Source organism: Vibrio sp. 378, assembly GCF_033339435.1.
The window spans coordinates 173,014-288,356 of the sequence record NZ_JAWOUO010000007.1 but is presented as its reverse complement, the minus strand read 5'-3'; the positions used below and the strand labels follow the sequence as shown (position 1 = coordinate 288,356).

Sequence of the window (115,343 nt, the reverse complement as noted above, 5' to 3'; positions counted from 1 at the left end):
GCTCGCAGAAGAGACGGCAAATAGCCACCTTATTCAGGAAATGAGCGCACTGGCGAAAGAACTCGGCGTGGTTATTCCTGTTAGCTACTTTGAAAAAGCGGGCAACACGTTTTTTAACTCGCTAGTGATGATAGATGCCGATGGCACGGTACTAGATAACTACCGCAAGTCACACATTCCTGACGGTCCGGGCTACAGTGAAAAGTACTACTTTAGCCCTGGCGATACCGGTTTCAAAGTGTGGCAAACCAAGTTCGGTAAGTTCGGTGCTGGCATTTGCTGGGACCAATGGTTTCCAGAACTCGCGCGCAGCTTGGCTCTGCACGGCGCGGAAGCGATTTTTTACCCAACTGCAATCGGTTCTGAGCCTCAAGATCCAACACTGGACTCGCGTGATCACTGGCAACGTACAATGCAAGGTCACTCGGCAGCAAACCTCGTTCCAGTGATTGTGTCAAACCGAGTGGGTATTGAAGTCGATGATGGTATCGAGACCACGTTCTACGGCTCTTCTTTTATCACTGACCACACTGGTGCAAAAATTGCCGAAGCACCACGTGAAGGTGAAACCATTATTTACGCAGAAATCGATCTCGCTGCGACAGCGAAAGCGCGTCACGCATGGGGCTTGTTCCGCGACCGTCGTCCAGACCTTTACACCAGTGTTGGCAAACTAGCTGTTTAAAGAGGCGTTAAAATGAAGTTATCGACAACACCAGCGCAAGATGGCTTCTATTTTCCGGCTGAGTTTCAGCCGGTTAGTGAAGTTTGGCTAGCGTGGCCAGAAAGGAAAGACAACTGGCGTGATGACGCATTACCCGCGCAAGAAACCTTTGCCAGAATCGCGAACTTAATCGCGGAAGTGACCAAGGTGTGCGTGGCGGTATGCTCGCACAACTTTGACCGAGCGCGTCAAATGCTCCACTCAGACGTACGTTTGGTGGAAATCCCATTTAACGATGCGTGGATGCGCGATATTGGACCGACCGTGCTCGTGAATCAGGTGGGTGAGCGCCGTGGGATTAGTTGGCAATTTAACGCGTGGGGCGGCGAATACAACGGGCTTTACGATAACTGGCAGCAGGACGATCTTGTCGCTGGCTCGGTGTGCGACATCATCGGTATAGATTATTACCGCGCACCGTTTGTACTTGAAGGAGGGGCGATTCACACCGATGGTGAAGGCACCCTTTACACCACAGAAGAGTGCTTACTTAGTCCGGGGCGAAATCCGCAATTGAACAAAGCGCAAATCGAAGAGCAGTTAAAGGCGTATCTCGGTATCGAAAAAGTCATTTGGTTGCCAAATGGTTTATTCAATGACGAAACAGACGGCCATGTTGACAACCTGATGCACGTTATCGCACCGGGTAAGGTGGTACTGAGTTGGACCGATGACCCAAGTGATCCGCAATACGCGTTGTCTCGTCAAGCGGAACAAGTACTGAAATCTCAGCACGATGCGAAAGGGCGCGAGATTGAAATTGTCCGTTTGCCATTACCGGGTCCGTTGCATTACAGCGAGCGCGAAGCCAATGGCATTGACGCCAGTTCAGGAATGAGCCGACAAGCTGGCGAACGCCTAAGTGCCTCTTATGCGAACTTTCTTATCGTCAACGGCCATGTGTTCTTACCGATGTTGGATGAAGACACCGACGCCATTGCGATCGATATTTTGCAAAACGCGATGCCGGAATACCAAATCATCGCGATACCGTCGAGAGAGGTTCTACTCGGCGGAGGGAACATTCACTGCATTACGCAGCAGATCCCCGCTTAAACACAAGCTCGCCGCTGGCTCAGCGGCGATGATGAGTTGTCAAAAGGAATGACCATGCAACAGATACAAAACCAAAGCCTTGTTTCGTTTATGGTAGCGAACCCACAACAGGGCATTGCAGTGACTAATCCAGCGACCGGAGAGCTTCTCGGGTACGCACCAGTCTCAACCGAGAATGACATTTTAAATAGCATTGAACGTGCCAGTGTCGCGCAGAAAGAATGGGCGGCACTGCCAGCAAAAACGCGCGCTGGTATGCTCAATCGTTGGTTCCAACTCCTGTTAGAAAACAAAGCCGACCTTGGCCGTTTGATGACGTTAGAACAAGGTAAGCCGCTAGCGGAAGCTCAAGGTGAAGTGCTTTACGGCGCGAGTTTTATCGAATGGTTTGCTGAAGAAGCGAAACGTACCTACGGTGAGACGATTCCTGCGCCGAGTGCAGACAAGCGTTTGGTGACCATCAAACAGCCAATTGGTGTTGCCTGTGCGATTACACCTTGGAACTTCCCAATTGCGATGATCACGCGCAAAGCAGGCCCAGCTTTAGCAGCAGGCTGTAGTTTTGTCGTAAAACCATCTGAATCCACGCCGTTGTCTGCATTTGCGGTGGCAGAACTTGCTTACCAAGCTGGTATCCCTCGCGATGTGCTGCAAGTGGTTCTGGGTGAAAATTCACGTCAGGTAGGCGCTATCTTCACTTCGCATCCGTTGATTCGTAAGTTGTCTTTCACTGGCTCTACCCACGTTGGTAGTGTGTTGATGCAGCAAAGCGCGGCGGACATTAAACGTACCTCAATGGAGCTCGGTGGCAACGCGCCGTTTATCGTATTCGATGATGCCGACATTGATGCAGCCGTGGCGGGTGCGATGGCGTCGAAGTTCCGTAACGCAGGCCAAACGTGTGTTTGTGCGAACCGTTTCTATGTACACAGCAAAGTGTATGACGAATTCGTTGCTAAGTTTGACGCTGCGGTTCAGCAGCTCAAAGTTGGTAACGGATTGGAAGAGGGGGTCAACATTGGTCCAGTGATCAGCGAGTCAGCGAAGCAAGGCATTCAGACGCTTATTGATGGTGCTATCGAGCAAGGCGCGAAGCCGGTTTCAGAGCTTAAAAAGCTCGATGGTCTATTTATGCAGCCAGTGGTTCTCAAAGACGTTACTCACGACATGAAGATTGTTTCCGAGGAAATCTTTGGCCCTGTCGCGCCAGTGATTCGTTTTGACAGCGACGAACAGCTAGTCGAAATGGCGAACGACACCATCTACGGTCTCGCGTCGTACTTCTACAGCCAAAACATTCACCGTGTTTGGAAAATCGCAGAAGCGCTCGAATACGGCATGGTTGGCATTAACGAAGGCATGATTTCTACTGAAGTCGCTCCTTTCGGTGGTGTTAAGCAGTCCGGCATCGGACGCGAAGGCGCAAAACAAGGTATCGATGAATACATGGACGTGAAATATCTCTGCTTTGGCGGCAACTAATTAAGGACAAAACAATGACAAACCAACAACTACATGAAAGAAGAAGCCAAGTAATTGCTCAAGGCATGGGCGCACTGTACCCACTTTACGTCGAGAAAGCAGAAAACGCTTACGTATGGGATATCGAAGGCAACAAATACATCGACTTTGCAGCGGGCATCGCGGTGACCAATACCGGGCATTCTCACAAACGTATCAGTGAAGCGGTAAAAGCTCAGTTGGATAACTTCTCGCATACGTGTGCGATGGTCACGCCGTACGCGTCATTCGTTGAGCTCGCTGAAAAGCTGACAGAACTTGCACCAGGTGAGACTAAGAAGAAAGCGATCTTTCTAACCACTGGCGCCGAGGCGGTCGAAAATGCCGTAAAAGTGGCACGCGCTCATACAGGCCGTAGCGGCGTGATAGCGTTTAAAGGCGGCTTTCATGGTCGCACAAACATGACTATGGGGTTAACTGGTAAAGTTGCGCCGTACAAAGCGGGCTTTGGTCCTTTCCCGAACGAAATCTACCACGCGCCGTACCCAAATGCGTTTCACGGCATCAGCGTTGAGCAAAGTTTACAAGCGATCGACGATCTATTTGCTTGTGATATTGAACCATCACGTGTTGCGGCGATCATCTTCGAGCCAGTACAAGGTGAGGGCGGCTTCTACAAAGCACCTGAAGCGTTTGCACAAGGCTTGCGTCAACTGTGTGACAAGCACGGTATCATGCTGATTGCGGATGAGATCCAAACGGGTTTTGCCCGTACCGGTAAAATGTTTGCGACGGAGTACCTAGGCATTGAACCCGATCTAATGACAATGGCGAAAGGCATTGCTGGTGGTTTCCCAATCTCAGCTGTTGTTGGTAAAGCGGATGTAATGGACTCCGCACTGCCTGGTGGTTTAGGTGGTACTTATGCAGGCTCGCCACTCGGTTGTGTTGCTGGTCTTGAAGTGCTGAAAATCATCGAAGAAGAAGATTTGTGTGCTAAAGCGATGGGCATCGGTGAAGTGGTCAATGCACGTATGACCAAACTGCAACAATCTGTGCCTGCTATTGGTGAAATCCGTACTACGGGTGCGATGATGGCGATTGAATTTACTGACCCAGAATCAGGTAAGCCGCTACAAGAGATGACCAAATCGGTGATTTCTAAAGCGCAAGAAAATGGTCTTATCCTGCTTTCTTGTGGGGTAAAAGCGAACGTGATTCGTCTGTTACCTCCACTGACCATCGAATCTGACGTGCTAAATGAAGGCCTAGATAAGTTGGAAAAAGTGATTCTTGAAGTGGCGTAATTCACGCACTTTTAAATAGCAATAACAAATAAAGGAAGCGGTTGGCATCAATCGTTTCCTTTTTGTTTTTTAGCGTATCTGCTGCCTATCTAAAAAGTATTGCTCAAGATCCAAGTTGTCACTTTTATTACGGATGACTTAACAGTTGGGCTCGTTCTTACTTTTCACTTAGTCGCTACTTTGTTCTCCTCGAATGTGGTTTGGTGCTCACATTCTAAATCCCGACATCTGAAAGCCACTTGAGTCTATAATTTTATTGAGCGTCATTCCTCACTTTTTGGACTATAAAAATGAGATAGTATTCATATCCCACTTAGGTTGCTTGACAGATTAGCAGGACGAACTTTGATAACAAAGAATACAAAGTATGCCATTTTACTCGGCTTAGTTCCCATCGCCATATTTGTAGTGGCCTTTCATTCGATAACCAACTTTTACGTCAACTCGGTAAAAGCGTCGAAAATAGATGCTTACGTAGATTATTTAAATCAAAGGTCTGCCTATTTGGACGGAGCAATAGTGAAGCAGATTGCTCAGTTAGATTTTACTTGTAGTGATAGTGATGTAAGAACTTTACGCGACCCACGTTTTTATAACCGTTACATTCGTTTTATTGCGATGACCACAGAAGGCGGAAAAACGTGTTCCACGGTTGGTAGTGAAGTGTCTCGCCCATCTAGTAGTGAACGATTTCAGATGGATGAAAACTTTTTCGCATCACTTATTTTGCCGCAACAGAATGACCAAATAGAGTGGATGGTCATTTATGATAATGAACACGTTGAAGTCTTCTGGGTACTTGATAACAGTTGGGTTAACGAGGTAATAAAAACGCCTTGCAAAGACTGCCTATTTGTAGAGTTTAAGTATGATGAACCAATATTTGGTGATTTAACGATAAGCCGTGGCAAAGCGAATATTGCAGGAGAAGAAAACGCACTCTCAAAAGAGTTTTTCTTTTCAGGAGAGTCTCAAGCCAACATGCTCATCAAGATATACAGCGGTGAAAAACTTAAAAATTATGCTCAGGAAAGAGTACTTTTGTGGGGCGGTCTTGTAAGTGTGCTTGCAGGTCTTGTGACTGCCTTTGCATACATATCTGGTAAAAGCTTGAGAAAATCCATTACAGGTCTAATTGAAAATGGGATTAGTAATGCAGAATTTATTCCTTACTACCAGGCGATTGTCGATAGTCGCGATGGTAAGACAGTAGGATATGAAGCTCTGATTCGATGGTCGCGACGTGATGGAATGGTGCCACCAAATATGTTTATTGGTGCTGCAGAAGAAAGTGGCCTGATTATTCCGATGACGAATCAGCTTATTCGTAAAATCATACAAGACTTAAGTGACTTACCCGAGCATACGTGGGTCAGTATCAATATTGTTTCCTCCCATTTAGAGTCAGGTGTATTAACGAAGTTGCTGTCGGAGTTAAATTGGCCAATCTCGAATAGAATTCATTTTGAATTGACCGAGAGAATACCAGTAAAAGACACTGAGGCCGCGAAAAAAGAGATTTTGTATTTAACGAATAAAGGCTACAAGTTCAAAATTGACGATTTTGGTACCGGATATGGTGGCTTTTCTTACCTACAAGATTTGGGCATCCGGTGTGTAAAAGTGGATAAGATGTTCATTGATCCAATAGGATCTGACGACCAAAAGTTGAAAGTGCTGGACTCAATTGTGTCTGCAGCGAACAAAGCGGAATGTGAGATGATTGCAGAAGGTGTAGAGAGCCAGGCTCAAGTCGAATACCTGGCTCAGCATGCGATTTACCTTATTCAAGGTTATGTTTACGCTAAACCAGAGCCCCTGACTAACCTTGCAAGCGCTTAACAGCCATAACGTCAAAACGTACCGTTTTAAAGGTGTCAGTTGCCTAGGTTAGCGCTGATTTCTGCTGATGGGGTCACACTTGAGGATTCCTAACACTCTCATTACTTCTAGAGTGTTAGGAATTAACGTTACTTAGGAGGAGAGTGCGGCTCTTTTCGCTTTGATCGACGTAATGAGCTGAGGTAGTAATGACATTACGATCATTCCTAGCATTAAGCTGTATTGCAGAGGAGTGAACGTTTCCCCCAATAGCAGTAGGCCCGAAACAATGCCTGCGACTGGGTTTGCAATACCACCAAAGGTAAAATCTACGACCGACATCCGCTGCAATAACCATACATACATGCCATACCCTAATGCGGTGTTCAGAATAATTACCCACAGTAACCCTAGAATATTCGTCATGGATACGTCCTGAACGACCGTAACATATGGCTCTGGATTGTTTATCGCCAGCACACTTGTTGCGATAGACATAATCACGCCACCCAAAATGAGCTGCCATGTTAGCACTGTCCACCAGTGCATTTTTGTACCTAGTGACTTTGTTACGCTACTTCCTATCACGATGCACATAATGGCGGAGATCATCGCAAGTAAGCCCACGGGTTCGAGAGAAATAGAGCTAGGATCAAATAAGAACCAAGCTAAAGCAATCAAAGTTGCGCCGCTTATTGCTTGAATGCCACTAGGCTGACGTTTGTAGACCGCCCAACCAAACAGCATTGCAAAAACGGGGACCGAAACCATACCAACACCAGAGATGGCAGAAGGAAGCGTCAACGCCATGACAAAAATGAGACCAAAGAAGCAAGCGATGTTGATGGTTCCTAAAACAAGCAGCACCTTCCACTCACTTCTTTTTGGAAACGAGGGCTTTATTGCCAGCAACAAAAGACCCGCAGGCAGTGCCCTTAGAGCGCCAAGTAAAACGGGAGGCCAGTCCGGTAGAGTAAACTGAGTAACAGCGTAAGTCGTCCCCCAAAAAAAGGCAGGAATCATCGCAAGTAAAATGTTCATGTTAAATATCTTTATGTAGAGATAATTAAATGTAACGATATCGGCAAGGTGGCTTTTTGTAAAGTATCTTTATGTTAAAATAAAAAATATATGATGTTTGGAGAGAAATAATGGATGCAATTGATAGAGTGGTAGAGCAGTGGGCTAGGGAGAAGCCAGACCTCGACACTGAACCGATGGCAATAATGGGTCGACTAATGCGAATTGCAAAACACATGGAATCTAGGGTCGCCGAGCTACATAAGAAGTACGACCTGAAAATGGGTGAATTTGATGTGTTAGCGACACTGCGTCGAGCTGGTTCACCATATTGTCTTACTCCCTCAGCGTTAATAGAGTCGATGATGCTCACTTCGGGTGCGATGACTAATCGCTTAGATAAACTTGAGAAGAAAGGGTTTATTACCAGAACCCATAGTAAAGAAGACCGACGTAGCGTCACCGTTGAACTAACAGAGCAAGGCTTAACCTTAATTGACAAGCTAATTTTGGAGCATGTAGACGTTCAGCAATCGTTATTGCATGGTTTAGAAGGCAATGAAAAAGAGCAGGTTAACCAGGCGTTAAAATTGCTATTGCCACAATTTGAGTGAGAACGCAGAAGGAGGTAGGGGATATGAAAAGCAAAGAACTAGAACAATACTTAAGTACCTTCATGTGTGCAGAAAGCGATTTCCCATTTGGGCCTGAAGCGCTTGTTTACAAAATCAAAGGCAAGATGTTTGCCATCATTGCAGAGAGAAACGGTCGGGAGTATGTCAGCGTAAAAGTAAAACCAGAAGATGGAGAAGTCTTAACGTCGCAGTTTACGGACATTATCCCGGGTTATCACTTAAATAAGCGTCATTGGATAACGGTTTATTTTAACGGTGATGTCGAGGATGGGTTGATTCAAGACTTGTGTGAACGCTCTTATGCTCTTGTCGTTGCCAAGCTGCCGAAAGCACAACGAACGTTGCTTGGTGAGTAATCGGCAACGCACTGGCCTCTGTTGTTTTGTCGCTCGTTGCTCGTAGCCTTTACGGAAAAATTCGCACCTTTTTCATCCTCGGGCTATATAAGAATAAGAAGGTGGAAAAGGGGAATGATATGCGAGCATTATCTGAATGGCTAAAAGAATACGGGGAGAGTCACCAAAACCCTATCAACCAAAAGATTCACACAATCGCAGTTCCAGGTATTTACCTTTCTGTGGTTGGACTTATTTGGTCGATTCCCCAGATTTCATTATTAGGCTTCGAACTTAATTGGGTTTGGGTAGCGGTGCTCCCCACTTGGGTTTTCTATTTTCGTTTGTCTCTGAGTGTATTCATGATGATGATCGGCTACACATTAGCGTGCATTGGCCTTATTTGGTCGCTAGAGGTATTGATGTTGCCCGTTCTGCATATTTCTATGCTCTTGTTTGGCGTATTGTGGATATTGCAATTTATCGGTCACAAGATTGAAGGTAAAAAACCGTCGTTTTTTGAGGATTTACAGTTTCTACTCATCGGCCCGATTTGGGTGTTCAGAAAACACTAGCGATAAGCAAAATCAGGCATCATCCGAATTACACAAGACATATAACGTTCAGAGATTATGTAGCTCTTACTACAGAATACCTCTCCTTCTTATTGCCACGACAAGCATTCACTTTAGATACGCACTATGATTAAAGAGGTGCCAACGCACTTTACGCTATCGAGATGCTTAAACTTACGGCAAGTTTACTTTAGGGGGATGAATGTACGATCGACAATATAAGTATGCCTATTGGAGAGAAGAGCGTAAAAAAGGCAAATGGCACTATATATTAAAGTCCTTCTTTATGATTTGTTGTGCATTACTGCTCGGTAAAGTCATCGGTTTGTTCATTTTTGGAGAGCTGCATTCTTTAAGCGACATTTGGGAACAACTCCCTGCGGATGTTTTTATTATGATGCTCGTGGGCTTTCCAATTAGTGTCCTTGGTTGGTACCACGAAGAGTCAAAGTTTTTCCGGGCACTGCGACGCAAAGAAAAGCGGTTAAAAGGCAATCAAAACAAACCGAAATAGAGTAACCTTTGTCTGTGTTTGGATTGCCACTTACCTATCTGAACGATTCTATCCCTTCCAGTCGTTTAGCGTTTAGTTACGTGTTGCAAAAAGCCTTCTTAATACAACAGCCCCCAATGTTGTGGAAATTGGTACTGTAAGAAACATTAAAAAACGAAGTTGAGCATTAGCGTATAAAGGCTCGCACTGTCATCCTTTGGGGCTGATGAAAACGCGCCAGAGCTATTATTGTAGGCGTTGAACCTTTGCCATTCTGCATTCAGGGAAACGTTGTAATCTAGGTCGTATCTCAACCCGAGTAAGAAACTGTCTCCACTTTTTTTATCCCGACTATTAAACTGCTGACCGTAAACAATATAAGGAGTCAGCTTGTTTACATTATAACTTGTTGTCGCGTACCAAGATGAGGAAAGATTGCTGGTCTGTCCTTCTGCCATAATCACAATGTTATCGAGCTCGTATCTTAACCCTAGAGAGAACAGATCGATCGTGTTGTTTTTTTCTGTTTCAACTAGACGGTCAATGATTGTGGTTCCGCCACCGGGAGTGGACTGCTCAATGTTAGAGAGCGTCGTTGTTTGATCATAATCGCCGTGGAGGTAGGAAAAATTCCAACGATAGCTCTCTCCGCTTAGCGTTAAGTTCATCCCTGCAGTATTGTTTGACTCAATTTCCAATTCAGTACGTTCATTGATGGTTACGTCACTATTGTCTTTAAACCCGACAAACGGCATGGCGGTAAGTACGACTTGCTCATTGAGGTCATGAATCCAGCGTGCAGATAGGCCGTTATAAGCCGTGATACCTAGAATGCTGTCATATACCTCATTCGGTGGGCGGGCTTGGGTAAAAGCGTGGCCGACATAGTTGTACTCAGACATCAAAAACAGTGGCAGTCTTAAGCGTCCTCCTCGTATTTCTATGTTTTGATAGGTATAAGCCAAATACGCCCACTCGAGCTGAGGCGAGCTCCAATGGTCTTGCGGGCGCTTTACGACTTGTGCGGATGCCCGAAATGCCTTGTGAAAATAATCGAGCTGCATGCCGAAAGTGGTATCGCAATCGAAACAAGATTCATCGCCAATAAAGCGGTTAACTAGTAACGTAGTTGGGTTATCGGATTTTGCCCACGAAGTAGAGCCAAAACCACTTAAAGAAAGTTGTTCTGTTAGTTCAATCGTGGCTGAGCTCGGAAAGGTCGCGATACTCAGCGATAACATGGTTAAATATTTTTTCATATCAATTCTCCGAGCTAACCACACATAAAACATGAGCATTACTAGGGACGCTCGATGTTGGGGCATAACCAATTCTATTCGGCTTCTCTTGCATCCATGTTATGAGGTCATCAATGCTGGAGCGTGCAATCACTTTTGGCGGTCTAGCTTTACCTGAAAAAGACAAGCTTGCCCAATGCGCGTTCATTTGCGCTAAATTTTTGTTGAGAAGATAACGATAGAACTCAGCTCTTTCTGTTGATGTCGCAGGCCAGTCAGAGAGTTCAATTCGCTGGCCTTGTAAAAGTTGCGTCTTCCCTCTGTACAACTTTCGCGCTTTATTGACAGTGAGCGGAGAGAATTCGTCATTAAATGAGAAAACGGCGTAGCTCTCTGCAGCGAGAGCTTGGCAATTTAATGAAAGAAGGGCAATCAGAATAAACAGATAGCGTTTTATGTAACGCAAAGGAAAAGCAACGCGAGAATGATTTCTACTCATAGAATCCACCTACATTGCTTGTTCAATTTGATACAACAGTTTTTCTTTGCGCACAGGCTTTGGTACGTAGGCATCCATTCCTGAATCAAAGCAGCGTTGAATGTCATCATCTACGACGCTTGCTGTTAATGCGATAATGGGCGTCTTAGCTAATCCTTTACTCGCTTCATAAGCTCTAATTTGCCTAGAAGCTTCAAACCCATCCATTATGGGCATCATGCAATCCATCAAAATAACATCAAACTTTCCATCTTTTTGGAACATTTCGACTGCAATTTGTCCGTTTTCTGCGACTTCGAATTGATAGCCTGCTTTAGATAGCAATAGAGAAGCCACTTTCTGGTTCACTCTATTATCTTCGACAAGCAAGATGCGTTCGGAGCGAATAGGCGTTACCGTTGCTTCTGGTTGCTCAGAACTTGCAGGTAGTTCATGAGTTTTATCGGGGGTGGTGTTCTCTTGGTGTGGTTCAGCAGGCGTCGTGTTGGAAACACGTAACCCAATTGCTTTATCTAACTTCTCTTTAAGCAACCCTGCTTTAAACGGTTTGGGCACATAGTCATCCATTCCAACGTCAAAGCATTTTTGTATATCGTCATCGACCACACTTGCCGTTAGAGCAATAATCGGAATTCTGAAAGCGCGTTTTTCTTTTACTTCTATTTGACGAATTATTTGGGTGGCTTCAAATCCATCCATTACGGGCATCATACAGTCCATTAAAATTAGGCTGTATTGATTCTGTTGAAATTTCTCAACCGCTTCTTGTCCGTTTACTGCGACATCAAAGTCGAAGCCAGCTTTTGTGACGTGTAGCCCCGCGATTTTTTGATTGACCGTATTGTCATCAACGACCAAAATTTTCGGCAAAGATTTAACATGTTGCGCTGAAGTGCTCTCTTGTTGTGCGTGCGAGAAATTTGCCGCACAACTTTCAAGTGCTTTAATTAAGCGCTGCCCTAGTAGTGGCTGAGTGACCAAGGCGCTGATACTGTTTCTAAAGTCGAATTGTGGGCTATGAAGGTGCTTGATGAGGCAGACACGAATGTTTCGTTTACAAAGGCTTTCTATCTCATCGATATGCATCGCCGCTGCATTTGGTGATGCTTCTACATGAATAACGATAACGCGCTCGTTATCAATCCACGTTGGCAACGCACTTAAGGTATCTACTGACTGCGTTATATTGATGTTGAAAAAACTTAACTCGTTACGCAGTTTTTGTTCTAGTTGAGTACTGCTGCATACAATCCATATGTCGTTGTGATTCAGAGCGTGATAAGCGTTAAACTCTTGCGTCACAACAGGAGCAGTTAGTTCAAAGAAGAAGCGACTGCCTTTACCTTTCTCGGATTCAAGTTGAATTTCTCCACCCATTAGCTCAACTAATTGCGTGCTAATGGCAAGCCCAAGTCCAGTTCCCCCAAATTGTCGGGTAGTAGAGTTATCCTCTTGGGCAAATGGAGCAAATATTTTCTTTTGCTGCTGGGCATCAATACCAATCCCAGAATCTTTAACGGAAAACTCGATGACCGCTTCACCATTTTTTATTTCGCGGGTGATGACCGATAGCTCTACACTGCCTTGTTCGGTAAATTTTACCGCGTTAGACATGAAGTTCATGACAACTTGGCGTATACGATGGTCATCCAACATTACGTGGTAAGGCGTGTTACGGCTAATGTTGACTTGCACATCGATGCCTTTTTCCTTTGCTTTCGGTGAAATGATAGAAGCAATGTCATAGATAGACTCTCGAACACAAGTTGAATGTGGGCTAATGAGCAACATCCCAGATTCAATTTTTGAGAAGTCTAGAACGTCATTAATTAAACTCAAAAGCAGTTGGGAGGAGGTTTCAATCGTGTCGACGTAATCGCGTTGTGTGGCAGTCAGGGAAGTATCGGATAAGACTTCAGAGATGCCAATAACGCCATTTAGCGGCGTGCGGATCTCGTGGGACATGTTGGCCAAAAAGCTACTTTTGGCTTTACTCGCCTTAATTGCATCATCTTTTGCTTGTTCTGCATCTTCTTTAGCTTGTGTGAGCTTTAGTCTGGACAACATCCGCTCATCACTAAGCTTTTTTACCTCTCGAGCAAACTTACTCAGCTCGTCTTTACCCTTTATTAGTTGAGCAAGAGGTGAATTTTCAGTGTTACTTTGTTCATTGCTTTCGTTACTGAGAAATTTGAGGACTAGATTCAAGTTTCCAGTAACTTTTCGCACCAATCTTAGCGTTAAACTTACGACCAACAGCGTTAAAAGGCTCATCATTGCGATAAAGGTAAAGCGGTGCTGTGTCGTCGTGTTGATTGTCTTTGATATATCATCACTCAGCTGTTGTTCCATTTTGTCGTCAACACTTTGTAATAACGATAAGCGTTTGTTGAGTGCAGATAACCCCGCATCAATCTCATCCGGGGTTAATGATTTGAGTTGAGCTGGTTGCAATAAATAAGCACGAAACTCTTGGCTTTTGATAAAGACTTCACCCGTAAACGTCTCAATGAGCAGATCTACTTGTTGTTGATTGGCATTTAGCGTCACAAAACGCTCTAGAAATAGTTGTTGGTTCTGGATTAAAGATTGGATAGAAGCCTGTGTTGTGAGGTCGTACTCGTTATTTTCCTCTGAAGATCGAATCAAATATTCGCTTAATCTATGCTCTTCAGTGGACCAAAACATCAACCATTCAAGTTGCATCAAAGAAGAAAGGTGAGTGTTTGTTTCATAACTCACATTTCTAAAATAGACTTTGTCTAAGCTCATGAGGATTTCTTTGAACGTATCAGCGCGCCACTCTGCCGCATCTAACTTTTCTTCTTGATTTTGCGAAGAGAGCATCGAGAGGGTTGCTTCCTCAAAGCTTGTCAACTGGTTTAGTATCTCAGCGTTTTCACCGAATACTGGTGCAGCGGTGTCGCGTAACAATTGAGATATCTGCTGAGTTTTTAGTTGCTTATCTATTACATCAGGGTTATTCGGTAGGTGATAAAGCGAAGATACGCGGTCGATGTAGACAGAGAATAACTGTGCTTTTTGTAGTTCCTGAGCCTGGATAGAAAGGCTTTGTACATGTTTACCCGCGAGGACAAGCAACAATAAAATTGGCAGCAAAACCAACCCAAATAGCTTTTGTTTTACCGACAGGTTGTTCCAAGAAAAGATTCCTACCACGCGCATTTCCATATCCAAGAAGTTGATATGAAAAGTGTAGTTTATTTATCTCAGATGTTAGATTTTAAGAGAAAATTCATATTAATGAGGTGGGGGAAGTGTGACCGATATTGCATTACGAGTACTAACGCGCTAAGCGGCAATAGTTAACAAAACGGCGTTCTAAGCAAAGTGATTGACGCTTTGAGCGCCACTCCCTCGTTGGTATTCAAATGCAATCAATTCCTCAGCAGGTACAGGCCTACCTAAGAAAAAGCCTTGTACGACGTCACAGTGGAGAGACTCCATTCGTGTGAGTTGAGTTTGAGTTTCTACGCCTTCGGCTACTACTTTCATTCTTAGGTTGTGAGCCATGGATACAATCGCGCGAACTAATGAATCGTCTTGATCGCTTTTTCGGATTTGAGCGATAAATGAACGATCAATCTTGAGCCCGTCAAAAGCCATATGTTGTAGGTAGGCAAGGGCTGAATACCCCGTACCAAAGTCATCTAGCCAAACTTCCACTCCGATACTTTGTAGTTTTTTAAGCACATATTGAGCTTTCTCTGTATCATCAATAAAAAGTGACTCTGTCACTTCAACATGAATGGTTTGAGGGGCGACATCATGTAGTCGTAAATACTTAGAAAATAATTGACTTAAATCTTGGCGATAGATTTGTCTTGGGGACAAGTTTAATGCGATGTGAAAATCAGTACCGAAATGTTCTGCCCACATTGCCCGCTGAGCAACTGCCGTCTCAATGATATGTTCTCCAAGCTCCAATATTAAATCACTTTGCTCTGCGATCGGGATAAACGATTCTGGACTGATATAGCCTTTCTCGGGATGATTCCACCTAACCAATGCTTCGACCCCAATTAGGCGATAGGTTTTTAGATCAAATTGTGGTTGATACCACAGCTCGAATTGAGACAAGTCACGTACTGAACGACGCAGTTCTCGTTCTATGTATAAACGTTGTTTAATCGTTTCATCAAACGTGGAATCGTATATCGTCATAATGTCTTTACCGCGTCTTTTAGATTCCTGCGCCGCAAGAGAGGAAAGCTGTAAAAGAGACTCAGCGTTTGAACCAAATTCTGGATACACAGCAACTCCGAGGCTTGCCGTAATTTGAATATCGTTCTCTTCCAAACTCAAGGGAGAGAGTAGTTGGCGATGAATAGCGTGCGCTTTTTCTCTAGCTTCATGATTGTCCGAGCACGGAAAGGCCAGTACAAATTCGTCCGCACCTACTCGACTTACGATGGTAGAAAGGCGGTAAAGCGGCTTAAAATAACTCGGCAAACGGCCTTGAAGCTCTGAAGCAAGATGGCCTAGCAATTTATCCCCAATGTTATGTCCGTAGTTATCGTTAATGTGCTTAAAGTCATCCAAGTCAATAAACACAACCGCAAGTGAGGGGGATTTGTGGTCAGTTATTTGCGTTTGAATATCAATGAGTAACTTTTCTCGGTTTGGCAGGGAAGTCAGAATATCGTGGTACGCCATGAACTCAACTCGGCTGGTGTATCGGTTCACTTTGTTTGACATTTTGTTGTACGCCGAAATAAGTTCTCCCACTTCATCTTTGCTTTGTATGTCGGTGACTGGCAGCGCTTGGGTATTTGACTCTGAAAATTGATCTTTTAGTTGCTTGAGTGGCTTAGTTAACGACCGCCCCAAAGCATAAGCGATGATGCTACCGAATAGAACGGATATCCCACTGATCGTTAGCAGCAAGTTAAACATCTTCTGTTTATCGTTTGAGGTAATCGCTTGGACTTGTTCAATGTTCTGTTCTTTCTCTTCCAGTAGATGTATCAAGTTAAGCTCAAGATACACCGCCCCAAGAGTAATATTTGATTGCTGAATCGGCGCTGCGATCTCCAACTGATGCTTGGAAAAGGAAACGAGAGTTCTGGATTCTTCTATTGCTTTCAAAATAAAAGGAGAGCGGTGATGAGGTTGGGCAAACATCCTTAGCTGAGTAGTGCCGTCGTGAAAGATTAGCCCTTCATTGTCAACAACATGTATTTTCGAGACATCTGGCTGGCTCAATGTTGCCTTAATTTGCTCATACGCTTGACTGATATTGTCTGTATAGAGTGGATCAAAAAGCTGTTTTGATAATAGCTCTGCATAAACCAACCCTTTTTGCTTAACGTAAGATTCTGTTTTTTCTTGAGAGTTGTTCGTGATTTGTTGAGTTAAGCTATTTGAATATGCATCGTAACCGTGCATGTATAACGCAAGATTTATCACCACAACAAACAAGACAACGAACATTGTCGAGCAAATGTATTTGGTTTCGAGTGAGAGCTTTTGAAACATCAATCCACCTTCGGTAACAAGTGAACTGACTTGCGCACTGTACTTAAGGAGGCTCGCATTTCTGGAGTAAGCGCGCTGAATTTTTTGGTGTTCTGAAACTTTTTAAGTGCGAGAGAGCCTTCGTGAGTTGTATCCATATCAAGCAGTATGGACGTGATTTTACGCTGTTGCTCTAGGCTCATGCTTGGAGAAGCGAGAATCAAATCCCTGGGTATTTCAACAGAACGAGAAAAAATCGCTAGTTTGTCTTTCATGTTCTCTGGCAAATCTTTGGGATTGTTCCAGTTGAAGTTACTGAATGCTCCTGCTGCAACTCTCTGTTTATATACCCATACAGATAGGTTGATTTCATTTGACTGAGCGAGTTGCTCATCAAGGAATAAATAACCAATACTGTCTTTGGCCGGTTTGTCATCAGGAGAGGGAAGGTATTGCAGTTTTTCTCCGTGATTCAGCAATGTAATCGCAGGTAGGTAATAGCTGCTGGTAGACGTGCGCTTTTCGAAAACAAGCGTTTTCCCGCGCAGGTCAGAAAATGACTCAATGCCACTCTCTTTATTAGTAAAGAACACCGTATGATATTTTTGCAGGCCTTTTTTCCATCGTATAGCGAGGACTTGGCTATTAGACTCCTTTTCTAAGGTCATCGCATTAAAGGGGGTCGCCGTTGCAATTTGAACGGTGCCATTTTCAAGCGCAACCGCGAGCTGACGATAATTTTTAAATACCTTTACCGCCCCTTTTGCGTAACCATATTCAGCCATATTTTCAGTTACATACTGAGTAAGGGGCGTCGCTTTTTTGATTTTGCTTTGGGCTTTATTGGACACAATGCCAAATGTGAATGTTTTCTCAATATTTTCTTGTGCACTGACGACAAAAGGTGAACTCAGCAAAGTGAGTAATAACAGAGTGCAGGCAGGTTTCATCCGGCTTCAACTTCCTTCTGGTGCATGTCAGTAATATTTAGTATTTATCAATGTGCCGAAATCAATCTTAAAAACAGTATGATGTACAAATTTCGTTGTGTGCGCACTTTTTATAATGTGACTTGGTCACTTATTCCGTTCAAATAGTACCGAATTTGACGTTTATGTACAGGATGAATGTATCACCGTGAGTCTGAATTCACTGGATTCTTGGTCAAGCGCTGTATTGGCTGTGAGCTAATGCGCCTTATGTATCGCTATTTTGTACTAAGAAAATTTTTCCAATTGTTTTTGATACTTTTTCTCGAGAGCTTCATTGCCTGCTGCACGTTCAAGTTGAATCATGAGTTGCAAAGAAGGCTTCTTTACGCCATACATTTGATTGAATCTCATTAATCGAATTCTAGCTTCAGTATAATCACCGCTATCAATTTCTATTTTAGCGAGTTGCAAAATCGATTTTGGTCTATGGGGATCATGATCGATAGCTCTAGTAAAGTAGTATCTCGCTTTGTCTTTATCTTGTGATTTTAGAGCACAAAAAGCTGCATTCTCATAGCTCGCTGGAATAAGGTAGTAATAAGGCTGCTCAATGGCTCGATTAAACATCTGATCGGCTTTTTCGAAGTCACCTCGCTTGCAAAGAAAAGTACCGTAGTTATTGAGCACATTTCCGTTTTTAGTGTGTTGGCGTAGAGAGCGTTTATACATCTGTTCGGCTTTAATATCTTCACCAACCGTTTCGTAGTAGTGAGCCATAGATAATTGCGCGCGATAGTATTGAGGTGCGTGGTTTAAGGCTTGTTGTAAGTTATCATGCGCGCGAATCATGTTACCGCCGTCTAAATAACCTAAGCCAAGTGCGATACGTGATTCTGCCATTGCCACAGGATCGGCTTTAACGACAGGGCTTCCATCTTCTTTCACCGTCACGCAACCCACGAGTGCAAACTGAGACAATAATAATAGTGCACCGAGCTTTGCTGTTTTCATTCTTTATCCCTACATCCCTGAATCTTTCTGCATGATATGAATTACTTAGCAAAAGCCTATTGAGGAAAAAACACTATGCGATCAGGTTTGCAAACTGTTATGAAAAAGCCGCCATATGGCGGCTTGGTTCACATATTGCATTTCGGTAATGATGAGTGCTTTGTTTGCTTATTTTGAAGCTAATCGTCTTTAGTGAAAGCATCTTCACTGAAGTGATCGAGGTCGTACGGTGTTTGCTGATAAACACAGTAGTTCAGCCAGTTTAAAAAGAGGAGGTGTCCATGGCTTCTCCAGCTTGCAATTGGTGGGTTATCTGGGTTGTTGTTTGGGTAATAGTTGACAGGAATAGCGGGCTCCATACCTTCGCTTAAATCTCGGATATATTCATTATGTAAGGTGTGAGAATCATACTCAGGGTGTCCTGTGACAAAGACATTGCGTTTGTCTTTTGTGGTGGCTAAGTACACACCTGCGACATCCGATGTCGCTAAAATGTCTAAGTCAGTATGCTCTTCTAGAAAGTGAGGCGAAAAATCTGCGTAACGCGAGTGAGGAGCCAAAAACGTGTCATCAAATCCGCGTAAGATAGGGTGAAATTGATGATGGATTTGATGATGATACACGCCTGAAAGTTTTTCTTTACGCGTTTTTTTAGGTAGATCGTAGAGTAGCTTTAACCCTGCTTGCGCAGCCCAGCAAACATAAAGAGTGGATGTCACATGATCTTTTGCCCACTCCATGATGGTTTTGAGATGATCCCAATAAATGACATCTTCAAATTGCACCAAACCTAATGGAGCCCCAGTAATGATCATGCCATCGAAGTTTTTATCTCGCACCATTTCAAATTGGCGATAAAACGTGTCTAAATGTTCAGTTGGCGTATTTTTACTCGGGCGGTTATCAATGCGCAGTAATTCGACGTTAACCTGTAGTGGGCTGTTTGAGAGTAGACGCAGAAACTGAGTTTCAGTCTCTATTTTTTTTGGCATCAGATTAAGGATCAGTACTCTTAAAGGACGTATTTCCTGACTCGCTGCACGCGTTTCACTCATCACGAAGATGTTTTCTGTCCTTAATACATCGGTAGCTGGTAATTGATCTGGAATTCTAATTGGCACGACTTTCTCTCCCTAAGTATAGTCAATCTAGACGTCTATACTTCTAAAGCTAACTTAATTAAGTTTAGATGTCGATACGAAATCCGACTTTTCAATCTACTCTTTACATTATGGTAAACCGTACTCGGGGTTGTCACACAATTGTGACTAAAGCAGAGTTTCTGATGAGATAGGTTTGAAACGCAGTGTGTACTATTTGCTGGTAATTATGCGATCACGTTAATATGTGAAGGTGACTTCGTAGTAAGGAAGTCTCAAATTAATGAGCCATACTAAAAACAATCAGCTCACCATTTTGCATTAATGTGCATATTTGGAAACATCGTCAGTGGAGGACATTATGTTCGGTATTTTCAAGAGAAAGACAAAGATTCAGAGCATCGCTCAAGAAGTTCCTTGCGTGCTACTGCATTCGTTTGGTGATAAAGACATTTATACGCCGGAAGAGATTGATCAAGCTCTTCAAAAGCTGGGTTATGATAAGAGCAAGGATATCAGTCATTATCAGTATGCGTATGGAATGTTTGCCGATGAAGCCTCTTACGAGCTCCTAGAACTAACGGATGAGCTAGGTAATTATGGTCATTTCCAACGTGAAGTAGGTAAGATGCTACTCAATACACCTGAGCCGATTGATATGCATATCTACTTTGAAATTTCTCGTCAGCACCAAAACGTCAGCCTTTCACCTGGTCATCAAAAAGTAAGCGAAAGTGATGGTGTGTAAACATCGTTAGTGGTATTCCATCGTGAGATGAGTTGGGTATAATGCGCGGCCTAATTATCCGGACATGTTGTCGGTTACATTTCTGTTGAGCGTTAATGCCTTATGTTCAAAATGCTTGTCTCTATGCCACCAATGTTGGCGCTGTCGATCGCGATTGTATGTGAAGTGATTGCCACTTCTTATATTCCCAAAACAGAGCAATTTACGAAAGTAATGCCGAGCACAGTCGTTTTGATTGGTTACGGCATCGCTTTCTTCTTGCTTTCCGTCACAGTGCAAACAATGCCTGTTGGGGTTGTTTATGCCATATGGAGTGGTGCTGGGATCGTTTTGGTTGCGACGGTTGGTTACTTTGTTTACGGACAGCGTCTAGACTTACCAGCCCTAGTTGGTATTGGGTTTATCATCGCTGGTGTGTTGATCGTAAATTTATTATCCAAAACAGTAGGGCACGAATAACGCCACTCTACTTGTTAAGTGAATAAGAAGCCGCAGCGAGAAATTGCTGCGGCTTTTTAGTGCAAATTCAATCGCTAATGGCGAGTATTGATATGACGTCTTATTGTTGTATTCATAACGGTCGCATTATGTGATTGAAAAATAGACATTATTTAGCGCATTGAAAATACAAAGTTATGTTTCTTCAAACTTTAGGAAAGGGCAGTAGATAAATCACTCCGATAGATGTTAACGTGGCGACTCATCTTTACTGCTTTTTCATTCCCTACATATTTCTGCAAAGTTCTTATTGTGTAGTGTGTCGAAGAACCATAGAATCCGCGCGCTTTAATTTATGTTATTAGCGTTATCAATGATAAAAGTGCAGTCCATTATCATTGTTTTTATCACTTATAGATGGGCACATCTGACAATACTTACATGAACAAATACAAAAAGCCTGCTTTCAAGGCCGAATTTCTTTTGCCTCGTTACTGGGGAACGTTAATTATCATTAGCGTGATGTACTTACTTAGCCTCCTTCCTTTTAAAGTTCAACTAGCTTTGGGACGCAACATTGGTCGTTTAGCTATGCGATTCATGAGAAAACGTCAAGTTACGATCAGACGCAATCTTGAGCTTTGCTTCCCTCATATGGAAAAATGCCAACGCGAAGCAATTCTAAAAGACAACATCGACAATACTGGCATCGCACTTTTTGAGACCGCAATGGCATGGTTTTGGTCAGATAAACGGGTAAACAAACACGTCACGATAAAAGGCATGGAGCATCTAGAGGCTTTAGAGAAGTCAGGCAAAGGTGCATTAATGTTGGCCGTACACTCAATGAATCTAGAGTTAGGTGCTCGAGCTTTTGGCATTAAAAAGTCTGGAACCGGTGTTTATCGCCCAAACAATAATCCGTGCTTTGATTATTTTCAGTATAAGGGACGCTCTCGCTCTAATCGTACACTGATTGATCGTAAAAACGTCAAAGCCATGCTTGAAGCACTTAAAACGGGTGAGCGGGTTTGGTATGCACCGGACCACGATTATGGTAACCGACGCTCGACATTTGCACCGTTATTTGCCGTTAAAAATGCTTGTACTACGACAGGCACAAGTTTGTTGGTTGATTCTACAGATTGCGCCATTGTGCCTTTTACGATGGTAAGAGGAAAAGACGGACACTATACCCTAACCATTAGTGCGCCCGTCGAAGGTTTCCCGAAAGAGGATCATCAACGTGCCGCCGCATTCGTGAATCAAATAGTTGAAACATCAATCATGGCAAGTCCGAGCCAGTATATGTGGCTTCATCGTCGGTTTAAAACTAGACCAGAGGGTGAGGACTGTTTGTACAAGCCTAGGCTCATCCCTAGCTTGGCATAACACATAGAGAGCCTACAAAAAGCCCAAGGAACATACGAACCTTGGGCTTTTACTTTCTATTCTTTTCGCTTTATAAGTAGCGATCTTTTAGGTGAGCTTGAAAGTGTTTAGCATTCAGTGTTTCACCCGTGGCTTGTTTTACCAATTCATCAGTGGTGAATAAGCTACCTTTACTCCAGATGTTTTCCGAGAGCCAATTGAATATCGGAGCTAAGTCGCCAGAACGAATAACCGCATCTACATCGACGGTTTGTTTCATTGCTGCCATAAATTGTGCAGCGTACATCGCACCGAGCGTGTAGGACGGGAAATAGCCAAAACTTCCGTCTGTCCAATGGATATCTTGCATACAGCCATTTTTGAAGTTTCCTTCGGTTGATAGCCCCAAGTACGCTTTCATCTTTTCGTTCCAGAGTTCTGGTACATCTGTATGTTTGATGACGCCGTTCATGAGATCTCGCTCAATTTCATATCGAAGAATAACGTGAGCAGGATATGTTAGTTCGTCAGCATCTACGCGAATAAAGCCTTTTTCTACGCGAGTGTAAATTTTGGCTAAATTGTCTTTTTCGAATTCACTACCAGAAAAATGGTTAGAAGCCAGTCGAGCGAGGTGATCGATAAACGCGCTGCTTCGTCCTATTTGCATTTCAAAGAAGAGTGATTGTGATTCATGAATACCCATAGAGCGAGCTTCTCCCGCGGGTGTTCCTGATAAATCTTTTGGTAGCCCTTGCTCGTATCGAGCATGGCCAGTTTCGTGGACAATCCCCATCAATGATTGGACAAACTCGTTTTCATTATAACGTGTCGTAATACGCACATCTGTCGGTACACCGCCACAAAATGGGTGGGTACTCTCATCAAGTCGACCGTGTTCAAAATCGAATTGAAGTAGCTTCATGACTTCCAAACCGAGCGCTTTTTGCTTTTCCGCAGGGTAGTGCGCAGTTGGCAATAAGATGTTGTCTGATTGTTGTTTTTCAAGCGCTTCATCGATCAAAGTAGGAAGCCAGGTTTTCACGTCAGCAAAAAGAATGTCTAACGACGCAGACGTTGTGCCAGGCTCATAAACATCGAGCATGGCATCATAAGGAGTCGTGCCATTTGCTTCGGCTCTAATTTGCGCTTCTTCCTGCGATAGCTTTACTACTTCAGCCCAGTTCTTTTCAAAACCAGCCCAGTCATTTTCTCCACGTTGTGTACGCCATGCATGTTCACATTTGGAGCCAGCAAGAGATTGAGCTTGAACTAATGATTCTGGTAGTAAGTTAGCTTGCTGCCACCCACGCTTCATTTCTCTTAGGATAGATTTTTCTTTTGTAGACAGCGTGTCTTCTTCTGCCTGAGCGAAAAGCTCTCCCAAGTGCGGTTGAGTCATTAAAGAATGGATATGTACATCAAGCTCTGCCGTGGCATTCGAGCGTGCTTCAGCGCCACCAGGTGGCATGACCGCTGCTTGATCCCAATCTATGATGGCAGATAGATGCTCAAAATTTGCCACTTTTTTGGAATGTTCAACGAGTTTTGTAAATGCGTTCATGTGACTACTCTTATTCTTTTGTTCTTTCCCTAAACACCCGATAACGGGTCCTTCATATGGTGTTGCACTAAGCAACCTGCGTTAATTTACTAATAATTAACAATTAACTCCAACCCATTGTCCATAAACTCACCCAGTTGTATAGCTCTCTTAAAAAAGAAGCTTGCGAATCTTGTGGATTGGCGGTATTGATGAAGGATTGACAATTAATTATCACGATAATATGGATATTTTGAATTTCGAGGCATTTATTATTGCCATTACGATTTTAACGTTAACGCCAGGTTTAGATACTGCACTTGTTATCCGTAACACTAGCCGCTCGGGCCTAAAAGATGGATGTACAACCAGTCTAGGGATTTGCTTTGGCTTATTCGTACATGCTTTTTTTTCTTCGGTTGGTATCTCGGCGATTCTTGCGCAATCAGCAGAGTTGTTCCAAATCGTAAAAATGATTGGCGCAGCTTATCTTATCTGGCTTGGTTTGAGCAGTTTAAAAGCGCTAATGTCGTCGAAAGATGGATTGACCGTGACCGAGCAGATTCACGAAGTGTTTAATGGTAAGCGCTCTTTTAGAGAGGGCTTTCTTTCTAACGTCTTGAACCCGAAAACGGCGGTCTTCTATTTGGCTTTCTTGCCACAGTTTGTGAATCCAGAAGGTTCACCCTTGCTTCAATCAATGATGATGGCATCTGTACACTTTGCTATTGCGATGGTTTGGCAGTGTGGTTTAGCTGGCGCGCTTAACTCGGCTAAAAATCTACTAAAGAATGCAAGCTTTATGAAGTGGATGGAAGGCGCGACGGGCGCAGTATTAGTCGCACTTGGTGTGAAGTTATTAATTGAAAAACCCGTTTAATGCGTAATATTTATCGATTGTTGATACTACTCGCTTTATTTATTGTGGGGGTAGGTGCCGCTGTTGTTTGGCATACGTGGCCACAAGTACAGTTTGCGCAACGCGGCATGATCTGGTCTTGGCACTGGGGCTACTTCGAGCCTTTTGCTAATGGAATACAACAAACGCGAACTCAAGATACTAAACAGTTATTGCTCAGGCGTGTGTATTTGCATGACGCTATTGTCGTTTTTGTTTCGACAACTATGGACAATAAATTTGAGGTTGACGTTGTAAAAGAGCAAACCTGTGAACCTAAAACGACGACTTGGGCATCGGTCTCTGTCAATCATCAACGTGTCAGGCATGTACCTATGGTGTGCGATGCGTTTGGGCAAGGCTACTTTTATCGCTACATCGGGAAACATCTGGAATCGATTGAGGTTGGTGTCGGCGACTCGTTTGTAACAGAAGCATTTTTAGACTGGCCGCTATCAGAGTTGAAAGCGGATCAATTCAAGCAAAAAAATGCGAAGTTTTTTGAAGAACGTGGAGAAAACGTTGAGCATCAATGGTTGAGAGATTAACCATTTAACCGAAGATAAATAAAGCCCGCTAAATAATAGCGGGCTTTGTGTTTTTACCATTTCTAATGTGTTTTGCTCTCTGTGACTGACAGTTTATGACCGCAAACCTGCCGTTTCATTAAGCTTTCACTGCTTCAACTTCACCTGATTGCGATGTTGAGCTAAAGAACAGTTTGGTTTCTGCCAGCACGACGTGACGCAGTGCGATCAAACCAATTAGGTTAGGAATTGCCATCAGACCGTTTACGATATCAGCCAGTAGCCAAATCATATCGAGGTGAAGGAATGCACCAGATGCCACCAAGCCAACGAAAATCAGTTTGTATGGAAGCACAGCTTTAGTTCCGAACAGGAACACAACGCAACGCTCACCGTAGTAGTTCCAACCAAGAATGGTGGTAAAAGCGAAGAACATCAAACCGATTGAGACGAGCATAGGGCCAAATGTATCTGCATTTAAACCCACCGCAAAAGCATGAGTCGTCATCGCGGCACCAGCAAGGTCACTTTGCCATGCACCGGTCAGGATTAGAGCAAGGCCTGTCATGGTACAAATAATGATGGTATCGAAAAAGGTACCCGTCATTGAAATTAGGCCTTGTTTAACACAAGAGTCTGTCTTCGCTGCTGCTGCTGCCATAGGCGCGCTACCCAAACCTGATTCATTTGAGAACACACCGCGAGCGATACCTGATTGGATTGCCAGCATGATGCTTGCACCTAAAAAACCACCAGTCGCTGCTGTTGATGTAAAGGCTGAAACCAGCACTAATTCAACGGCATTGAACAATTGGTCTGCATTCATGATGATCACGCTTAAACACGCCAACACATAAAATACAGCCATGGTAGGAACCACTTTTCCTGCAACGTTAGCAATGGATTTGATGCCACCCAAAGTTACGAAAGCAACCAAAAGAGTTAGTACAAAGGCAGATAGCTCACGGTTAACACCAAGAGATATCTCACTTGCATCCAGAATCGCGTTTACTTGTGGAAACGTACCGATACCAAAACAAGCAACACCTAAAGCAAACACTGCAAACATGATCGCGAGAGCTTTTGAGCCAACACCGTATTGCAAGTAATACATTGGGCCACCAATCATTTGGCCTTTATCATCGACTCTTCGGTACTTAACCGCCAACAAACATTCGGCGTATTTAGTCGCCATTCCGAAAAGGGCAGCGAGCCACATCCAGAATAGAGCGCCTGGTCCACCGAGTTTGATTGCTGTGGCAACACCAACAATGTTACCAGTACCAATTGTTGCTGAAAGTGCAGTACAAAGAGCTGCAAAGCTAGAAACGTCACCTTGAGTATTAGATGACTTATCTTTACTGAATACCATCGCTAGCGCTGTTGGGAGGTGTTTAAACTGGATCAAGCCAAGGCTAAAAGTGAAGTAAACACCTGTACCCACTAGCAAAATAAGCAGCGGTGGACCCCAGACAAAATTATCGATGGTTTGTAGTAAAGATTGTAGGTTGTTCATGATTTCCCCTTAATAAAACAACTAATAAGGAGAAGAGGGAAAGGACGAGATCAACGATCTCTAAAAGAACTAAGCTATTGGTTGTAGGCGGGAAGGCCAAGCAAAATAGTTAGGTTGTAACTTTCCACTCCTCTGTCCTTTTGCCTGAGAGTTTCACCTTGCGTGAGTGCAAGACTTGCTCCTTCGGCGACCGATTTAACGGTTCTCTCCAGAGGTTCCTCCAACTACAGTCCCCGCTACCTAGGTAGCACCTGAAATAGTTAATTCTTCGGCGAGTTATGCTAATCAAATGTTAAAATTTGATTAATAACCACTCTCCTGCAGTCTTCATCGGAACAATTACTCAATTAAATGAGTAAAGGTTAGTTAATGATGCTGGTCATCATTAACGTGTGAACTCTATCATGTTTTTGGTCCATTTCAACACCCTATGTCAATTTATTTTCAATGAAATAACCTCATCAATTTTCATGAAGGTATGTTTGCCAATCTTTTTGTGCGAGTCACGGCATAAATAAAATTTATTGGGTTAGGGAATGGAACCCAAAAACACTTCAGAACGATAAATGTGTTTCGATTGTTACGACATAAGTTATTCAATTAAGGACACAAAATTGATTAAAATCGGAGCACTTATTTTAAAATCTACGCTAAGTTGACCTTATGGTACGTATAAATGGGTTACAATGAATCTTTGTGAAACAGTCTACGGACCTAGGCAGTTTTTCATGAGTGGACAAGGAGGCGGTATGACCAGATTATTAGCCATTGCGGTGTTGATTGCAGTAGCATTTGTGCTGTTTCGTTATCGAACCAATGAAAAAGTCCAAAAAGCGACCGTTATAACATTAATTGGCGCATTTCTGATTTATACAGCATCAATTATGTTTGCGGAATTGATCCGCTAGCAAAGTAAAAGAGTCCTTGGAGTAGTATACGGTGAGTTCTCAGAACAAAATGGAAGAGCAAGACGACGTAGTTGTCATTGAAGAGCGTGACAAACGTACGCATATCTATATCGCAATCGCTGCGGTGTTAGGCTTGGCATTTGGTGGCCTTGTTGGATCGGTTGTCACTGCGAACAAGTGGGAATCGACTTACCACGTATTAGAAGAAAAGTATCAAGCACTAACGCAAGATAAAACCCAGTTGGCATCTCAAGTAAAAGTGCGTGAAGAGGCGCTTGACCAAGAAATACAAAACCAAGTTAGTGAGTTACTTGCCGCGAAAGACGAAGCGCACCAGAAAGCACTTAAGAAGTTGCAAAAGCAATTGACTGAGGTCGAGAAGGTCAACTTGTCACTAGAGTCTCAATTGAAGCAGCAGGCAGATAAGATCAACACGACGAAGTCAGAAAATGAGAAGCTGAGTCGTCAAGCGGATATGCAAGCGACTATGTTTGAGCGGTCCCGCGAAGTATTCCAGAAAGAGCTAAAAATTTCGCAAGAATTAGAGTCTCTCGAGAAAGAACGGTCGAAATTATTACCTAAGATTGAGGAACTCAAGAAAGAGTGTGACGTATTTTTAGAAGGCAAATCTTGGGACGTGAAGTCGGACGCGTGTGATAAACATGATGAAGCTAATTCACGACTAAGTCAGGTCGATCAAATGATTGAAGTCTATAAAATGGACCTCAAACAAATCAAAGCAATAACGGAAGATATCGGCCTTTAAGTCTTTTGTATCCGGTTTTGAAAAGCAAAAGGAGCTCTTTAAGAGCTCCTTTTTCGTTGTTAGCTATGACTTTTAGCCTGTCGCGTATATTAGATTCGTGAGGCGTCATAGCCTGAGGCGAGCAGGAGCTCTCGTTCGTGTTTAATCAGCTGAGCTCGATCTTCAATTAGTTCATTGAGTGCTTGAGATGGCTTACCTGCTAATGCTTTGAACGAAGCAAAAGATTCCGCGGTGTCGATTTTATCAATCATCTGACTGATGACATTACGAGCCTCACACGGGTTACTCGTCGTTGTAAAGTATTCTACTTGCTTTGCTGCCGATTTCATCTCAGTTAATAGCTCAAGCGGGCTACTTTCTTTGGCTACTGCCATGTAGTTATCCAGCACGCGCTTTGCATAAAGCAGTTCTTTGAGGGGGATATCTCTTCCGCTCTCGATTAGGGATTCGCTAAGGATCATACTTGAGCTCATGGGCATTCCTTCTTATTACTACGCCGCTTTTGATGTTTCCTTGAGTCTAATTTATTGAAGTCACATTGGGAATGGGTAAAAAGCATTTTTAACGCATTTTTATTCATTTATGAAAACACGAATGCGATGCTTATCTGGATCGATAGCCATAAAATTTAACCCATACACTGATGTCGCTGGTGGTTGAACAAACTCAACACCTAGGTCTTTCCAGCGCTTGTAAATGCGCTCTAGCATATGACTATTGGGCACCGATAAAGACAACTCGGTGCCACCACCTCTAATTCCGCTGTAGGGTGAAAGATTATCTCTTTGCTTGAGTGTCAACGTTAAGCCTTCGGTCAGTGGAATAGCGGCGAAGGTTGGAGACAACTGCGTGACTTTGCGTTCGAACAGTTTCGAATAAAAAACTTGGCTTATGTGGATGTCCTCAACGTAGAGAACGAATGAATTGATAGTCAGCATGGTTTGTTCCTTAATCAATTAGAAATAGTAGGGGCAATCTAACGGAAAGGAACGACAGGAGTTGTCAGTAGAACATTCTCGAAGGTAAGTGACAGATTAAGAAAAAGGAGCCGTTTAGCTCCTTTTTATCAGCGGAATCATTGGTATTAATGAGTGTGTTTGGAAGAATACCAGTTGTTTTGATACGCTTTAGATGCAAATAATGCGTTTGCTTTTGCACGCTCGATAATAGACTCGTCCACCTCTAGCGGCTTCATGGTTTGGTCTTTAAAGTCGTACGCCAGGGTCGATATCTTTTCACCAGGGGAAAGCACAACGAGATTGTCGCGCGTTAAATAACCAAAGTTTTTGTCGTATTGCATCATTGCGCGTTCATCTTCGCGAGCCAGTGGCTTCGTTAAATCACGACCAATCATCGGTGTTTTAGCATCTACCCCAATCAGAGATAACAGTGTAGGCGGCATGTCTATGTTGTTTGCTATGCGGTCATCTTTACGTGGTTGAATGCCTTTACCAAGGATCAATGCTGGAATGTGAAAGTGCTTAACTGGAACAAGGTTAGCGCCAGAAACACGTGCATCATGATCTGCAATTACAATGAAAATGGTATCATCCCAATAAGATGACTTTTTCGCCTTTTCAAAGAAAGTACCCAAAGCGTAATCGGAATATTTAACGGCGTTGTTACGCGTCATATATTCTGAATCGTATGGCTCAATTTTGCCTTTTGGATACTCATAAGGGCTATGATTACTTGACGTAAAAACTAAGCTAAAAAAAGGTTTGTCGCTTTTTGAAAGGCGTTCAAACTCTTCGTTTGCTTTGTTATATAGATCTTCATCACTAACACCCCAAGAGCCAACAAAGCTTGGGGTGTTATAATCGTCTTCTTCTACTATTTGATCAAAACCGTTACCAAAGAAGAAAGTTTTCATGTTGTCAAAGTTGGCTTCACCGCCGTAAATAAATTGCGTGTGATAGCCTTGAGCTTTCAGTAAGTCCGCGATGGTAAAGAAACCCGTTTGGCTTTTACTCAGCTTCACTACCGCGCGAGACGGAGATGGAGGAAAGCCCGTGGTTACGGCTTCAATTCCACGAACAGAACGAGTACCAGTGGCGTACATTTGTGTGAACTGCCAACCTTCCTTCATGAGTTCATCAAGGTTTGGTGTTAGAGGTAAACCACCCAAAGCACCGACAAATTGGGCGCCTAAGCTTTCTTGTAGCAAAATCACTAAGTTTTTATGTTTACCCTGGTAAGTCGCGGGGTTACTGTTCATGGTTGGGAGTAATGAAGGGGTGAAGTCGGACTTTGTTGATGAAGTGCGAACTAATTCCAACATCTTTTGAGTGTCCATTTTTCCGTAGAACTGCTCAGCACTCTTTTCTGACTTCATGCTATTAACCGCAAACAACAATGAGTAAGATGAGTTCAGTGCTAAGTCGTTAAGCAGTGGATCGTTAGAAAAGGCGACCATAGCAGGATTTAGCGGGCGGTGCCCTAAAGATGAGCGAGCACCTGCAACCCCAAAAAGAACAACGAAAAGTGCCAATAGTGGTCGCCATTTCCAGTTGACCTGCTGCGCCTTATCGGTCAGTTTCTTACTCCACTTCCAACCTAAAGTGATGGTTAAAACTGTACCTAACGCACCAATAAACAGTTCTAATTTGTAGCCAGTCCAGAGCATACTCAAGACTTCTTTTGGGTAGATTAAGTATTCCACAAACAGGCGGTTTGGACGTAGGTCGTATTCCTGAATGAATGGCGCTGTTGCTAGCTCCATGTATACAAGCACCCAAAGCCCTAAAACCATCCATATGCGTAATATTCGCTTCCAACACTCTCCCATCTTACCGGTTAATGGCATGAAGGTTGATAACAGTGCTGGAAGAATAAATAACCAGCAAAGCGTTGCAATATCTACGCGCAAACCTTGACCTAGGATGTAAATTAAGTCGTTTAGAGAGTCAATACGGTCAATCTGCCAAAAAGCTAGCAAAACTCTTGAGATAGACAGAAATAGAAGCGAAAACAAAGAAAAGGCAGCAATTGGCTGCAAAGGCCCCCACACAGAGCTCTTTGATAAGTTTTTCATATTTATTCGAATAGTTTAATTGTTATGTTGTGTTGTTTTTAGCAAAGCAAGCGTGAAATAAACGTGAATTATAATGTGGGTTTATGGTCGAGTAGTGTAAGTGTTGGTATGTCTATGTAAGGGGGAGGGGCGTTTGTGTAAAAAAAGAGCCAGTTGATAACACCAACTGGCTCTAGAGATTGATAAAGGCATGATTACATTGCGGCTTTCTTCGCTTCTTCGACCCATGCGTCGAACTTTTTCTGGTTCGCTTTGATCCAGCCATTTACATGAGACTCGATGTCCGCTGAGCTGTTCTTACCTTGGCTCATCATCATATTCTGAGCACTAACATCATTGATATTTAGTTTGATGATTTCAAACAGCTTTGCAGCAGCAGGGTTGTTTTCTGTAAACTCTTTATTGGCAACGATGCGCATAGAGTTCATCTCGAAGCCGTAGTTCTTACCGTTCTCTAGTGTCGTATCAATGTCCTTACGCTCACCAGGAAGTGAAGAGAATGGCACTTCTAACCACACAACATCTTTCCCTGGAACTAAAACGCCACTTACCCAGTACGGTGTCCAAGTGTAGTAAAGAATCGGATCGCCTTTTTTGTAACGTGAGATCGTATCAGCGATAATCGCTGCGTAGTTACCTTGGTTGTGTGTTACTGTGTCACGGAGTTTGAAAGCATCCAACTGATGTTCAACAACCATTTCACAACCCCAACCTGGGTTACAACCAGTTAAGTCCGCTTTGCCATCGCCGTTTGCATCGAATAGCTTCGCCAATTTTGGATCTTTTAACTGACCAATGTTCGTGATGTTATATTTTTCCGCGGTTTTCTTATCGATCAAATAACCTTGCGCAGCACCACTTACGTATTGGCCTTTACGGAAGAACTTATCATCACCGCCAGACATCGTGTACTTATCGGCGTGAAGAGGGAACCAACCAACCGCTAAGAAAGTAGCATCACCTTTAGCAATAGAGGTGTAGCCTACGTTGTAGTCCACTTCTTTGGTCGGTTTAACATCGTAACCAAGCTCTTCAAGTGCGCGGTTTACGATCAACGTTTGAAATGTTTCTTCTGCAACGGTTGATTGAACAGGCTGAACAGTGACACCTTCACCCGGTAATTCACTTGCCACACCATAAGTTGAAAATGCGATAGTACTTAGAGCTCCAACAGAGAGCGCTTTCTTCCATGAATTATTCATTGATGTTTCTCCTAAGTTTTAGATCGTCTTGGTTCGTCTTTGTTTTCAGTTTTAATAGGTATGAAACAGGACCTGTGTGATACCAGCGAAGTTTAGTGTTGCCCGCATTAACCCCTAACACCTGGGTGATACGGTCTAACAAAATCGCAAGAATAACGATGCCTAAGCCACCAACGGCAGCAAGACCCATATCAAGTCGGCCAATACCACGAAGTACCATTTGGCCTAAGCCGCCAACAGCAATCATTGAAGCAATCACTACCATAGAAAGTGACAGCATTAAGGTTTGGTTTACACCTGCCATGATGGTTGGTAACGCCAATGGTAACTGGATGCGATAAAGCATCTGTTTTTTGTTTGCCCCGAAAGAGTGGCCAGCTTCGATAAGCTCTTCAGGTACTTGCTGAATACCCAAAATAGTCAGGCGCACAACGGGAGGCAGGGCGAAAATGATCGTTACTACTACGCCAGGAACGTTACCAATACCAAACAACATAACAATTGGTACAAGGTAAACGAACGCGGGAGTCGTTTGCATTGCATCTAATATTGGCCTAACAAATTTGGCAGCGGTTTGGCTCCTTGCCAACCATATCCCCATTGGTAGCCCTATAAGCAAACAGAAGAAAACGGCGGTTAACACCAGTGCTAGCGTTGTCATCGCTTGTGACCACGCACCAATTAGGCCAATGAAAACAAGGGATACAAGAGTAGAAAAACCAAGTTTTACATTGGAAAACTGCCACGCTAGCAAAAATAAAATGAGTACCATTATAGGCGCAGGTGTAGACACCAAAGCAGTTTCAAACGACGTTAGAATAAAGTCGATTGGAACTCGTATTGCTTGGAAAACAGGTCGACCATGTTCCACCAGCCAGTTCAAACCGGACTCTACCCAGCTATCGAGGGGTAAAACCGCATCTTGGAATGGGTTCATAATATCGAATGGCGCTTGCTCTACAGTTTCTGAGTTGAGCCAATCATTACTTGGTGCGGCCTCTGTACCTTGCGACCAAGGATCATCTTGCGCAGGAGCAGTATTTGACCAGGGATCATTGTTAGTTTGCTCTGAAGACATCGTGTTAATCCTTATCTAGTGTTTGTAGAAGACGTGATTTAGTCACGACACCAAAGTAAGTTCCTTTCTCATCTACGACAGGCACGGCATAAGGAACACCAGCAACCAGACCCAAAATGTCATTAATTGACTGATCAGGCTGAAGAGTAACTTCATCCGGTAATTGAGCACTGGCTAACGAACGGTTTTCTTTATGAGCCAAACGTAGTGAATCAAGAGATACGATGCCGGAATATCGGCTAGATTTATCGACGACAATGCCGTAATCACGGTCGTGATCCATCAGAATCTGCATCGCAGAGCCTGGACCGTCATTTTCCGATTTCTTAAAAACAGCCGCTGGCTTCTTGCGCGCGATATCTTTTGCTGTCAAGACACTTGCGATGTTTACGCCGCGGAAAAACGCTTCGACATAATCATTTGCTGGACTGTGTAATATTTCATCAGGTGTACCAACCTGAACAACCTCACCGTTTTGCATGATGGCGATGCGGTCGCCAATGCGCATTGCTTCATCCAAATCATGAGAAATGAAGACAATTGTGCGTTTGTCATCGTTCTGTAGACGAATAAGCTCATCTTGCATCTCAGAACGGATCAATGGGTCTAAAGCGGAAAACGCCTCGTCCATTAATAGGATGTCAGGATCACAAGCTAACGCTCTCGCTAAACCAACGCGCTGTTTCATACCACCGGATAATTCGTCAGGGAAAGATTCTGCATAAGGGTCTAAACCCACTCTTTCTAAGGCGGAAAGGGCACTTTTCTGACGCTCATTAACGTCGATGCCGGCAAGTTCTAAACCAAAGGCGGCATTTTCAATCACCGTCATGTGTGGCATGAGTGCGAAACTTTGAAACACCATTGAGATATTGTTACGACGAACTTCTCGAAGTTCATTTTCGGAGATGTGGGCGATATCTCTTCCTTTGAGATAAACACTACCTTTAGTCGGCTCAATGAGCCGGTTAAGAAGTCGAACAAGGGTGGATTTCCCGGAGCCAGAAAGGCCCATGATTACGAAAATTTCCCCTTCATTTATGGTGAGAGATACATCGTTTACGCCGACTGTTAAACCTGTCTGTTCAAAAATACCGTCTTTATCGACGCCTTTGTCGATAAGCGAGAAGGCTCTCTCTGGGTCTTCTCCAAACACTTTATACAGTCCCTTAACTTCCAGTATGGGATCCATGTTATCTGTCCTTTTTCGTGTGTTTATAACTGTTTAACGATTTGTACTCTAATTAATTTTAGTTCAACTTTCAACGAAAGGGGGTTGGTTAACTAGTTCTGCCGTGCATAGAGAATTCGTTGAGCAAGGTATGTTCAATTCTTATTTTTATATTTAAAACAATTGCTTGAGATGTGTTTTTATTCGCCATGATGTTGCCCTGACGTAGGGTTGAATTTATTTTGAATTTTTTTGTACATTTCAACTCAACTCGCTTGCATAGATATAAGCTGTGATAGCTTAGAACTCTACATATAAAAGGTTAGAGCTCTAATTTTTGGTTAAGGCTTGGTCCTGTGAAATCGGTTAGGTACTGTTATCCTTAGATTTATTTATTGCTTGATTTCACTCAGGGTGATATTTATCGCTGTAGTTTAGGCAACGTATGGAATAAAAAATGGAAGCCGAACAGTTAGAAGTGCTCAATTTCATTAGCCAGTACCCACCTTTTGATGACCTACCTGAAGAGCAGCTTAGAAAAATTGCTCTCAATGCCGAGGTTGCATACTTTCGGCAAGGAACAAAAATCCTTAACTTCGGAGATACGATCCGCGACTTGTATATGGTGAGAAGTGGGGCGGTAGAGATTTATCGACGTAAAGGTGAACTCTATAACAGGATTGATGCTGGTGGACTGTTTGGTCAGATGGGGTTGTTGATGAACAACCGCGTACGGATGCCAGCCAAAGCGATAGAAGACACTCTCGTTTACTGTATTCCGGAAAACATCTTCAATGAACTTTGTGATGAGTTTGAAAACTTTGCGGACTACATGGAACTGGAAGATAGCGCTCGTTTGCGAAGCGCAATATCTAGCCGCTCCGAAAGCAATGACTTTACCACCGCTAAGGCACGTAAAATCTTAGCAAGAGATCCAGTAACTCTGGAGGCAACGGCTTCAATTCAGGAAGCTGCGATACTAATGGCAGAGGAAAATGTCACCTCTCTGCTCATTATTCGCCCGACAGAGGAGCTCACAGAAGAAGATGACGAACAGCTGCTTGGAATATTGACTGATCGCGATCTTTGCATTCGCGTACTAGCTCAGGGTATTGATACCAATATTCCAGTGAGTGAGGTCATGAGTTATGACGTGGTTTCATTGGATTATAACGCCTATGTGTTTGAGGCCATGTTAACCATGTTGCGTTACAACGTGCATCATTTACCAATTTTAAAAGATAAAAAGCCGATAGGAATTATTGGTATGACGGACATCGTTCGTTACGAATCTCAGAACAGCCTATTGCTAGTGAGCTCTATTTTTCAGCAAACCAGTGTCGAGGATCTCAAGCAGGTTTCTGAACAAGTAAAAGACTGTTTCGTAAGAATGGTCAATGAAGATGCCAACGCGCACATGATTGGTCGAGCCATGTCGGTTATAGGCAGTAGTTTCAAACAACGCCTCGCTGAATTAGCTGAGCAAGAGTTCGGCCCAGCGCCCATTCCTTATTGTTTAGTCGCAATGGGTTCAATGGCGAGGGATGAGCAGCTAATTGTAACGGATCAAGATAACGCGCTTATTCTCGATAACAGTTATGACGTTGAGATTCACGGAGAGTACTTTGAAAAGTTTGCTAAATTTGTTTGTGATGGTTTAGCGGCATGCGGCTATGCTTATTGTACTGGAGACATTATGGCTACCAACCCAGAATGGCGAAAAACTCGTGCAGAATGGGAAGAATGCTTTGGAAACTGGATAGACAATCCAACCCCTGAGAGATTGTTAAATAGTAATATCTTTTTTGATCTCCTCGGTGTGCATGGGCGAGTGAAATGGGCGGAGCAATTAAGCAGCTTTATTGTGAGACGAGCGAAAAGAAACAACCGCTTTCTTGCTTGTATGGCGTATAACGCAATACGTAGGACGCCTCCACTGGGCTTTTTCAAAGACTTTGTGATGGAGAAAGATGGTCGTCATCGCAACTCGATTAACTTGAAGCGAAGGGGGACGGCTCCGTTGGCCGATTTAATACGGGTGCATTCTTTGGCAATCGGTTCGCGATCGCAAAACTCTTTCGACCGTTTAGATGACATTAATGATGCTGGCATTTTACCGAAAGGTCGAGGTTTGGATTTAAGGGATGCGATGGAGCTAATCTACATGGTTCGAATTCGTCACCAAGCCCTTGATATAGAAAATGGAGAAGAGCCAGACAACAATATTGAGCCGGAGAACATGTCTGAATTTGAACGTCGAAACTTAAAAGCAGCATTTCAAATTCTAAGTAACGCACAGAACTTCATTAAGTTTCGATACCAGAGAAGTAGCAAATGATGTGGTTCTCAAAAAAAGTAGAAAAAGAACAGCCGTTGTTGGATACATCCCAGACGCCAGAGTGGTCAATGTTCTTCAAACAACTCGCTAAAGAAGCGAAAGACGAGAGGCTCAAACGCTACTATTCGACACCGATGGTTAATGGGGAAACACCAATTGAACAAGTGCCATTTGTCTCGGTAGACTTTGAGACAACAGGATTGAACTCGGAAGAGGATGTCATTCTCACGATCGGACTTGTGCCGTTTACTATTGATCGTGTTCAATGTAATGGCTCTGCTCATTGGGTCGTTAACCCAAACAGAGAGTTAAACCACGAGTCTGTCATTATTCACGGTATCACTGACTCTGAGGTTAAAAACGCGCCGCAGCTGTCTCAGATCTTGGGTGAAATATTGGATGCGTTGTCAGGCAAAGTGGTACTTGTTCACTACAAGAACATTGAAAGGCAGTTCTTTAATAACGCCTTGCTAAATAGCATCGGAGAGGGGATACAGTTTCCTGTTGTTGATACGTTAGATATTGAGTATGCGATACAACGCCGTGAATGCAGAGGTTTTATCAATAAGTTGAAAGGCAAGAAACCCGGTTCTGTACGATTAGGGCACGCTCGTGAAAGATATGGCCTCCCTGCTTATCAACCTCACCATGCCCTGACGGATGCGTTAGCAACTGCGGAGCTGTTTCAAGCACAACTGCAGTATCACTTTAATCGAAACATGCCAATATCTTCGGTTTGGCAATAGGCGTTATTTATGGTGAAAACAATAAAATGCAATGAGAGATAGGGGGCTTTAAGATTATGATGGCGGATTGAGTAACCGCTTATAAGAACAATGTTTTATGAACATGTGCTTGGTAGTGATGAAGACGTTTCATTACTCGAACTCCGACGAAAGTAATTTAAACTTGGTCACGTATTTTTAAGGAGATTATCCGTGAGCACCGATAATAACGGTGGCATTCAACGCCCCGATGGAAAAGTAAACGCAATAGATACTGACTATCAAATTGGTCAGGATAACGTTGCGCTAAAGGTAGGCCCATTTGGCCTTGATATTCACAACCGTGTTTTTGCAATTTCTGGCTTAGCAATCGTCATGTTTGTTGTGATAACACTATTATTCCGAGAACAGGTAGAGCCGTTTTTTGCAGACCTACGAGCGGGTTTGTTACACAATTTAGACTGGTTTTTTCTCGCTTCAGGTAATATTTTTGTCATTGTCTGTGTCGGATTGATCTTCACACCATTGGGCCGTGTGCGAATCGGTGGTACTGAAGCAACACCGGATTACTCCTATGCCGGATGGTTGGCAATGCTATTTGCTGCAGGTATGGGCATTGGTCTCGTATTCTTCGGGGTATCAGAACCGATGTCCCATTTTAGTTCTGCGATTGGTGGCGTGAGCGTTGAGAATGGTGTACGTACTGACTGGGCACCGCTAGGTGGTGCAGAGGGCGATGCAACTGCAGCTTCGGCATTAGGGATGGCTGCGACGATTTACCACTGGGCACTTCATCCGTGGTCAATATACGCGCTCTTGGCTCTTGGACTGGCTATCTTTTCATTTAACAAAGGTTTGCCACTCACCATGCGCTCAATTTTTTACCCTTTGTTTGGTGAGCGTGTATGGGGTTGGACTGGTCATATTATCGATATTCTTGCAGTGGTAGCGACGGTTTTTGGTTTAGCAACATCGCTAGGCTACGGTGCATCTCAAGCCGCTACGGGTTTGAACTTCCTGTTTGATGTCCCAATGACCAATACCACGCAGGTTATATTGATTATTGGCATTACTGCGCTCGCTTTAATCTCTGTTGTGGCTGGACTCGATAAGGGCGTGAAAATCTTATCTGAAATCAACATGGGTCTTGCAGCGCTGCTATTGCTATTTGTTATTGTTGTTGGCCCGACGATTGCGATTTTAACTGGTTTCTTCGAGAACATCGTTTCCTATGTGGCTAATATCCCCGCCTTATCTATGCCATTTGGACGAGAGGATGTGAATTACTCTCAAGGCTGGACGGCGTTTTACTGGGCGTGGTGGATTTCTTGGTCACCATTTGTGGGTATGTTCATCGCACGTGTGTCTCGCGGTCGTTCAGTTCGTGAGTTTATTATTTGCGTTATTCTTATCCCATCTTCAGTTTGTGTGTTATGGATGACGGCTTTTGGCGGTAACGCAATTAGCCAATACGTTAATGATGGCTACGAGGCGGTGTTTAACGCAGAACTACCTTTAAAACTTTTTGCCATGTTAGATGTTATGCCATTGGCTGAGATAACATCTTTTGTCGGCATTATCTTAGTCGTGGTGTTCTTCATTACCTCTTCTGACTCAGGATCACTGGTTATTGATACTATTGCTGCGGGCGGTAAGGTCGATGCACCAACGCCACAACGCGTGTTCTGGTGTACGTTTGAAGGTTTGGTTGCGATTGCATTGATGTTGGGTGGTGGTCTAGCTGCTGCTCAAGCAATGGCGGTGACGACTGGTTTACCATTTACTATTGTTTTGCTTGTTGCAACGGTATCTTTGATAAAAGGTTTGATGGATGAACCTCGTCCAAAGGCGGTTTCTAAGAAATCAAAATAACTAGTATCAGCAGTTAAATTATTGATAAAAGCGGTATGCGAAAGCATGCCGCTTTTTTTTGGATTTCTATTTTTCTCTGAGAAATGAACAGCATGGAAAATGGTCTTATTCTGGTTGTTTTTTGTACTGCGCATTTAGGTGACTATTTAATAAATTAGACCTCGAACTATTTTAACTTTTGGTTAATAGGTTTATTTTTGTGATTTGCATCACAAAAATACCGATAAAAAGGCGGATTATTTGATTTTTAGTCGCGAGGGATGCCCATAATAAAAAGGAAATTTAATTAGACCTCAAAGGATATGTATTTTCACATGATCACATCAGCACCTTGGGTCCTTTATCCAGAGATTGGAGAAGACTCAAGTAAAAAATGGATTTTTCGTGAGCCTAAAATCTCTGATGGTGACGACATTTACAGCTTGATTGCAGACTGTCCTCCATTGGACATGAACTCATCTTATTGCAATTTCCTACAGTCTACGCATTTCAGCAAAACCAGTATTTTGGTTGAGCAAAAAGGCGAAATCGCAGGTTTCATTTCCGGTTATCAGAAACCAGACGAGCAAGACGTTTTATTTGTCTGGCAAGTTGCAGTCTCACCTCGCTTTAGAGGTCATGGTTTAGCATTCCGCATGTTGAAAGAACTTCTCACCCGAGAGGAATTAGGCGGTGTTAAATCGGTAGAAACTACCATCACGGAAGATAATAAAGCCTCTTGGGCACTGTTCAAAAAGTTAGATGCGATGAACGGCAATTCTGGCCAAGTAAGCACATTTTTGGATGAAGAAGCCCACTTTAAAGGCAAACACGATACAGAATATTTGTATCGCATTCCTCTCAAATAATCCTCAAACAATAGGAATTAAAAACGGTCTCATCATGGATATTTTCAAAAAGCAGGAATCCAACGTACGCTCATATTCAAACAATTTCCCGGTCGTTTTTCGTAAAGCGAAAGGCTGCTGGCTAGAAACAGAACAAGGTGAACGATACTTAGACTTCCTTGCTGGAGCGGGATCTCTAAATTACGGCCATAACAATCCAGTACTAAAACAAGCGTTGCTTGAGTACATTGAAATGGACGGTATTACTCACGGTTTGGATATGCACTCAGAAGCGAAAGCATCGTTTCTGGAAGCGTTGGATACTTACATCCTTAAACCAAGAAACTTGGATTACAAGGTTCAGTTTACGGGCCCAACAGGCACTAACGCTGTTGAGGCGGCATTGAAGCTGGCTAAAAAAGTAAAAGGCCGCGACAGCGTCGTTGCGTTTACTAACGGTTTCCATGGTTGTACTGCTGGCGCACTGGCTGCAACGGGTAACCAGCATCACAGACAAGGTAACGGTTCTAGTCTAAGTAACGTCACTCGTATTCCATTTGAAGGTTACGCTGGCGTAGATGGTCTCGCGCTGTTCGAAACCATGCTAAATGATAACTCTGCAGGTATGGATAAACCAGCCGCTGTACTTCTTGAAACTGTGCAGGGTGAAGGTGGTTTAAATGCTGCTTCAAACGAGTGGTTACAACGTTTGAGCAAAATCTGTAAAGCCAATGACATTCTTGTGATTGTCGATGACATTCAAGCAGGTTGTGGACGTACCGGTACTTTCTTTAGTTTCGAGCCGTCTGGTATCCAACCGGATATCGTGACGCTATCGAAGTCGATCGGTGGTTACGGTTTGCCGATGGCTGTCGTATTACTTAAGCCTGAGCTTGACCAGTGGAAGCCAGGCGAGCATAACGGTACGTTCCGTGGCAATAATCACGCCTTTATTACTGCTGCAAAAGCACTAGAAATTTACTGGGCAAACGATGATTTTGAAACACACATCAAGCAGTGTTCAGACAAGGTAAGTGCTGTTATTGACCGTTGTGTTCGTCGCTTTCCACAAATGTTTGTGCAGAAAAAAGGCCGCGGCATGATGGTTGGTATTGAATGTATCAATGGTGACATGGCATCTGAAATTGCGAAAAACTGTTTCGAGAATGGAATGGTGATAGAGACAGCGGGTCCAGACGATGAAGTTGTGAAGTTCTTCTGTCCACTAACCATCAGCGAATCAGAGCTAGATCAAGGACTAAGCATCTTTGAAAATGCAGTAGAGACTATCGCTGCGAAACATTTCAAACAAGCATCTTAATAAGGATTTTAATTATGATCGTCAGAACTCTAGATGAATGCCGCAACAGCGAACGACGTGTTGTTTCAGATAACTGGGAAAGTGTCCGCATGTTGTTGAAAGACGACAACATGGGTTTCTCTTTCCACATCACAACGATTTATGAAGATAAAGAAACTCATATTCACTATCAAAACCACCTTGAATCGGTGTTTTGTATGAGTGGTGAAGGTGAGATTGAAGTTGTAGGTGGAGAAACGTACCCAATCAAACCAGGTACATTATACATCCTTGATAAACACGATGAGCACTACTTGAGAGCTTATAAGAATAAAGAAATGGTAATGGCGTGTGTGTTTAACCCACCGATTACTGGCGCTGAAGTGCACGATGAAAACGGTGTTTATCCTCTCGTTGACTAAAAGATGATGGTGGGGTGCTTTGCCACCCCACACTTTACTATCTCTTCTTTTTTCTTTTTAAAGTTACCAATCAAAAAAGGCTTATCATGACATTTACCGTAGAAAAAATCGGCGGTACATCAATGACAGCATTTGATGCTGTTCTCGACAATATTATTCTTCGTCCCAAAACACCATACAATCGTATTTTTGTCGTATCTGCATACGGTGGTATGACCGATGCGCTGCTCGAGTGTAAAAAAACCAGTAAACCAGGCGTTTATCAGCTTATCGCGAAACGCGACGACAAATGGGAAGAAGCGTTAGCGTACGTTGAAAGCCGTATGTTGCTGACCAATGAAAATATTTTTGCGGACCCAATGAATCGTATCCGTGCGGATAAATTCATTCGCTCCCGCATTGCTGAAGCGAAAAACTGTATCGCGAATATTTTAGAAACCTGTCAGTACGGTCAATTTTCGTTGCGCCAGTACTTGCCTCAAATTCGAGAGTTTCTCTCGTCTATCGGTGAGGCACATAGTGCTTACAACACAGCACTAAAACTAAAAAATATGGGTATTAACGCTAAGTTCGTTGACCTGTCTGGTTGGGATAATCAAGCGCCAAGAAGCCTTGATGAGTCGATCAGTGACGCGTTTGCTGATATCGATGTATCAAAAGAACTGCCAATCGTGACAGGTTATGCTTACTGTAAAGAGGGCCTAATGCACACTTATGACCGAGGTTATAGTGAGATGACATTTAGCCGAATTGCAGCAATAACAAAAGCGGATTTAGCAGTAATTCACAAAGAGTACCACTTGAGCTCAGCAGACCCACGCGTTGTTGGCCCTGAAAAAGTATTACCAATTGGTAGTACAAACTATGACGTAGCAGACCAACTTGCCAACCTTGGCATGGAAGCTATTCACCCAAATGCCGCTGCGGGTTTACGTGAAAGTGGTATTGAGCTACAGATTAAAAATACATTCGAACCTGAACACGAAGGTACTTTGATCTCTTCAAGCTATCGTCCGGAAGAAGACAAAGTCGAGATCATCGCAGGTAAAGAAAAAGTATTTGCACTGCATTTGTTTGACCAAGCAATGGTAGGAAAAGCCGATAACGTTAGTTACGAATTGATGGAAATCATCTCCGATGCTCGTGTAAGTTTGGTTGGTAAAGAGATGAACGCGAACTCTATTACTTACTATCTAGGTGGCAGTACTGATAGCTTAAACAAAGTATTGTACAAAGCAGAGAAACGTTATCCGAATGCCTCGATTAAAGGCCGTATGGTCGCGCTTATCTCAGCCATCGGTTCTCAAATTGATACCAATAAGACGTTGGCGAAAGGTGTGCTTGCATTGATGAATAATGGCGTTACGCCAGTTGCACTGCACTCATCATTGAGAAATGTAAATGTTCAATTTGTTGTCGGTGATAAGGAATACCAGCACGCGATTTGCGCATTGCATGATGAGTTTTTCCAAAGTAGCAGTTTAGCTAAATCGGTTAATGTGGCTTAGTTTATCCACGGTTAAAATACAAAGGAGAGCAGGTTAGCTCTCCTTTTTTTGTTTTTCAGTTTGTACTCACAATGCCCACTTTGTATAGGCTAAACAGGCGATTTAAGTAAGTTCCTATGTTACTGATTAATTGACGTTAACTTAGTTTACTTAAACTTGCTGATTTCTTGTTCAACTTTGTCTAGTTGTTGCAGCTTCTCTTGCATTTTTAGAGAGTCGTAGTTTAGTGAAGCAGGGTTCATCGCTGTGCCACGTTGCATTGGGTATTCTGGAAGTGTTTTAAAGAACTCTCCCACAACGTCTTGTACAGGTACAAATAGCCACATGTTGTCAGCCATCCAACGCAAGTACATTTGTGATTCGCTTGGGCCTTTTTCGAATGGGTCAGCGCGTAGGTGGATGATTTTAGGCCAGTTCGGAGCAAAACGAACTGCGTTACTTAGGTTCCCTTCAAGCGTTGCAAAGTGAAGTTTCCAGTCATTCCAGCGGACAGCGTTTAATTCACCATTAGACGTAAAGTAAAGCAGCGACTCACGAGGGCCTTTTTCTTCCTTACCTTCAAAGTATGGCATGAAGTTATAACCATCTAAATGTACACGCCACTCTTTGCCATTTGCTTTGTAGCCTTCTGCCAGTTTTTCTTTTACATCAGGTACGCCAGCAGCTGCCAATAATGTAGGCAACCAGTCTTGGTGTGCCATCATTTCATTGATCTTGGTTCCTGGCTTAATTACGCCTGGCCAACGAACCAGTTGAGGAACACGCATACCGCCTTCCCAAGTTGTACCTTTTTCACCATGGAATGGTGTTGCGCCACCATCTGGCCAAGTCATGGTTTCTGCGCCGTTGTCCGTTGAGTAGATAACGATAGTGTTGTCTGCAACACCTAGCTCATCCAGCTTGTCGAGTAAAACACCTACATGATCATCGTGTTCCAGCATACCATCGGCATAAATGCTTACGCCTGATTTACCTTGGTATTTTTCCTGCAAGCGAGTCCAAACGTGCATACGAGTGGCGTTATGCCAAATAAAGAAGGGTTTATCCGCCTTAACTGCTTTTTCCATAAATGCCAAAGAGCTCTCTAGGAACTCTTCATCTGCGTGCTCCATACGTTTTCGTGTCATCGGGCCAGTGTCTTCAATCTTACCGTCGGCATAAGACTTAATGACACCACGAGGGCCATAGTTTTTACGAAACTCTGGGTCTTTAGGGTAGTAATAAGTTTCAGGTTCTTCTTCTGCGTTTAGGTGATATAAGTTACCGAAGAATTCGTCAAAGCCGTGTTTTGTCGGTAAGTGCTTATCTTGGTCACCTAAGTGGTTTTTACCAAATTGACCCGTCATGTAACCTTGTTCTTTTAACAGGTCTGCAATGGTTGGCGCCCAATCAGGTATGCCGTGGTCAGAGCCTGGCATACCAATTGTTAACAAACCCGTACGAAATGGCTCTTCACCCGTAATAAAGGCAGCGCGACCAGCAGTACAAGACTGTTGTCCGTAGTGATCTGTGAACAACGCACCTTCATTCGCGATACGGTCGATGTTTGGCGTTTTGTAACTCATCATACCTTGGTTGTATGCGCTGATATTCCAGTAGCCGATATCGTCACCAAAAATTGCCAGAATATTCGGTTTGTCGGCTGCCATAGCAGCACTGGACGCCGCTAACAGTCCTGCGCCCACAGCGATTTTGCTCAATTGATTTGCCATAAAAACTCCAGATTGTTGAGAGTAAAGATAAGCACAAGTGAGCCTTATGCTTAGTTGCTGCATAAGTTAATGATGTATATAGAAAAATCCTCTTATACTCGATATAACCATAAGTTATTGCTGGGTGGTAACTATTTGTTAATTAAGAAGAAATAGGATTGTCCTGTTAGTTTGTAGAGATTCGTAAAGTAGATTTAGATCACTGAAGAGCCTTATTTTTATTGCGTAGTAGAAGAGGGGATGGAAATGAAAAACAATAGGATGCTCGCTTGTTTTACGGTCCTAAAGCAATACTAAAGTCGTTATGTATTGCTTGTAATTATTTGTATAACCAGTGATTTAGTGTCTATATTGATTTAGGTTGTACATTATAAATATAAGGATATCTATGAGTCAGTGGGCAGGCCGGTTTCGCATTTTATTGCTGGTCAACGTTGTTGTCAGTTTTATGGCTTTTTCTCAAGAGTTATTCACAGAGAAACCAAATATTCCTTCAGGCTTAAATCCAGAATATGCTGGCACACAAGCTTGTGCAGAGTGCCACCAAAACGAGGTGGAGGCTTGGAAAGGGTCACATCACGATATGGCCATGAAGCATGCAAGTACAACCTCTGTACGTGGTGATTTTGATAACCATGTTGTAACGCACAAAGGAATGCCTAATCGTTTTTTTAAAAAAGGCGGCGAATATTGGGTCAACATTCAAGGCTCTGACGGGCAATGGCATGACTATAAGATCAGCTATACATTTGGCTGGGAGCCACTACAGCAGTACATGGTCGAGTTTGAAGATGGCCGCGTGCAGCTTATTCCTTTTGCTTGGGACACAAGAGCTAAAGTTGAAGGGGGACAGCGTTGGTTTCATCTTTATCCAGAAACGACAACAACGGATGAATTCTATTGGACCAATACCGGGCAAAATTGGAACTTCATGTGTGCTGATTGCCATTCAACGAACCTAAAGAAGAATTACGACGCTGACAAAAACACTTACAACAGCTCATGGTCAGAGATTAATGTGGGATGCGAAGCATGCCATGGTCCCGCTAGTCAGCACATAGAACTGGCCAAGAAATACAAAAATGCTGGCACTTCTTTTGAGCATGACAGCCATTATGGCTTTGATCGAAATTTGTCTAAAGCAGTGTCGGATTGGGTGTTTGAGGAAGGCCATAGTACGTTACAGCCGAAATCAATTGAAGCAACCAATCAAGTGCAAACATGCGCTCAATGCCATAGTCGCCGAACCCAGTTAAATGAAACAGGTGATCATGTTAAAGGTTCTTTTTTTGATAAATATCGCTTAAGTCTTATAACACCTGAACTCTACTATCATGATGGACAGATTTACGACGAAGATTATGTTTATGGTTCGTTTCTTCAATCTGAAATGGCGGAGAAGGGGGTCACGTGCACTAATTGCCATGATCCACACACGGCAGAGTTAACGATCCCAGAAGAGGCAGTATGTTCGCAATGCCATATTGCATCGGAATATACACCTGAAAAGCATACCTTTCATAAGGCTGGATCTGAAGCATCGCAATGTACGACTTGTCACATGCCAGAAACGACTTACATGCAAGTCGATCCTCGTAGAGACCACAGTTGGCATATTCCACGACCGGATTTGAGCAAACACATTGGAACGCCCAATGTTTGCATGTCATGCCATGAAGATAAAAGCAATCAATGGGCCGATGAACAGATAGCAGAATGGTACCCGAATTCGAAGTATCGTAATCAACAACATTTTGCTGTCGCATTTTATGCGGATTCAATTGGTCATCAAGGAGCAGCAAATGCGTTGGCATACTCTGCTCAGGATTCGTCTTTAAAAGACATTATTCGCGCCTCAGCCCTGGAGAGAATGGGGGGCAACACTGACCAAAATACAACAGTATCTTTGGCTAGGGCCGTTAAGAATGAGAATGAAATGGTTCGATTAGGGGCAATTTCAGGCTCGTCTGGTTATGAATTTCATGATCGGTGGCGGATTCTAGAGCCATTGCTTGGTGACCCGGTGCTTTCAGTGAGAGCGGAAGCTGCCTCGGTGCTGGTAGCGAACTACGAACAAATGACCCCTTTACAAAAAGATATCATTAAATTGCCCTTAGAAGAGTACATGGAAATTCAAGAGTTTAATGCCGATCGTGGTTTCGGAAGAACCAATTTGGCGAATGTGTACCGCAGCTTAGGTGAAATCGACAAAGCGGCCGAGCTGTATAAACAAGCGATCAGCATCGAACCCTATTTCGAAAATAGCTACGTTAACCTAGCAGATTTGTATCGTCACCTAGGTAAAGAAGAAGCTGCGCTCACGGTGCTACAACAAGGGATGAAAGCTCAACCTAAATCCAGCACATTACCATACAGCGCAGGTCTTTCTTTGTTACGTCAAGGCAAAGCCGATGATGCGAAAAAGCGACTTAGACGCGCCGCAGAAGTTGGTGAAACTAATGCGCATTATTGGTACGTGTACGGTCTAGCTTTAGAAAAAAGCGATGTTCTAGAAGCCAGTAAAGCGTTGCATACAGCATTTGAAGTCGGTGGCAATCCACAACACTTGTTTGCTCAATGCGAGGTTCTAGCGAGAAATCATAAAAAAGGTGCTGTCGCTTTTGCTTTCGATAGGTGCATACAAGAGCTTAGTCACTATGCACCTAAGCAAGCTATTGATCAGCTTAAAGCCTCTATTGTTGGGGTCAATAGGAGCTAATTACCAAAAGTGGAGCTTTTATCGCTCCACTTTTTCTTACTTAGTTTAATCAGCGTCTTTCGCTAATCTCAGCCCCATGTCGGACATGATGACTGACTGGCTAGCAAAATCGCGACGATAGTTTTCGGATTCGTCAGCATCATAGGCAAAGCTACCACCTCGTACAGACTTGTGTGCCAGGCTTTCTTTTTCATCTTTTGCGTTTACCGGATTATCACTTGGTGCCGATTTGTAATAGCCTTCATCAAAGGCATCAATAACAAACTCACCAACATTACCCGTCATATCGTATAAGCCAAGCTCATTCGGTTTTTTCTGACCTACCTTGTGTGCTTTATTGTTTGAGTTATTGGCATACCAGGCAACGTCGTTAATATCATCAGACCCCGCGTAAGTGAATCCTTGACTTAGATTCCCCCCTTTCGCTGCAAACTCCCATTCTGCTTCTGTGGGTAAACGATAGTGCTCTCCCGTTTTTTCATTCAATTTCTTTATAAAATAATTGGCTTGTTGCCAGCTAATGTTATTCACGGGCGTATTTGGGTTTCTAAAATAACTCAGAGAAGAGCCTGTAACCGATTCGAATAACTCTTGGGTTACCTCAAATTTTGCCAAATAGAAATCTTCCACGCGAACGGTGCGGGCCGGGCGCTCGGATTTATTTGCTGATGGATTATCCGAGCCCATCGTAAATTGTCCACCTTCAATAAGAACCATATCTTGATCGATTTTTTGAGCAAGAGGGCTAGGTTGTGTTGTTGCACATCCAGTCATAATTAGCGAAATCGAAATAGCGGCACCAAGGTAAAGAGTATTACTTTTGGAATGCTTCATAGGGGAGCTCCATCAACATTTATGATCAAAGAATTTTATCAGGCAAGTCTATGAAAAACAGTTATACACACTATAACAAGCGCCACGAATAATTGAACATTATCATCACACTAGGCGATTAACTTAATGATTAGTCTTAACGCCGTTGGGCGCAGGCTAGCAACTAAGAAGGTGATGAATGCACATAACTCAAGGTCCGCAGTTCAATGGGAAAGCATCCAAGCGATTACATGTCATGGCGAAACCTATCGGTGCAGTGTGCAATATCGATTGCACCTATTGTTATTACCTAAGCAAACAAGATTTACTTGAGTACAAGCCAGGCTGCTCACCAGTCATGGATGAGGAAACGCTAGAGACCTATATCCGTCAATATATAGCGGGACAGAATACACCTGAAATCATTTTCTCTTGGCAGGGTGGTGAGCCGACAATGCTAGGTTTGGATTATTTCAAGACAATTGTTGAGCTACAGAATAAATACCGTCCCGATGGCATTACGATCTCCAATGATCTCCAGACTAATGGCACACTGCTTAACGATGAATGGTGTGAGTTTTTAAAGGCGAACAACTTTCTCGTCGGTTTAAGCATTGATGGCCCAGAAATGATGCACAACGCTTACCGAACAAACCGAGCTGGTAGAGGCACATTCCGGCAAGTTATGAATGCGGTTGAATTATTACATAAGCACGAAGTAAAGTTTGCTACGCTCACTTGTGTTAACAACTTGACCGGCCGTAACCCACTTGAAGTGTACCGATTCTTGCGAGATGAAGTACGCTCCCCTCAAATGCAGTTTATTCCAATAGTTGAGCAGAAAACATTCAGAACAACCGCCCCTCAAACTTGGGAGCCAAACGAGCAACTAAAGCAAGGAGATAAGCGGTTGATCCCAGGTCATAAAGATGCCGTTGTTGAGCCTTTTTGCGTTGCGGATGAAGCATGGGGAAATTTTCTGATCGCGATTTTCAATGAATGGGTTTTACACGATATCGGCAACGTGTTTGTGCAGTACTTTGAAGCCAGTATCGAAACCTGGATGGGCAGAAAAAACCCACTGTGTACGTTAGGTGAAATCTGCGGGAAGGGCTTAGCAATGGAGCCTAATGGTGATGTGTTTGCGTGTGATCATTACGTGTACCCAGAATATAAGGTTGGAAACATTCATCACGAAAAGCTCGATACGCTCGCTTATAGCTCTGAGCAGCAGAAATTTGGGTTTGCTAAAAGTCGTACGCTGCCCCAACAGTGCCTTCAATGTGATTATCAATTTGCATGTTTTGGAGAATGTCCCAAAAACCGTTTTATCCGTACTAGGCAAGGTGAGCCTGGTCTTAATTATCTCTGCGCGGGTTGGAAGAAGTTTTTTACCCATGTTGATCAGTCGATGGCGTACATCTTACGAGCGACAGGTAACCCAGTGGTTCACGGTAAATACAGTGACCAGACTCTACACCAGCAAGCTACTCAAACACAGACTGTGTTTGAAACGAAGTTTTAAGATAGTCACTACGCCTGCTACAGGCCCGGAAATGAAAGAATATAGGTTATTGAATGCAAAAAATTAAGCTGCTCTCTAAATCATTACTCGTGATCTCGATCGGCATTGCTGCGAGTCAAACAGCAGTGGCACAAGAAACAACATTGCTAGACCCAGACCAGATATCGCCGACAACGGTTGTCACTCCACAAGAAGCTCAAATGACACCGGCGCAACGAGTCGAAAAGCTGTCTTATGATGCGCAAAATAAAAAGTTGTCTTCAGAAAAACGTATTGATGCTTTACGTGAGTTAGCCAACTATCCAAGCCAAAATGCATTGGTTGCAGTTGCGCGTGGGTTGCAGGATGAAGATGCAGGTATTCGCGAAGCTGCGATCGTGGGAGCACAGCCATATATGATTGAGCACCGTTGGCGTTTGATTTCACCATTATTGAGTGATGACGCCGCCATGGTGCGAATTACAGCAGCGATTAACCTCGTTCGAGATTACGCCAATTTGAGTTCGGAGCAACAGCAGTCACTTGAGGGGCCTGTTTCAGAGCTGACAGCACACTTGTCCAGTAAGAACGATAATGTTTCCAAGTTATTACTTGCAGACGTTTACCGTTGGCATCGTGATTGGGATAAAGCGGCGCTGATATACCCAGAGTTAACTAAGCTTGAGCCAAACAACCCTCAAGTTTGGTTAAGCTACGCAGACAACTTCCGAGCGCAACAGCTAGACCAAAAAGCTATCAACGTGCTTGACGAGGGTATCAAGCTAAATTCAGAAGATGCCTCGCTGCATTATTCTAAATCTCTCGCTTTGGTTAGATTAGACAAAAAGAAAGAAGCGGCGTTTGAAATAGACAAAGCTGCGACGATGGCAAAGACGAACAGTTACTTTTGGTATTTAAGTGGTGTTCTGCAAGAAGAGTTAGACTTGAAGAAGTCTGTCAACGCTTTTGAGCAAGCGTATTTGATATCCGGTGCTCCAGAACAATTGTATGCCGTGTGTGACATCTATGTCAGATACGGCAACCCTAAAACGGATGACTGTTTAACAGAGCTAACGAAGGTCGCTCCCGACTATGTTATTGAAGAGCTCAATCAGAAAAAGGGACGTAAAAGTGCCTCTACATCAGTTGAAGCCAATGAATTTAAACTCTAATCGGTAAATTCCATGTTCCTATTTCAATAAAATAGTGAACCAATTTTGTGACGGTGTCACTCTTTGGTGACCGTTGGATATGTCAGTTCAATATGCGCCTGTTTCAATTGAACTATACTTTTGATTGGATTCGCACCTAGCACCTCAATATAAGGAATTAAGATGGCTATAAAGTTAAAGACGATTGTCTTAGCAACAGGTTTTGCTCTGTCTAGTTACGCTGTTGCTGCTGATATGCAAGATCCACTTCCGTCATGGAACAACACTGACGCTAAGCAAGCTATTATGGCGTTTGTTACGAAAACAACGACCCAAGGTTCGGATTCCTATGTTCCTGAAAGCCAACGAATCGCGACGTTTGATAATGATGGAACACTTTGGGCAGAAAAGCCTGTTTATCTACAGTTGTTTTTTGCGATCGATAGAGTAAAAGAAATGGCCTCTGAGCATCCTGATTGGAAGACAACCGAACCCTTTGCTTCCGCATTAAAAGGTGACATGGAGGGGATTGGTAAACAAGGACTCGAAGGTGTAATGAAGCTTGTTATGGCAACCCATTCTGGAATGTCTACTGAACAGTTTCATCAAGAAGTTAAGGAATGGTTGAAAACGGCTGTCCATCCAACAACGGGTAGACCATACACTGAAATGGTCTATCAACCTATGCTCGAACTGCTCGACTATTTAAGAGCGAACGACTATCAGACCTACATCGTTTCTGGAGGCGGAATTGAATTTATGCGCGTTTGGGCGCCGGAAGTATACGGCATTCCAACGCAAAACATCGTGGGAACGACGTTAAAGGCGGAATATCAAAGTGTTGATGGAAAACCTACCATCCAACGCATGCCGGAAATAGACTTCGTCAATGACAAAGCAGTAAAGCCTGTGACGATCCAAAACTTCATTGGCAAACGTCCGGTCATGGCGTTTGGTAATTCTGATGGTGATTTACAGATGTTAGAGTGGACGAAAGCAGGTTCAGATCCAAGATTTTCTGCGATTATCCATCACACGGATGACAAGCGCGAATGGGCGTATGATAAAGATTCTCATGTTGGTAAGTTAGATAAATCGTTTAAAGTAGGTGAAGAGCAAGGTTGGCTATTTGTCGATATGAAACAAGATTGGAATCAAGTGTTTAAAGAGAGCACTAAATGATAATCTTTGTTTGACCATAACTTGCTGCAACCAAACAATTGCAACGAAATAAAAGGCCTCACAATTGAGGCCTTAGTTAACTCCACAGTAGCTTCGATACCTAGGGTCTAGTTTCTAGGTTGCTGTGTCATTGTTTCTACCACTTTTTCAATACTTAACGAGCTACCTTTCGTTGCAGGGAACTCCTTAAATGTCTCTAGGAACTTACGCACGATAGCTTGAGCAGGAACGAACATCCACATTTGATCAGCGTAAAAATGTCTGACGTAAAGTGCTGCATCTGGACCGACCTCGAATGGATCCATACGAAGGTTTACAATCAAAGGCCAACTCGGTGTTTTGCGGTATGCCTCATTAATGGCACCCTCCATAATACTGAAGTGGATCTTCCAGTCTTTATAACGAACGGCGTTTAAATTACCACCAGCATCGAAGTAAAAGATTTCTTTGCGTGCGCCTTCATCAGCTTTACCAGTCAGCAGATCAAGTTGGTTGTAGCCATCTAAATGTGCTTTAAAGGTTTTGCCCGCTGCTTTATGACCCTTCAATAGTTTTTCTTTCACATCTGGTTCGCCCACAGCTGCGAGTAGAGTTGGCATCCAGTCTTCTTGTGAAAAGATATCGTTGATAACCGTTCCTGGTTTAATGTTTCCAGGCCAGCGTACCATCATCGGAACGCGGAATCCGCCTTCCCAAGTCGTACCTTTTTCGCCCTTGAACGGTGTAGTACCACCATCTGGCCAGGTAAATTTCTCAGCGCCATTATCGGTACTAAAAACAACAATGGTGTTATCTGCTACGCCTAGCTCTTCAAGTTTATCAAGCATCACACCTACTTGATCATCTAGGTCCATCATGCCATCGGCGTATAAGCCGTAACCTGACTTCCCTTGATATTCTTCACTCAAATGTGTCCAAACGTGCATACGGGTTGAGTTATGCCAAATAAAGAATGGTTTGTCTTCTTTTACTGCTTTTTCCATAAAGGCCAAGCTAGCATCCATGAACTCTCGGTCTACGTTTTCCATACGCTTACGAGTAAGGGGACCTGTGTCCTCGATTTTGCCATCCGCAGTCGCCTTCAACACGCCTCGAGGTCCGAATTTTTTACGAAACTCTGGATCTTTTGGATAAAACTCAGACTCAGGCTCTTCTTCCGCGTTTAAATGGTATAGGTTACCAAAGAACTCATCAAACCCATGGTTAGTTGGTAGGTGCTCATCTTGATCACCAAGGTGGTTTTTACCAAACTGACCAGACACATAGCCGTGATTTTTAAGTAACTCTGCGATAGTAGGATCTTTCGATTGAATACCCTCTTTTGCGCCGGGCATACCAATAGTCAATAGACCGGTACGAAACGGATGTTGACCCAGAATAAATGAGGCTCGTCCGGCAGTACAACTCTGTTGTGCGTAAGCGTCTGTGAAAATGGCACCTTCATTGGCGATTTTATCAATGTTAGGAGTCTTCCCTCCCATCATACCATTGTGATACGCACTAATATTGTATACACCTACATCGTCACCCCAGAACACAAGGATGTTGGGCTTATCGGCAGCAAAGGCTGTGGACGCAGCTAATGTACCGACCAATGCCATTACCTTTTTAATCGAGTTTCGCATGAAAATCCTCCGCGATAAATGAATCCATTATCGTTATATAACGTTACTAATTGTGTTCATCATGGCGAAGTCGAGTGAGATGACACCAAATGAGACAATGTAGTCAGTTGAATATAGTAGAGGTTTTTTGTTGCTTCCAAGTAACCCCTGTTTTTAAAAAATGTTAACTAACATGGACTAGACTTTAGTGTGTTTTAAGTGTGATAAGACGCACTTACAGGATTGAATTTCAATGAAAGGCGACACTATGAAAAATAAACTAGCAACTATCCTGTTTCTATGTATCCCGTTAGAAGTGGTTGCGGAAGAGACACCAAATGTCGTGGTAATGTTGGTTGATAACCTTGGGTGGGGGGAACTAAGTTCCTATGGGAGTACCAGAGGTGTTGAAACTAAAAACTTAGATCAACTTGCTAGAGAAGGTGTACGCCTTACTAATTTTAATGTGGAACCGCAATGCACGCCAACTCGCTCCTCATTCATGACGGGGAGGCGAGCGCTTAGATCTGGGACAGATAAGGTTGTTTGGGGAGTGCCTTACGGTATGGTGAACTGGGAGATAACCATTGCAGAGAAGTTTAAGGAACAAGGATATAACACGAGCCTTTACGGGAAATGGCATTTGGGAGACCAAAAAGGGCGCTTTCCAACGGATCAAGGCTTTGATGAATGGTATGGCATTGCAAATACGACGGATGAGTCAGAATATAGCTCTCAACCCGATTATAAAGCTATATTACCTAAACCTCAAATCCTTTCAGCTAGAGCAGGGCAGGACCCTAAAGGGGTCAAAGAATATAATTTGGACTCACGTAGAACGATTGACAGTGAGCTAGTTGAACATGCCACAAATTTTATAAATCGAAATGTGAAAGAGAATAAGCCATTTTTCTCTGTAATTACTTTTACTCAACCACATTTACCGACGCTACCTCATCCTGATTTTATTGGTAAAACAGGCAAAGGAAATTACTCAGATGTGTTAGCTGAGATAGATTTTCGAGCTGGGCAAGTTATTGGTGCAATAGAAAAAGCAGGAATTAAAGACAATACACTAGTGATTTGGTTTTCTGACAACGGTCCAGAGTGGCATATGCCATACCAAGGCTCTAGCGGGCCATGGCGTGGTGCATACTTTACGGCTCTTGAAGGCTCTCTCCGAACACCATTTATTGCCTCTTGGCCTAACCACATCAAACCGGGCAGAGTGAGTGATGAAATTATCCATGTTGTGGATCTATTTGCCTCACTTTCTCATGTCGGTGGATACAAATTACCAAGCGATAGAACAATAGATAGTATTGATCAGTGGGCCTTTTTAAAGGGAGATAGTGAAAAGTCTAATCGAGATGGTTTTATCATTAACAATGGCTCTGAAACCTATGCTTATAAGTGGGAAAATTACAAGATGCACTTTATTGATCAAGATATCATGCCGGAGAAAGGGCGCCCATTACAGATCCCTGAAATATACAATTTGATTGATGGCCCTAAAGAGGAGTTTGATTTAAGAAATAATGCCACATGGTTATTTCCTATCATGATAGGAAAGAGAGTAAAGTTTGAATCTTCCGTTGCAACAAGCTGCGATACGATTCCTTTCCCTGCTCCATTTGGATATAAGCCCGATTGTAGCAAGGGGAATTTCAATCAATTTCCAGTGGATGGGTTACGCCAGAAGTAGTTTACCCCAATGGCTCTTTCTCGCATGCATGAGGTATGTTTTTGGTTCAATATCTCATTAGAGCCATTTAGGGCCATGTTTTTTCTAGTTTCATTTGAACAGTCATATTCGTCGACCATACTTAAAGTTCGTTGTTTCATATGGGGCGAATTATGCAGCCAATACTCTACATTCAAATCGGTAATGTTCTTTGGGCGGTTTTAAGTGACGGTTCTTGGATCCAAATGTTGCCCAACGAACAATTAGTTCCAGAAGTAGAGGTGGTTGTTCTTAATACTGACATTCTCGATATTGCATTTAATGAAGATACAACAAGTGAGGATGAATCGAGTTCGAATGATCTTTTAATTGCATCTCAAAACGGTATTGAATCCACTTTTAATCAGAGCGTTCGAGATTTTAGTGAGTCTTCTGGTGGGTTAAGTTTTGTTGCCTATATTCGCGCTGTTTTACCTGAGCAACTCGTTTCTAATGGCTATGTTACTAGGCCAGCAGTGCAAGAAAGAGAGAACCCAACTTCTGAGACTCAGGCTCCTGAGCGGTTGAATCCCGATGCTATATTAACGGTGGATATTCTTGATGGCGGCGATGGATACGAAAACCAGTTTGAAGTTCCTAGTGTCACGATTCAAGGTGACGCACTCAAGATAAGCGATGAGTGGCTTGTTACTATCACCATTACCGACAGCCTCAATAATTCCATTACTGTTACAACGACCGTAGAGAATGAGGCTTATACCCTATCAGGTGTTGATCTGTCTTCTCTTGCTGAAGGGCCGCTTACGGTGACTTCTGTGGTTTCTGACATTTATGGCAATAACCTGAACGCCGTCGATACGACCATTAAAGATACGCTTGCAACGGTGAACGTCAATTTTGATGGTGGAGGGGATGAGTATTTAAATCAGTACGAAATCGCGACTACTCGCCTTGAAGGGACGATTGAAAACATTGAAGATGGCCAGCGTATCCAAGTTACGGTAACCGACTCGTTAGGAGCGGTCATAAACTTAGAAACGGTGGTGACTGGTGGAAGTTGGTCTCTGGACGACGTTGACCTTTCTGGATTGTCTGAAGGTATACTGACAGTTGTTGCTGAGAGTATAGATATAGCGGGCAACCCTACAACCAGTGAAAACACCATCATCAAAGATACGCTTGCAAGTGTGACGGTGGACGTTGACGATGGCGGAGACGGCTATTTAAACATTGAAGAGCGCCAATCTGTCACTTTGTCAGGGCAAGTCAGTGATGTTGAAAATGGTCAGACGGTTTCTGTCACGGTTCAAGACAGCTTGGGGGCGATGCTCTCGTTCAATGCCGTTGTCGTTGATGGTATGTGGCAAGTCGAAGGGGCGAACTTATCCACGTTAGCCGATGGGGCGTTAACCGTATCTGCCTCCGTGAATGATGTGGCGGGCAACCAAGCGAAAGCGATGGATGAGGCTACGACCATAGATGCCACTGCTCCCACCATTGATATCGATACGGATTTTTATATTAGCGGTGGTCTTGCCATTGATGATTTCCGCGAGGGTATAGTCACGGAAATAAGAGGGATAACCAGTGGTGTAGAGCAAGGTCTGGCAGTGACGATTCGGGTAAGTGACGGAGACAGCACGCTGAATTTTACTGGCCTTGTTGATGCATCAGGTTCGTGGACAGTAACCGGAATTGACGTAAACACTCTCAATCTAAACAACACGTGGACCATTGAAGCAGAAGTGTTGGATACCGCCGGCAACCGCGCGGTCGATACCATGCCGACAATAGTGCTACCCGGTTCAACGGTATTTTCTGAAAACATCGTTGGATTTTTTGGTGAGCAAAGCAGCTCGGCAGCCATCAACATAGAAAATGGTGTGCCAGCACTGCATACAGAACAACCAAGCTTGAGCGCGCTTACATCGGTCGGTCAATCTATTAATGTTGTTGTTGCAGAAGATGGGTTGAGCTTACAAGGAACATCGACCGACGACCGATTAGTTTTCTCAGCAGAGGTCAATGATGATGGTACGGTTCAAATTACTTTTTATGAAGCGATTGATCATGGTGTAGGTCAAGATGAGCTGGTGACTAACGTATTGGTTGAAAGCATTCAAAGTGATGCTGATGGTACACAAGAAACGGTTGTGGCCCCCCTAGAAATCGCCATCCTTGATGCCGATCCAGCGATCGCAAATGAGTCATATAGTGTAACCGAAGGCCAAGTCATTTCTGGCAATGTACTGGAGAATGACATTGATATTGATGGTGACTTGTACATTCGATATGTCAGAGCCGGAGGAGAGATCCAGTCTGTCCCTGATGGTGGCTCAGTAAGTTTTAGTCTAGAGAAGGGTGAATTAACCGTATTTTCAGATGGCTCTTGGCAGTTGAATGCCAGTCGCAACTTAGATCACACGGTCGAGCAAAGTCTCGTTTTTGATTATCTCGCAGCCGATGATTCAAAAGATTACGGTGTAGCAACCGCAACTATCGACATTATAGATGGCCAAGCGGGTTATGTAGGCAGCGCTACTATAAACGCAGCAGAAGTACCTCTGGGAGCGGCATTATTAACCACCGAAGGCAGTGTTAATGTGATTGCTGGCTCTGATAACCCTGATCCGACTAGTTTGTATTTTGGTGGGGCATCCATTACTAAGTTAGAGGCATTAGGGCTTACAAGCTCAGTCTCTGATAATGAGCTTAGCTACACGTTAAGTTCCAGTAGGAAGCAAATCACAGCATTTGCCAATGGTGTCACTGTATTTACGTTAACATTGAGTGGCATTGAGTCGGGTAACGATGTACTAGCTTCAATTTCGCTTACTCTTGATCATCCTATCGATCAATTCAATAGTAGTGATACGGTCACTTTCCCGTTGACCATTGGAGGGACAGATCTAGACTCCACACCGCTTGTAGAGAATGAAATTGATTTCGTGTTGAAAGATGGTGTTGATCCTACGTTGAGCAACTTGACTGTTGTTGCAATGGAGGAGATTAATCTAGAAAGTGGGGCAATCTTTAAGACTGGGAGCCTTCAACTCGATATCGGGAGTGATTATGTTGACTCTCTTCGATTTAGCGAATTAAACCAGCCCACATTAGTGAGTAGTGAAAGTGAGTTGCTTTACCGTCTGTCTGATGACGGTACGACAATTACTGGCTATATCTTAGAAGGTGGGTTGGAAGTAAATATTTTTCAATCGAAACTATTATCCACATTACCTTTAGAGTCGAGTAGTGAAATAGAGTATTCCTTTGAATTATATCGCTCTTTCGATCTGTCAAAAGATCAAATCCTGGATATACCATTGTTAGTTAATGCAACAGATTCAGACGGTGACACCACCTCCGTAACATTGGATATTACCTTAGAGGCAATTGAAGGTTTGAACGATGATGCCTCTTTAACGGTGGATATTCTTGATGGCGGTGATGGATACGAAAACCAGTTTGAAGTTCCTAGTGTCACGATTCAAGGTGACGCACTCAAGATAAGCGATGAGTGGCTTGTTACTATCACCATTACCGACAGCCTCAATAATTCCATTACTGTTACAACGACCGTAGAGAATGAGGCTTATACCCTATCAGGTGTTGATCTGTCTTCTCTTGCTGAAGGGCCGCTTACGGTGACTTCTGTGGTTTCTGACATTTATGGCAATAACCTGAACGCCGTCGATACGACCATTAAAGATACGCTTGCAACGGTGAACGTCAATTTTGATGGTGGAGGGGATGAGTATTTAAATCAGTACGAAATCGCGACTACTCGCCTTGAAGGGACGATTGAAAACATTGAAGATGGCCAGCGTATCCAAGTTACGGTAACCGACTCGTTAGGAGCGGTCATAAACTTAGAAACGGTGGTGACTGGTGGAAGTTGGTCTCTGGACGACGTTGACCTTTCTGGATTGTCTGAAGGTATACTGACAGTTGTTGCTGAGAGTATAGATATAGCGGGCAACCCTACAACCAGTGAAAACACCATCATCAAAGATACGCTTGCAAGTGTGACGGTGGACGTTGACGATGGCGGAGACGGCTATTTAAACATTGAAGAGCGCCAATCTGTCACTTTGTCAGGGCAAGTCAGTGATGTTGAAAATGGTCAGACGGTTTCTGTCACGGTTCAAGACAGCTTGGGGGCGATGCTCTCGTTCAATGCCGTTGTCGTTGATGGTATGTGGCAAGTCGAAGGGGCGAACTTATCCACGTTAGCCGATGGGGCGTTAACCGTATCTGCCTCCGTGAATGATGTGGCGGGCAACCAAGCGAAAGCGATGGATGAGGCTACGACCATAGATGCCACTGCTCCCACCATTGATATCGATACGGATTTTTATATTAGCGGTGGTCTTGCCATTGATGATTTCCGCGAGGGTATAGTCACGGAAATAAGAGGGATAACCAGTGGTGTAGAGCAAGGTCTGGCAGTGACGATTCGGGTAAGTGACGGAGACAGCACGCTGAATTTTACTGGCCTTGTTGATGCATCAGGTTCGTGGACAGTAACCGGAATTGACGTAAACACTCTCAATCTAAACAACACGTGGACCATTGAAGCAGAAGTGTTGGATACCGCCGGCAACCGCGCGGTCGATACCATGCCGACAATAGTGCTACCCGGTTCAACGGTATTTTCTGAAAACATCGTTGGATTTTTTGGTGAGCAAAGCAGCTCGGCAGCCATCAACATAGAAAATGGTGTGCCAGCACTGCATACAGAACAACCAAGCTTGAGCGCGCTTACATCGGTCGGTCAATCTATTAATGTTGTTGTTGCAGAAGATGGGTTGAGCTTACAAGGAACATCGACCGACGACCGATTAGTTTTCTCAGCAGAGGTCAATGATGATGGTACGGTTCAAATTACTTTTTATGAAGCGATTGATCATGGTGTAGGTCAAGATGAGCTGGTGACTAACGTATTGGTTGAAAGCATTCAAAGTGATGCTGACGGTACACAAGAGACGGTTGTGGCACCGTTAACGATTACTATTTATGACTCTGATCCGGTGATTAGAGATGACACATACTCAGTCGTAGAAGATCAAACAATTACGGGCAATCTACTTGAAAATGATATTGATCTTGATGGAACACTTTATGTGAAATTTGTAGAGGCTGGCGGGGAGCAGAAGTCAATTCTAGAGGGGGGATCCGTAAGTTTTAGTTTAGAAAAAGGCGAATTAACCGTATTTTCTGATGGCTCTTGGCAGTTTGATGCAGGTCGAAACCTAGATCATTCGGTCGAGCAAAGTGTTTCTTTCAGCTATTTAGCTGCAGATGACTCCCAAGACTATGGCTTGGCTAACGCGACCATTGACATTACTGATGGACAAGCAGGTTACGTAGGCAATGCGACTATAGACGTAACAGAAGTCCCTTTGGATGGCCCGATATTGAACTTTGAAGGAACTGTTAATATTGTCGCGGGATCTGACAATCCGGATCCGAGTAGTTTGTATTTCGGTGGGTCATCTATTACTAAGTTAGAAGCATTAGGGCTTACAAGCTCAGTCTCTGATAATGAGCTTAGCTACACGTTAAGCTCCAGTGGAAAGCAAATTACAGCATTTGCCAATGGTGTCACTGTATTTACGTTAACATTGAGTGGCGTTGAATCGGGTAACGATGTATTAGCTTCAATTTCGCTTACTCTTGAGCACCCTATCGATCAATTCAATAGCAGTGATACGGTCACTTTCCCGTTGACCATTGGTGGCGTAGATTTAGATGCCACACCGCTTGTAGAGAATGAAATTGACTATGTTCTAAAGGATGGCGCAGACCCAACTTTAAATAATTTGAATGGGGTAGAAGTAAAAGAATCTGATCTCGCAAATGGAAGTGTGTTGAGCTCAGGGAATTTTCAAGTTGAGGTTGGCAGTGATTACCTCGAATCTTTGTCGTTCATCGTCTCTGAACAACCCTTGTTGACGAGTGGTGAACAAGTTGTGCTTTATCAAGTCTCTGCGGATGGCAAAACACTTGATGGTTATATTCTTGACGAAGATGGGCAAACTCAGATTCCCATCTTTCAAGCTACCCTCAATGCTTCATTACCTATTGATGCAAATAGCGACATTACCTACTCCTTTGAGCTTTTTCAGGCTCTCGACCAACAAGAAAATACTGATCCAAACGTACCTCTCGTTGTTACTGCAATGGACTCAGACCAAGATAACACGTCGGTCGTTTTAGACATTAATGTGATAGATAACGACAATGGACAAGCGCTAATCAATAGCGGCAATGTCGAGTTAACCGAAACACCTGTCGATACAAACATTGCTCCTGATGGGGTTTCAGCCATAGCGAATACGGATGTGATAGTTACGTCATCATTCGATCCGATTGTGTATCTGGGTGTTGACATAAATGATGGAGATGCTGTCAAAACTACGCTTGGTGATGCTGTTACTTATAACGGAGAGGCTGTCACTTGGTACGATAACAATGATGGAAGCTTTGACGCAATTTCAGACACTGGAGACGTTGTATTTAGGGTCACGTTACCTAGTGACTTCTCTTTGCCATCAAATGATACGTCTACCGTTAATGTAACTGTAGAGCTTTATCACTCGCTTGACCATGTTTTAGGTGATGGGACGCAATTGTCGATCTCTATGCCCATCGTGGCGAGAGATTCTGATGGAAGCGAGATCTCTACGGAGTCCAACATACTGGTCTATGATGGCTTGTTTCCGGAACTAGTAATTACAGAGGGAATCACAGTCAATGAAAGCGGGTTGAATGATGATTCGCTTGATTCTGGCATCGAGGGCTCGTCACCATCCATTACGCTATTACAAGGTTCAGACTCTATCGCCAGTGTGAGCGTGAATATCGATATGTTCAATGCGCTCGGCTATAAAACAAGTAGTGGTAGCCTGGTTTCGCTTGATTCACCGGACTCGAATGGTTGGTTATATGCAAGAGATGAAAGCGAGCAAGACGTCTTTAGAATTAGATTTAATACCGATGGGACTGTCGAGTTTGATCTATACCGTGCACTTGAACATGATGAACCTGACGGTGTTCCAGCGGACGAGAACACATTAGAACTCAGTTTTTCAATTTATGCCGTTGATAAGGATGGCGACCAGTCTGAAGCTGAGACATATACCGTTAGTGTAGTAGATGATATCCCTGAAGACACAAGCTCACCAATAGAAATTGAACTTACCGAGGGGGATGAGTTTTCGGGAAACTGGTTTAGCAATAATGCCGACTTAATCAGTTCAGATGGCACGTTGATTTCAAGTTTGACCTATGCAGGTGAAACATACGATACGGCGAGTTCGGTATTTAGCAATGATGCTTGGACCATCGATTTAATCAATAGTAGTGATGGTAACTTAAAATATGGAACGCTGACTATTGCTCAAGATGGGACATTTACGCTAACTACCGAGCTTATTGTTAATACGCCTGTAGGTGGTTTGCTTGATGATCTAACGATAACTGTGACGGATGCAGACGGTGACCAAGCAAGCAGTGAAGCTCAATTAATTCTTGATGATGCTAGGGGCTTTATTCGAACCGTTAATGTAGATACGTTAGAAGATAATGGCGCGAATAATAGTGGAGACCCTACGCCAGTCGCGTTACCGATTAGAGTTTCTCCTGGGGATACGGAGAATAATGAGCGTGTTGAAGCGATAAGGATCTCTGTTGAATCTCTACAAGGAGGGGCTCTGTTTTTAGACGGAGCGCGCCTTGAAGATGATGATAATGACGGATTTATTAGTCTTTCTGGTACAGAGCTAATGGGGGTGGGTATATTCACTGTTCCAAATGGTGATCTCACTTATCAACCAGCACTAAACCTGTCGGGCAACACTATCAAAGTTTCGTTAGCAGTGTCTGCATTAATCGTATCTGATGTCGAACCAGATGGTTTTGTATTACAAGGCAATAACACGTTAAATGTTAACGTTTTACCGGTTGCAGATTTGCCAGAGTGGTCTAATGATTCGGACTTTTCTTATCAAAGTGTTGAAGATTCCGCTGAATCACTTTCACTCAATATTGTTGCTGAAAAGTTTGACCAAGACGGTTCTGAAACGCTCCACTACCAAATTTCGAATATTCCAGATGGACTTATATTAACACTTAACGGAAGTGCTATTGAGGAAGGGAAAGCGTATAGCCAATCCGAGTTAGATCAAATTGAAATCACATCTAACGAAAACTTAGCCGGAAGATTTACTTTTGATGTAACGGCAGTAACGACTGAATCGGGTAGTGTGTTTGCCGATGAGCAAGATAAAACAGCGGAGATCACTGAGCAAGTTGTTATCGATATATCTCCAGATGCCGATGTGCCTACGCTGACCGTTAAAAACATTCAGGGGCTTGAAGACCAAGCGATTGACTTAAAAGAGTACATCTTAGGGCGGCTCACTGACACAGATGGCTCGGAGTCTCTGTCTTATCGCATAGAAGTTCAAGATGGTTGGACATTGCCTGTCGGAGCTGGGATTACGCTTATCGGTATTAATACCTACCTAGTGACCTCCAATGCTCTAGCCAATTCGGAGGCGTTACTTCAACCAAAATCGGATATCAGCTCATTTACTGAATCTCTATCCCTTCAAGTAACCGCCATTTCAACAGAGTCGACTATTGATGGCTTAGCACCTCTTAATGAAACCGCCGAGAGCCAATTTGCAACCATTGATATTAAGCTAAAAGGCGTGGTCGATGAACCAATTGTCCTAGATGGTGGACAGGGGAATTGGCAATATGATCAAGCGACTAAAGTAATTAGTAATCTCTCTACGTTAGACGAAGATAACCTGATACAACTGGATTTTATCATCCAGACATCAGACGACGATCTATCAGAAGAAATTAACATCTTGCTTCAGAACATCCCTTTGGGAACACAACTGACAGATGTAAATGGTGACCCTATTGTTCTTCCAATTGCTTACGTGGACCCAATAACGGGGCCAGTTTATCAGGTCTCGAACGCTGTTCTTGAAAACACTTACCTCAAAACAGAGCAAGATTTTAGTGGAACACTGAGCATGGATGTTATCGTCGTTTCAACAGAGCCGGATGGTGATTCTGCTGAAACCCCTCTTAAAGTGGAAATGGAAATATCACCTATTGTTGATCAAACTGACGGTCAAGAATTACAAAGCAATGGTATTGAGGACAATTTCATCACACTAAATCTTGAGCCTGTCGTTAATCAAGATATAGATTCTAGTGAGTCCTTGACAGGATACACCATTGTATCCATTCCAGATGGCTTAACACTTTACTTTGATGGTAATGCAGTAGAGGAAAGTAATTTACCGTTAGAACTCAATGAACTACTCGATGGTAGCTCGGCAACATTATCTGAGTTGTTAAACAGTGGACGAATCACTGTAAAAGCTAATGAAGACCTAAGTGGGACGTTTAGCCTGGAAGTTCAGTACGAAGTGACAGACACGTCTCCTACGATGGAGACTGATGTAAAGGCAATCAATGGCTCTTTGAGCGTCGTGGTTTCTGGAAAAGTGGATATTGGTAATGAAGATATTGACAAAACACGTTTAGAAGGCGCGACTGAAGTATTCACAAGTACGGATGGGTCTGCTGTTGACGTGAGTGGAGGCATTACATTTACAGAAGCGGATATTGATGGTTCAGAGTATCTCGATTACATCGTTTTACAGATACCGCAGGGTCAAGACCTCATTGTTACTCATCCGAATGGTGCTTCTCAAGATGCCGATGGGAACTGGCTGATTCCAATGGAAGGAATCACAAGTGATAGCGTGTTGGAAACCGCTCAAGATTTGCTTGCTAGCGCATCGATTTATAGCCCATCTAATACAGAGATACTTGATGTGAATGTGTTAGCGTATGTTCGAGATGGAACGGATGCTCAATACATCACAGGTCAGTTCCAAATTCAAATTACTGGCCATGAAGGAGATGGAGACCAGTGTGCTGATCCTGGTGAACCAGGAAGCGTTCAAAGTGGGGATATTGTAGGTAAAGAAGGTGAAGATGTCTCAATTGGGGCGTTTTTAAACCCTGATGTAGCGAGTAGTGATGGTAACTTAGTTTCCTTCTTTGTCGCCGCAGATTCTTTACCTGAAGGAGTCGAGCTTACTGGCGAAGGTGTGATACCTGCTTATGATAATGCGGGCAATCTGTTGGGTTATTCAATTTCTAGCGCTGGATTGTCTTCCTTGACGCTTACTGGCGTGGATGAGGACTTTGCTGGTTGCATTACTTTCAATTTAGAAGTGACAGAAACGGCCCCATGCGATGGTGACTCGAAAACAACCGCTCAGACCATTACGGTACAAATCTCTCCTGTTGTCGATGATATCGCGATAGCACCAAGCCAAGTTACGGTTCAAGAAGATACTATAACCAACCTGAATCTTGCTCTTGTATTGGGCGATAGTGAAGGACCAATGCAGTCCATTACTGGAGAAGGTGACGCAGCGACTGGCCTTGAAAGTGTCAATTGGGTTTCTTTATCGGTGTCTGACGAGAATGCGCGGTTTACTGCCGTGGACCCGAGCCTACTCATTGACAACGGTGATGGAACATGGGTAGTGACAGATGTTACGCGTCTAAACGAAATTCAGTTAATCCCACCTGAAAACTACAGTGGAGAGCTTGTTATTTCCGTTGACGCAAACATTACTGATGAAGTCACGGGAAGTTGTTTAAGTACTGACAGTGCGAAAGATACTCAAACTAAATCAACAGAAGTTACCGTTACCATTGCCCCAGTGGTTGATAAAGCGGTTCTGGAAACAGAAGACGTAGTTGGTAATGAAGATAATTATATTTATTTAGGAAACTTATCTGCATCATTAATCGATCAAGATGGTTCTGAGTCGATGTCTTTGGTCATGACAGGAGTGCCAGACGGAGCCGTGTTGGTTTGGGACAATAATGGGACGTTCGAATTACTCCCTGATAACGGTTCAACGGATGGTGAGAGCAAGGAGTGGCAGCTAACTCAAGCACAACTTGATAAGGTTTACTTTCTACCGCCACTAGATTTTAGTGGGGATATTTCACTAACACTGCAAGCTATTACCCAAGAGTCTGGATCAAACGACTATAACTATACCACTTCTCAGTTCAACGTCGGCGTAAAACCGATTGGCGACGATGTATCGTTGAATACAACCTCTAACACGTTCACTGGAGATGAAGGTGATTCCATTTCGATTGACTTTTTAGCGAGCGGTTTTGAAACAAAGAGCAACGAATATATAGAAGTGTCGATGTTGATCAAAGCAAGCTCTGAACCCTCTGCATTGGAAGGCTTAGGTAGGATTCGTATTGGAACTCAATTCTCATCCTTTACCTTCGATGACGCGGGCAATGCCGTGGCGACGGTATTAGTGCGAGCAAATGAAGTGTCAGGTTTGGAGTTCGTTCCGAAGGATGCATTTGGAACGATGGATGTTGCTCTCAATGTTAGAACGTTTGATCAAGCGATAGTGTCAGGGACACTCGAAACCGATTTTGGAGATGTGCAAAGCACCGATCTAACCATTGTTGTTACCCCTGAAGCTGATGAGCCAACACTAACGGCCGATTATCAGTCTATTGTGTCTGAAGCGTCTGGGAGTATTCCTTTAGGGTTGAGCATGAATTTAGTCAACCCTGCACCAGAAGAGTTTGGAAGTGTGGAGATTCGCGGATTACCAACAGATCTAGAGTTGAGTCATGGTGAAAGATTGAACGGCATTTACACTGTTGCTCAAGAGGATGTCGCTGATCTTTCCATCGTTGGTGGGTTTAGCGGTGCAAGTGATTTTACGTTGTCGATAAAACCGATTGCAACACTGGGTGCTACTGTCGCAGAAGGTGCTGCTCAGGTAGTCAATGTTGCCTTAGTGGAAGAGGGTGACCAAACATTACTTGCGACAGATGCTAATGATTTGCTTATTGGAGGAAGTGGCAGCGATGTATTCCAGTTTGATAGTTCAGGGCTCGGTAACGAGTTAAAGCCCTCGTACGATGTGATCAACGATTTCCAAATATCCGTTATTGGTGATGATAATGACACAATTGACATCGCCTCGATAATCACCGCTACCTCGATAACAGAAGTCGATAATAAGCTCGATTTAACAGAGAATGATGATGGCGTAACGCTTCACATAAAACCAGAAGAGGCGGGGACAAAACAACAGATTCTTATGCAGGGCGTCACTCTCGATCAGCTTTACAAAGGTGACTCGACTGGCGTAGCCGAAGAAAATGTCTTACAGAAGATGATTGATGACAACAACTTGCTAGTAGGTGGTATGTCATGAAGCATCACTCATCCTCATCAAGTGAGCTGACTAACGATCCTTGGGGGCAATCGTTAACTTGGTTGATGCGTTATTTTGAGGTTAGACACCATACAAAAAAGGTGCTTTCTGGATTACCTCTTGTTGAGGGTAGATTGGATAGTGACTTATTCATCAGAGCCGCTGAGCGAGCCGATCTTGAACTCACATTAATCGATTTAAAATCCACCGCAATGTTGAGCTTTCCATTGGTGGTAATCAATAGGAAGACGTTACAACCCGCTATTATATCTGAGCGACATAACAGCGATTATCAAGTCACGTTATTTAGTGAAGATCAAGGTGAAACGCAATACGTCACGAGCGAGGAACTGCATAATCAATTCCAGCCTCAAGCATGGCAAGTTTCTATGCGTCCAGAGCTGGACAAACGGATAAGTTCTATTCAAGCGGATTATAATGAACATTGGCTTTTCGCCGTAGTGAAAGAAATGTCTCCGTGGTATCGAGATCTTTTGATTGCCTCTTTCCTTATCAATACGCTAGCGCTAGTTATTCCGCTTTTCACTATGAACGTTTACGATCGTGTAGTGCCTAATCAAGCTTTCAGTACATTATGGGTTTTGGTCGCTGGTGTCTCCGTCATCATTATTTTTGATTGGCTATTGCGTAAAGCAAGGGGAGTTGTCACTGATACCGCGGGTAAGTACATCGATAACAAGCTTTCTTCGATACTTTTTTCTAAAGTTATGGGGATGAAACTTGAACACCGTCCTGCATCAGTCGGTGCATTCGCTCGACAACTACAAGATTTTGATAGTGTTCGCGATTTTTTTACTTCTGCATCTCTTGTGACCTTAGTTGATCTCCCATTTACGTTGTTATTTTTAGTCTTAATAGGTTGGCTAGGTGGAGCAATGATGTTCATACCTATTGCCGTCATGTTTACCCTGCTGATCCTTGGCTTTGCGGTAAAAGCAAAAATAGAACAATCACATACGGAAAGTGCTGCACTATCCATGAAGCGACAAGCTCACTTGTTTGATTCATTGTCCTCTTTAAAAGAGATTAAGCAAAATAACGCTACGGGAGAAGCACAAAAGCGTTGGGAGCAAACGGTATCCATGCTTTCTGATTGGCAAAATCAATCGCGAAACTATTCGAATATCGTTGCTTACTCCATTCAATCTAACCAGCAGATAATTACCGTAATGTTACTTGTAACAGGCGTGTACAGAATTTCTGAGGGATTGCTCAGCATGGGGGGGCTCATTGCTATTGTCATGCTTAGCGGTCGTGCTGCAGGGGCGATTAACCAGTTAGCTATGCTGTTACTTCGCTATCAACAGACAAAAACAGCGGTTGAAGGCTTAAATTCTATCATGTCTTTACCTCAGGAGGTGCAACGCAGTCAGGTCATTACGTCTGCCGAATTTACAGGGAATATACGTTTAGAAAACGTGAGCTTCCAATACCCAGATGTTGATATGCCATGTTTGAGAGATATTAATCTTACTATCAAGCAAGGCGAACGCGTTGGCGTTATTGGTAGTGCAGGAGCAGGAAAGTCTACACTCCTTTCTATTATTACCAATCAACTCAGTACCTTACAGGGTAGCGTTTATTTTGATGACATTGACAGTCAGCTTTGGCCCGCCGAATTGATAAGAGAGAAAACGGGTTGGGTTGGCCAAGATTCGCATCTTATATACGGCAGCATTATGGAAAACATAGTATTAGGACATCATGTTATTGATCAAGAACGATTACGCCGTGCGATAGAATTATCGGGTTTGAACCAGTACATGAGTCGCCTTCCTCATGGTCTAGAAACGCAAGTCGGAGAAGGAGGGCGTTATTTGTCGGGGGGGCAAAGGCAAGCTGTAGCGATTTCAAGAGCTTTTTATCGAAACCCTGCAGCATTAATTTTAGACGAGCCAACCAGCTCCTTAGACCAGCCTGCTGAGAATGCATTGTTTAATGCTCTCAAATCGTTGCCGCACTCGACGACGATGATTATTAGCTCTCATAAACATTCCTTATTATCGCTTTGTGATCGAATTGTTGTGCTTGATAAAGGCGCAATTTTGAGGGAAGGAGCGCCCCAAGAAATTTTTGCTAAACAACAGTCTAACGCGAAGACGAACAGAGTACGCGCAGTATCAATTGTACGCGAAGGAGGTCAATGATGAGCACAGTTCGTTGGAGTAATGCTCATTTAGCAAACCGTTCGAGAACGTTGATTTGGTTGTCTGCCGCGTTAGTGCTGAGTGTGATTATTTGGGCCTCGTGGGCGAGGTTAGACGAAGTGGTTGTCGGCGAAGGAAAAGTTGTTCCTACTTTGTCTGTTCAGACGATTCAGAGCTTAGAGGGCGGCATTCTAAAGGAGTTACTTGTCATGCCTGGTGAAAGCGTCACTAAGGGGCAAACCATCGCCATTCTGGATGATACAAGGTTTAAGTCGACCTATTCGGAGACCTCTGAACAAGTTGAATCTTTGCTCGCCAGAAAGCAGAGGCTTCAAATTGAATTAGAAACGGTAAAAGTGAATAGCCTCCAACTGGATTGGAAACAACAAGTGAGTATCGAGCCTCAGCCATTTGATATTTCGATGACCGGCCACTCTGCCTATCTGAATGCCAAAGCAAACTATCTTGAGCGGTTGAGCCAACTGGAGTCTGAGCTGGAGGAGGCTAAATTGCGAATTGAGCAACAATCGCAAGCTTATCTAGATACCTTGAATACCATTCAAACACTAAAAAGCAGTCTGGTTATTGTCTCGAAAGAGCGAGATATGTTGAGAGAGGTGGTTTCTAGTGGCGCGGTGGCTGAAGTGGAATTATTAAAACTGAATAGAGACGTTATAAAGCTCAAAGGAGACATCGCGAGTTCACAAGCTGCTGCCCAAAAGCAAAGGGCTGTGTATTCTGAATCCATCGCAGATTATCGTGGTACTGCGCTTGCTTTTAGGGCAGAGGCACAAGGGCAGCTCAATGAAGTTGTGACGCAACTAGCGCAGCTCAATGAAAGTCGTCAGGCGATTGCGGATCAGTTGAATCGAACGCAGTTACTTTCTCCGGTCGATGGAACCATCAAAGATGTTTTTGTCAGAACCATCGGAGGTGTGGTTAAGCCGGGTGAGCCTATTTTAGAAATAGTCCCTCGTAATAGCACGTTAATCGTTGAAGCGAGAATTTCTCCTCAGAATATCGCCTTCATAAGGCCTGGCCTGCCGGCAACGGTAAAGTTGTCTGCCTATGACTTTGTCATTTACGGAGGCCTAGAAGGAGAAGTGACCTACGTAAGCGCCGATGCACTTCAAAATGAAGAGGGCAATGCCTACTACCGTGCCAACGTTACTTTCAAGGTTGATGATAAGTTTACGATCATCCCGGGAATGCAGGTTGTGGTAGACATTCTTACAGGAGAAAAAACAGTACTGAATTATTGGTTAAAACCTATATTACGTGCGAAAGAGAATTCGCTCAGAGAAAGATAGACATAAGGATATAAGATGCGGCTTAAATCAACGTTATCGGTCTTGTTTGCAGTATCATCGTCGCCAAACGCTTTGACTTTAGAAGAGTCAGTTACGTTATCTCTCGATAGCTCCCCCAGTTTGCTTGCTCGCTATTCTCGCTATGAGTCGATGGTACGAGACCGAAATGCCATAAATGGTTCATTTCTTCCTCAGGTTAATTTGTATGCAGCAGCAGGGTACGAAGGTACTCGATATAACAACGGAAACTACATCGACAGTGAAGATAGAACATTAGAAAGAACGGAGATGGGCGTAAGAATCTCCCAACTGTTATTTGATGGATTTAAAACAAGTGCTGATGTTGATCGCTTATCTTACGAGGCTGAAGCTGAACGCTTGGGCTTATTGGCATCTGCGGAAAATGTCGCATTAGATACTGTCAGAGCGTATGTGGATGTTTTACATGCCCGAGAGTTGATGAAACTGACAGAAAGAAACCTAAGTGAACACCAAGAGATCTACCGTTTCATTCTAGATAAAAAAGAAAAAGGTTTAACCAGCAACTCCGATTTAGCACAGGTTTCTTCGCGTGTCGCGACAACACAGTCCTCATTGATTGCCGCCCAAAACAATCTTTCCGATGCTAGAACAAGATTTGTACGTTTGGTTGGTCGAGCGCCGCAAAACTTAGTTGAGCCTGTTTACCCGCAGGAATTGCTTCCGAATAAGCTTGACGAAGCACTCAAACAAGCGGTTAGGCTGCACCCATCCATACAGTCAGCGATGAAAGATTTAGAGGCGGCTCGACATGAAGTAAAAAGAGAAAAGGGGGATTACTACCCAGAGCTCAAGCTTGAGCTGTCAGCCAACAAAACAGACAACGTGGATAATATTGAAGGCATTAACGAAGATGCTAAGGTTATGCTGACGGTCAACTACGATCTTTTTAACGGCTTTTCTACAGACTCCCGAGTGGAGTCATCCGCCTGGAGAGTTGAGGAGGCGAGGGCTATTCGAGCAAATGCAGAACTAGATGCGAATGAAGGTGTAAGGCTAGCATGGGACGCACATGCATTGCTTCAACAGCAAATGGAGTATTTAAAAGTCAACGTTGATGCGGCGAAAGTAACTGAATTAGGGTACATCCAGCAGTTCAATGTAGGGCGACGCAGTTTGTTAGATGTATTAGATGCCAAAGTTGAAACGTTTGTTGCGAGACGGAACTATACCCGAACAAAGTACGATCATTTGGTTGCCACTTACCGTTTATTCAACTCGATGGGGATTCTGACTTATGCGTTGCGAGTTGAGTATCCAGAGAACTGGAAGGAGAACAATAATGGATAAATTCGCAGTGACGAGTCTTCTAGTTTTTATGTTAGCAGGCTGTGCTGAATCACCAAATACGACGTTGACCACTTACCAGTACAACGACCTTAAAGACAATGATAGTGATGGCGTGATAAACCAACGAGATAACTGCGCAGATACGCCAAAAGGTGTCGTTGTTGACAGTGAAGGCTGTGCGAATTGGGTCAACGACTCGCAGACACACCTGATCAGTTTTTTCTTTGCGATGGATGAGCATCAGGTAACGCCATCTCATGATATGCCGCTCAGCGAGTTGAAAGCATTGCTTCAGAGTAACCCCAATACGCAAGTCATACTGATAGGAGACACAAGCCCTGAAGCGTCACTCGAATACAACAAAGCGTTGGCAAAGAAAAGGACGGCAGCTATACGAGAATTGCTAGTGAGAAACGGCATTCAAGACAATCGAATTGAAGAGCAAGAGTTTTATCAGAATACGGCATTGACGGTACAACTAAAAAAACGGGAAAGGCGCACAATTGCTGTTGTAAACACGAAAGCTGAAAGTACTGAACAAGCGTGGACTATATTTAGTTCGGACAGCGAGTTGACACCTAATTCGAAGTTGGAGTTGAATTATGAAAATTAAAGTATTGCCTTTCTTTACTCTAGCTTCATGTTTGATTTCACCGCTGGCATTTGCTGACTCTGAGGCTCGAACATCGATTTTTGTCGAACCAGAAATATTAGAAACGATAGAAACATTGATAGATGAGCCAAGTGTAAATGTAGCGCTTGCATCTCAGTCTGGTGGTTTTAACGACATGCTAAATGACGGAGCCTCTATTGCGATCACATCTAAGAAATGGTCAGATGAAAACATCTCCCGATTTCAACGAGAAAGAGGCCACAGGCCTACACGTTTGTTTTTAATGGCAAACGCTATTGTCGTAATCAATAGTCAAAAGAGTACGGTAGATAGTGTTTCCGTTAGCGAATTGAAACGCTGTGATGCAAATACGTATGCTTTCGGGGAGATGCGTTTAAGTAACCCAGATGTGAGCTCTAATGGTTGTCAATCATCGATTCAAATGCTTGATGAAGACCGATTGAAACGGGCTTTAAGCGACGACTTTTCAGCCAAAGCTTATATGCGATACTCCGATTTTAAATACTCAGAACAGTGGTCGAGCTACAAGGCTCTCTCTGTTCATCATAACGATGACTCATGCTCTTTGAGCACAGATTGCATCTATTCTCTTCGCTATCCATTTTCCGTGGTCTATTACGTTTATATAAATAAACAATTCGACACTAATCAGAAGATCAAAAAATCAAAGCTATTTGAACTCCTTACAACCGACCACAATACACAACAGGTACGAAATGCTGGGTTTATTCCACTACCAAAAGCGCTTATTAAAAGAAATAGAGTGAAGTTAGGGCTAGATGAGCCAGTTGTTTTAAACGGGTATAAATAAACTTCATACGCCTAACTATGTGGGCTTGAGTGAACGTACCGTCCTAGGAAGTTTTGCCTTGCTGCTCATTTATCTTTGGTTAACCTTTGGTCAATTGAGTTGGTTGTAAGTGGTTTTGTTGGTAATTTTTCTATTATTGTGGCAAGTTCACTTAAAATCACTTAAGTGAATTTAAGTTATGACACAAGAAGAAAGACTCGTAGCACTCAGAGCGAAGCTGGAGCAGCAAAACAAAGTAACGTTGTCTGAAGTTTGTGAGTACTTTGGTATCTCGCGAGATTCAGCTCGCCGAGACTTAGTTAAGTTGAGTCAGCAACCTGGGTTACAAAGAATACGAGGTGGTGTCATGCTTGCGCCGATCTCTTCCCATACCGAGGCATACGCGAGTCGACCCGTGAGTGACGTTAAACATCGACTGGCTCAAGCTGCCGCAGCGTTGTTGGATGAGCGCGACCATCTTGTTATTGATACCAGCACCATTTTGTCTCTGCTCCCACTCTATGCAGGAAAAGCGCATTGTGGAGAAAACAAGCTCAACGTCGTCACTAACAGCATTGATGTGCTGACCGCTGCTGAAACAAACGACACAATGGACGTTCATTTCTTAGGCGGACACTTTGACCCTTATGCCAGAGCAGTTTTGGGGGCGCAAGCAGAGCAGCAAATGCAGCATTATCACGTGAACAAAGCGTTCATTGGCGTGTGTGCATTGTCATCCCGAGGGCTGACAACAAATAGTTTGTTAGAAGCAACATTGAAACAAGCGATGATTGCTCAAGCTCAGCAGGTCATCGTCGTTTGTGAATCCCGAAAAATTGGTAGCGACAATTTCCACCACGTATGTGATTTGTCAAAGATCGACATCATTATTACCGATCATCCCCCTCAATCAGATTTTCAACAACTCCTCGATCACAATGATATTGAATGTATTGTTGTGTCACCGAAATAAGGAATCTTAGAATGGCTTACGATCCCGTAAAAACCGCTGTGATTGGTTACGGATATTCAGCAAAAACGTTTCATTTACCCTTCATTAAAGCGCTACCAAATTTAACGCTGAGCGCGATAAGCTCTCGTCAACAGGAGGCGGTTCAAAATGATTGGCCAGATGCTAAGTGGTTTTCTGATGCGAATACTTTACTCGATGATAGTGATGCAGAGCTCGTAATCATTACTGCGCCAAATGACGTACATTACGAACTTGCAAAGCGTGCGTTGAACAATGGGAAACACGTCATCGTCGAGAAACCGTTTGTTACTCGTATAGAAGACGGTAATGAACTTATCGCCTTGGCGGAAGAGAAAGGTCTGGTGCTGAGCGTTTTTCACAATAGACGTTGGGATGGAGATTTTCTCACGGTTAAATCTCTTATCGAACAAGGTAAGTTAGGTGATATAAAGCTATTCGAGTCACACTTTGACCGTTACCGCCCTGAAGTTCGTCAACGCTGGCGAGAGCTAGCCCAAGATGGTGGTGGTATTCTATTCGACCTTGCTCCTCATCTTCTCGATCAAGCATTGGTGTTGTTTGGCTTGCCAGATGCGATAGACGCACAATGTCGAATGATGCGCCCGGGTGCGACAACGATTGATTATTACAACTTGATACTTCATTACCCTGAGCATATTGTGCACTTGCATTCAAACTTGTATAGCCCAGAGCCGAATCTCCGCTACAAAGTATTGGGTACGGAAGCTAAATATGAAAAGTTCGGATTAGATCCTCAAGAGGGCTACTTAAAAGAAGGCCGTTTGCCGGAAAACGATGCTTGGTCGGAAGAAGATGAGGCGTTATACGGCGTCCGTTACGACGAAGACGGTGCGCAAACTATCAAAACGGAGAGAGGCGCGTACCAAGCTTACTTTGTTGGTGTGGCAGATGCCATTCGTTTGGGCACTGATAACCCAGTTCCTGCCGCTCAGGCAGTACAGAATATCGCTCTGATTGAGATGGCATTGGAAAGCAGTAAAACGGGTAAAACGATTCAGGTGAAACCATGAGTTTGACGCTTGAACTCGTGGCCCTGCAAGAGCATGAACTTCAGTTGGCGGAATTTAATCACCATATTGCGTGGTCTATCGGCCTCGCTCTAAAAGAAGAGGCTGAAGCTCGCGGCGCGGCTGTTGCTATTGAGGTTTACGGCTTTGGACAAACGCTATTTCAATACGCGATGGCAGGAACCTGTGCTGATCATTTAGATTGGGTCCGTAGGAAGCGAAACTCAGTATTAAGGTATGGCCACAGCTCTTACTATCTTTCTATGTACAACAAGCAAAAGCAACGTGATTTCGAAAATCAGCCTCATCTCGATGCTCGTGAGTACTGCGCTCATGGTGGCGCGTTCCCAATTCGGCTTTCTGGGTCTGGTTTGGTTGGGGTTGTGACGGTATCGGGTTTACCGCAGTTAGATGATCATCAGCTAGTTGTGGATATATTAAAAACGATGACAGAGACAAAACCCTCTTAAACGCCAAATATGAAAGTAGCACGGTTTCTTTATCGTGCTACTGAATTCTCTTTTTAGCTCATAAAGTGTTCTTTAATGTGAGCAAATATTAACATTGATCCCAACTTACTACCTGAAAATCAAATCAATTTCATATAACCTATACGCTCATTCATATAGAAAGCCTTCAAAGTTGGCCATTGGCAATGTCTTTTAGAAGAAAAGAAAAACTCAATCTTAGAAATCTTATTGTCACCCTATGTGTGTTCAGTGTGCTTGTCACTTTGATCAACGCATTCTACTCGATTTATCGTGTTCAAAGGGATCTCATCATCAATAACACGTTAGAATCAAACCGTGTTTACGCCCAAAAAATGTCTGAAATGACAGACTCTTTCATAGAAAGCTCAATGTCGCAGCTAAAATACAGTGCGAACGTGCTAAAAGACAAGATGCATGACGCTCAGCTTCTTGATAAAGAGGCTGAGAGATTAAGAACGCAAACCAAATCATTTAACTCTGTGGTTGTCGTTAATGCAAAAGGGGTTATTATTTCTGTATCCCCTGAAACACTTCAGGTGAAAGGTGTAAGGTTAGTGGGTGAAAGAAAACGCCAGTCTTTAAACGCTCAAGCACCGGTTGTTACTGAACCATTTATATCGCCAGCTGGAAATTACTTGTTAACCATCTCATACCCTATATTTTCTCAATCTAATGAATATTTAGGTTATATCGGCGGCACTATTTATCTAGAAAAAGAAAATATTCTTGCAGAGTTACTCAGCCAGCACGCATACAAAGATGGTTCTTTCCTTTACGTTGTCGATGAGAGTAACACTCTGATTTATCACCCAGATCAATCGAGAGTTGGTGAAGTAATCGACGATAATGAGGCAATCAAAGCGGTGACGATGGGGCAGAGCGGTAACAAAGAAATTGTTAACTCTCGCGGCGTCGAAATGCTTGCTGGTTATGCACCAGTAAAGTCATCAGGATGGGGAATTGTTGCTCAGCGCCCGAAATCGATGACGTTATCTGTGCTAGATGAACAGATGTGGAATGTTTTCCTTAAGTCGATTCCAATTGGTTTATTAACTTTGCTGCTAATTTGGTTCTTGTCCCTTCTTATTTCTAGACCACTTTGGCAGTTAGCTGGTGCTGTGCGAGGTGTCGAAGAACATTCATCATCTATCGATGATCTCAAACTGGTTAAGTCTTGGTATTTTGAGGTCTCACATTTGAAGCTTAGCTTTCTTAAAGCATTTGGTATCGTGTCAAAAACCATTGATAAGCTGCAACTGGATACATTAACAGATTCGATGACTGGATTATTGAATCGACGTGGATTAGATAAAGTTCTTGGTTTGTTTAAGCAGGAAAATACCGCGTTCTCTGTTTTGGCGCTAGATATTGACCACTTTAAGAGCGTAAACGATAACTATGGCCATGACGTGGGTGACAATTTACTTAGAGAGTTTGCGCAGTTAATGAAAGACCAAGCTCGCTCTAATGATCACCTGTGTCGTTCTGGCGGTGAAGAATTTATGATGTTTTTGGAAAAAACAGACGTAAACCACGCTATGGATGTTGCAGAGCGTATTAGACACAACGTGGAACAACATGACTTCCAGGTGGTTGGTAAAGTCACGGTTTCGTTGGGCGTTTCTCACTGGAAAGGCAATGACACACCAATTGAAGCGGTAATGAAAGACGCCGATAATGCACTTTATAAAGCGAAACATAATGGAAGAAATAGAACGGAGTTGGGTGACGACGCACAATAGATATTGCGCTTTATGCTGAACATAAAACGAGCCAGTGACTAACCTTTGCTGTTAATCGCTGGCGTAACCGCTACCAATTGCGCGAAACGGCAAGTTCAGCTCTAATTCTGGAATTTGTTTACCCACCCAAGCCGGAAATGTATTGCTATTTGGCCCTGGAAACAGAGTATATTCTTCAGCCCAAGGGTATTGGTTAATCACACTTTGTATTTTAGGGATAAGTTGGCGGGCCTTTTCACCTTGTATGGAGAGGATCTTTTCTGGTTTTGCACCATACCAATATCGATCTGGCGTCCCAGTTTGGTACTGATATAGAGCGGGTTGTCCGCGATTCACTCTCCAGCCGACTACTTCATACACTGTATATTCGTTCGCATTTTCAGGCTTTATTGCAAACCATGTATGAACAGCAAACCAGCCTCGCCAACCAAACGCGTCTGCGGCGTAAAACTCAATCACAGCATGCTTGACATTGGAAGGATCGGGTGCGATACCCGCAGGTTCTCTGCTTGCGGTACGCCAATCTCCTTGAGTGCATCCACCCAGCATAACCGCGATTGACATGAGCCAAATTTTTACAAGGTGAGTAAAGTTGAGAGGGTCTTTCATTTATTGCTCCTAGACCAACCGATGCTGTTAACGCTCTATTGATTTTAGCTATAAAAACGTGGCAAGTCTGATTGTTGAAATCCTCTCCTTATTAAAAGAGAGAGGGAAGGTTAGTGCCATAACCCCAGTTCATACGTAATAATAAGGTAAGCCGATTTGTAACATGTGGCATAGACGATGCCGTATTTCTCGAACGATTCGTCTAGTTGCGTATGAAAAAGTAAGAGGTTGTATGTATTCCTTACACGGTTACATGAATTAAAAGCATTACAAAACAGACATTTACAGTGAGTCATTGCTGGTTGGGTGAGTTTGGGACCCTCACTTTGTCTCACGTTTGCTTGTTTTGGGCGGAATTTTCATCGTTCATCTTTTTGCGCATTTAGAGTCAGCGTTCAGCTATGGCACAATAGGCGCTCACAGAACAAGTGCTGTTTGGTCATGCAAATAGCAGAAAAATAACTAGAAATAGAATAATTAATGTTTAAATCAAAAAGTATACTCGCATTAAGCGTGTTCGCATTTGGCTGTTTTGCCAATCAAGATAGCGAACCAACGTCCGTTGTGCTGGACTACGGTGACTCTTCCATCAGTACTGATATTCAAGCCAATCGAAAATTTCATGTTGTCCGAGACAATGAAAGTGAGCACGTAGAATTTTCCGGCGGAATCATAAAGGAGTATTCCGATTATATTGTGAATGTTCATATCATAAGAAAAAGCAAAATACGCAGATCAAGCCGAGAACTGAATACAACCGTATTGATGAACAGTGATCAGATTGGGAAGCCTTTAGTGATTGGCATTGAAAATGATGAGTTCACTAGTATCACTTTGCGTTAATACTTAGTATTTATTGAATAGGAATGAGGAAATTGATGCTCTCAATACGCTGCTATCGCACCGAGGATGCCACAACACTGTGGGCACTCTTTTACCATACTGTGCGAATCATTAATCGTCGTGATTATACGGAATCACAAGTTTCCGCTTGGGCACCATCAGATTTTGACCTCGATGTGTGGCAACGAAAAATGGACGATATTCAACCCTACGTCGCGGAGATAGAAGGGCAGGTCGTTGGCTATTGTGATTTGCAAGGTGACGGCTTGATTGATCATTTCTTTTGCCATCATGAATACCAAGGACAAGGTGTTGGTCGTGATTTGATGTCTTTTCTTTTTTCACAGGCGAAAGTACAGGGGATAAAGCGACTGTATTCTGAAGTGAGTATTACCGCCCGACCTTTTTACGAGAAAATGGGTTTCACAGTTAAGTCTCGACAACGTGTTGAGGTTAGGGGAGAAACCTTAACTAACTTTATGATGGAAAAGTATATTTAACTTAAATAGTGAGCATTTAGTGAGCTTGAACACAGATATAAAATGTTTTCCAATGTGAAAACGAGTTCATTGATCTCGCACCAACGTTTTGTTTGAAAACAGTGTACATAATCTTCTCTGGAACGCCATTACCGCATTTCGTCTCTGAAGGCTTAAAAACAGTCTGAAAGTTTTGGTTTTGCGGCGGGTAATAGCGTTCCAAACGCCAAATGTGTCTGGCTAACCATCTCAGGAAGAGAAGTAGTACTATGCGCCCTTATCTCAAATACGTTGTTCCAACATTGATACCATTGCTTGTTTGGTTGATGCCTCTCTCTGCGTTCCCATTTGATGGCATTACTATCGTCCAGCAAAGAGTGATTGCAATCTTCTTGCTTGCCGCACTTTGCTGGGTATTCGAGCCAATTCCAATCTACGCCACTTCGGTTGTGATCATTGTCCTAGAGCTATTGCTTGTATCAAATAAAGGTATTGTGCTCTTTCGTTTGCAAGAAGGGCAGCCACATTTTGGTGAGCTATTACAATACAACGAGATAATGGCGACCTTCGCTAGTCCGATTATCATGCTCTTCCTCGGCGGTTTCTTTTTGGCTATGGCGGCGACAAAGTACAGGTTAGATGTCAACTTAGCCCGAGTGTTACTCAAACCATTTGGACAAAAACCAAAGTTCGTTATGCTGGGGTTGATGCTGATCACCGCTGTTTTTTCCATGTTTATGTCAAACACCGCAACAACAGCGATGATGTTGTCCATTTTAACCCCTGTGATAGCGGTTTTCGGGCCTAAAGACCCAGGTCGAATTGCATTCGCCTTGTGTATTCCTGTTGCAGCCAACATTGGTGGCATTGGTACTCCAATCGGCACGCCACCGAATGCCATCGCCCTAAAATATTTGGTTGGTGACAACTTAATTACGTTTGGTGAATGGATGGTATTTGGTGTGCCATTCGTTATTGTGATGATGGCGTTAGCCTGGTTTCTGATTGGCTTTTTATATAAAGCCGAACAAACCACCATCGATCTGAACATTAAAAGCAAGTTTTTGAAAACACCCAAAGCAATAATGGTTTACGTCACCTTTGCCGGCACGATTATTCTTTGGTTGATGGGGTCTGCACATGGAATGAATTCTTACACAGTAGCATTAATTCCGGTCGCAGTGTTCTCATTGACGGGCATCATCAACAAAGAAGACTTGAAGAAAATCTCTTGGGATGTGCTTTGGTTGGTGTCAGGCGGTATTGCTCTGGGCCTTGCTCTAGATAAAACCGGGCTTGCGAAGCTGGTGGTACACAGCATACCGTTTGATCGGTTCTCGCCATATGTTGTCTTGTTTGGTGCGGCTTTCTTGTGCTTGTTAATGGCAAACTTTATGTCGCATACAGCCACCGCAAACTTGCTGATGCCGATTATGGCTGCGCTGGGTACTTCTATGGCTTCGCTAACGCCTCTCGGCGGTGAAGTTACTCTAATCTTGGTCGTGACATTTGCCGCTTCACTCGGTATGTCGTTACCAATCAGTACGCCACCAAACGCGTTAGCTCATGCAACAGGGCATGTCGAGAGCGGCCAAATGGCTCGTATCGGTGCCGTGCTAGGCGTGATTGGCGTATTACTCAGTTTTGTGATGGTGTGGATTTTACATACTGTTGGGCATATTGGATAACCCATGTACGAAACGAAGTTAGACGCGTTAGTACAACGCTACTTTAATCACCTTGAACGCCGATTAACGGTTTTATCCGGGTCGGTGCTTATTGAGCAAGCAGGCTACAACGATCGCTTGTACTATGTGCTTTCGGGAGAGCTGGCGGGCTATTACGCGGAAGATGACAAGAAACCGATTCAGGTATTTTCTGCGTCTCAAGGTGCGTTTATTGGCGTACACAGTTTCTTTTCTGGTACGTGGACTGCCTCTTCGACAGTGATTGCTCAAACCGATGTTGAATTGGCTTGGATACAGCGCGATACGCCCGCCGTGGAAGAGGCGACATACGGACCATTGACGACACAATTTATGCCTGTGATGGTTAACGAATTATCTCGTCGTCAACGGCGCGCAATGCAAGAGGCATTGGCTAAAGAAAAAGCACTACAAAAGCTTCATACCGCAGAGCAAATGACAACGTTGGGGCAGCTTGCAGCGGGTATTGCTCATGAGTTGAACAATGCGATAGGCGTTGTAAGCAGTAAATCAGAACGGCTAGAGACAGTTATCATGGAACTGCTTGAAGAAGTTCATCCGGAAGCGAGTCAATTTTTTGATTTTGGTTTAATGCAAGGGCAGAAAGTCTCTTCTAGCGAAGCGAGAAAGCGGGGGCGCCACTTCGAAAAATACTACGGTTTAACCAAGGAGGTTGCTCGTGATCTTGCACGTGCCGTTCCAAATAATTTCCTTTCGGAACATTGGCTAAAAAGACCAGAAGAAGCGATACGTTTCTGGCAAATGGGACGAGATCTCCATGACTTACGCATTGCCTCTAAACATACCGTTGGCATTGTACGATCCGTAAAACAATTGGGGCGCACGGATATCGACTTGGATGAAGCGATTAACATCAATGATTCAATCAATCGCGCCTTGGCTCTATTGCAAAGTGACTTAAGACGAGTGAGTGTTCGTTTTAGCCCTGCGGATTTACCTGCTTTTATTGGTTCTCAAACCGAACTCGTCCAAGTTTGGGTAAATATATTAAAGAATGCGTGCGATGCACTTGGTGAAACGGAGAAACCCGGTATCGAAATACATACTCGGGAGAGTAAGGGTAAAATTTTGGTCATGATTGCTAACAACGGACCAGAAATTGATGAAGCGACACGTAGAAAAATTTTCCGGCCAAACTTCACCACTAAAAAGGGGGGATTGTCGTTTGGTTTAGGGTTAGGTCTGTCGATTGTGAAGCGCATTATCGCCGGATATAACGGCTCTATTGTAGTAAAGAGCGACAGTGAAAAAACGATTTTTAGAATCAAGTTACCAGTAGAGGGTGAACATGGAGAAGCTTAATGTAATTTGCGTTGATGACCAACGAGAGGTACTAAGCGCGGTTCTACAAGATTTAGAGCCGTTAAATCAGTGGTTGAATGTCGAAGACTGCGAATCAGCAGGTGAGGCTCTAGAACTGATGGATGAATTTGATGCAGAAGGCGAGATGATCGCATTGATTATTTCCGATCATGTGATGCCAGGTAAAACGGGAGTAGAGCTGCTGACCGATGTATCAAAGGACGGTCGTTTTGGTTTTACGAGGAAAGTGCTTCTTACCGGGCAAGCGACGCACACCGATACGATTAATGCGATCAACTCCGCAGGCATTGACCGCTACTTTGAAAAACCATGGCAAGCAAGCCAATTAATAGAGTGCGTTAGAAACCTGGTGACCCAATATATCTTTGATGTGGGCTTAGATTACACTCAGTATCACGAACATTTAGATCAGAGTGTGGTGTTTGAACGTCTACGTTAATCGGGGGACATTAAGCTTGTTTTCGTCACGGCCAGTTAGTGTCTGAAATCTATAGTGAATAGTTCAGCATGTTTAACGTGGCCGTGCGGAATATTGCTCTAGTATGCTTAACTCAACGAATAGCGGCTTGCACTGGCAACAGAAAGTGGCTTAGAGAACCAATAACCTTGCAGATAATCGACGCCCATTTCGGTAAAAAATTCACACATTTTGGCGTCTTCAATTCCCTCAATCACTACTTCAATATTATTTTCCTGGCACATAGTGATAAGAAACTTCAGATATTCTTGTGAAGAGCGGTTGGTTAGTGTTTTCCACGCCATCGACCTATCAATTTTGATTTGTGTCATCGGGAGGTCGAAGAAGCTATTTAATGAACTGTAACCAGATCCAAAGTCATCCAGAGAGAGTGCAAATCCTAGTTCCCTGAGGGTATTCAGAGGGGCAATGGCTGTCTGATTATTATCCAAAATAAACGTTTCTGTTAGTTCCAACACAATAGACTCAGGATCGACACCAACCTCATCCGCCATGGCTTTAATTCGCGCAGGGAATTCACTATTCATTAACTGAAGTACAGAAACATTCACGTTGACACGAACTTGGTTTTGGTAACGCTCACGGTAGTTTTTGATAAATTCACACGCTTTGGCAAAGACTTGATATCCGAGTTCGACAATCAAACCTTTGTTCTCTGCCACGGGGATGAATTCGTCTGGATAAATTTCGCCAAACTCTTTGCTACGCCAGCGAACCAGAGATTCGAAGCTCACCACTTTTGAGCTTTTGGCGTCAATAATTGGCTGAAACTTAACGCTTAATGTCTGTTTTTCTAGTGCACTTTTTAGACCTTGTTCAATAAAGAAATAACGGTCTACGGCATGCTGAGTTTTCTCACTGTAAACCGCAACACGGTCTTTATTCTGCTCGCTTGCGTACTGACAAGTTCGTGCTGCTTTACGTAATATTTCCTCTGCTGAGTGACTTGGATCTATGCAAGGATACAAACCAATACTAATGTTACTTCCTAAGTATTGGCCCTCTTCAATCACTGCCTCGTGGTAGGTTTCCTTTAAACTTTCGGCATAACTTTGCAGCGTTTCTACCGAGCATTCATCGTGAATCAAAATCGCAAAGTCATCATCATGTACGCGATATACAGAACTATTTGGAGAAGGTAGGTGACTGAGAGTTTGTAGCAATTTTTCCACTAACCCATCGACCAACTCGCTGCCATATTGATTTAAGTAAGATTTAATCTCTTCTATCTGAATGTAACAGATAGATGCACAAGAATCGGTGGCTCGCACACTATCTTCAATATCCAGCAAGAGATGGGCGCGATTAGCCATACCTGACGCATTGTCATGAAATGCGACTTGATGAATGTAGCTTTCCATCAGCTTGCGTTCAGAAATATCACGGTGGCTACCAACCATATAATGACCATGTTCTGTTTCTTTGGTCATGGCTACGCCTTCAATCCAGACGTACTGTCCATTGGGTTTACGCACGCGGTAGGTCGTTGTGACCCTCGTGTTGTTGGTAATGATGTGAGCATCGACCCGAGTGGAGAGTCTTTCTCGATCGAGAGGGTGAACAAGGTCTAACCATTGCTCTAAGCTGATTCGACCAGCGTTGATACCAAGCTGCTCATAAAAGCCCTTGTTATAAAATACCATGGTGCCAAACTCATCCATGTAAAAGAGGCCTTCGTTAAATACATCGAAGATATGAATGAATCGTTCTTCGACGATTTTTAGGAACTCTCGGTCACTATCTGAGACTTGTTGGTCAAATATGGTGGTCAAGATATTTCCTCCTCGAGCCTTTTAGCATCAGAGATGAGTGTTGGGGTTGATAACATAGAGTTGATCTGCTGGCGTACATTACAATCACAAAAGTGTCAGTTCAAATTGTTTGGCTATCATTTTATGCGCTACTAGGTTAATAACATACTAAGATTAGGCGGCTAATCATCGACATTTATAAAAAATAGTCAACAGTAAAAATCATTTATAAAATACAGTTATTGATGCCGTCCGCAATCTATAAATATTTATGAATAATTATCCTAAAGTTATTTTCAGTTGTGTCGGTATCAATGTGCGGTTTTCTAACGTCATTTGTATATATGTTATCTTGGATAAAACCATAATAACAAAAAGGACTTAATGAGCGCGACCGATTATTAATTGACAGGATGCTCATTAATTGTAATCAATTCAAATTTATTATCACGCCAAGTAATCAAATCTCTTATAATGCGGACGTTAATATCGAGTAAGCCTTCTTTATATGCAGTACGATCCGAAAAATTCAATCAAAATTGCGCTCGCTGATATCGGCGTTGGTATGTTTGTTACCGCGATAGAGCACAACAAGCGCGTCAATTTAGCCAATGCAGGGCGGATATCTAGCCCTGAAGGCATTAAGAAGCTTGCTACAAGTGGCGTAAAGTATGTTTGGGTAGATCAAACATTATCTTCGCAGCAGTGTGTCTTCAAGCCTGTAGATGAATCAACTGGTGCCACTAAAGAGACGCGAGAGCAGAAACACTCCGATTTTAAGAGGGGTCAACGAGCTTATCGTTCGAGAGACATCCAACACAAGCGAGCCAAAAAGCTGATCGCCGAAGCAAAAGATTTGGCGCAAAAACTATTGAATCAAACTTTTGAAGGAAAAATCATAGAAGTTGATGAAGTAGAAGCTTGGGCTGACGATGTCATTGAAAGTGTTTTTATTGACTCAGATGCGTTGCAGTGTGTCTCTGCACTCCGAAAAAAAGACTCTTATTTATTGGAACACTCCGTCAATGTCGCTTGTCTTTTAGTGTCATTCGGTAAGTACTTGGGCTTGGATAAGCCAACGCTAAAACAGCTTGCTGTAGGTGGCATTATTCATGATGTAGGTAAAATTAAAGTCGATGATAAGATCTTGCACAAGCCAGCGAAGCTAACGCCTGAAGAATTTGAACATATGAAGCTACATCAAGTGTTCGCAGGTGAGATAATCCTTCACGTAAAAGGACTTAGTGACGTAAGCCGTGATGTTTGTTTGATGCACCACGAGAAGTTAGATGGCAATGGTTATCCTAGAGGCTTGAAGGGGGAGGAGATTCCAATTCACGGCCGTATGAGCTGTATTGTAGATATCTACGATGCGCTAACGGCTGATCGCTGTTACAAAAAAGGCATGAGTTCTGCGGAAGCGTTTAAAATCTTGTTGAGTCTAACGCCATTTCATTTAGACGCCGACTTAGTTTACAAATTCATTAATTGCATTGGGATGTACCCCGTCGGCTCCATTGTCGAGTTGAACGATGGGCGTGTTGGTATTGTTTGGTCTTCAAATGAATCTCAAGCATTAAAGCCAGAAGTGAAATGTTTCTACTCCCGCAAGTATAAACGATACATTGATGTCACGATGGTGGATTTAAAAACGAGTGCGTACAAAATTGAAAGAGCGATCGCGCCTTCATCGTTAGAGATCGATCCTAAGCCTTTTTATGATTAAGAGAAATAGATAAGCTTATACAACAGGCTTTACATCCTTGCATGTAGATCGTATTTTATTTGCATAACTATCTATTAATTTTTTCTAAGTTGTTTAGATGCAAGATGGTTATTAAGACCTCGGCTTCATGGATAGAAACCGGGCGATAAAATAGTTCTATACACAATGGGCTATAAACCTCATTTTGCTGGAAGGGATGCCAATGCAAATAGATACATGGATTTTTTACACTCTTGCTATTCTCGTGCTCACAGCTTCACCAGGACCAAGCTCACTGTTGTGTTTGAGTAAAGGAGTGAGTAGTGGGTTTCGTATTGCTTTCATGACTGCACTTGGCAGTTTGTCTGCGATTACGATCATCCTTACGCTCTCATTTACCGGGTTGGGAGTTGTCATTGCTTCATCTGAGTTAGTTTTTAATATTATCAAATGGTGTGGTGCCGCTTACTTAATCTGGTTAGGTATTCAAGCGTTGCGCTCATCTCAGACAGATTTTAATAAAACGGCAACGACTCAAAGTTCCGCGACAGCGTTTAGCGCGTTCACTAGTGGTTTCATTGTTGGCGCTAGTAATCCCAAAGCGATAGTCTTTTTCACCGCTTTGTTTCCTCAATTCATAGAACCTTCCGCACCGCTACTGTCTCAATACGCGATTTTCGCGTCTACATTTGTGGTTTTTGAGCTTAGCTGGCTAACATTTTATGCATTGTTAGGGGTAAAAGCCTCCGATTGGTTGTTTGTCGCTGGAAGAGCGAAGTTGTTCAATCGTTTGACTGGTGGAGTATTTATTGGTGCAGGCGTGATGTTGTCGACGGCAAACCGATAAATAAGACAGACTTCGGTACGCAGTTAGGTTTTCCCATATAGTAAGTTGGAATGCGCTAATTTAGCTTTGTCTTATTTCCAGAATGGAAATAGACGTTTTGTTTATTTTCATTAGTGGCAACAGCCAAGTAGGAGTAAAATCACGTTACTCTTTAGGGGTAGGGCTCGTATTTTGTCTTGTGGGCTTGTGGTTACTTTGTAGGAATATCTTAGATGACAAGCCTTTCTAAACTACAACAACGTTTTCTAGATATCGCGACCGACGTCCGTCTTTCTCCAAAACAGAAGTCGAGTTTTTTAGCTTTAGAGGCTGAAGCGTGCATTCCTTACATGACCGTATCTCCATCACTGAGACAAGCAATGGATGAAGGCATCATCTGCGATATGTTTGAAGGTCATGCACCGTTTAAACCTCGCTATGTGTTGCCTGATTACGCTAAATTTCTATCGCAAGGCTCAGACTATTTAGAGTTGTCTCCGGCTGATGATTTCGATGATGCGTTGAACATGCTGACCATCATTTACCATCATGTTCCTTCGGTAACGAACATTCCGGTTTACTTAGGCCAGTTAGATGATGTCTTGTTGCCTTACATAGGCGACCTAACAGAGAGCCAGATTTACAAAAAGTTAAAACATTTTTGGATCATGCTGGATCGCACATTGCCAGATGCGTTTATGCATGTGAATGTCGGACCGACAGACAACATTATTTGTCGCACTGTTTTAAAAGTAGATGCGGAGCTCAAGCAGATTGCACCGAATCTCACCTTTATGTACGACGAGACAGTTACACCTGATGATTTACTTCGTCAAGCGACACAGAACATTTGTGAATGCAGTAAACCGCATATCGCCAATTACCCAATGCACACGAAAGCCTACAACGGCTCACGCTTTGGTATTGTAAGTTGCTACAACTCGCTTCCATTAGCAGGTGGCTCGAACACATTGGTGCGAATGAATTTAAAAGAAGTTGCAAAACGAGCATCAGACTGTAACGACTTCTTAAACAGTGCGTTGCCTTCTTACCATCGATTAATGGTCGAGCTCATAAACGCAAGAAGCACGCACTTGCATGAAAAATCGAACTTCTTTCAAGGCTTTTTGACGCAAGAAGGGTTGATAAAAGAGTCCTATTTCGCGCCAATGTATGGCGTTTACGGCATGGCCGAAGCGGTAAACCTTCTATTTGAAAAAGAAGGGCAAATAGGGCGATACGGAAAAAATGATCGAGCAAATACTTTTGCTCATGATGTTTCAGCAACACTGGCTAAACTGGTGGACTCAACCCCGGTGAAATATGGTTTAGATGGCAAAGCGCTCTTACATGCACAAGGCGGCATTAGCTTAGATCATGATGTTACGCCAGGTGTACGTCTGCCTTATGGTGCAGAGCCAGACCCTGTCACTTATGTACAAGCAACGGCGAAGCATCATCAGTATTATCGTGCGGGTATCAGCGATATTTTGACGATTGATGAAACGGTGAAATCTAACCCAGAAGCGATGTTCAATTTATGTAAAGGGGCACTAAATGCTGGTTATCGTGAGTTTACCGCGAATGTCACTTCAAATGACTTAATTCGCGTGACAGGCTACATGATCAAACTTTCAGATGTCGCGAAATATGATAAAGAAGGTTCGAGAACCAACACGACGTTTCTAGGTGCAGAAGCAGCAAAAAATACCAAAATTTTAGAACGCTCGCCACGTGTGGTGAGTCATGAAGTAACACCGACTTACACGCAGGCATAAGTTCGGTTTAGGAAAGAACAAGATGTCTAGACGAAGTGGAAGCCTTTTGGCAAAAGTCACTCGTATCCTTCCTTTCTCTTGTGTTGATGGGCCAGGAAATCGTCTAGTCATCTTTCTACAGGGTTGTAACTATCAGTGTTTGAACTGCCACAATCCTCACACGATAAACCATTGTAATCATTGTGGTGAGTGTGTGAGTGAATGTTCAGCAGGCGCATTGAAGTTCGACGAAAACAACAACGTTGTTTGGCTTAAAGAGGAGTGCACCCACTGCGATCATTGTATAGAGATATGTCAGAACCAATCTAATCCAAAAATTACTGACTACTCTGTAGTAACAATGCTCGATTTGATACGCAAACATCGCTTTTTCATCAGTGGTGTTACTGTATCCGGTGGGGAATCTACCTTACAACTTCCTTTCATTATTGAGCTGTTTAAAGGGATAAAACAAGATCCTGAATTACGGCACCTCTCTTGTTTCATCGACAGTAACGGTTCTTTAGCGGTTGCTGGTTGGCAGCGTATTCTACCTTTTCTGGATGGCGCAATGATCGATTTGAAAGCGTGGCAGACGGAGACGCATCAGTGGCTAACTGGGCGTGATAATCATCGTGTATTTAAAACCCTTCAGTACCTTGTTGAGCACGAAAAATTGTACGAGGTCCGCTTACTGCATATTCCCCAAAAAAGTGATTTAGATATAGAAATCGTAGCAATTGGACGTTACTTGAGTACTCTTCCTGAATCGGTGATTATACGTTTAAATGCCTTTCAGCATCACGGAGTAGTGGGGGAGGCGTTAACTTGGGATATGTGCTCTCATCATGATATCGAACGCTTAAAATCAGAGCTTCGATGCTACGTGAGTAACCCTATCACAGTGCCGACAGTACTCACGTAGTACCGTTGTTTATCTATGCTTACGCATCACAGGCATCTAACATGGCGCAGGCGTCGAGTAATTGTTGCTGCAACCATTTTAAAGCGGGATCGTTTAAGCTCGCTTTGTTCCAAACGAGGCTGTAGGCTACCTGTCCGTAATCGAATGGAAGAGCTTGTTCAACCAAACCTTTTGCTTGCATTGCCGCTCTTGCCCAAAGCTTGGAGCATGTGAACAAGTAATCCGAGTGCTGACACATCACAGCAGCTGAACCAAAGTCGGCTACACGCATGGCCAAGTTTCGCTTTGAATGCCTTTGGGTGAGATTTTGCTCAAAATAAGGTTGTGACAGATCTTTATCATGAATACCGATGTGTCTTGCACAAAGGTAACTTTCAACAGATAAGGGTTGCTCAGCGAGTGGGTTCGATGCTCTCATTAAGCAAACCATTTCGTCTTTCAAAATGGTTTTCCAGACCAAGTCTTTATTTTGTGTGGGTGGTTGGCTGAGATCGTGAGGAAGCAACAAAAAATCCACTTGACCTCTTGCTAATGCATCGAAGCTCATTTCCTCTTTCGCATGGACATTCAAGTGCGCGTGGTTGCTCAGTTGTTGGGACAAGTGCTGTAGAACTGGCGCAAAGAGCTCAAATGAACTTTCACGCATTGCTAATGAAAAACTACCTTGATAGTAAGCCGGATTGAAAGAGCCTTGATGTAATAATCCATTCATACTGGAGAGTATGCCATGGATTGATGGGCCTATATGCAGCGCAAATGCTGTCGGCACTAAGCGAGTGCCATCACGATAAAAAAGGTCATCCTTTAGCGTTTCGCGCAACTGTCCGAGCGTTTTACTGACGCTCGATGGTGTTACACACAAGCGTTCTGCCGCAAGTGTGACGCTGTGAGTGGTTAACAACATATGTAAAACAGTTAGATGTTTAAGGCTTATACGCGAAAGAGCAATGTAGTCCATAAATAGCATGGTTTCTTATGATTTTTGGCAGTATATCAGCATGAAACAAATTTTTACTATTGTTTATCTCGGAAACACGCCTGTTTCTCTTTGAGCTCAATGCATTTAATGGGTTGCATAAGGGTTGATGGTGCTTATAAGTCTAGAAATTTATCTTAGTTTTGTTGGACTTTAATGCTTTCATTTATTCAATTCTAAAGCTTCTATGTAATTTTAATCAATTTGGAGGAGTTGATTGATTTGTACACGAATTAAACTTGTTCCTTGTTAATTAAAATAGATATTGTTTTGTTGATTGTTTGGTGATTTACTCATGATCCCTCAGTAACAAAGGTATAAATAATTAATGGACGACCCCTTTAGTCGACAAAATCCTTCACCATATGTCTTCTTATTATTGGAGACATACTCATGCTAGAACTTTTTATGCAACCAGAAGCTTGGGCTATTTTCGCCACTTTGTTTGCGCTTGAAGTTGTCTTAGGCGTTGATAACGTCGTTTTTATCTCTGTCTTATGTGAAAGACTGCCGCTGCACCAACGTAAGCTGGCAAGAAACCTTGGTATTGGTCTTGCTGTTATTGCTCGTATTGGTTTAGTGTTTTCAATCTCTTGGATCATGCAATTGACTCAACCGCTATTTTCTTTGGCGAACCAAGCGTTTACCGGAAGAGACGTTATCATGATTGCGGGTGGTGCATTCCTCTTGGCTAAAAGCCTGAAAGAGTTGTGGAGTTGGTTAAATCACAACGAGTCGGCTCACTCAACTCACGCCCGTACTGGTTTAGCGGTAGTTCTGTTGCAGATTGTTGCCGTGGATGCTGTATTCTCGATGGACTCGGTGATAACCGCCGTTGGTTTGACAAGTGATGTCCCACTTATGGTCGCAGCGATTGTTTCTTCTGCTATCGTGATGGTCATGACAGCCGAAAAAATCAATAACCTGGTGTCGTGTTACCCTGGTTTTAAGACACTTGCTTTGTTATTCCTCGTTTTGTTAGGTGGTTTATTGATGGCAGAAGGCTTCGAAATTCATATCAACAAAGGTTATGTGTATTTTGCGATGGCATTCGGCTTAATTCTGGAACTTTGTCATATCCAGTTAAAAAACAAACAACGCCCGACTATTAAACGTCTTAGTCCGTTGCGAGTTCATCCAACCAGATTAGAAGCTCGTCAATAATAAAAGATATTGCCGCTCATATGAGCGGCATTTTTATATTCGTCATCACCTATTTTTACTCTCTTTTTATTTTGTTGTCGTTTCGACAAAAAATCGCATTTGTTGTGGGGTTGAAGATTTTTTATATAGACCGCCCAACTAATATGAGTGAACGACAATAATGGATAAAATGATCGATGCGTTAGCAACCCATGGCTACTACATCTGGGATGATTTTCTTTCTGAACAAGAAGTGGCTCAATTACGAGACTGCACTCCAAGTAACTGGAAAAAAGCGCGTATTGGTCGTAATGACGATGTGACTCATATTGAGTCAATTCGAAGTGACAAAATTCAATGGTTATCGCCCAATATGGGGCACGCGGTTACTTCTTACTTAGATAAGATGGAAGAAATACGCCAAGAAGTGAACCGTCACTTGTTTCTGGGACTTTTTGAGTATGAAGCTCACTTTGCCAAGTACGAGGAAGGGGATTTCTACCAAAAGCATCTAGATTGTTTTAAGGGCAATGAAAACCGTCGATTGACAACCGTTTTTTACATGAACGAATCTTGGACGGAAAAGGATGCAGGTGAATTGGTGGTTTACGATCTAAATGATAATAAGATAGCAACCATCCCTCCTCAATCGGGACGCTTACTTTTATTCTTATCTGAGCAATTCCCGCATGAGGTTTTACCGACCAATGCTGAGCGTTTCAGTATTGCAGGTTGGTTCAGAATCAATGGTGTGCGAGACAATGTACTTGATATTGCAAAATGATTGGTTTGCAACCAGCACAAAATCAGCAAAGGGCGTAGATACGCCCTTTATCGATTAAACATTAGTTGATAGCTTGTAACACTCGGTCATGTTTCGCTCTAGCACTGCATAGACGTCAGAACAAAGTTCTTGTTTAGCGACTTGCTCGCCCATAATCGCGGCGATTTGTGCTTGAGCCATTCGTCCTCGGTAGGGACGGTCCTGAGACAGAGCTTGAAAAACATCGGCAACCGCGACAATACGCGATGGTACATCGAGTTCGTCTCCTGTTTTATGATAAGGATAGCCAGAACCGTCCAAACGCTCGTGATGATTAGAGGCCCACTCCGCTATTTTAGCGTTGGGAAACACTTTGTGTAATGCGAGCTGAGTATCAATTGTATGGCGTTTAATACGCGTATACTCTTGTTTATTAAGAGAGCCTTCTTTATGAAGAATCTCATCTGGTGTTTTTAACTTTCCGATATCATGCACCAACCCAGCAATAAATAACATCTCTTGGTCGTGCTCACAGAGCCCAAGCTTGATGGCTAGATACCGAGATAACTCCGCCACTTTTTGCGAATGTTGATAAGTAAATGGGCTTTTTGCGTCAACAATTCGAGCGATAAACATGCCCAAACTATTCATATCTTGGATGGTGAGCTGTTTTTGAAGCCAATCAATGCTTTTAAAGTTTAATCCGATGGTTTCTATATTTTCAGACTCCATCGCGAACCAAAATGCGTCGGTCATAACGAGCTTAACCATTGCCTTAGCCATGTCTGGATTAAACAAAGTTCCAGCGTTTGCCATGATGCACTCTGCAATTAGTTCTTCATGAAGTGTGACAATGTCACAGTGGCAGTTCATGACGTATTTGGAACGCATAAAATCGAGACGGTCGGCTAAATAGAGTAGGGCAGCGACCTCTTTTTCAAAAGGCGGTAAATCAAGATATTTTAGTTCACTCCAATGTGTATGGTGGTAAAGAACAGGTGTAGCAAACTGACGCAACAAACGACACTGCTTGAGGCTTCGGTATCCTCTTAAGCAATGTGTTTTTACATCTTGTGGCACCAACTCCTCAAGTAACATTTTATGTTCTTGTGTTTCGGAGACCCCACAATCGTGGATCATCCCTGCGAAGTAGCAAAACTCCGCTTTTTCTGGTTCCCAGTTCATGACCCGAGCACATTGGTAAGCGATGTAAGCGACACGATGGCTATGGTGCGTATCATCAACACCGACATAGTCGAGTGCTCGAGCAACCCAGATAAGTGCTTGTTTCAGATCGACTTCAAAGCCCATGTCCGTATGGGAATGGCAAGAATGATTCATGGTTTATACCGACATTGCTAATTAGCCCACGCTAAACCCAAATCAGAAGGTGATAGGAAAGATTGGGTACGACAGCGAATAGACCCCAAAAAGGTGGGCGTTTAGACATAGTTTTGATTATGGGCGGGATAATAATCCTAGTTGCATAATAATATCACCTGAAGCTCATGGTTAAGAGTCAGATATTTGAACTAAGTATAAGTTTTGAAAGATTATTGTTGCTCTTGTTGACTTATTTGAAAACGACAATAAATCATGATGTAACGCATTCTTATTTTTATTTTTGTAAATCGTGTTCGGGCTCAACCAGAGACACACGGTATTGATGTGTGATTAACAGAATTTATATTGTTGTTCTTGAAGGCAAAAAATAAGAAGACTTCTTCGAGGCTTGCTCTGTAACTAACAGAGTATTAGGTAAAGCAGCTTGTTAACAACATGACAATAGAGCGTCGTTGAAAATATTTTCTCTGTAGCTCATGTTGTTGAGGAAAGATAATAAAATGGTACGGCTTCCCAGCGATGTTAGCCTTTTTGGTGAGATAAGTTTATTGAAAATGTGTGATTGCAAAGTAAGCATAGGTGGTAAAAGTAGCTAGAATGATAGCTCTAAATGAAAAGGATTTCGTATGTTGAAGCATCGTTTATATCGGACTTACACCGCAGGGTTAAAAATAGCAGCCCTTATCCTTCCTATGCCGAGACCAACCTTGTTTTCCGGCCCTGGTTCGATGAATGAGCTATTAGAATCGATGGCCGAGCTGGGATTTAAACGCGTTTTGTTAGTAACCGACGAAGGGTTAGTCCAAGTCGGTATTGTAGATAAGGTGCTTGAGGCAGCAGCACAACTCGATTTACAGTTAGATGTTTTCTCGCAAGTTAAGCCCGATCCTACCTATGATCAGGTTGAGAGCGGTCTAGAGGCTTATCATCGTTTTCATTGTGAGGGCATATTAGCTTTGGGTGGCGGCTCTGCAATGGATTGTGCAAAAGTTATTGCTGCGAAAGTTACCAATAAACGGCCAATAAAAAAATTAGCTGGACTATTGAAGGTATGGCGAATGCCAGCACCGCTTTTTGCTATTCCAACAACGGCTGGAACCGGAAGTGAAGTTACTATCGCTGCGGTCGTGTCAGATCCCTCCTCACACATTAAAACCCCTTTAATGGATCCAAAGTTGGTGCCACTAATGGCAGCTTTAGATGCGAATTTAATGATTGGTTTACCTCCTAAGATCACGGCTGATACTGGCGTTGATGCATTAACCCACGCTATTGAGGCCTATGTATCGAAAAACGCTACTCAAGAAACGATGGCTTATTCGGTTGCCGCTATTAAACTCATTTTTAAATATCTTCCTAGGGCTGTGATGCAAGGGGATGATGTCGAAGCTCGTCATAAAATGGCTATGGCATCCTATTACGCGGGTTTAGCATTTACCAAAGCGAGTTTGGGTTATGTTCATGCCTTTGCTCACACATTCGGTGCGAGATATGGAATACCTCATGGTATGGCAAACGGATTAGCCTTGTTGCCTGTGCTGCGCTTTTCATTATCAGAGATTGAGCCTCAACTAAGAAAGCTCGATGAGTTGACGGCCGAGGGGCAGTTAGGTAACGCAAGTGCTCAGCATTTTTTGGCGAATCTGGAGTCCTTGTTTTCAACTATTGATATTGAGCAAACCAGTGCGCTCATTCAACGTGAAGATGCTGATGCGCTTGTTGATTTAATTCTGAAAGAGGCGCACTGGAATTACCCTGTTCCCAAGTTCATGAACAGGGAAGAATGCACACAGTTATTGTTAAATATCAGTAAGGTGTAAATTATAGTTTACATGTGTGGTTTTTTATCCTTACACTTTGCTTGATCTTCTGCTAAAGATCCTACAATATCGACGGCAATACAAATATGGTGTTGGTTTCGGTCCGCCGTTGCCCGATCTAATACTGATAATTTCTAATAAAGTGTAAAGATTAATATACAATGAGTCGTTCTAAAGTATTCGGTAGTACGCTAATTATTGCGGGCACTACAATAGGCGCTGGTATGCTAGCGCTTCCACTTGCCTCTGCCGGCATTGGTTTTTCAACTTCTATTATCATCATGCTAGGCTTATGGGCTCTGATGGCTTTCACTGCCTTGCTTATGCTTGAGCTTCATCAACATGCGGAGAGTAGTGCTACACTTCATACTTTGGCGAAACAGATCCTAGGTCAAAAAGGCAAGTGGGTGGCAAGTTTTGCGATGTTGTTTCTTTTCTACTCATTATGTGCAGCGTATATCGCTGGCGGTGGTGCTCAGTTCGGAGACCGCCTTGCACAATGGTTTGACCTCGATATTTCAGGGCCTACATCAACGATAATCTTTACCTTGATTGTGACTTTAGTTGTGACAGTGGGTACCGGTACGGTCGATAAAGTAAACCGAGTTCTGTTCGCGATGAAGCTCATTGCGATGGTTGCGGTGCTTTCTTTTCTTGCTCCAAACGTTACGGAATCTTACTTGTTAAGTATGCCAATCGAACAAGGCCTTGTTGTAGCGGCGATTCCGGTGATCTTTACTTCGTTTGGTTTCCACGGAAGTATACCTGCAATTGTGAATTACTTAGACGGTGACACTTCTTCTTTACGCAAAGCCGTTATTATTGGTTCGACGATTCCACTCGTTATTTATATCTTTTGGCAAATCGTGACGTTGGGTGTGGTTAGCCAAAGTACGCTTGTTGAGAACGGAGGGTTGAGCGCACTGATTGGTCAACTATCTCAGACAGTACACCAATCAAATTTGGGTAGCATTGTTGGTGTGTTTGCTGACTTGGCATTGTTGACATCGTTCCTTGGCGTGAGTTTGGGTCTATTCGAATTTTTGGGTGATACCATCAAAGGAAGTAACGATAAGCCTAATCGTTTGATTGCGGCACTAGTGACGTTTACTCCACCGCTAGGCTTCGCACTTTTCTATCCTCAAGGCTTTATTATGGCTTTGGGCTATGCAGCGATTGCCTTAGCGATTTTAGCCATCTTTTTGCCTTTGGTTATGGTGATCAAGGTTCGTAAATCGGATGATTTTACTGGGGAGTACCGCGTCGCAGGTGGTCAAGGTGCGTTAGTGATAACGGGCATCGCTGGCACTGGCATCGTATTCGCTCAGGTGTTAATTACGCTGGGTGTGCTTCCTGCTCTAGGCTAGTTGTTTAGAACGTTCTTTGAATAACTTCTAGTTACTGAATCCATCGTAATCAATCAGTATTGTTAGGCCAACGAGTTTCGCTCGTTGGCTTTTTTAATCTGGATCAAATTACCGTAAGATATCCGGTGAAAAAATTGGTAGAAATGTGCTTTTATTTCGTACACTTAAGTTGTGGTATATCGATAATTTAAGTGGAGAAAACCGCTCAAAATACCATTGAATTTGCAACACAATGAGCTTTTCTTGTTTCTCTGCTTTGGTGTGGAGGTGAAGCATGGCGCACCGGAGTTTTTACCCGTTTGCAAAACCGCTTAACGAGCAACTGCAAACGCTAAAAGGCAGGATGCAGGCGCACTTGCCATGTATTGATAGGGTGTCATTTGCAAAATATCACCCAGACCAAGATGTGCTCAAGTCATTTGCAGAAAGTGAGTTCGACACTTGGTGTTTAGCCCATCACGAATCAGCATTCCGTAAACTCCACCACCTCAATATTGCCTCTAAAAACGCGGTTCCTCGTATCGTCGAAGACCTTCATGATATTAAGCACTGTCCTCGGGTTCAAATTTTACTCAAACACGGATATCAGTCGTCGGCTGCTATTCCTTGTTATGACAATAAAGCTTTTACTGGTTTTGTATTTTTGAACTCCACTCAACGTGATGCGTTTAGTTTAGAAGCGCTGAATGGTCTTAAACCTTATTTCGAAATGATTCGATTTGCGGTTGAATCAGAGACTCAAGTAGTCAATGCGATAGAAACGCTAGCGAACCGAATGCAATGTATGATGCCAGGCTATTCACCTGAGTATTACGCGCATACCAAACGCATGAAGTACTACAGTCAAATTATCGCAACGCAGTTAGCGGATCGTTATCACCTGAATGACGAAATGGTCGAAGATATTGGTATTTTTGCTCAGTTCCATGCGCTCGGTGATAGTCAGCTGCCAGTTGAAATTGCTAGCCGCCGAACAAATTACTCTCAAGAACAAGAGGCGATATTGATTCAACATATTGAGCGTTGTATCGATTCAGCGGATGACATAGTTGCCCGTATCGGAAATCCGGTTCACCCGAGTGTGACTTTGTTTTTGCAGATGGTTACTTATCAGTACGAAAACTTAAATGGCACTGGTTATCCTTATGGTTTAACCAATGATGATATACCAATCGCCGCGCAAATTACGGCTGTCGCGAATGCCTTTGATTTTATGACGACGCACCATCCGTACAGACAAGCGTGGTCCATCCCATACGCATTGTTAGAACTTGAAAAATGGGTATATCAGGGATGGTTATCTCGAGAATGTGTTGATGCTCTGCGAGAGCATCAAGGTTATATAAAGCAAATCATCCACAAATATCCCGAGCACTATACAGGCTTGGGGTTAATGTGAAGAGCAGTAACAAAGTTGAAATGTTGACGAGGAGGAATATTTAAACAATACTGTTTTTATATACAGTAATAAGTTTGGAGGTGAAGTATGTTGTGGGAAACCCTTGAAAGAGTAAACCGCTTACGCCAACAAGCACTTGCAAATCCTGAGTTTGTTGAGTCAGCAAAAGAGCACGAACAAGCACTTCAGGAGCAAGAATACCATTATCAAACTAAGAAAAAGCGTTCAGCCAAAGACAAACAAGGTAAAAAGTCGCTGGCCGATATCTATAAAGAAGTAGAGTTTGGCGCTGACGCTCGTCATTAATGTATTCACTGCGGCATTTTTCATTTCTTCATACGCTGCAGTATTCGTTCAAATTTATGCGAGAGCAGTGGGAGACCGCTGCTCTCGTTGACCTGCCTATAATTTACTAATGAAGTTCAGCAGAGCAAATTATCACTAACACTTAGCAATTCTCTCAATGATCTTGTTGGTGTAATGATAATGACAACGGTTTGCATTTGTATCTTTGTTGTTATATAAAACCTCCCTTATTAATCGTTCTGTTGAATAAGAACGGCAAACGTGATCAACGAATGAGAGCTCTGAATAACTGTTATTCGTAAATGGCTATTAGGTGAAGTAGGGATGTTGGAAGCTAAAGCACTCCAGTTTGAGATTGAAGGCAAGTCATTGCTAAAAGCGTTTGATGTGACATTTGAACCCGGAAAAACATACGCTCTTGTTGGACACAATGGTTCAGGAAAATCCACATTGTTAAAGTTGTTGGCACAGCAACAGCCATACACCGCTGGTGACGTGGTTCTGCATGGAACGAGCATTAACGATCTCTCAGCGAAAAAATTCGCCCAACACATTGCCTACTTGCCTCAGCATCTTCCAGTGACCGACAGTATTTTAGGTCGAGATTTAGTCGGTTTTGGTCGTTATCCATGGCATGGTTTACTTGGACGTTTGAGTAAGAAAGATCACGACATTGTTGAAGAAGCAATGGCGATGACAGGCACACTAAAATACGCAGATCGCTTAGTGGACACGTTATCTGGAGGAGAGCGTCAACGTGTGTGGCTAGCTATGCTGTTAGCCCAAAAAACCGAGTATTTGCTTCTTGATGAGCCTTTGTCTGCGCTAGATATCAGCCATCAAGTCGATATGTTGAAGCTTATCTCTAAACTCAGTCAAGAACTGGGCTTGGGCGTTATTATCGTATTACACGACATCAACTTGGCTGCACGATTTTGCGACTACATCGTTGCATTACATCAAGGTGATTTGATTGCACAAGGCAATGTTGAACAGGTGTTTACTGAACCTAAGTTGAGGGACATATATGGGATAGAGATGATGATCTCTGACCACCCTGCGGGTTACCCGGTGGCGATGCCAAGCTAAAGGTTGGAATAATGAGCAGTACAAACACTCGACTTAAACATTTCTCTTTCGCTCTCTCACTTAGTGCGCTTTTGGTCAGTTCTTTTCAAGCACTAGCTGACGCATCACATCGGGTGATGTCGGTTGATTGGACACAAACTGAAACGATGTTGGCGTTAGGGGTTGTGCCCGTAGGCGTCGCTCAAGGGCAAGATTACGATGCTTGGGTAAAATCGCCACCGTTACCACCTCAAACTAAGGATGTAGGGTTAAGAACTCAACCCAATATAGAGCGTATTTACGAGCTCAGACCTGACCGTATTTTTATTGCCCCGTACTTCTCCTCAATGAAGCATCGTTTAGTCGATATTGCCCCCGTTACCACCATTGACTTATATGAAAGCGGGATCACAGATTGGTCGGTACTTACTCGTTTCACTCGGAGGTTTGGTGAAGAACTGGGAAGAGAAGCGGAAGCAGAGGCGCTTATCCAACAATATGAAAAACGTTTCTCTTTATTAAAACAGCGCATAAACAAAGACCAGCCGCCGCTTTTAATGATTCAGTTTATGGATACGAAGCACGTTCGTGTTTTTGGTCAAAATAGTCTTTACTCTCAGGCTATCGAAAAGATTGGGCTGAGTAATGCATGGAATGAAAAGACGAATAGCTGGGGCTTTAGCCTAGTTGGCATCGACAAGTTAGCTGGCATAAAAGCTCAAATTGTTATCGTAGAGCCATTACCTTACGGTGGAGCGGAGCAGCTCTCTCAAGACCCATTTTGGCAATATGTTGTTCAACAATCTGGTGAAAAGGTAATGCAAGTCGCGCCCGTTTGGAGTTTTGGTTCTATGCCTTCAGCCTTCCGTTTCGCAGAGTTAGTTACGGCGAGTAAGGTCGAGGAGTTAACACAATGAAAACGATGCCTTTAAGCTTTGTGGTGTTACTTTCGGCATTTACCTTTTCTATTGGTGCTTTCCAATTGTACCAAGTAAGCTCATTTTCGTTGGCTCTAATCAGTTTATGGGAGCCTAACTTTCAATCTATCGATTCTGTTTTACTTCACTTTAGCTGGTGGCCTCGAGTCTTCACCACGATTATATCTGGTGCTGGATTAGCGGTTGCTGGGGTATTGATGCAGCAAGTGCTGCGTAACCCTCTCGCTTCACCCACGACACTTGGTGTGGCGAGCGGTTCAAGTTTTGCTTTGATGTTAGCTACGCTATTCGCTCCTTGGATGTTGGATATTGCGCCTAATTTGGTTGCTCTCATCGGCGGTGTGATATCGATGGGGTTGGTGATGCTGTTGTCATGGCGACGAGCGTTATCTCCAACGGTTGTCGTCGTTTCTGGGTTAGTGATAAACCTGTACTTTGCATCATTAAGTACGGTTATTCTGATGATGAATACCGAAAAGCTGAATGGGTTAATGATATGGGGAGCCGGTTCGCTTGTTCAGAGTGGATGGGGAGATTTCTCGTATCTTGCCCCTCGAATCGCACTTGCTACGGTCGTTGCATTTGTGATTGCAAAGCCGTTAAGTCTGTTGGAACTCTCCGAGCAAGGTGCCAAGAGTTTAGGTGTCTCGCTAGCTAAGTTGCGTTTTGTCTGTCTTGGGCTTGCGGTGTTAATCACTTCTTGGGTGGTTTCTGCCGTAGGAATCATCGGTTTCATCGGGTTAGCGGCGCCAGCGATTACTCGATTGATAGGTATCAATAAAATCCAGCATAAGCTTTGGGTATCAATGCTGATTGGTGCCATGTTATTGACTTTAACCGATTTGGTTATTCAGCAACTGCCGGGGCTAATGGCGAGTTTTATACCAACGGGAGCAGCAACCGCTGCACTGGGCGCTCCGCTACTGTTATGGCTGTTACCTCGCTTATCACAAAAGACGCAGGGCCATACTCAAACAGTGTTAACTCGACATCGTGAACATGTTTACAAGCTAAACCCTAAAGCGATCTCATTGGCGTTGATCGGCACGTTAATTTCTGTTGTTCTTTTTGCCACGGTTGCTGTGCAAAATGAAGGGTGGGCAAACTTATTTGCTAGCCAAAATTGGATTTTTTTGGAGTGGCGCGCACCTAGATTATTTGCAGCAGCAATTGCGGGGGCAATGTTGGCGATTGCTGGAACCATGATTCAACGCCTAAGTGGAAACCCAATGGCAAGTCCTGAAGTGATCGGTATCAGTTCAGGGACAGCGATGGGATTGATCATCGCGATGTTTACTGGGTTTGGTTCGTCAATTTTCACTCTTTCTCTAGGCGGGCTCGTAGGCGCATTAGCGACGGTATTAGTCATTGTGCTGCTAAACCGTAAGTCAGGCTTTCAGTCGGAGCGTATTTTGTTGACTGGTATTGCGATAACCGCACTGATGAATGCAATACAGAGCTTTATTCTAGCCACTGGTGACCCAAGAAGTTATCAAGCATTGGCTTGGTTGTCTGGGTCTACCTACTATGTCTCGGTTGAAACGTTACTCCCATTGTCTTTATCTGCGCTTGTCTTTATAGGGTTGAGTTTTCTCTGCGTAAGATGGCTAGATATTCTTCCTGTCGGTGCCGCTTCCTCTAAAGCACTTGGAATTCGAGTTGATCGTTCACGCGCAATACTGCTTCTTTTAGTTGCTTGTCTCACGGTCAGTGCGACATTGGTTGTTGGCCCGATTAGCTTTGTTGGGTTGTTGGCTCCGCATTTAGCTCGCTTATTTGGTTTTAACAAAGCGTCACAACACATGTTATGCGCCGCGATACTGGGGGCAGGGGTGATGTTGTTGGCTGATTGGTTGGGACGACAGGTCCTTTACCCGCAAGAAATACCAACAGGGCTTATGGCGTCTCTCATTGGCGGTTTGTATTTAATGTGGGGTTTACGCCGCTTATAGAAATGAGCTAAGCCTCAACCAAGAAAGTACTTATACAAATAAGCACTCGTAGTGGCATTCGTAACCTATGCGAGTGCTTTATGCAAAACCTCTGGTTTGTCTTTTACGGAAACAACTGGCGATGCCGTAACTCGCTTTTCTTTCAGCGGTCGCTGAAGTCATGAAGGGTTGGTTTGGCTGCCGACAAAAAGGAGAAGAATATGACTCGGCAGTTTATGCTGACACCAACGTCGATAGCGGTTGTATTAGCTTTATCAACGCCAAATGTCTTGGCTCTGGAAGATGAAAATATAGTTGTGATTGGACAGCAGCAAGACAGTGCAGTTGGTCCTGATTTTAGTTATCTTGGAGCGAAGAGTCGGGCAGCGACGAAAACTGATATTGCCATCAATGAGACTCCAAGAGCGGTGTCTGTTGTTACGCGAGAGCAAATGGATGATCGTGCCTCTATTAGCATTTCTGACGCGCTACAGTACACACCAAGCATTCAAACTAACTATTTTGGCGAAGATAACAAGCAAGATTGGTTTATTATTCGTGGTTTTAAACAGGCGAACAGCGGGTTGTATCAAGATGGTACCCGTTTATATTCTTCTGGCTTCTATAGTTGGCAAATAGATCCGTTTGCGTTAGAGAGGGTTGAAGTTTTACGTGGTGCAGCGTCTGTTCTTTATGGGCAAAACCCTCCAGGTGGGGTTATCAATGTTGTCAGTAAGCGACCTCAATTTGATGGGGGGTCAGGACTTGTATCTTTGGAGTACGGTTCTGAAGACCGTAAACAACTTTCTCTTGACGTAAACTCTGAGGTGAGTGAGCAGCTAGCTTTCCGCTTTCAAGGGTTAGCGAGAAAAAATGGGACGAGAATTAGTGGGGTAGAAGCAGAGCGCATTCTTCTCTCTCCATCGATGACGTACAAATTTAATGAGACGTCTGAAATTACCTTTCTAACGAGCTATCAAAAAGACGACTCAGATCCTTATCTGCAATTTTTGCCAGTTGAAGGAACGTTAACGCCAAACAAAAATGGAAAGATCAGTGATAGTTTAGCGATAGGCAATCCTAACTGGGAGACGTTTGAGCGTGAGCAGGTGTCTTTAGGCTATGAGTTTTCTCATGCATTTAATGATACCACTTCATTTGTTCAAGCAGCTCGTTACAGCGAAATGGATGTTAAGCTAAGACAAATGTATTCGTACGTTTACTCGGCTGACGTGCCTGCGTTGGGGCCGGCTTTGGACCCATCAAATGAACGCAAAACCATACTTCGGGGTGCTTCAACAGAAGATGGGTCATCTGATGCTTTTAATATCGATAATCGTTTGATGCACCAAGTAAATTGGGGAAGTGTTGAGCATAACTTGATGTTGGGCATAGATTTTCAAATGATCAGTATCGATGGTAAAGATTTTGCCAATGACCCTATAGTTGCTAATGGTAATGCATTATTAAACACACCAATGGGAGCTTTGCCCGATCCTAGGTTTAATGTATTTAATCCTACTTATTCGGATAACATAATGTTACTCGATCCGAATACGCTACAACCATTGAGCGAAACCGATAAGCAAAGAACGAAAATCGATAATCAGCAGCTCGGCGTCTACTTTCAAGATCATATGCTGATCAACGATAAATGGGCGATGTTATTGGGCGCACGTTACGACGATACAAGTAATGAAGTACATAATGTTACCACGGGTGCTCGCACGAAAGTCGATAATGGAGAGTGGACGTTTAGCGTGGGAACGGCTTATATTTCTGATTCTGGCTTCACGCCATACTTTAGTTACTCTCAGTACTTTGATCCAATTATTCAAGAAGACAGCAATGGTAAGCCAGCGAAGCCTGAAAGTGGTGATCAATTTGAAATCGGTATGAAATACCAACCGGATTCGTTTGATGGTTATTTCAATATTGCAACGTATCGGGCAACAAAAGAAAACTTGGCTCGTATCTACTTGAGTGAATTAACGCAAATAGGAAAAATAGAAAATAACGGCGTTGAGTTTGAAGCTGTAGCTAATGTGACACCATCCTTAACATTGATCGGGAACATTGCGTACGTTGATGCAGAGATAAAAGAAGACATCAATAAGGCATGGGTTGGCAAAACACCTTCCCAAGTGGCTAATACCGTATCATCAGCTTGGGCACATTATCGTTTCTTTGATGGACCTCTTGATGGCTTTGCTGTTGGCTTAGGCGCGCGCTATACAGGTGAGTCATACGGAGACAACGAAGAGAGACTAAAAGTACCAAGTTATTTCTTAATGGATGCGACGGTCAGTTATCGAATCGGCGATTACAAGCTACAAGTCGCAGCTAAAAACATCGCGGATAAAAAGTACATAGCGACATGTGATGGCTTTTGTTGGTATGGCGACCGACAAAATGTTATTGCAAGTTTAACTTACGACTGGTGAGTTAACGTATAAATAAACACCCCTAACTTTAGGGGTGTTTATTTAGAAATCGGCTTTACGGACAAAGTGCGGGTTTTTGTACTTTTTCTGCGGACCAAACGATGATACGACAAGTTTGTTCCATAATGTTTTGTCAAACTCACCCTTTGGAATCGAAGGGTAGAGGGTTTCCTCTTCTTCTCTTGCAAAATTCATATATTGTTTCTTTTTAATTTGATTGTACTTTTTGGCGATCTGGTTATGTTTTCTTACCCACTCCAGCTTGTAATTGTGGAGCACTTTTTCACCATCTTCGAGACTCATTCGAGATAGGAACAGTCGCTTGTATGAGACCTTTCTGTCCAGCATTGTGCGCATAACGGTTTGGATATATTTACCGTGATGCGTAATGGTAATGTCGTTTTCATCAATAGGAGTGACACACCAGCCTTTAGGTAAAAAGTCTGGCTTCTTAAATTGCTTATTACGCTCCATTAGCGCCTGATGTAAAACTAAATCAGAGGTGCCGCGGAACGTCTTTTGCCATTTACCGATACGAATTTGAATCGAACCAGGCAAGCGATAGATGTTAGTAAACTTATCTTTGTCCATGGACTTGTGTCATGAGATTAATGTGCATAATTAGAAAGCGGAATTCGGCCCAATGCCACAGGCAGTAGACTTAAGTACCGTACGATTTTACAACGACCTTGCGTGATATAGCGAGGGGTTATGTCAATAATAGGTAAGAAATAGAAAATTAGTTCACATTATGAAGAAATTGGAAGCTAACAAGGCTAAATTTTGAAGTTACACCAATTATGCCCATACCAACTAAATAAAAAGAAGGCACGGGCATAAAATCACACCGCTTCTTCGAGTTGCTTGGTGTCTTCTTCAATCTGTTGTAGATGTCGGTTTGCTTGCTGTAACTGATACATTTGAGCATAACGACCATTTTGCGTTAAGAGTGCTTTGTGTGTGCCTTTCTCGACTAACTCCCCATGATGAAGAACAATGATTTGGTCTGCATCTAGGATAGTTGAAAGCCGATGAGCAATAACAACGAGCGTCATGTCTTGTCTGAGTACCGCCAAGCTCTTTTGGATTAAAGCCTCTGTTCCTGAGTCAATATTTGCGGTTGCTTCATCTAATATCAATATCTTAGGTTTTACCACAAGCACACGTGCTAACGCCAAAAGCTGTTTCTGACCTGCAGATAAATTAGTTTCGCCTTGACCTAATTGCGTGTCTAGCCCGTTAGGGTAACGATGAATTTGTTCTGCCAAACCTACCTTGTCTAACGCATCCCATATTTGATTGTCATCAACCGCCCGACTGAGAGAGATGTTTTCTCTGACTGAAGCAGGGAGAATATGTGGATCTTGTTGAACCATTGCCACATCTTTGCGAAGTACGTCTTTCCCTAATGTTTTAAGTGGACGACTATCTATGAGCAGTTCACCACATTGCGTTGGATAAAAGCCCATTAACAGTGACGCTAATGTGCTTTTACCGCTTCCTGTATGCCCGACAAGCGCGATAAAGTCTTGGTGGTTGGCCTTCAACGAAATGTCTTTTAGGACGTCCTGTTTACCATCGTAGCTAAATGTGAGGTCTTTAAGTTCGATAGCACCTGACCTTAATGGTTGATGATCGTCCCCGTAAGTTTGTTCTTTCGCGTCAATCAATTCAAAAACACGTTCGCTTGACACTAACGCCTGCTGAAGTAGAGCAAGTTGCTGAGTCATCTCAATTAGTGGTTCAGTAACTCGCGCAAGATAACTGATAAATGCATACAGTACCCCCACACCAATCAACTCAATACCATTAAAACCAAAGATCGCAACCAAGCAAAGCAACGCAAGACCAGCGAGTAAGTCCATTAATGGTCTTAGCAGATAGCCGTTTAGCCGAATCACTCGTTTAGATGCCACCAGATGCTCTGCGGTTAGCTCGTTGAACTGTTTATTAAAACGCTCTTCTTGTTGCATTAATTGAATGACACTCATCCCTTGAATGGATTCACTCAGATTCGCATTTATATCGGTCAATAGGTCACGCATCTTTCGGTAGCTTTCTGTACTTAGCTGCTTAAACAAGTACATAAAGCCGATGACGATCGGCAGCAATACAAGCACAACGAGTGTGAGCTTCCAGCTCATGAAAAACATAACGCCAAGCATTACGACAATCATGACCACGTTTTTCACCACGGTCGCGATCAAAAGCTCATAAAATTGCTGTAAAGATTCCGTATCGTTGGTGATTCGCGACACCAATTTTCCAGCAGGAGTGTAATCAAACGCAGATAACGGCTGCTTAATCACGCCAGAAAATACTTGCTTACGAATCGCTTTGATCGTGTTAGCCGCGACAATGCTAAATTGCAATGACTGAAAATACTGGAATGTTGCCGATACGATCTGAAGAGCGATATAACCTACTGCTAGCGAAATCAGAACACTTTGTGAATAGTCACCTTTAGCGATGTGCTCATCAATGAAATATTGAATCAACCAAGGGCCGCCGGCGCTAGCTAACGCTGCAATAAACAGCAAGGCGAGTCCTTTAATCATTGGCTTTGGTTGAGATAATGGGTAAGACATTAACCGTTTAAACGTGCTGGTCTGGTTCATTCATTATTCCTCCATCGCCTGCTCTAGTTTCTGATACTCGAACATCTCGGCGTACCAGCCTTTATGCGCTAATAACGCGCTATGTTGCCCACGTTCAGTAATGTGTCCGTGATTCAATACAATGATCTCGTCTGCTGCTTCCAAAGCGGTGAGGCGGTGCGCAATAACGATTAGGGCCTGATTACGGTAGTATGTTTCCAAATTCTTAAGGATTTGATGTTCGGTCCGTCCATCAACAGCGGAAAGTGCATCGTCCAAAACCAACACTTGAGCATTCAGCAGCATAGCGCGTGCTATCGCAATACGTTGTTTTTGCCCGCCGGAGAGTGTAATGCCTTTTTCACCAACTTCTGTTTGATAGCCTTCAGGAAACTTTTCAATATCGTCATGTATACAGGCTAACTTTGCTGCTCTATAGACTTCTTCTTTCTCTGCATTAGGGTTGCCTAAGGCAATATTTTCGAAGATAGATTTGGAGAATAGAAACGGACTTTGGTTAACGACAGCAAAACGGTTGCGCCACTGCGGTAGTAGGGCATCCTTGATCTCGACATCCCCGAATTTAATTGAGCCGTTTTCTAAATCATGTTGACGCAAAAGTAGTGTTAACAGAGTCGATTTTCCGCTTCCTACCGGCCCTGCAACTCCCAACATTTTTCCGGGTTCAAGTTCGATGTTTACTTCCGTCAAAGCGGGCGGTAAATCACTAGACCAGTGGAAATCGTCGATATCAATTTTTAACGGAAGTGGTTTATTTTCTATTGGCTTATTACCACTGATAATTTCTGGCTTTTCATCAAAGATCTCTTGTAGTCGGTTCCATGCAGCTGAGCCTCTTTCTAAAATGTTAAATAGGAATGCGAATGCCAGCATCGGCCATATCATCAACCCTAAATACATCGTAAATGCGGTCAGATCACCAAGCGTGATCTCACCTTTATCAACAAGGTAAGCACCAGCAGCGACACTAAGAAGGAAAGAAAGACCGATGGTTAACTGAATTGCCGGGTCAAATCTAGCATCGACTCTTGCAACAGCGATGTTCTTTTCGCCAGTATCATCCACAACCTCTTCAAAACGTTGCTGCTCTTGGTTTTCTAATCCGAAAGCACGCAGCATTCGCACGCCATTAAGTGACTCTTGTGTCATGTCTGACATGGTAGAAAAGGCTTCCTGAGCGACACGAAAGCGTTGATGTAGGATGCGCACAATAAAGAAGATGATGATGGCAAGAAATGGCATTGGAAGAAGCGCCATTACGGTGAGCTTCCAGCTTACTTGCGTTACCATAATGATTAAAACCGCAATACCAGTGATCAAAGAGTCTGCGGCGGTTAAAACCCCTTCGCCGGCTGTCATAACGATATTACGCACATCATTAGTGCCACGAGCCATCAGATCCCCCGTCTTGTAACGTTCAAAAAAACGAGGTGGCTGTGTCGATAAATGCCTATATAGACGGTTACGTAGAATGGTCCCGAGCTCCCAGCTTGCGCCGAAAAGCCAAATTCGCCATAAGATGCGACACCCATAAATGGTAAAGATCAGTACAGTTAACCCTGACAGCCATAGAATCAGCGTATTTGTATCTAAAGTGTTGTCTACGACGCCGTCAACTATGATGCCAACTGCTTTGGGCGGAACAAGCTGTAGTGCTGATATCACAGCGAAAAGCAGAATGGATCCGACATAGTGCCTCCACTTTTGTTGGAAATACCAACGTAGCTGCCAGAATATTCTCATTACGCCTCCCGCTTTAAATTATTGAATTTGTTATAGAACTATTATTGAGCGAAATGATGAGTTTACAAGCACAAGTTATAGGCGGGTTTAAAAACGATAGATTGTTTCAATTATAGCCATGTGTCGGCGCAAATTACTGGTTTTATCTCTATGAGCTAACTGTGCGACGACATTATGTGAAATAGTTGTTAATGGTTGTTTTGGAGCCATTACCTTGCAATAACGATGAAGACACCAAAAGTAAAAGTGTTACTGCCACTCTATATGGGAATTAGCAATCGTCAGTTTGTATTTTGTATTTCACTTGGCCACCTGGAGTTTCTGGGTAGTAAACTTCGACATAGCACATATGTTCTGGACCAACAGGCTTGTTTGCAAAACCAATAAGGAAGTAGGGCTCGTCTGGGCTGTCTACCCCATACCAAGTGTTGATAGTGAGTTGCGGATCAAAGCCTGCTAGCTCTTTTGCTGGAATAACATTTTTGATAAATCCAAAGTAACCAATTAGGTCGTTATGGCCGTCATTATCTAGATCAATGTTATATTGTATGCCGCCATCTACTGTCTCTTGAGATTGAATCACTGCTTTGGTGTAGACAAAGTTGTTGGCGGTCATGAGTGCTTCTCTGGCTCCATATAGAACCGCCACTCTGGCATCTTTTTGTAAGCCAAGAAATTTAGGAAATGCAACGACGCTTACAATACCAAGAATGATGATGCACACAATGAGTTCAATAAGAGTAAATCCTTGAGAGCGACGCACAGCCTTTCTCCATGTTTTAGAAACGAATAGGCGGCTATTCTGATATAGAAACGTTCAGGTCAAGTATTAAAAAAGAATGATAATAAGAGATCGAGATTGCAAATCTCAAATATAAAACAAGTTGCTTATTTTCGAGATGAGGAGTGATTTTGATAAAAACCAAGGAATGAACTCGAGAGGATAAAATCCTCCCGAGTAAAGCGACTAAGATTCGTGTGTCAGAGCACTGCTGTTACGTTTAAAAATGAATCGCCAAATAAATAAGACAATTGCGATGTAACCTAATCCTACACCAAGCGATTGCCAGTGCATGCCGTTATACATCGCGATTGGCATCAAAGAGATGATGAAGATGTCAGTGATTGAGCCAGGGACATAAGCTATGGCGTAATCATCAAGTACTTTGCTACGCATTTTGGGATCAACAATACGAAGTAACGCAATACCCATGGCAACCGTACCGGTTAACCAACCCCAAGAGAAAATGCCTTTCTCGAACCAATCTTCGCCCATGATACGTGGGGCAACCCAGAAGATTAGCCATAGTGTGAAGGCGATACCGCCGATTGCAAGCACTACCATCGGCATTAAATACTGGGCTAAGACGGTAATCTTGATGGCTGAGATACCAAAGATAATCAAATAATCGGTACTGATGCCCGCAGCGTGTTTGAATGCACCGTCACAAAGATAGCGTGAAGCTTTCGTTTGTTTCGCGATGATTCGCACAAGCATGCCGCCAAGGAAGCCAGTTACAAACGTCGGGATCTGCACCTTATCGTGGAAAGAAGACAAGTAGTTGGCGGCGACATAAGAGAAAGCGGTTACGACAACCACTAACGCAGCGTGAATCGCGAAAGAATCAACCGACAGGGAAGACATGGTGTCTTTCATTACCGGTTCTTGATCATCAGGCTTAACAAGGCCTTTGCGTTCGTGTTCGTCCATGCTGTCGAAGGTCGTAAAGCTACGAATCCAACCCATCTTCAATGCGAATTGCAGCATGAGCATGCCGACAGAAATCGAGATGAAAATACCCACGGTTGCGAACGTTAAGCCAAGTGTGAAGCCATCTTCCCAGCCAAGCCCCGTGAAGATTTCACCAACAACAGATGCAGAGCCATGTCCGCCCATAAAGCCCGCAGACATTGTCACACCAAAGCCAGGATTAATCTCTGGCCAGAAGAAGGTTGTGAGAACTAGACCAAACATTGCTGCAAACAACCACTGAGAAACAGAAGCGATTTGGTTAAACGCCCACAATGAGCCAGCACGCTGTGCGACGGTTTTAGGTGATGGAACATCCGTTGCCAGACCTAACGCAGAAAAAAGTGCAGCAGTTAATAGGCTTGCGTTAGCGGTAAACGTATCGGTCCAAGGCAGTACGTCTAACAGGGCTGGTCCAAAAAATAGACCGAATAATCCTGCGAGAACCGCCGATGGAATGTACATACGCTGTAGTAATGGCGCGTGAACGCGAATGACTTTTGCCAAAATCAATAGTAAGCCAGCGATGGCTAAGTCAGTCAGCATTAGACCTTTAGGCATCTTATCCTCCAGTAAATGCAGTCAAGGGGTAGCGTCCTTGTGACCTACCTTGAATAAAAATCTCTCTCAAGCCAAAAAGTCACATACGTGACTAAAAGCGTTGAGAAATCAATGTCGTTTTCATAAGCAAAGGAATGTGCTTATGCAATTTGAAATGAGTGTAAATGTTGTGATTGCACACGAACAGGAAGAGAAATTAGATTAAATTTCTCGATATTTTTTTGATAGTTCACTCAGGAAAGGCGGCAATCCTAGTCACTTTGTCAGAGCAATGCAATTGGTGTGAATCAATAAATTATGCCTAGTTAATGGGTGTCTCTGACTAACAACATGAAAAATAAAGACAATTAACAAGCAATAATATTTGTCATATCGACAATAAAAGTTAATTAAATGGTTAAATTGTCGCCGCTTTATGGGGTGACGTTATGGATTCACATGAGAAAGAATAAAATCGACCAAGGTACGGTTTTTAAGGGAAAGCTGTTTTGAACGGTAAAGCAGGTGGATCGGTTTTGGCTTGGGAGCATGTTGCTGGAGAATTTCTACCAAGGCACCAGATTGGATTTCCTGCTCAACTAAGATCTTTGGTTGCATAAGAACACCAGAGCTTTTTAACGCGGCGAACTTAAGTACATCGCCATTGTTAGACGTTAATCGGGTGTTGCTGTTTCCAAAGGTATTAGATGGCATGTTCACCACTTGTTGGCTTTCTCCTTGGTGATACTGAAACCCCAAACAATGATGGTGTGCTAAGTCATCAAGTGATTGGATAGGGGCATGTTGCTCAAGGTAAGAGGGTGAGGCGCAGTAAGTCATGTGGTATTCACCCAATTTTCTCGCGACTAACGACGAATCGACCAACTCACCGATTCGAATAATCACGTCAGCTTCGCTTCGATATGGGTCAATCAAATTGTTGTCCAACATTAGCTCAACGTTCAAATCGGGAAATTCAGCTAAGAAGTCAGCCACGATAGGAGCAATGACCTTTTTGCCATACGTGACAGGGCAGTTAACTTTTACAGTTCCGGTTGGACGGTTGATCAGCGTCTGGATCAGGTTCTCTGCGTTGGTGATGTCTTCAATAATGCGGTGGCACTCTTGATAGTAGAGTCTGCCAGCTTCGGTCAGGGACTGTTTGCGCGTGGTGCGATGAATTAGCTGTGTACCTAAGCTTTGCTCAAGAAAGCTCACGTGCTTGCCAACCATGGTCGGTGAAATATCAAAGTGGTGTGCTGCATTACGAAAGCTGCCGTGTTCGACCACGTAAGCGAAAACTTTCATGCTTGTTAATTTATCCATTGCACACCCAGAGTTGATAAAGAAATAACTAAAGCAGAGTTTATCAATCAAATGAGGTTAATTACAGTGGGCGTATGATTAAGAATGGAGAAAGAGAGCCATCATGAGCGAGACGATTTTTGTTACCGCCGAACTGAAAATGAATGCCGATAAGCCAAGACAACAAGTGGTTGAAGCCATTGAACAATTTTGCCTTGATATGCAAAGCGAAGCGGGGTGCTTGCAAGCGAATGCGACCTACGATTCTAAAGCTCCACAACGTGTGATTCTTTGGGAGCGATATGAAAACCGCGCCGCGATTGAAGCGCATTTTGCTATGCCGCATACACAAGCGTTTATTGCGGCTGAAATGGCAGAGTTAGTTCAAGCATTCGAAACCCAAGCTCAATAGGAGACGT

General features: G+C 43.3%; 87 protein-coding genes and 1 riboswitch (1 of these 88 running past the window's edge). Of the genes, 58 read left to right on the top strand and 29 right to left on the bottom strand.

Features of this window, described 5'->3' with window-relative positions:
• The 5 genes from aguB to R7Q48_RS15230 all read left to right on the top strand — a co-directional run.
• A protein-coding gene (gene aguB, locus R7Q48_RS15250; RefSeq protein WP_318132359.1) for an N-carbamoylputrescine amidase crosses the window boundary here: on the top strand, positions 1 to 685 show its 3' portion. It extends 182 nt beyond the left edge of the window; only the last 685 of its 867 coding nucleotides appear in the window; its start codon lies off the left edge, out of view; the stop codon is at positions 683 to 685.
• 12 nt (positions 686 to 697) lie between these two features.
• Positions 698 to 1,780 (top strand): agmatine deiminase, encoded by a 1,083-nt coding sequence (gene aguA / locus R7Q48_RS15245; protein WP_097371810.1) that lies wholly within the window; start codon positions 698 to 700, stop codon positions 1,778 to 1,780.
• Between the two features lie 54 nt (positions 1,781 to 1,834).
• Positions 1,835 to 3,262, top strand: coding sequence for an NAD-dependent succinate-semialdehyde dehydrogenase (locus R7Q48_RS15240; protein ID WP_318132358.1), 1,428 nt, complete (start codon positions 1,835 to 1,837; stop codon positions 3,260 to 3,262).
• A gap of 14 nt (positions 3,263 to 3,276) precedes the next feature.
• Positions 3,277 to 4,548 (top strand): 4-aminobutyrate--2-oxoglutarate transaminase, encoded by a 1,272-nt coding sequence (gene gabT, locus R7Q48_RS15235; protein WP_206957281.1) that lies wholly within the window; start codon positions 3,277 to 3,279, stop codon positions 4,546 to 4,548.
• Positions 4,549 to 4,893: 345 nt separating this feature from the next.
• Positions 4,894 to 6,390, top strand: coding sequence for an EAL domain-containing protein (locus R7Q48_RS15230; RefSeq protein ID WP_225495599.1), 1,497 nt, complete (start codon positions 4,894 to 4,896; stop codon positions 6,388 to 6,390).
• Between the two features lie 132 nt (positions 6,391 to 6,522).
• On the opposite strand, the gene R7Q48_RS15225 is transcribed toward R7Q48_RS15230, so the two are convergent.
• Positions 6,523 to 7,410 (bottom strand): DMT family transporter, encoded by an 888-nt coding sequence (locus R7Q48_RS15225; protein WP_042522534.1) that lies wholly within the window; start codon positions 7,408 to 7,410, stop codon positions 6,523 to 6,525.
• Positions 7,411 to 7,520: 110 nt separating this feature from the next.
• Between R7Q48_RS15225 and R7Q48_RS15220 the strand changes: the two genes are divergently transcribed.
• The 4 genes from R7Q48_RS15220 to R7Q48_RS15205 all read left to right on the top strand — a co-directional run bounded on the left by R7Q48_RS15220 (position 7,521) and on the right by R7Q48_RS15205 (position 9,448).
• Positions 7,521 to 8,003, top strand: coding sequence for a MarR family winged helix-turn-helix transcriptional regulator (locus R7Q48_RS15220; protein ID WP_017633984.1), 483 nt, complete (start codon positions 7,521 to 7,523; stop codon positions 8,001 to 8,003).
• Between the two features lie 23 nt (positions 8,004 to 8,026).
• Positions 8,027 to 8,380 carry an MmcQ/YjbR family DNA-binding protein gene (locus R7Q48_RS15215; protein WP_256902881.1) on the top strand — a complete coding sequence of 118 codons (354 nt, stop codon included), beginning with the start codon at positions 8,027 to 8,029 and terminating at the stop codon, positions 8,378 to 8,380.
• A 119-nt stretch (positions 8,381 to 8,499) separates the two neighbouring features.
• Positions 8,500 to 8,934 carry a DUF962 domain-containing protein gene (locus R7Q48_RS15210; RefSeq protein ID WP_256902882.1) on the top strand — a complete coding sequence of 145 codons (435 nt, stop codon included), beginning with the start codon at positions 8,500 to 8,502 and terminating at the stop codon, positions 8,932 to 8,934.
• A 202-nt stretch (positions 8,935 to 9,136) separates the two neighbouring features.
• Positions 9,137 to 9,448 (top strand): hypothetical protein, encoded by a 312-nt coding sequence (locus tag R7Q48_RS15205; RefSeq protein WP_005377799.1) that lies wholly within the window; start codon positions 9,137 to 9,139, stop codon positions 9,446 to 9,448.
• 146 nt (positions 9,449 to 9,594) lie between these two features.
• On the opposite strand, the gene R7Q48_RS15200 is transcribed toward R7Q48_RS15205, so the two are convergent.
• The 7 genes from R7Q48_RS15200 to metA all read right to left on the bottom strand — a co-directional run bounded on the left by R7Q48_RS15200 (position 9,595) and on the right by metA (position 19,706).
• Positions 9,595 to 10,686, bottom strand: coding sequence for a hypothetical protein (locus R7Q48_RS15200; protein ID WP_025766727.1), 1,092 nt, complete (start codon positions 10,684 to 10,686; stop codon positions 9,595 to 9,597).
• A gap of 1 nt (position 10,687) precedes the next feature.
• Complete coding sequence (locus R7Q48_RS15195) at positions 10,688 to 11,164, bottom strand: hypothetical protein (protein WP_256902883.1); 477 nt, start codon at positions 11,162 to 11,164, stop codon at positions 10,688 to 10,690.
• Between the two features lie 9 nt (positions 11,165 to 11,173).
• Complete coding sequence (locus tag R7Q48_RS15190) at positions 11,174 to 14,350, bottom strand: response regulator (protein WP_080276910.1); 3,177 nt, start codon at positions 14,348 to 14,350, stop codon at positions 11,174 to 11,176.
• 156 nt (positions 14,351 to 14,506) lie between these two features.
• The gene (locus R7Q48_RS15185) at positions 14,507 to 16,663 is read right to left on the bottom strand and encodes a GGDEF domain-containing phosphodiesterase (RefSeq protein WP_256902885.1); all 2,157 of its coding nucleotides are present in this window, start codon (positions 16,661 to 16,663) and stop codon (positions 14,507 to 14,509) included.
• On the bottom strand, positions 16,663 to 17,592 hold the full coding sequence (locus R7Q48_RS15180) for a phosphate/phosphite/phosphonate ABC transporter substrate-binding protein (RefSeq protein ID WP_047100670.1): 930 nt from the start codon (positions 17,590 to 17,592) through the stop codon (positions 16,663 to 16,665). Before R7Q48_RS15180 ends, R7Q48_RS15185 begins: the two co-directional genes overlap by 1 nt.
• A gap of 267 nt (positions 17,593 to 17,859) precedes the next feature.
• Positions 17,860 to 18,585 carry a type IV pilus biogenesis/stability protein PilW gene (gene pilW / locus R7Q48_RS15175; protein ID WP_062730688.1) on the bottom strand — a complete coding sequence of 242 codons (726 nt, stop codon included), beginning with the start codon at positions 18,583 to 18,585 and terminating at the stop codon, positions 17,860 to 17,862.
• Between the two features lie 179 nt (positions 18,586 to 18,764).
• Complete coding sequence (gene metA / locus R7Q48_RS15170; protein ID WP_005377792.1) at positions 18,765 to 19,706, bottom strand: homoserine O-acetyltransferase MetA; 942 nt, start codon at positions 19,704 to 19,706, stop codon at positions 18,765 to 18,767.
• 340 nt (positions 19,707 to 20,046) lie between these two features.
• On the opposite strand from metA, the gene R7Q48_RS15165 reads away from it, so the two are divergent.
• From R7Q48_RS15165 to R7Q48_RS15155, 3 genes are all read left to right on the top strand, one after another.
• Positions 20,047 to 20,433, top strand: a complete 387-nt coding sequence (locus R7Q48_RS15165) for a DUF6559 family protein (RefSeq protein ID WP_005377791.1) — start codon at positions 20,047 to 20,049, stop codon at positions 20,431 to 20,433.
• A 123-nt stretch (positions 20,434 to 20,556) separates the two neighbouring features.
• Positions 20,557 to 20,892, top strand: coding sequence for a DMT family transporter (locus tag R7Q48_RS15160; protein WP_069593657.1), 336 nt, complete (start codon positions 20,557 to 20,559; stop codon positions 20,890 to 20,892).
• Positions 20,893 to 21,312: 420 nt separating this feature from the next.
• A complete protein-coding gene (locus R7Q48_RS15155) occupies positions 21,313 to 22,263 on the top strand; it encodes an LpxL/LpxP family Kdo(2)-lipid IV(A) lauroyl/palmitoleoyl acyltransferase (RefSeq protein WP_137281935.1) in 951 nt (316 codons plus the stop codon).
• Positions 22,264 to 22,333: 70 nt separating this feature from the next.
• On the opposite strand, the gene R7Q48_RS15150 is transcribed toward R7Q48_RS15155, so the two are convergent.
• Positions 22,334 to 23,806, bottom strand: a complete 1,473-nt coding sequence (locus R7Q48_RS15150; RefSeq protein ID WP_017820931.1) for a carboxypeptidase M32 — start codon at positions 23,804 to 23,806, stop codon at positions 22,334 to 22,336.
• A 223-nt stretch (positions 23,807 to 24,029) separates the two neighbouring features.
• On the opposite strand from R7Q48_RS15150, the gene R7Q48_RS15145 reads away from it, so the two are divergent.
• Both R7Q48_RS15145 and R7Q48_RS15140 read left to right on the top strand, forming a co-directional pair.
• Entirely contained in the window at positions 24,030 to 24,665 is a 636-nt protein-coding gene (locus R7Q48_RS15145) for a LysE family translocator (RefSeq protein WP_256902886.1), read from the top strand.
• Positions 24,665 to 25,231: a threonine transporter RhtB gene (locus tag R7Q48_RS15140; RefSeq protein ID WP_318077332.1), complete on the top strand. Its 567-nt coding sequence runs from the start codon at positions 24,665 to 24,667 to the stop codon at positions 25,229 to 25,231. The genes R7Q48_RS15145 and R7Q48_RS15140 overlap by 1 nt, the downstream gene beginning before the upstream one ends.
• Before the next feature lie 118 nt (positions 25,232 to 25,349).
• Here R7Q48_RS15140 and R7Q48_RS15135 read toward each other — a convergent pair whose 3' ends face one another.
• A complete protein-coding gene (locus R7Q48_RS15135; protein ID WP_005377785.1) occupies positions 25,350 to 26,726 on the bottom strand; it encodes an alanine/glycine:cation symporter family protein in 1,377 nt (458 codons plus the stop codon).
• 122 nt (positions 26,727 to 26,848) lie between these two features.
• A riboswitch (glycine riboswitch) is annotated at positions 26,849 to 26,948 on the bottom strand.
• Between the two features lie 527 nt (positions 26,949 to 27,475).
• Between R7Q48_RS15135 and R7Q48_RS15130 the strand changes: the two genes are divergently transcribed.
• Complete coding sequence (locus R7Q48_RS15130; protein ID WP_005377784.1) at positions 27,476 to 27,634, top strand: hypothetical protein; 159 nt, start codon at positions 27,476 to 27,478, stop codon at positions 27,632 to 27,634.
• A gap of 31 nt (positions 27,635 to 27,665) precedes the next feature.
• A complete protein-coding gene (locus R7Q48_RS15125; RefSeq protein ID WP_318132357.1) occupies positions 27,666 to 28,400 on the top strand; it encodes a chromosome partitioning protein ParA in 735 nt (244 codons plus the stop codon).
• A gap of 89 nt (positions 28,401 to 28,489) precedes the next feature.
• Here R7Q48_RS15125 and R7Q48_RS15120 read toward each other — a convergent pair whose 3' ends face one another.
• The 6 genes from R7Q48_RS15120 to proV all read right to left on the bottom strand — a co-directional run bounded on the left by R7Q48_RS15120 (position 28,490) and on the right by proV (position 34,906).
• Complete coding sequence (locus R7Q48_RS15120; RefSeq protein ID WP_005377782.1) at positions 28,490 to 28,873, bottom strand: hypothetical protein; 384 nt, start codon at positions 28,871 to 28,873, stop codon at positions 28,490 to 28,492.
• Positions 28,874 to 28,972: 99 nt separating this feature from the next.
• The gene (locus R7Q48_RS15115) at positions 28,973 to 29,338 is read right to left on the bottom strand and encodes a VOC family protein (RefSeq protein ID WP_005377781.1); all 366 of its coding nucleotides are present in this window, start codon (positions 29,336 to 29,338) and stop codon (positions 28,973 to 28,975) included.
• Between the two features lie 146 nt (positions 29,339 to 29,484).
• A complete protein-coding gene (locus R7Q48_RS15110) occupies positions 29,485 to 31,434 on the bottom strand; it encodes an LTA synthase family protein (RefSeq protein WP_318132356.1) in 1,950 nt (649 codons plus the stop codon).
• A gap of 194 nt (positions 31,435 to 31,628) precedes the next feature.
• A complete protein-coding gene (gene proX / locus R7Q48_RS15105) occupies positions 31,629 to 32,636 on the bottom strand; it encodes a glycine betaine/L-proline ABC transporter substrate-binding protein ProX (protein ID WP_005385703.1) in 1,008 nt (335 codons plus the stop codon).
• Positions 32,629 to 33,714: a glycine betaine/L-proline ABC transporter permease ProW gene (proW, locus tag R7Q48_RS15100; protein ID WP_005377778.1), complete on the bottom strand. Its 1,086-nt coding sequence runs from the start codon at positions 33,712 to 33,714 to the stop codon at positions 32,629 to 32,631. Before proW ends, proX begins: the two co-directional genes overlap by 8 nt.
• Positions 33,715 to 33,718: 4 nt before the next feature.
• Positions 33,719 to 34,906, bottom strand: coding sequence for a glycine betaine/L-proline ABC transporter ATP-binding protein ProV (gene proV / locus R7Q48_RS15095; protein ID WP_005377777.1), 1,188 nt, complete (start codon positions 34,904 to 34,906; stop codon positions 33,719 to 33,721).
• A 436-nt stretch (positions 34,907 to 35,342) separates the two neighbouring features.
• On the opposite strand from proV, the gene R7Q48_RS15090 reads away from it, so the two are divergent.
• The 7 genes from R7Q48_RS15090 to R7Q48_RS15060 all read left to right on the top strand — a co-directional run bounded on the left by R7Q48_RS15090 (position 35,343) and on the right by R7Q48_RS15060 (position 43,877).
• Complete coding sequence (locus tag R7Q48_RS15090) at positions 35,343 to 37,223, top strand: DUF294 nucleotidyltransferase-like domain-containing protein (protein ID WP_005377775.1); 1,881 nt, start codon at positions 35,343 to 35,345, stop codon at positions 37,221 to 37,223.
• The gene (locus tag R7Q48_RS15085) at positions 37,220 to 37,969 is read left to right on the top strand and encodes a 3'-5' exonuclease (protein WP_258495731.1); all 750 of its coding nucleotides are present in this window, start codon (positions 37,220 to 37,222) and stop codon (positions 37,967 to 37,969) included. Before R7Q48_RS15090 ends, R7Q48_RS15085 begins: the two co-directional genes overlap by 4 nt.
• A gap of 192 nt (positions 37,970 to 38,161) precedes the next feature.
• On the top strand, positions 38,162 to 39,820 hold the full coding sequence (locus R7Q48_RS15080) for a BCCT family transporter (protein WP_005377772.1): 1,659 nt from the start codon (positions 38,162 to 38,164) through the stop codon (positions 39,818 to 39,820).
• A 314-nt stretch (positions 39,821 to 40,134) separates the two neighbouring features.
• Complete coding sequence (gene ectA, locus R7Q48_RS15075; RefSeq protein ID WP_005393379.1) at positions 40,135 to 40,668, top strand: diaminobutyrate acetyltransferase; 534 nt, start codon at positions 40,135 to 40,137, stop codon at positions 40,666 to 40,668.
• 34 nt (positions 40,669 to 40,702) lie between these two features.
• Complete coding sequence (gene ectB / locus R7Q48_RS15070) at positions 40,703 to 41,968, top strand: diaminobutyrate--2-oxoglutarate transaminase (protein WP_017820939.1); 1,266 nt, start codon at positions 40,703 to 40,705, stop codon at positions 41,966 to 41,968.
• Between the two features lie 14 nt (positions 41,969 to 41,982).
• Positions 41,983 to 42,369 carry an ectoine synthase gene (locus tag R7Q48_RS15065; protein WP_256902888.1) on the top strand — a complete coding sequence of 129 codons (387 nt, stop codon included), beginning with the start codon at positions 41,983 to 41,985 and terminating at the stop codon, positions 42,367 to 42,369.
• Between the two features lie 86 nt (positions 42,370 to 42,455).
• Positions 42,456 to 43,877 (top strand): aspartate kinase, encoded by a 1,422-nt coding sequence (locus R7Q48_RS15060; RefSeq protein ID WP_005377768.1) that lies wholly within the window; start codon positions 42,456 to 42,458, stop codon positions 43,875 to 43,877.
• A gap of 146 nt (positions 43,878 to 44,023) precedes the next feature.
• Here R7Q48_RS15060 and R7Q48_RS15055 read toward each other — a convergent pair whose 3' ends face one another.
• Positions 44,024 to 45,589 carry an arylsulfatase gene (locus tag R7Q48_RS15055; protein ID WP_005377767.1) on the bottom strand — a complete coding sequence of 522 codons (1,566 nt, stop codon included), beginning with the start codon at positions 45,587 to 45,589 and terminating at the stop codon, positions 44,024 to 44,026.
• A gap of 388 nt (positions 45,590 to 45,977) precedes the next feature.
• Here R7Q48_RS15055 and R7Q48_RS15050 point away from each other — a divergent pair, with 388 nt between their 5' ends.
• Positions 45,978 to 48,308 carry a tetratricopeptide repeat protein gene (locus R7Q48_RS15050; protein ID WP_318132355.1) on the top strand — a complete coding sequence of 777 codons (2,331 nt, stop codon included), beginning with the start codon at positions 45,978 to 45,980 and terminating at the stop codon, positions 48,306 to 48,308.
• Between the two features lie 45 nt (positions 48,309 to 48,353).
• Here R7Q48_RS15050 and R7Q48_RS15045 read toward each other — a convergent pair whose 3' ends face one another.
• The gene (locus R7Q48_RS15045) at positions 48,354 to 49,082 is read right to left on the bottom strand and encodes a formylglycine-generating enzyme family protein (RefSeq protein ID WP_395210269.1); all 729 of its coding nucleotides are present in this window, start codon (positions 49,080 to 49,082) and stop codon (positions 48,354 to 48,356) included.
• 238 nt (positions 49,083 to 49,320) lie between these two features.
• On the opposite strand from R7Q48_RS15045, the gene R7Q48_RS15040 reads away from it, so the two are divergent.
• From R7Q48_RS15040 to R7Q48_RS15030, 3 genes are all read left to right on the top strand, one after another.
• A complete protein-coding gene (locus R7Q48_RS15040) occupies positions 49,321 to 50,646 on the top strand; it encodes an anaerobic sulfatase maturase (RefSeq protein ID WP_318132354.1) in 1,326 nt (441 codons plus the stop codon).
• A 53-nt stretch (positions 50,647 to 50,699) separates the two neighbouring features.
• Positions 50,700 to 51,797, top strand: a complete 1,098-nt coding sequence (locus tag R7Q48_RS15035; RefSeq protein ID WP_318132353.1) for a hypothetical protein — start codon at positions 50,700 to 50,702, stop codon at positions 51,795 to 51,797.
• 162 nt (positions 51,798 to 51,959) lie between these two features.
• Entirely contained in the window at positions 51,960 to 52,958 is a 999-nt protein-coding gene (locus R7Q48_RS15030) for an HAD family hydrolase (RefSeq protein WP_318132352.1), read from the top strand.
• 107 nt (positions 52,959 to 53,065) lie between these two features.
• On the opposite strand, the gene R7Q48_RS15025 is transcribed toward R7Q48_RS15030, so the two are convergent.
• Positions 53,066 to 54,583: an arylsulfatase gene (locus R7Q48_RS15025; protein ID WP_005377761.1), complete on the bottom strand. Its 1,518-nt coding sequence runs from the start codon at positions 54,581 to 54,583 to the stop codon at positions 53,066 to 53,068.
• A gap of 247 nt (positions 54,584 to 54,830) precedes the next feature.
• On the opposite strand from R7Q48_RS15025, the gene R7Q48_RS15020 reads away from it, so the two are divergent.
• From R7Q48_RS15020 to R7Q48_RS14970, 11 genes are all read left to right on the top strand, one after another.
• Positions 54,831 to 56,267 (top strand): arylsulfatase, encoded by a 1,437-nt coding sequence (locus R7Q48_RS15020; RefSeq protein WP_318132351.1) that lies wholly within the window; start codon positions 54,831 to 54,833, stop codon positions 56,265 to 56,267.
• A gap of 152 nt (positions 56,268 to 56,419) precedes the next feature.
• Entirely contained in the window at positions 56,420 to 68,560 is a 12,141-nt protein-coding gene (locus R7Q48_RS15015) for an Ig-like domain-containing protein (protein ID WP_318132350.1), read from the top strand.
• On the top strand, positions 68,557 to 70,728 hold the full coding sequence (locus R7Q48_RS15010; protein WP_318132349.1) for a type I secretion system permease/ATPase: 2,172 nt from the start codon (positions 68,557 to 68,559) through the stop codon (positions 70,726 to 70,728). The genes R7Q48_RS15015 and R7Q48_RS15010 overlap by 4 nt, the downstream gene beginning before the upstream one ends.
• Positions 70,725 to 72,038: an HlyD family type I secretion periplasmic adaptor subunit gene (locus tag R7Q48_RS15005; RefSeq protein ID WP_021033865.1), complete on the top strand. Its 1,314-nt coding sequence runs from the start codon at positions 70,725 to 70,727 to the stop codon at positions 72,036 to 72,038. Before R7Q48_RS15010 ends, R7Q48_RS15005 begins: the two co-directional genes overlap by 4 nt.
• Before the next feature lie 15 nt (positions 72,039 to 72,053).
• Positions 72,054 to 73,367, top strand: a complete 1,314-nt coding sequence (locus R7Q48_RS15000; protein WP_318132348.1) for a TolC family outer membrane protein — start codon at positions 72,054 to 72,056, stop codon at positions 73,365 to 73,367.
• A complete protein-coding gene (locus R7Q48_RS14995) occupies positions 73,360 to 73,980 on the top strand; it encodes an OmpA family protein (RefSeq protein ID WP_318132347.1) in 621 nt (206 codons plus the stop codon). The genes R7Q48_RS15000 and R7Q48_RS14995 overlap by 8 nt, the downstream gene beginning before the upstream one ends.
• The gene (locus R7Q48_RS14990; protein WP_256903193.1) at positions 73,970 to 74,812 is read left to right on the top strand and encodes a phosphate ABC transporter substrate-binding protein; all 843 of its coding nucleotides are present in this window, start codon (positions 73,970 to 73,972) and stop codon (positions 74,810 to 74,812) included. The genes R7Q48_RS14995 and R7Q48_RS14990 overlap by 11 nt, the downstream gene beginning before the upstream one ends.
• Positions 74,813 to 74,990: 178 nt before the next feature.
• Positions 74,991 to 75,764, top strand: coding sequence for a DeoR/GlpR family DNA-binding transcription regulator (locus R7Q48_RS14985; RefSeq protein WP_213986797.1), 774 nt, complete (start codon positions 74,991 to 74,993; stop codon positions 75,762 to 75,764).
• Positions 75,765 to 75,775: 11 nt separating this feature from the next.
• The gene (locus tag R7Q48_RS14980) at positions 75,776 to 76,816 is read left to right on the top strand and encodes an oxidoreductase (RefSeq protein ID WP_005377752.1); all 1,041 of its coding nucleotides are present in this window, start codon (positions 75,776 to 75,778) and stop codon (positions 76,814 to 76,816) included.
• Positions 76,813 to 77,283 (top strand): heme-degrading domain-containing protein, encoded by a 471-nt coding sequence (locus R7Q48_RS14975; RefSeq protein ID WP_151514744.1) that lies wholly within the window; start codon positions 76,813 to 76,815, stop codon positions 77,281 to 77,283. Before R7Q48_RS14980 ends, R7Q48_RS14975 begins: the two co-directional genes overlap by 4 nt.
• A gap of 185 nt (positions 77,284 to 77,468) precedes the next feature.
• A complete protein-coding gene (locus tag R7Q48_RS14970; protein WP_005389121.1) occupies positions 77,469 to 79,046 on the top strand; it encodes a sensor domain-containing diguanylate cyclase in 1,578 nt (525 codons plus the stop codon).
• A 51-nt stretch (positions 79,047 to 79,097) separates the two neighbouring features.
• Here R7Q48_RS14970 and R7Q48_RS14965 read toward each other — a convergent pair whose 3' ends face one another.
• Positions 79,098 to 79,655 (bottom strand): DUF3750 domain-containing protein, encoded by a 558-nt coding sequence (locus R7Q48_RS14965; protein WP_064353879.1) that lies wholly within the window; start codon positions 79,653 to 79,655, stop codon positions 79,098 to 79,100.
• Positions 79,656 to 80,135: 480 nt separating this feature from the next.
• Between R7Q48_RS14965 and R7Q48_RS14960 the strand changes: the two genes are divergently transcribed.
• The 5 genes from R7Q48_RS14960 (at position 80,136) to R7Q48_RS14940 (ending at position 84,466) form a co-directional block, all read left to right on the top strand.
• On the top strand, positions 80,136 to 80,498 hold the full coding sequence (locus R7Q48_RS14960) for a hypothetical protein (RefSeq protein WP_054730822.1): 363 nt from the start codon (positions 80,136 to 80,138) through the stop codon (positions 80,496 to 80,498).
• Positions 80,499 to 80,533: 35 nt separating this feature from the next.
• The gene (locus tag R7Q48_RS14955) at positions 80,534 to 80,998 is read left to right on the top strand and encodes a GNAT family N-acetyltransferase (protein WP_318132346.1); all 465 of its coding nucleotides are present in this window, start codon (positions 80,534 to 80,536) and stop codon (positions 80,996 to 80,998) included.
• A 248-nt stretch (positions 80,999 to 81,246) separates the two neighbouring features.
• Complete coding sequence (locus R7Q48_RS14950; protein WP_213874449.1) at positions 81,247 to 82,665, top strand: SLC13 family permease; 1,419 nt, start codon at positions 81,247 to 81,249, stop codon at positions 82,663 to 82,665.
• Between the two features lie 3 nt (positions 82,666 to 82,668).
• Entirely contained in the window at positions 82,669 to 84,006 is a 1,338-nt protein-coding gene (locus R7Q48_RS14945) for an ATP-binding protein (protein WP_256903194.1), read from the top strand.
• Positions 83,993 to 84,466 (top strand): response regulator, encoded by a 474-nt coding sequence (locus tag R7Q48_RS14940; protein WP_005377744.1) that lies wholly within the window; start codon positions 83,993 to 83,995, stop codon positions 84,464 to 84,466. Before R7Q48_RS14945 ends, R7Q48_RS14940 begins: the two co-directional genes overlap by 14 nt.
• A gap of 107 nt (positions 84,467 to 84,573) precedes the next feature.
• On the opposite strand, the gene R7Q48_RS14935 is transcribed toward R7Q48_RS14940, so the two are convergent.
• Positions 84,574 to 86,277, bottom strand: a complete 1,704-nt coding sequence (locus tag R7Q48_RS14935; protein WP_005377743.1) for a putative bifunctional diguanylate cyclase/phosphodiesterase — start codon at positions 86,275 to 86,277, stop codon at positions 84,574 to 84,576.
• A gap of 487 nt (positions 86,278 to 86,764) precedes the next feature.
• Between R7Q48_RS14935 and R7Q48_RS14930 the strand changes: the two genes are divergently transcribed.
• From R7Q48_RS14930 to R7Q48_RS14915, 4 genes are all read left to right on the top strand, one after another.
• The gene (locus R7Q48_RS14930; protein ID WP_258470153.1) at positions 86,765 to 87,982 is read left to right on the top strand and encodes an HD-GYP domain-containing protein; all 1,218 of its coding nucleotides are present in this window, start codon (positions 86,765 to 86,767) and stop codon (positions 87,980 to 87,982) included.
• A 202-nt stretch (positions 87,983 to 88,184) separates the two neighbouring features.
• Positions 88,185 to 88,808 (top strand): LysE family translocator, encoded by a 624-nt coding sequence (locus R7Q48_RS14925; protein ID WP_025766704.1) that lies wholly within the window; start codon positions 88,185 to 88,187, stop codon positions 88,806 to 88,808.
• Positions 88,809 to 89,020: 212 nt separating this feature from the next.
• On the top strand, positions 89,021 to 90,565 hold the full coding sequence (locus R7Q48_RS14920; RefSeq protein ID WP_053350580.1) for a YjjI family glycine radical enzyme: 1,545 nt from the start codon (positions 89,021 to 89,023) through the stop codon (positions 90,563 to 90,565).
• 22 nt (positions 90,566 to 90,587) lie between these two features.
• Positions 90,588 to 91,469 (top strand): YjjW family glycine radical enzyme activase, encoded by an 882-nt coding sequence (locus tag R7Q48_RS14915; RefSeq protein ID WP_031778972.1) that lies wholly within the window; start codon positions 90,588 to 90,590, stop codon positions 91,467 to 91,469.
• A gap of 19 nt (positions 91,470 to 91,488) precedes the next feature.
• On the opposite strand, the gene R7Q48_RS14910 is transcribed toward R7Q48_RS14915, so the two are convergent.
• Positions 91,489 to 92,427, bottom strand: a complete 939-nt coding sequence (locus R7Q48_RS14910) for a LysR family transcriptional regulator (RefSeq protein WP_005377737.1) — start codon at positions 92,425 to 92,427, stop codon at positions 91,489 to 91,491.
• Between the two features lie 411 nt (positions 92,428 to 92,838).
• On the opposite strand from R7Q48_RS14910, the gene R7Q48_RS14905 reads away from it, so the two are divergent.
• On the top strand, positions 92,839 to 93,609 hold the full coding sequence (locus tag R7Q48_RS14905) for a TerC family protein (RefSeq protein WP_005377734.1): 771 nt from the start codon (positions 92,839 to 92,841) through the stop codon (positions 93,607 to 93,609).
• Positions 93,610 to 93,769: 160 nt separating this feature from the next.
• Entirely contained in the window at positions 93,770 to 94,372 is a 603-nt protein-coding gene (locus tag R7Q48_RS14900; protein WP_256903196.1) for a 2OG-Fe(II) oxygenase, read from the top strand.
• 54 nt (positions 94,373 to 94,426) lie between these two features.
• Here the strand turns inward: R7Q48_RS14900 and R7Q48_RS14895 are convergent, their stop codons facing one another.
• The gene (locus tag R7Q48_RS14895; RefSeq protein ID WP_256903197.1) at positions 94,427 to 95,692 is read right to left on the bottom strand and encodes an HD domain-containing phosphohydrolase; all 1,266 of its coding nucleotides are present in this window, start codon (positions 95,690 to 95,692) and stop codon (positions 94,427 to 94,429) included.
• A gap of 629 nt (positions 95,693 to 96,321) precedes the next feature.
• Between R7Q48_RS14895 and R7Q48_RS14890 the strand changes: the two genes are divergently transcribed.
• The 8 genes from R7Q48_RS14890 to R7Q48_RS14855 all read left to right on the top strand — a co-directional run bounded on the left by R7Q48_RS14890 (position 96,322) and on the right by R7Q48_RS14855 (position 106,968).
• Positions 96,322 to 97,515, top strand: coding sequence for an iron-containing alcohol dehydrogenase (locus R7Q48_RS14890; RefSeq protein WP_054574120.1), 1,194 nt, complete (start codon positions 96,322 to 96,324; stop codon positions 97,513 to 97,515).
• Between the two features lie 161 nt (positions 97,516 to 97,676).
• Positions 97,677 to 98,882 carry an aromatic amino acid transport family protein gene (locus R7Q48_RS14885; RefSeq protein WP_033905238.1) on the top strand — a complete coding sequence of 402 codons (1,206 nt, stop codon included), beginning with the start codon at positions 97,677 to 97,679 and terminating at the stop codon, positions 98,880 to 98,882.
• A gap of 274 nt (positions 98,883 to 99,156) precedes the next feature.
• Positions 99,157 to 100,281, top strand: a complete 1,125-nt coding sequence (locus tag R7Q48_RS14880; protein ID WP_053303104.1) for an HD-GYP domain-containing protein — start codon at positions 99,157 to 99,159, stop codon at positions 100,279 to 100,281.
• Positions 100,282 to 100,368: 87 nt separating this feature from the next.
• A complete protein-coding gene (locus R7Q48_RS14875; protein WP_005377723.1) occupies positions 100,369 to 100,587 on the top strand; it encodes a hypothetical protein in 219 nt (72 codons plus the stop codon).
• A 324-nt stretch (positions 100,588 to 100,911) separates the two neighbouring features.
• Positions 100,912 to 101,676: an ABC transporter ATP-binding protein gene (locus R7Q48_RS14870; RefSeq protein WP_005377721.1), complete on the top strand. Its 765-nt coding sequence runs from the start codon at positions 100,912 to 100,914 to the stop codon at positions 101,674 to 101,676.
• Between the two features lie 11 nt (positions 101,677 to 101,687).
• Positions 101,688 to 102,572: an iron-siderophore ABC transporter substrate-binding protein gene (locus tag R7Q48_RS14865; protein ID WP_256903198.1), complete on the top strand. Its 885-nt coding sequence runs from the start codon at positions 101,688 to 101,690 to the stop codon at positions 102,570 to 102,572.
• Positions 102,569 to 104,545 carry a Fe(3+)-hydroxamate ABC transporter permease FhuB gene (fhuB, locus tag R7Q48_RS14860; RefSeq protein ID WP_256903199.1) on the top strand — a complete coding sequence of 659 codons (1,977 nt, stop codon included), beginning with the start codon at positions 102,569 to 102,571 and terminating at the stop codon, positions 104,543 to 104,545. Before R7Q48_RS14865 ends, fhuB begins: the two co-directional genes overlap by 4 nt.
• A gap of 200 nt (positions 104,546 to 104,745) precedes the next feature.
• A complete protein-coding gene (locus tag R7Q48_RS14855; protein WP_213970445.1) occupies positions 104,746 to 106,968 on the top strand; it encodes a TonB-dependent siderophore receptor in 2,223 nt (740 codons plus the stop codon).
• A 42-nt stretch (positions 106,969 to 107,010) separates the two neighbouring features.
• Here R7Q48_RS14855 and R7Q48_RS14850 read toward each other — a convergent pair whose 3' ends face one another.
• From R7Q48_RS14850 to R7Q48_RS14825, 6 genes are all read right to left on the bottom strand, one after another.
• Complete coding sequence (locus tag R7Q48_RS14850; protein WP_005377712.1) at positions 107,011 to 107,559, bottom strand: hypothetical protein; 549 nt, start codon at positions 107,557 to 107,559, stop codon at positions 107,011 to 107,013.
• 251 nt (positions 107,560 to 107,810) lie between these two features.
• Positions 107,811 to 109,586 carry an ABC transporter transmembrane domain-containing protein gene (locus tag R7Q48_RS14845; RefSeq protein WP_005377709.1) on the bottom strand — a complete coding sequence of 592 codons (1,776 nt, stop codon included), beginning with the start codon at positions 109,584 to 109,586 and terminating at the stop codon, positions 107,811 to 107,813.
• 3 nt (positions 109,587 to 109,589) lie between these two features.
• On the bottom strand, positions 109,590 to 111,329 hold the full coding sequence (locus tag R7Q48_RS14840) for an ABC transporter transmembrane domain-containing protein (protein WP_047102217.1): 1,740 nt from the start codon (positions 111,327 to 111,329) through the stop codon (positions 109,590 to 109,592).
• 271 nt (positions 111,330 to 111,600) lie between these two features.
• On the bottom strand, positions 111,601 to 112,092 hold the full coding sequence (locus R7Q48_RS14835; RefSeq protein WP_005377704.1) for a type II secretion system protein: 492 nt from the start codon (positions 112,090 to 112,092) through the stop codon (positions 111,601 to 111,603).
• 204 nt (positions 112,093 to 112,296) lie between these two features.
• The gene (locus R7Q48_RS14830; protein WP_191116126.1) at positions 112,297 to 113,640 is read right to left on the bottom strand and encodes a sodium/glutamate symporter; all 1,344 of its coding nucleotides are present in this window, start codon (positions 113,638 to 113,640) and stop codon (positions 112,297 to 112,299) included.
• A 426-nt stretch (positions 113,641 to 114,066) separates the two neighbouring features.
• Positions 114,067 to 114,945 carry a LysR family transcriptional regulator gene (locus tag R7Q48_RS14825; RefSeq protein WP_005377700.1) on the bottom strand — a complete coding sequence of 293 codons (879 nt, stop codon included), beginning with the start codon at positions 114,943 to 114,945 and terminating at the stop codon, positions 114,067 to 114,069.
• Between the two features lie 103 nt (positions 114,946 to 115,048).
• Here R7Q48_RS14825 and R7Q48_RS14820 point away from each other — a divergent pair, with 103 nt between their 5' ends.
• Positions 115,049 to 115,336, top strand: a complete 288-nt coding sequence (locus tag R7Q48_RS14820) for a putative quinol monooxygenase (RefSeq protein WP_025766691.1) — start codon at positions 115,049 to 115,051, stop codon at positions 115,334 to 115,336.
• Positions 115,337 to 115,343 lie beyond the last annotated feature (7 nt).

Bases quoted from the DNA above. Each gene is read 5' to 3' on its own strand.
- fhuB (WP_256903199.1), top strand. From the start codon at position 102,569: ATGAAAACGATGCCTTTAAGCTTTGTGGTGTTACTTTCGGCATTTACC.
- R7Q48_RS15045 (WP_395210269.1), bottom strand. From the start codon at position 49,082: ATGACTGGATGTGCAACAACACAACCTAGCCCTCTTGCTCAAAAAATC.
- R7Q48_RS15140 (WP_318077332.1), top strand. From the start codon at position 24,665: ATGCGTAATATTTATCGATTGTTGATACTACTCGCTTTATTTATTGTG.
- R7Q48_RS15040 (WP_318132354.1), top strand. From the start codon at position 49,321: ATGCACATAACTCAAGGTCCGCAGTTCAATGGGAAAGCATCCAAGCGA.
- R7Q48_RS14885 (WP_033905238.1), top strand. From the start codon at position 97,677: ATGAGTCGTTCTAAAGTATTCGGTAGTACGCTAATTATTGCGGGCACT.
- R7Q48_RS14855 (WP_213970445.1), top strand. From the start codon at position 104,746: ATGACTCGGCAGTTTATGCTGACACCAACGTCGATAGCGGTTGTATTA.
- R7Q48_RS15090 (WP_005377775.1), top strand. From the start codon at position 35,343: ATGGAAGCCGAACAGTTAGAAGTGCTCAATTTCATTAGCCAGTACCCA.
- R7Q48_RS14910 (WP_005377737.1), bottom strand. From the start codon at position 92,427: ATGGACTACATTGCTCTTTCGCGTATAAGCCTTAAACATCTAACTGTT.
- R7Q48_RS15050 (WP_318132355.1), top strand. From the start codon at position 45,978: ATGAGTCAGTGGGCAGGCCGGTTTCGCATTTTATTGCTGGTCAACGTT.
- R7Q48_RS14940 (WP_005377744.1), top strand. From the start codon at position 83,993: ATGGAGAAGCTTAATGTAATTTGCGTTGATGACCAACGAGAGGTACTA.
- R7Q48_RS15210 (WP_256902882.1), top strand. From the start codon at position 8,500: ATGCGAGCATTATCTGAATGGCTAAAAGAATACGGGGAGAGTCACCAA.
- R7Q48_RS15205 (WP_005377799.1), top strand. From the start codon at position 9,137: ATGTACGATCGACAATATAAGTATGCCTATTGGAGAGAAGAGCGTAAA.
- R7Q48_RS15220 (WP_017633984.1), top strand. From the start codon at position 7,521: ATGGATGCAATTGATAGAGTGGTAGAGCAGTGGGCTAGGGAGAAGCCA.
- R7Q48_RS14920 (WP_053350580.1), top strand. From the start codon at position 89,021: ATGACAAGCCTTTCTAAACTACAACAACGTTTTCTAGATATCGCGACC.
- R7Q48_RS15200 (WP_025766727.1), bottom strand. From the start codon at position 10,686: ATGAAAAAATATTTAACCATGTTATCGCTGAGTATCGCGACCTTTCCG.
- ectB (WP_017820939.1), top strand. From the start codon at position 40,703: ATGGATATTTTCAAAAAGCAGGAATCCAACGTACGCTCATATTCAAAC.
- R7Q48_RS15005 (WP_021033865.1), top strand. From the start codon at position 70,725: ATGATGAGCACAGTTCGTTGGAGTAATGCTCATTTAGCAAACCGTTCG.
- R7Q48_RS15180 (WP_047100670.1), bottom strand. From the start codon at position 17,592: ATGAAACCTGCCTGCACTCTGTTATTACTCACTTTGCTGAGTTCACCT.
- R7Q48_RS14925 (WP_025766704.1), top strand. From the start codon at position 88,185: ATGCAAATAGATACATGGATTTTTTACACTCTTGCTATTCTCGTGCTC.
- R7Q48_RS14845 (WP_005377709.1), bottom strand. From the start codon at position 109,586: ATGAACCAGACCAGCACGTTTAAACGGTTAATGTCTTACCCATTATCT.
- R7Q48_RS15020 (WP_318132351.1), top strand. From the start codon at position 54,831: ATGAAAAATAAACTAGCAACTATCCTGTTTCTATGTATCCCGTTAGAA.
- R7Q48_RS15155 (WP_137281935.1), top strand. From the start codon at position 21,313: ATGAACAAATACAAAAAGCCTGCTTTCAAGGCCGAATTTCTTTTGCCT.
- R7Q48_RS14890 (WP_054574120.1), top strand. From the start codon at position 96,322: ATGTTGAAGCATCGTTTATATCGGACTTACACCGCAGGGTTAAAAATA.
- R7Q48_RS14875 (WP_005377723.1), top strand. From the start codon at position 100,369: ATGTTGTGGGAAACCCTTGAAAGAGTAAACCGCTTACGCCAACAAGCA.
- R7Q48_RS15085 (WP_258495731.1), top strand. From the start codon at position 37,220: ATGATGTGGTTCTCAAAAAAAGTAGAAAAAGAACAGCCGTTGTTGGAT.
- R7Q48_RS14945 (WP_256903194.1), top strand. From the start codon at position 82,669: ATGTACGAAACGAAGTTAGACGCGTTAGTACAACGCTACTTTAATCAC.
- R7Q48_RS15060 (WP_005377768.1), top strand. From the start codon at position 42,456: ATGACATTTACCGTAGAAAAAATCGGCGGTACATCAATGACAGCATTT.
- R7Q48_RS14840 (WP_047102217.1), bottom strand. From the start codon at position 111,329: ATGAGAATATTCTGGCAGCTACGTTGGTATTTCCAACAAAAGTGGAGG.
- R7Q48_RS15120 (WP_005377782.1), bottom strand. From the start codon at position 28,873: ATGAGCTCAAGTATGATCCTTAGCGAATCCCTAATCGAGAGCGGAAGA.
- pilW (WP_062730688.1), bottom strand. From the start codon at position 18,585: ATGAAAACAGCAAAGCTCGGTGCACTATTATTATTGTCTCAGTTTGCA.
- R7Q48_RS15215 (WP_256902881.1), top strand. From the start codon at position 8,027: ATGAAAAGCAAAGAACTAGAACAATACTTAAGTACCTTCATGTGTGCA.
- R7Q48_RS15150 (WP_017820931.1), bottom strand. From the start codon at position 23,806: ATGAACGCATTTACAAAACTCGTTGAACATTCCAAAAAAGTGGCAAAT.
- R7Q48_RS14825 (WP_005377700.1), bottom strand. From the start codon at position 114,945: ATGGATAAATTAACAAGCATGAAAGTTTTCGCTTACGTGGTCGAACAC.
- R7Q48_RS14965 (WP_064353879.1), bottom strand. From the start codon at position 79,655: ATGAAAGACCCTCTCAACTTTACTCACCTTGTAAAAATTTGGCTCATG.
- R7Q48_RS14985 (WP_213986797.1), top strand. From the start codon at position 74,991: ATGACACAAGAAGAAAGACTCGTAGCACTCAGAGCGAAGCTGGAGCAG.
- gabT (WP_206957281.1), top strand. From the start codon at position 3,277: ATGACAAACCAACAACTACATGAAAGAAGAAGCCAAGTAATTGCTCAA.
- ectA (WP_005393379.1), top strand. From the start codon at position 40,135: ATGATCACATCAGCACCTTGGGTCCTTTATCCAGAGATTGGAGAAGAC.
- R7Q48_RS14905 (WP_005377734.1), top strand. From the start codon at position 92,839: ATGCTAGAACTTTTTATGCAACCAGAAGCTTGGGCTATTTTCGCCACT.
- R7Q48_RS15030 (WP_318132352.1), top strand. From the start codon at position 51,960: ATGGCTATAAAGTTAAAGACGATTGTCTTAGCAACAGGTTTTGCTCTG.
- R7Q48_RS15135 (WP_005377785.1), bottom strand. From the start codon at position 26,726: ATGAACAACCTACAATCTTTACTACAAACCATCGATAATTTTGTCTGG.
- R7Q48_RS15000 (WP_318132348.1), top strand. From the start codon at position 72,054: ATGCGGCTTAAATCAACGTTATCGGTCTTGTTTGCAGTATCATCGTCG.
- R7Q48_RS15185 (WP_256902885.1), bottom strand. From the start codon at position 16,663: ATGTTTCAAAAGCTCTCACTCGAAACCAAATACATTTGCTCGACAATG.
- aguA (WP_097371810.1), top strand. From the start codon at position 698: ATGAAGTTATCGACAACACCAGCGCAAGATGGCTTCTATTTTCCGGCT.
- R7Q48_RS14915 (WP_031778972.1), top strand. From the start codon at position 90,588: ATGTCTAGACGAAGTGGAAGCCTTTTGGCAAAAGTCACTCGTATCCTT.
- R7Q48_RS15225 (WP_042522534.1), bottom strand. From the start codon at position 7,410: ATGAACATTTTACTTGCGATGATTCCTGCCTTTTTTTGGGGGACGACT.
- R7Q48_RS14865 (WP_256903198.1), top strand. From the start codon at position 101,688: ATGAGCAGTACAAACACTCGACTTAAACATTTCTCTTTCGCTCTCTCA.
- R7Q48_RS14870 (WP_005377721.1), top strand. From the start codon at position 100,912: ATGTTGGAAGCTAAAGCACTCCAGTTTGAGATTGAAGGCAAGTCATTG.
- R7Q48_RS14980 (WP_005377752.1), top strand. From the start codon at position 75,776: ATGGCTTACGATCCCGTAAAAACCGCTGTGATTGGTTACGGATATTCA.
- R7Q48_RS14960 (WP_054730822.1), top strand. From the start codon at position 80,136: ATGTTTAAATCAAAAAGTATACTCGCATTAAGCGTGTTCGCATTTGGC.
- R7Q48_RS14830 (WP_191116126.1), bottom strand. From the start codon at position 113,640: ATGCCTAAAGGTCTAATGCTGACTGACTTAGCCATCGCTGGCTTACTA.
- R7Q48_RS15195 (WP_256902883.1), bottom strand. From the start codon at position 11,164: ATGAGTAGAAATCATTCTCGCGTTGCTTTTCCTTTGCGTTACATAAAA.
- R7Q48_RS14995 (WP_318132347.1), top strand. From the start codon at position 73,360: ATGGATAAATTCGCAGTGACGAGTCTTCTAGTTTTTATGTTAGCAGGC.
- R7Q48_RS15025 (WP_005377761.1), bottom strand. From the start codon at position 54,583: ATGCGAAACTCGATTAAAAAGGTAATGGCATTGGTCGGTACATTAGCT.
- R7Q48_RS14850 (WP_005377712.1), bottom strand. From the start codon at position 107,559: ATGGACAAAGATAAGTTTACTAACATCTATCGCTTGCCTGGTTCGATT.
- R7Q48_RS14955 (WP_318132346.1), top strand. From the start codon at position 80,534: ATGCTCTCAATACGCTGCTATCGCACCGAGGATGCCACAACACTGTGG.
- proW (WP_005377778.1), bottom strand. From the start codon at position 33,714: ATGTCTTCAGAGCAAACTAACAATGATCCCTGGTCAAATACTGCTCCT.
- R7Q48_RS14930 (WP_258470153.1), top strand. From the start codon at position 86,765: ATGCAGTACGATCCGAAAAATTCAATCAAAATTGCGCTCGCTGATATC.
- R7Q48_RS14895 (WP_256903197.1), bottom strand. From the start codon at position 95,692: ATGAATCATTCTTGCCATTCCCATACGGACATGGGCTTTGAAGTCGAT.
- R7Q48_RS14900 (WP_256903196.1), top strand. From the start codon at position 93,770: ATGGATAAAATGATCGATGCGTTAGCAACCCATGGCTACTACATCTGG.
- R7Q48_RS15145 (WP_256902886.1), top strand. From the start codon at position 24,030: ATGGATATTTTGAATTTCGAGGCATTTATTATTGCCATTACGATTTTA.
- proX (WP_005385703.1), bottom strand. From the start codon at position 32,636: ATGAATAATTCATGGAAGAAAGCGCTCTCTGTTGGAGCTCTAAGTACT.
- R7Q48_RS14950 (WP_213874449.1), top strand. From the start codon at position 81,247: ATGCGCCCTTATCTCAAATACGTTGTTCCAACATTGATACCATTGCTT.
- R7Q48_RS15010 (WP_318132349.1), top strand. From the start codon at position 68,557: ATGAAGCATCACTCATCCTCATCAAGTGAGCTGACTAACGATCCTTGG.
- R7Q48_RS15110 (WP_318132356.1), bottom strand. From the start codon at position 31,434: ATGAAAAACTTATCAAAGAGCTCTGTGTGGGGGCCTTTGCAGCCAATT.
- R7Q48_RS14970 (WP_005389121.1), top strand. From the start codon at position 77,469: ATGTCTTTTAGAAGAAAAGAAAAACTCAATCTTAGAAATCTTATTGTC.
- R7Q48_RS14975 (WP_151514744.1), top strand. From the start codon at position 76,813: ATGAGTTTGACGCTTGAACTCGTGGCCCTGCAAGAGCATGAACTTCAG.
- R7Q48_RS15065 (WP_256902888.1), top strand. From the start codon at position 41,983: ATGATCGTCAGAACTCTAGATGAATGCCGCAACAGCGAACGACGTGTT.
- R7Q48_RS15160 (WP_069593657.1), top strand. From the start codon at position 20,557: ATGCCACCAATGTTGGCGCTGTCGATCGCGATTGTATGTGAAGTGATT.
- proV (WP_005377777.1), bottom strand. From the start codon at position 34,906: ATGGATCCCATACTGGAAGTTAAGGGACTGTATAAAGTGTTTGGAGAA.
- R7Q48_RS14820 (WP_025766691.1), top strand. From the start codon at position 115,049: ATGAGCGAGACGATTTTTGTTACCGCCGAACTGAAAATGAATGCCGAT.
- R7Q48_RS15130 (WP_005377784.1), top strand. From the start codon at position 27,476: ATGACCAGATTATTAGCCATTGCGGTGTTGATTGCAGTAGCATTTGTG.
- R7Q48_RS15115 (WP_005377781.1), bottom strand. From the start codon at position 29,338: ATGCTGACTATCAATTCATTCGTTCTCTACGTTGAGGACATCCACATA.
- R7Q48_RS15035 (WP_318132353.1), top strand. From the start codon at position 50,700: ATGCAAAAAATTAAGCTGCTCTCTAAATCATTACTCGTGATCTCGATC.
- R7Q48_RS15240 (WP_318132358.1), top strand. From the start codon at position 1,835: ATGCAACAGATACAAAACCAAAGCCTTGTTTCGTTTATGGTAGCGAAC.
- R7Q48_RS15055 (WP_005377767.1), bottom strand. From the start codon at position 45,589: ATGGCAAATCAATTGAGCAAAATCGCTGTGGGCGCAGGACTGTTAGCG.
- R7Q48_RS15015 (WP_318132350.1), top strand. From the start codon at position 56,420: ATGCAGCCAATACTCTACATTCAAATCGGTAATGTTCTTTGGGCGGTT.
- R7Q48_RS15165 (WP_005377791.1), top strand. From the start codon at position 20,047: ATGTTCGGTATTTTCAAGAGAAAGACAAAGATTCAGAGCATCGCTCAA.
- R7Q48_RS14880 (WP_053303104.1), top strand. From the start codon at position 99,157: ATGGCGCACCGGAGTTTTTACCCGTTTGCAAAACCGCTTAACGAGCAA.
- R7Q48_RS14990 (WP_256903193.1), top strand. From the start codon at position 73,970: ATGAAAATTAAAGTATTGCCTTTCTTTACTCTAGCTTCATGTTTGATT.
- R7Q48_RS15190 (WP_080276910.1), bottom strand. From the start codon at position 14,350: ATGCGCGTGGTAGGAATCTTTTCTTGGAACAACCTGTCGGTAAAACAA.